The 102,571-nt window shown below is 68.1% G+C and carries 94 protein-coding genes and 2 pseudogenes (1 of these 96 cut by a window edge); 42 read left to right on the top strand and 54 right to left on the bottom strand.

Translation table 11 applies throughout. The features are described from left to right. Positions 1–159: 159 nt before the first annotated feature. A complete protein-coding gene (gene glnA / locus ACFXIV_RS25170; protein WP_379400120.1) occupies positions 160–1,596 on the bottom strand; it encodes a type I glutamate--ammonia ligase in 1,437 nt (478 codons plus the stop codon). A gap of 345 nt (positions 1,597–1,941) precedes the next feature. On the opposite strand from glnA, the gene ACFXIV_RS25165 reads away from it, so the two are divergent. From ACFXIV_RS25165 to ACFXIV_RS25155, 3 genes are all read left to right on the top strand, one after another. Further along, positions 1,942–3,699, top strand: a complete 1,758-nt coding sequence (locus ACFXIV_RS25165) for an AMP-dependent synthetase/ligase (protein ID WP_379400238.1) — start codon at positions 1,942–1,944, stop codon at positions 3,697–3,699. Between the two features lie 10 nt (positions 3,700–3,709). Then, positions 3,710–4,921 carry a PucR family transcriptional regulator gene (locus ACFXIV_RS25160; protein ID WP_379400121.1) on the top strand — a complete coding sequence of 404 codons (1,212 nt, stop codon included), beginning with the start codon at positions 3,710–3,712 and terminating at the stop codon, positions 4,919–4,921. 228 nt (positions 4,922–5,149) lie between these two features. After that, positions 5,150–7,210: a CocE/NonD family hydrolase gene (locus ACFXIV_RS25155; protein ID WP_379400122.1), complete on the top strand. Its 2,061-nt coding sequence runs from the start codon at positions 5,150–5,152 to the stop codon at positions 7,208–7,210. Positions 7,211–7,276: 66 nt separating this feature from the next. On the opposite strand, the gene ACFXIV_RS25150 is transcribed toward ACFXIV_RS25155, so the two are convergent. Further along, positions 7,277–8,821: a glycosyltransferase family 39 protein gene (locus tag ACFXIV_RS25150; protein ID WP_379400239.1), complete on the bottom strand. Its 1,545-nt coding sequence runs from the start codon at positions 8,819–8,821 to the stop codon at positions 7,277–7,279. A gap of 153 nt (positions 8,822–8,974) precedes the next feature. Here ACFXIV_RS25150 and ACFXIV_RS25145 point away from each other — a divergent pair, with 153 nt between their 5' ends. Continuing rightward, on the top strand, positions 8,975–9,478 hold the full coding sequence (locus ACFXIV_RS25145) for a nitroreductase family deazaflavin-dependent oxidoreductase (RefSeq protein WP_379400123.1): 504 nt from the start codon (positions 8,975–8,977) through the stop codon (positions 9,476–9,478). A 38-nt stretch (positions 9,479–9,516) separates the two neighbouring features. Here ACFXIV_RS25145 and ACFXIV_RS25140 read toward each other — a convergent pair whose 3' ends face one another. Next, positions 9,517–9,897 carry a nitroreductase family deazaflavin-dependent oxidoreductase gene (locus ACFXIV_RS25140; RefSeq protein ID WP_379385942.1) on the bottom strand — a complete coding sequence of 127 codons (381 nt, stop codon included), beginning with the start codon at positions 9,895–9,897 and terminating at the stop codon, positions 9,517–9,519. Positions 9,898–10,028: 131 nt separating this feature from the next. Here ACFXIV_RS25140 and ACFXIV_RS25135 point away from each other — a divergent pair, with 131 nt between their 5' ends. Next, complete coding sequence (locus tag ACFXIV_RS25135; RefSeq protein WP_379400124.1) at positions 10,029–10,547, top strand: NUDIX domain-containing protein; 519 nt, start codon at positions 10,029–10,031, stop codon at positions 10,545–10,547. Positions 10,548–10,897: 350 nt separating this feature from the next. Here the strand turns inward: ACFXIV_RS25135 and ACFXIV_RS25130 are convergent, their stop codons facing one another. The 7 genes from ACFXIV_RS25130 to ACFXIV_RS25100 are packed head-to-tail and all read right to left on the bottom strand — an operon-like array spanning position 10,898 to position 17,977. Further along, the gene (locus tag ACFXIV_RS25130) at positions 10,898–12,043 is read right to left on the bottom strand and encodes an ABC transporter substrate-binding protein (protein WP_379400125.1); all 1,146 of its coding nucleotides are present in this window, start codon (positions 12,041–12,043) and stop codon (positions 10,898–10,900) included. Next, positions 12,040–12,813, bottom strand: a complete 774-nt coding sequence (locus ACFXIV_RS25125; RefSeq protein WP_379385946.1) for an ABC transporter permease — start codon at positions 12,811–12,813, stop codon at positions 12,040–12,042. The genes ACFXIV_RS25130 and ACFXIV_RS25125 overlap by 4 nt, the downstream gene beginning before the upstream one ends. Continuing rightward, positions 12,810–13,667, bottom strand: a complete 858-nt coding sequence (locus ACFXIV_RS25120; RefSeq protein ID WP_379400126.1) for an ABC transporter ATP-binding protein — start codon at positions 13,665–13,667, stop codon at positions 12,810–12,812. The genes ACFXIV_RS25125 and ACFXIV_RS25120 overlap by 4 nt, the downstream gene beginning before the upstream one ends. A gap of 37 nt (positions 13,668–13,704) precedes the next feature. Next, positions 13,705–14,658, bottom strand: coding sequence for an ABC transporter permease (locus ACFXIV_RS25115; protein ID WP_379400127.1), 954 nt, complete (start codon positions 14,656–14,658; stop codon positions 13,705–13,707). Next, positions 14,655–15,692, bottom strand: coding sequence for a TIGR03842 family LLM class F420-dependent oxidoreductase (locus ACFXIV_RS25110; RefSeq protein WP_379400128.1), 1,038 nt, complete (start codon positions 15,690–15,692; stop codon positions 14,655–14,657). Before ACFXIV_RS25110 ends, ACFXIV_RS25115 begins: the two co-directional genes overlap by 4 nt. A gap of 30 nt (positions 15,693–15,722) precedes the next feature. Next, positions 15,723–17,144: a dihydropyrimidinase gene (gene hydA, locus ACFXIV_RS25105; protein ID WP_379400129.1), complete on the bottom strand. Its 1,422-nt coding sequence runs from the start codon at positions 17,142–17,144 to the stop codon at positions 15,723–15,725. Continuing rightward, positions 17,141–17,977, bottom strand: coding sequence for a nitrilase-related carbon-nitrogen hydrolase (locus ACFXIV_RS25100; RefSeq protein ID WP_379400130.1), 837 nt, complete (start codon positions 17,975–17,977; stop codon positions 17,141–17,143). The genes hydA and ACFXIV_RS25100 overlap by 4 nt, the downstream gene beginning before the upstream one ends. A 124-nt stretch (positions 17,978–18,101) precedes the next feature. Here ACFXIV_RS25100 and ACFXIV_RS25095 point away from each other — a divergent pair, with 124 nt between their 5' ends. The 3 genes from ACFXIV_RS25095 to ACFXIV_RS25085 all read left to right on the top strand — a co-directional run bounded on the left by ACFXIV_RS25095 (position 18,102) and on the right by ACFXIV_RS25085 (position 20,571). Beyond that, positions 18,102–19,514, top strand: coding sequence for a PLP-dependent aminotransferase family protein (locus ACFXIV_RS25095; protein WP_379400131.1), 1,413 nt, complete (start codon positions 18,102–18,104; stop codon positions 19,512–19,514). An 87-nt stretch (positions 19,515–19,601) separates the two neighbouring features. Further along, positions 19,602–20,042 (top strand): nuclear transport factor 2 family protein, encoded by a 441-nt coding sequence (locus tag ACFXIV_RS25090; RefSeq protein WP_379400132.1) that lies wholly within the window; start codon positions 19,602–19,604, stop codon positions 20,040–20,042. A gap of 118 nt (positions 20,043–20,160) precedes the next feature. Next, on the top strand, positions 20,161–20,571 hold the full coding sequence (locus ACFXIV_RS25085; RefSeq protein ID WP_379400133.1) for a hypothetical protein: 411 nt from the start codon (positions 20,161–20,163) through the stop codon (positions 20,569–20,571). A 69-nt stretch (positions 20,572–20,640) separates the two neighbouring features. Here the strand turns inward: ACFXIV_RS25085 and arc are convergent, their stop codons facing one another. Beyond that, a complete protein-coding gene (gene arc, locus ACFXIV_RS25080) occupies positions 20,641–22,401 on the bottom strand; it encodes a proteasome ATPase (RefSeq protein WP_379385963.1) in 1,761 nt (586 codons plus the stop codon). 243 nt (positions 22,402–22,644) lie between these two features. Here arc and ACFXIV_RS25075 point away from each other — a divergent pair, with 243 nt between their 5' ends. Beyond that, positions 22,645–23,091 carry a hypothetical protein gene (locus tag ACFXIV_RS25075; RefSeq protein WP_354832102.1) on the top strand — a complete coding sequence of 149 codons (447 nt, stop codon included), beginning with the start codon at positions 22,645–22,647 and terminating at the stop codon, positions 23,089–23,091. A 37-nt stretch (positions 23,092–23,128) separates the two neighbouring features. After that, positions 23,129–23,554 carry a hypothetical protein gene (locus ACFXIV_RS25070; RefSeq protein WP_379400134.1) on the top strand — a complete coding sequence of 142 codons (426 nt, stop codon included), beginning with the start codon at positions 23,129–23,131 and terminating at the stop codon, positions 23,552–23,554. Between the two features lie 117 nt (positions 23,555–23,671). Here ACFXIV_RS25070 and ACFXIV_RS25065 read toward each other — a convergent pair whose 3' ends face one another. Then, positions 23,672–24,505, bottom strand: coding sequence for a tRNA (adenine-N1)-methyltransferase (locus ACFXIV_RS25065; protein WP_379385967.1), 834 nt, complete (start codon positions 24,503–24,505; stop codon positions 23,672–23,674). Positions 24,506–24,608: 103 nt separating this feature from the next. On the opposite strand from ACFXIV_RS25065, the gene ACFXIV_RS25060 reads away from it, so the two are divergent. Then, positions 24,609–25,466: a RecB family exonuclease gene (locus tag ACFXIV_RS25060; protein ID WP_379385968.1), complete on the top strand. Its 858-nt coding sequence runs from the start codon at positions 24,609–24,611 to the stop codon at positions 25,464–25,466. A gap of 11 nt (positions 25,467–25,477) precedes the next feature. On the opposite strand, the gene hisG is transcribed toward ACFXIV_RS25060, so the two are convergent. From hisG to ACFXIV_RS25030, 6 genes are all read right to left on the bottom strand, one after another. Continuing rightward, entirely contained in the window at positions 25,478–26,329 is an 852-nt protein-coding gene (hisG, locus tag ACFXIV_RS25055; RefSeq protein WP_379400135.1) for an ATP phosphoribosyltransferase, read from the bottom strand. A 108-nt stretch (positions 26,330–26,437) separates the two neighbouring features. Further along, a complete protein-coding gene (locus tag ACFXIV_RS25050; protein WP_033085388.1) occupies positions 26,438–26,701 on the bottom strand; it encodes a phosphoribosyl-ATP diphosphatase in 264 nt (87 codons plus the stop codon). Between the two features lie 43 nt (positions 26,702–26,744). Then, positions 26,745–28,547 carry a choline/carnitine O-acyltransferase gene (locus tag ACFXIV_RS25045; RefSeq protein ID WP_379400136.1) on the bottom strand — a complete coding sequence of 601 codons (1,803 nt, stop codon included), beginning with the start codon at positions 28,545–28,547 and terminating at the stop codon, positions 26,745–26,747. Positions 28,548–28,737: 190 nt separating this feature from the next. Then, entirely contained in the window at positions 28,738–30,099 is a 1,362-nt protein-coding gene (locus ACFXIV_RS25040) for an NAD(P)/FAD-dependent oxidoreductase (RefSeq protein ID WP_379400137.1), read from the bottom strand. A gap of 68 nt (positions 30,100–30,167) precedes the next feature. Continuing rightward, complete coding sequence (locus ACFXIV_RS25035) at positions 30,168–30,998, bottom strand: class I SAM-dependent methyltransferase (protein ID WP_379400138.1); 831 nt, start codon at positions 30,996–30,998, stop codon at positions 30,168–30,170. Positions 30,999–31,011: 13 nt separating this feature from the next. Continuing rightward, complete coding sequence (locus ACFXIV_RS25030) at positions 31,012–31,911, bottom strand: arpA protein (protein WP_379400139.1); 900 nt, start codon at positions 31,909–31,911, stop codon at positions 31,012–31,014. 301 nt (positions 31,912–32,212) lie between these two features. On the opposite strand from ACFXIV_RS25030, the gene ACFXIV_RS25025 reads away from it, so the two are divergent. Continuing rightward, entirely contained in the window at positions 32,213–33,127 is a 915-nt protein-coding gene (locus ACFXIV_RS25025; RefSeq protein ID WP_379400140.1) for a toprim domain-containing protein, read from the top strand. Here ACFXIV_RS25025 and ACFXIV_RS25020 read toward each other — a convergent pair. Next, complete coding sequence (locus tag ACFXIV_RS25020; RefSeq protein ID WP_379400141.1) at positions 33,112–34,107, bottom strand: helix-turn-helix transcriptional regulator; 996 nt, start codon at positions 34,105–34,107, stop codon at positions 33,112–33,114. The two genes, ACFXIV_RS25025 and ACFXIV_RS25020, sit on opposite strands and share 16 nt — an antisense overlap. A 117-nt stretch (positions 34,108–34,224) precedes the next feature. Between ACFXIV_RS25020 and ACFXIV_RS25015 the strand changes: the two genes are divergently transcribed. Then, on the top strand, positions 34,225–35,349 hold the full coding sequence (locus ACFXIV_RS25015) for an epoxide hydrolase family protein (RefSeq protein WP_379400142.1): 1,125 nt from the start codon (positions 34,225–34,227) through the stop codon (positions 35,347–35,349). 47 nt (positions 35,350–35,396) lie between these two features. On the opposite strand, the gene ACFXIV_RS25010 is transcribed toward ACFXIV_RS25015, so the two are convergent. The 4 genes from ACFXIV_RS25010 to metH form a co-directional block, all read right to left on the bottom strand. Next, positions 35,397–35,768 carry an MmcQ/YjbR family DNA-binding protein gene (locus ACFXIV_RS25010; protein ID WP_379400143.1) on the bottom strand — a complete coding sequence of 124 codons (372 nt, stop codon included), beginning with the start codon at positions 35,766–35,768 and terminating at the stop codon, positions 35,397–35,399. Positions 35,769–35,842: 74 nt separating this feature from the next. Next, the gene (locus ACFXIV_RS25005) at positions 35,843–36,514 is read right to left on the bottom strand and encodes an HAD family hydrolase (RefSeq protein WP_379400144.1); all 672 of its coding nucleotides are present in this window, start codon (positions 36,512–36,514) and stop codon (positions 35,843–35,845) included. 82 nt (positions 36,515–36,596) lie between these two features. Then, positions 36,597–38,303, bottom strand: coding sequence for a serine/threonine-protein kinase (locus tag ACFXIV_RS25000; protein ID WP_379400145.1), 1,707 nt, complete (start codon positions 38,301–38,303; stop codon positions 36,597–36,599). Between the two features lie 79 nt (positions 38,304–38,382). Then, positions 38,383–41,961 (bottom strand): methionine synthase, encoded by a 3,579-nt coding sequence (gene metH / locus ACFXIV_RS24995; RefSeq protein ID WP_379400146.1) that lies wholly within the window; start codon positions 41,959–41,961, stop codon positions 38,383–38,385. Positions 41,962–42,077: 116 nt separating this feature from the next. On the opposite strand from metH, the gene ACFXIV_RS24990 reads away from it, so the two are divergent. Beyond that, positions 42,078–42,971 carry a PAC2 family protein gene (locus tag ACFXIV_RS24990; RefSeq protein WP_379400147.1) on the top strand — a complete coding sequence of 298 codons (894 nt, stop codon included), beginning with the start codon at positions 42,078–42,080 and terminating at the stop codon, positions 42,969–42,971. 71 nt (positions 42,972–43,042) lie between these two features. On the opposite strand, the gene ACFXIV_RS24985 is transcribed toward ACFXIV_RS24990, so the two are convergent. Further along, on the bottom strand, positions 43,043–43,348 hold the full coding sequence (locus tag ACFXIV_RS24985) for a hypothetical protein (RefSeq protein ID WP_379385993.1): 306 nt from the start codon (positions 43,346–43,348) through the stop codon (positions 43,043–43,045). Positions 43,349–43,593: 245 nt separating this feature from the next. Here ACFXIV_RS24985 and ACFXIV_RS24980 point away from each other — a divergent pair, with 245 nt between their 5' ends. Continuing rightward, positions 43,594–44,733, top strand: coding sequence for an XRE family transcriptional regulator (locus ACFXIV_RS24980; protein ID WP_379400148.1), 1,140 nt, complete (start codon positions 43,594–43,596; stop codon positions 44,731–44,733). An 83-nt stretch (positions 44,734–44,816) separates the two neighbouring features. Next, a complete protein-coding gene (locus tag ACFXIV_RS24975; protein ID WP_379400149.1) occupies positions 44,817–45,617 on the top strand; it encodes a DUF2127 domain-containing protein in 801 nt (266 codons plus the stop codon). Positions 45,618–45,744: 127 nt separating this feature from the next. On the opposite strand, the gene ACFXIV_RS24970 is transcribed toward ACFXIV_RS24975, so the two are convergent. Continuing rightward, a complete protein-coding gene (locus ACFXIV_RS24970) occupies positions 45,745–47,820 on the bottom strand; it encodes an alkyl/aryl-sulfatase (protein ID WP_379400150.1) in 2,076 nt (691 codons plus the stop codon). Between the two features lie 203 nt (positions 47,821–48,023). Here ACFXIV_RS24970 and ACFXIV_RS24965 point away from each other — a divergent pair, with 203 nt between their 5' ends. Further along, positions 48,024–48,617: a TetR/AcrR family transcriptional regulator gene (locus ACFXIV_RS24965; protein ID WP_379400151.1), complete on the top strand. Its 594-nt coding sequence runs from the start codon at positions 48,024–48,026 to the stop codon at positions 48,615–48,617. 234 nt (positions 48,618–48,851) lie between these two features. On the opposite strand, the gene ACFXIV_RS24960 is transcribed toward ACFXIV_RS24965, so the two are convergent. From ACFXIV_RS24960 to ACFXIV_RS24945, 4 genes and pseudogenes are all read right to left on the bottom strand, one after another. Further along, on the bottom strand, positions 48,852–50,753 hold the full coding sequence (locus tag ACFXIV_RS24960) for an alkyl/aryl-sulfatase (protein ID WP_379400152.1): 1,902 nt from the start codon (positions 50,751–50,753) through the stop codon (positions 48,852–48,854). After that, positions 50,750–51,121 carry a DUF202 domain-containing protein gene (locus ACFXIV_RS24955; protein ID WP_379400153.1) on the bottom strand — a complete coding sequence of 124 codons (372 nt, stop codon included), beginning with the start codon at positions 51,119–51,121 and terminating at the stop codon, positions 50,750–50,752. The genes ACFXIV_RS24960 and ACFXIV_RS24955 overlap by 4 nt, the downstream gene beginning before the upstream one ends. Next, positions 51,118–51,486, bottom strand: coding sequence for a YidH family protein (locus tag ACFXIV_RS24950; RefSeq protein ID WP_379400154.1), 369 nt, complete (start codon positions 51,484–51,486; stop codon positions 51,118–51,120). Before ACFXIV_RS24950 ends, ACFXIV_RS24955 begins: the two co-directional genes overlap by 4 nt. 134 nt (positions 51,487–51,620) lie before the next feature. Continuing rightward, positions 51,621–51,725: pseudogene (locus ACFXIV_RS24945) on the bottom strand (acyl-CoA dehydrogenase family protein); the annotation flags it as partial. Positions 51,726–51,736: 11 nt separating this feature from the next. Between ACFXIV_RS24945 and ACFXIV_RS24940 the strand changes: the two are divergent. After that, positions 51,737–51,862, top strand: a pseudogene (locus ACFXIV_RS24940) (hypothetical protein); the annotation flags it as partial. A 1-nt stretch (position 51,863) separates the two neighbouring features. Here ACFXIV_RS24940 and ACFXIV_RS24935 read toward each other — a convergent pair. Then, positions 51,864–52,505 carry a response regulator gene (locus tag ACFXIV_RS24935; protein WP_379400155.1) on the bottom strand — a complete coding sequence of 214 codons (642 nt, stop codon included), beginning with the start codon at positions 52,503–52,505 and terminating at the stop codon, positions 51,864–51,866. Continuing rightward, positions 52,502–53,677, bottom strand: coding sequence for a sensor histidine kinase (locus ACFXIV_RS24930; RefSeq protein ID WP_379400156.1), 1,176 nt, complete (start codon positions 53,675–53,677; stop codon positions 52,502–52,504). Before ACFXIV_RS24930 ends, ACFXIV_RS24935 begins: the two co-directional genes overlap by 4 nt. A gap of 233 nt (positions 53,678–53,910) precedes the next feature. Between ACFXIV_RS24930 and ACFXIV_RS24925 the strand changes: the two genes are divergently transcribed. The 5 genes from ACFXIV_RS24925 to ACFXIV_RS24905 all read left to right on the top strand — a co-directional run bounded on the left by ACFXIV_RS24925 (position 53,911) and on the right by ACFXIV_RS24905 (position 63,557). Then, the gene (locus tag ACFXIV_RS24925; RefSeq protein ID WP_379400157.1) at positions 53,911–54,483 is read left to right on the top strand and encodes a heme-binding protein; all 573 of its coding nucleotides are present in this window, start codon (positions 53,911–53,913) and stop codon (positions 54,481–54,483) included. A gap of 198 nt (positions 54,484–54,681) precedes the next feature. Continuing rightward, positions 54,682–56,232 (top strand): TIGR02677 family protein, encoded by a 1,551-nt coding sequence (locus ACFXIV_RS24920; protein ID WP_379400240.1) that lies wholly within the window; start codon positions 54,682–54,684, stop codon positions 56,230–56,232. Further along, positions 56,232–57,671 carry a TIGR02678 family protein gene (locus tag ACFXIV_RS24915; RefSeq protein ID WP_379400158.1) on the top strand — a complete coding sequence of 480 codons (1,440 nt, stop codon included), beginning with the start codon at positions 56,232–56,234 and terminating at the stop codon, positions 57,669–57,671. The genes ACFXIV_RS24920 and ACFXIV_RS24915 overlap by 1 nt, the downstream gene beginning before the upstream one ends. Beyond that, positions 57,671–62,023 carry a TIGR02680 family protein gene (locus ACFXIV_RS24910; RefSeq protein WP_379400160.1) on the top strand — a complete coding sequence of 1,451 codons (4,353 nt, stop codon included), beginning with the start codon at positions 57,671–57,673 and terminating at the stop codon, positions 62,021–62,023. The genes ACFXIV_RS24915 and ACFXIV_RS24910 overlap by 1 nt, the downstream gene beginning before the upstream one ends. Before the next feature lie 340 nt (positions 62,024–62,363). Further along, a complete protein-coding gene (locus ACFXIV_RS24905; RefSeq protein ID WP_379400161.1) occupies positions 62,364–63,557 on the top strand; it encodes a hypothetical protein in 1,194 nt (397 codons plus the stop codon). A 183-nt stretch (positions 63,558–63,740) separates the two neighbouring features. Here the strand turns inward: ACFXIV_RS24905 and ACFXIV_RS24900 are convergent, their stop codons facing one another. The 6 genes from ACFXIV_RS24900 to ACFXIV_RS24875 all read right to left on the bottom strand — a co-directional run bounded on the left by ACFXIV_RS24900 (position 63,741) and on the right by ACFXIV_RS24875 (position 69,824). Continuing rightward, positions 63,741–64,013 carry a hypothetical protein gene (locus ACFXIV_RS24900; RefSeq protein WP_379400162.1) on the bottom strand — a complete coding sequence of 91 codons (273 nt, stop codon included), beginning with the start codon at positions 64,011–64,013 and terminating at the stop codon, positions 63,741–63,743. Positions 64,014–64,224: 211 nt separating this feature from the next. Then, positions 64,225–65,622, bottom strand: coding sequence for a metallophosphoesterase family protein (locus tag ACFXIV_RS24895; RefSeq protein ID WP_379400163.1), 1,398 nt, complete (start codon positions 65,620–65,622; stop codon positions 64,225–64,227). A gap of 126 nt (positions 65,623–65,748) precedes the next feature. After that, positions 65,749–66,219: a cyanase gene (gene cynS, locus ACFXIV_RS24890; RefSeq protein ID WP_364618095.1), complete on the bottom strand. Its 471-nt coding sequence runs from the start codon at positions 66,217–66,219 to the stop codon at positions 65,749–65,751. Positions 66,220–66,291: 72 nt separating this feature from the next. Next, entirely contained in the window at positions 66,292–66,900 is a 609-nt protein-coding gene (locus ACFXIV_RS24885) for a carbonic anhydrase (RefSeq protein WP_379400164.1), read from the bottom strand. Between the two features lie 660 nt (positions 66,901–67,560). Beyond that, positions 67,561–68,022, bottom strand: a complete 462-nt coding sequence (locus ACFXIV_RS24880; RefSeq protein ID WP_379400241.1) for a M15 family metallopeptidase — start codon at positions 68,020–68,022, stop codon at positions 67,561–67,563. Positions 68,023–68,147: 125 nt separating this feature from the next. Beyond that, a complete protein-coding gene (locus ACFXIV_RS24875; protein WP_379400165.1) occupies positions 68,148–69,824 on the bottom strand; it encodes a fumarate hydratase in 1,677 nt (558 codons plus the stop codon). Between the two features lie 280 nt (positions 69,825–70,104). Here ACFXIV_RS24875 and ACFXIV_RS24870 point away from each other — a divergent pair, with 280 nt between their 5' ends. The 7 genes from ACFXIV_RS24870 to ACFXIV_RS24840 all read left to right on the top strand — a co-directional run bounded on the left by ACFXIV_RS24870 (position 70,105) and on the right by ACFXIV_RS24840 (position 76,042). Further along, complete coding sequence (locus tag ACFXIV_RS24870; protein WP_379400166.1) at positions 70,105–70,611, top strand: MarR family winged helix-turn-helix transcriptional regulator; 507 nt, start codon at positions 70,105–70,107, stop codon at positions 70,609–70,611. A 166-nt stretch (positions 70,612–70,777) separates the two neighbouring features. After that, complete coding sequence (locus ACFXIV_RS24865; protein WP_354832015.1) at positions 70,778–71,671, top strand: STAS domain-containing protein; 894 nt, start codon at positions 70,778–70,780, stop codon at positions 71,669–71,671. A gap of 14 nt (positions 71,672–71,685) precedes the next feature. Further along, entirely contained in the window at positions 71,686–72,075 is a 390-nt protein-coding gene (locus ACFXIV_RS24860) for an STAS domain-containing protein (RefSeq protein ID WP_379400167.1), read from the top strand. Then, the gene (locus ACFXIV_RS24855) at positions 72,065–72,478 is read left to right on the top strand and encodes an ATP-binding protein (RefSeq protein ID WP_354833098.1); all 414 of its coding nucleotides are present in this window, start codon (positions 72,065–72,067) and stop codon (positions 72,476–72,478) included. The genes ACFXIV_RS24860 and ACFXIV_RS24855 overlap by 11 nt, the downstream gene beginning before the upstream one ends. Then, the gene (locus tag ACFXIV_RS24850) at positions 72,471–73,124 is read left to right on the top strand and encodes a SpoIIE family protein phosphatase (protein ID WP_354832009.1); all 654 of its coding nucleotides are present in this window, start codon (positions 72,471–72,473) and stop codon (positions 73,122–73,124) included. Before ACFXIV_RS24855 ends, ACFXIV_RS24850 begins: the two co-directional genes overlap by 8 nt. A gap of 87 nt (positions 73,125–73,211) precedes the next feature. Further along, positions 73,212–75,515, top strand: coding sequence for a SpoIIE family protein phosphatase (locus ACFXIV_RS24845; protein WP_379400168.1), 2,304 nt, complete (start codon positions 73,212–73,214; stop codon positions 75,513–75,515). 197 nt (positions 75,516–75,712) lie between these two features. Further along, a complete protein-coding gene (locus ACFXIV_RS24840; protein WP_379400242.1) occupies positions 75,713–76,042 on the top strand; it encodes an STAS domain-containing protein in 330 nt (109 codons plus the stop codon). A gap of 93 nt (positions 76,043–76,135) precedes the next feature. On the opposite strand, the gene ACFXIV_RS24835 is transcribed toward ACFXIV_RS24840, so the two are convergent. Then, positions 76,136–77,173 (bottom strand): LLM class F420-dependent oxidoreductase, encoded by a 1,038-nt coding sequence (locus ACFXIV_RS24835; RefSeq protein WP_354832004.1) that lies wholly within the window; start codon positions 77,171–77,173, stop codon positions 76,136–76,138. 126 nt (positions 77,174–77,299) lie between these two features. Between ACFXIV_RS24835 and ACFXIV_RS24830 the strand changes: the two genes are divergently transcribed. Together ACFXIV_RS24830 and ACFXIV_RS24825 are read left to right on the top strand one after the other, a co-directional pair. After that, positions 77,300–77,938 carry a cyclodeaminase/cyclohydrolase family protein gene (locus ACFXIV_RS24830; protein WP_379400169.1) on the top strand — a complete coding sequence of 213 codons (639 nt, stop codon included), beginning with the start codon at positions 77,300–77,302 and terminating at the stop codon, positions 77,936–77,938. Positions 77,939–78,141: 203 nt separating this feature from the next. Next, entirely contained in the window at positions 78,142–78,888 is a 747-nt protein-coding gene (locus ACFXIV_RS24825; protein ID WP_379400170.1) for a L,D-transpeptidase family protein, read from the top strand. Between the two features lie 87 nt (positions 78,889–78,975). On the opposite strand, the gene ACFXIV_RS24820 is transcribed toward ACFXIV_RS24825, so the two are convergent. Then, positions 78,976–79,824 (bottom strand): bifunctional 5,10-methylenetetrahydrofolate dehydrogenase/5,10-methenyltetrahydrofolate cyclohydrolase, encoded by an 849-nt coding sequence (locus ACFXIV_RS24820; protein ID WP_379400171.1) that lies wholly within the window; start codon positions 79,822–79,824, stop codon positions 78,976–78,978. Between the two features lie 274 nt (positions 79,825–80,098). On the opposite strand from ACFXIV_RS24820, the gene ACFXIV_RS24815 reads away from it, so the two are divergent. Genes ACFXIV_RS24815 through ACFXIV_RS24805 form a run of 3 tightly spaced genes read left to right on the top strand, consistent with a single transcriptional unit; the run spans position 80,099 to position 82,663 of the window. Then, positions 80,099–80,959: a YdcF family protein gene (locus ACFXIV_RS24815; protein ID WP_379421333.1), complete on the top strand. Its 861-nt coding sequence runs from the start codon at positions 80,099–80,101 to the stop codon at positions 80,957–80,959. A 43-nt stretch (positions 80,960–81,002) separates the two neighbouring features. Next, positions 81,003–81,971 carry a methyltransferase gene (locus ACFXIV_RS24810; RefSeq protein ID WP_379421332.1) on the top strand — a complete coding sequence of 323 codons (969 nt, stop codon included), beginning with the start codon at positions 81,003–81,005 and terminating at the stop codon, positions 81,969–81,971. Continuing rightward, positions 81,968–82,663 carry an HAD family hydrolase gene (locus tag ACFXIV_RS24805; RefSeq protein WP_379400174.1) on the top strand — a complete coding sequence of 232 codons (696 nt, stop codon included), beginning with the start codon at positions 81,968–81,970 and terminating at the stop codon, positions 82,661–82,663. The genes ACFXIV_RS24810 and ACFXIV_RS24805 overlap by 4 nt, the downstream gene beginning before the upstream one ends. 5 nt (positions 82,664–82,668) lie before the next feature. Here the strand turns inward: ACFXIV_RS24805 and ACFXIV_RS24800 are convergent, their stop codons facing one another. From ACFXIV_RS24800 to ACFXIV_RS24780, 5 genes are all read right to left on the bottom strand, one after another. Continuing rightward, positions 82,669–83,169 carry a hypothetical protein gene (locus ACFXIV_RS24800; RefSeq protein ID WP_379400175.1) on the bottom strand — a complete coding sequence of 167 codons (501 nt, stop codon included), beginning with the start codon at positions 83,167–83,169 and terminating at the stop codon, positions 82,669–82,671. A gap of 24 nt (positions 83,170–83,193) precedes the next feature. Further along, positions 83,194–84,219, bottom strand: a complete 1,026-nt coding sequence (locus tag ACFXIV_RS24795; protein WP_379400176.1) for a hypothetical protein — start codon at positions 84,217–84,219, stop codon at positions 83,194–83,196. 1,025 nt (positions 84,220–85,244) lie between these two features. Next, positions 85,245–86,441 (bottom strand): SPFH domain-containing protein, encoded by a 1,197-nt coding sequence (locus ACFXIV_RS24790; RefSeq protein WP_379386054.1) that lies wholly within the window; start codon positions 86,439–86,441, stop codon positions 85,245–85,247. Between the two features lie 267 nt (positions 86,442–86,708). Continuing rightward, complete coding sequence (locus tag ACFXIV_RS24785) at positions 86,709–86,921, bottom strand: DUF397 domain-containing protein (protein WP_379400177.1); 213 nt, start codon at positions 86,919–86,921, stop codon at positions 86,709–86,711. Positions 86,922–86,923: 2 nt separating this feature from the next. Continuing rightward, positions 86,924–87,808 carry a helix-turn-helix domain-containing protein gene (locus tag ACFXIV_RS24780; protein ID WP_379400178.1) on the bottom strand — a complete coding sequence of 295 codons (885 nt, stop codon included), beginning with the start codon at positions 87,806–87,808 and terminating at the stop codon, positions 86,924–86,926. Between the two features lie 161 nt (positions 87,809–87,969). On the opposite strand from ACFXIV_RS24780, the gene ACFXIV_RS24775 reads away from it, so the two are divergent. The 4 genes from ACFXIV_RS24775 to ACFXIV_RS24760 all read left to right on the top strand — a co-directional run bounded on the left by ACFXIV_RS24775 (position 87,970) and on the right by ACFXIV_RS24760 (position 90,039). After that, complete coding sequence (locus tag ACFXIV_RS24775; protein WP_379400179.1) at positions 87,970–88,359, top strand: hypothetical protein; 390 nt, start codon at positions 87,970–87,972, stop codon at positions 88,357–88,359. Continuing rightward, positions 88,337–88,651 (top strand): hypothetical protein, encoded by a 315-nt coding sequence (locus tag ACFXIV_RS24770; RefSeq protein WP_379400180.1) that lies wholly within the window; start codon positions 88,337–88,339, stop codon positions 88,649–88,651. The genes ACFXIV_RS24775 and ACFXIV_RS24770 overlap by 23 nt, the downstream gene beginning before the upstream one ends. 162 nt (positions 88,652–88,813) lie before the next feature. After that, complete coding sequence (locus tag ACFXIV_RS24765) at positions 88,814–89,074, top strand: hypothetical protein (protein WP_379400181.1); 261 nt, start codon at positions 88,814–88,816, stop codon at positions 89,072–89,074. Continuing rightward, complete coding sequence (locus tag ACFXIV_RS24760) at positions 89,071–90,039, top strand: LLM class flavin-dependent oxidoreductase (protein WP_379400182.1); 969 nt, start codon at positions 89,071–89,073, stop codon at positions 90,037–90,039. The genes ACFXIV_RS24765 and ACFXIV_RS24760 overlap by 4 nt, the downstream gene beginning before the upstream one ends. A gap of 211 nt (positions 90,040–90,250) precedes the next feature. On the opposite strand, the gene ACFXIV_RS24755 is transcribed toward ACFXIV_RS24760, so the two are convergent. Continuing rightward, the gene (locus ACFXIV_RS24755) at positions 90,251–90,658 is read right to left on the bottom strand and encodes a hypothetical protein (RefSeq protein WP_379400183.1); all 408 of its coding nucleotides are present in this window, start codon (positions 90,656–90,658) and stop codon (positions 90,251–90,253) included. A gap of 121 nt (positions 90,659–90,779) precedes the next feature. Further along, entirely contained in the window at positions 90,780–92,060 is a 1,281-nt protein-coding gene (locus tag ACFXIV_RS24750; protein ID WP_379400184.1) for a hypothetical protein, read from the bottom strand. An 81-nt stretch (positions 92,061–92,141) separates the two neighbouring features. Between ACFXIV_RS24750 and ACFXIV_RS24745 the strand changes: the two genes are divergently transcribed. After that, a complete protein-coding gene (locus ACFXIV_RS24745) occupies positions 92,142–92,396 on the top strand; it encodes an acyl carrier protein (protein ID WP_379386071.1) in 255 nt (84 codons plus the stop codon). Here the strand turns inward: ACFXIV_RS24745 and ACFXIV_RS24740 are convergent. From ACFXIV_RS24740 to ACFXIV_RS24725, 4 genes are all read right to left on the bottom strand, one after another. Further along, a complete protein-coding gene (locus tag ACFXIV_RS24740) occupies positions 92,393–93,853 on the bottom strand; it encodes a class I adenylate-forming enzyme family protein (protein WP_379400185.1) in 1,461 nt (486 codons plus the stop codon). The two genes, ACFXIV_RS24745 and ACFXIV_RS24740, sit on opposite strands and share 4 nt — an antisense overlap. A 466-nt stretch (positions 93,854–94,319) precedes the next feature. After that, positions 94,320–95,324 (bottom strand): metallophosphoesterase family protein, encoded by a 1,005-nt coding sequence (locus ACFXIV_RS24735; protein ID WP_379400186.1) that lies wholly within the window; start codon positions 95,322–95,324, stop codon positions 94,320–94,322. A gap of 154 nt (positions 95,325–95,478) precedes the next feature. After that, positions 95,479–96,102, bottom strand: coding sequence for a response regulator (locus ACFXIV_RS24730; protein ID WP_379400187.1), 624 nt, complete (start codon positions 96,100–96,102; stop codon positions 95,479–95,481). Beyond that, positions 96,099–97,271 carry a sensor histidine kinase gene (locus ACFXIV_RS24725; protein WP_379400188.1) on the bottom strand — a complete coding sequence of 391 codons (1,173 nt, stop codon included), beginning with the start codon at positions 97,269–97,271 and terminating at the stop codon, positions 96,099–96,101. The genes ACFXIV_RS24730 and ACFXIV_RS24725 overlap by 4 nt, the downstream gene beginning before the upstream one ends. Before the next feature lie 113 nt (positions 97,272–97,384). Here ACFXIV_RS24725 and ACFXIV_RS24720 point away from each other — a divergent pair, with 113 nt between their 5' ends. Beyond that, positions 97,385–98,896 carry a cytochrome P450 gene (locus tag ACFXIV_RS24720; protein WP_379400189.1) on the top strand — a complete coding sequence of 504 codons (1,512 nt, stop codon included), beginning with the start codon at positions 97,385–97,387 and terminating at the stop codon, positions 98,894–98,896. A 245-nt stretch (positions 98,897–99,141) separates the two neighbouring features. Here ACFXIV_RS24720 and ACFXIV_RS24715 read toward each other — a convergent pair whose 3' ends face one another. The 3 genes from ACFXIV_RS24715 to ACFXIV_RS24705 form a co-directional block, all read right to left on the bottom strand. Beyond that, complete coding sequence (locus tag ACFXIV_RS24715; RefSeq protein WP_379400190.1) at positions 99,142–99,270, bottom strand: hypothetical protein; 129 nt, start codon at positions 99,268–99,270, stop codon at positions 99,142–99,144. A 218-nt stretch (positions 99,271–99,488) separates the two neighbouring features. Next, positions 99,489–99,719, bottom strand: coding sequence for a DUF6400 family protein (locus ACFXIV_RS24710; protein ID WP_379400191.1), 231 nt, complete (start codon positions 99,717–99,719; stop codon positions 99,489–99,491). 926 nt (positions 99,720–100,645) lie between these two features. Further along, a complete protein-coding gene (locus tag ACFXIV_RS24705; protein WP_379400192.1) occupies positions 100,646–101,638 on the bottom strand; it encodes a helix-turn-helix transcriptional regulator in 993 nt (330 codons plus the stop codon). A 104-nt stretch (positions 101,639–101,742) separates the two neighbouring features. Between ACFXIV_RS24705 and ACFXIV_RS24700 the strand changes: the two genes are divergently transcribed. Next, positions 101,743–102,141: a VOC family protein gene (locus ACFXIV_RS24700; protein ID WP_379400193.1), complete on the top strand. Its 399-nt coding sequence runs from the start codon at positions 101,743–101,745 to the stop codon at positions 102,139–102,141. A 279-nt stretch (positions 102,142–102,420) separates the two neighbouring features. On the opposite strand, the gene ACFXIV_RS24695 is transcribed toward ACFXIV_RS24700, so the two are convergent. After that, positions 102,421–102,571, bottom strand: the end of a protein-coding gene (locus ACFXIV_RS24695; protein WP_379400194.1) for a MerR family transcriptional regulator. The gene runs 587 nt beyond the window's last position; 151 of the gene's 738 nt are visible here — the last part of the coding sequence; its start codon lies off the right edge, out of view; the stop codon is at positions 102,421–102,423.

The raw sequence follows: 102,571 nt of genomic DNA, 5'->3' as shown, positions 1-102,571 counted from the left end.
GCAATGCCAACACGCGGTTTCCCCAAACGTTTTTTTTCCCCAACAAAAACCGGGGGGTGGCAATAAATTCCTTTTGGCCCCCCGCCGCTTCGTTTTCCGACCTCTGCGTACCGACTGCGGACCGAACCCGGGAATCAGTTGTGTTCGTGCAGTTCAGGTTTACACGTCGAAGTAGAGCGCGAACTCGTACGGGTGGGGGCGGACGTTGATCTCGGCGATCTCGGAGTCGCGCTTGAGGCGGATCCAGGTGTCGATCAGGTCGTCGGTGAAAACCCCGCCCTGTGTGAGGTAGTCGTGGTCGGCCTCGAGCCGGTCGATGACCTGTTCGAGGCTGCCGGGGGTCTGGGTGACCTCGGCGCTCTCCTCCGGGGTGAGCTCGTAGAGGTCCTTGTCGACCGGCAGGGCGGGCTCGATCTTGTTGGTGATGCCGTCGAGCCCGGCCATCATCATGGCGGCGAAGGACAGGTACGGGTTGCCGGAGGAGTCGGGGCAGCGGAATTCGAGGCGCTTGGCGCTGGCACTGGTGCCGGTCACCGGAATGCGCACGGCGGCGGAGCGATTGCGCTGGCTGTAGACCAGATTCACCGGCGCCTCGAATCCGGGCACCAGGCGCTTGTAGGAGTTCACCGTCGGGTTGGTGAAGGCCAGCAGGGACGGCGCGTGGTGCAGCAGGCCGCCGATGTAGTGGCGGGCCAGATCGGACAGGCCCGCGTAGCCGGCCTCGTCGTAGAACAGCGGTGAGCCGTCCTTCCACAGGGATTGGTGCACGTGCATGCCGGATCCGTTGTCGCCGAACAGCGGTTTGGGCATGAAGGTGACGGTCTTGCCGGACTCCCAGGCGGTGTTCTTGACGATGTACTTGTAGAGCATCAGGTCGTCGGCGGCGGCGAGCAGGGTGTTGAACCGGTAGTTGATCTCCGCCTGCCCGGCGGTGCCGACCTCGTGATGCCCCTTCTCCAATTCGAATCCGGCGCGCTGCAGATGGGTGCACATGCGGTCGCGCAGGTCCACGTCCGCGTCATACGGAGCGACCGGGAAATAGCCGCCCTTGGGCCGGACCTTGTAGCCACGGTTGGGGGTGCCGTCGGGATTCGTGCGCCGGCCGGTGTTCCAGTCGGCCGACGACGAATCCACCTCGTAGAAGGCCCCGTTCATGGCGGTGTCGTAGCGCACCGAATCGAAGATGTAGAACTCGGCCTCGGGCCCGAAGTAGGCGGTGTCGGCAATACCGGTGGAGCGCAGGTATTCCTCGGCCTTGCGGGCCACATTGCGGGGATCGCGGCTGTAGGCGGCACGGGTGTGCGGGTCGTGGACGAAGCAGCTGATATTGAGGGTCTTGGCGGCGCGGAACGAATCCAGTTGCGCGGTGCGCAGATCCGGTAGGAGCAGCATGTCGGACTCGTGGATGGCCTGGAAGCCGCGCACCGACGAACCGTCGAAGGCGATGCCGTTCTCGACCAGATCCGCGCCGAACATGCTCGCCGGGATCGAGAAATGCTGCTGAATGCCGGGGACGTCGCAGAATCGGATGTCGACGTATTCGACTTCCTCGACGTCGATGTAGCTCTGTACTCCGTTGATGGTAGGGGTGATCACCGCTCGCTCCTCGTGGCCGCGCACGCCTACCCGATCGGACGGCCCGGTCGGGGTCCGGCGGTCCTGCTCGTGCTAACACGATACGTCGCAGACATCCGGGGATGGACGCGAATGAAACTGTGTTACAAGAGCACTACCGCCTCCCCGTATTGTTGCGTCCCGATCTACAAGCATCTTTGTCACTGTGCACAAATCCGCCCCCGCAGATCTTCGCCATTGCCACTGGTCCGCCTGGACCGCTGTGCGGTCTGCTGGAACAGCCCGGGGCCGTGGCCGCCCCGACGATGGTCGATCCAGAGGTAGGTCGTGAGTTCAGTACCGCGTGCGGGGACGGCCCCGCGCACCATGGTCGAGGCGTTCCAGGCCAATGTGGCCCGGCACCCGGAGGAGATCGCGCTGCGCACGCTCGGCGGCACGGTCGTCCTCACCTGGCGCGAATACGGTGATCGGGTCCGCGCCATCGCCGCCGGGCTGGCGGCGCGCGGTATCGGCCGCGGCGACACGGTGGCACTGATGCTGACCAACCGGCCCGAATTCCACCTGTGCGACACCGCGATCCTGCACACCGGCGCGACACCGTTCTCGGTCTACAACACCAATCCGGTGGATCTGCTGGTCTACCAGTTCGGGAACGCGAGCAACCGCGCGGTCGTCTGTGAGGCGCAGTTCGCGCCGCAGGTCCTCGAGGCGGTGGCGAAGGCGGCCGCGCAGGGCATCGCGGTCGAGCACGTGATCTGTGTCGACGACGCGCGCGAGGGGTGCGTGTCGCTGGCGGAGATCGAGGCCGCCGGGGACGGCGGGTTCGACTTCGAATCCGCCTGGCGGGCGGTGGATCCGGAGGATCTGCTGACCATCGTCTACACCTCCGGCACCACCGGCCCGCCCAAGGGGGTGGAGCTCACCCACACCAATTTCCTCGAGAACGCCCGCGTGGTGGACGAATTCGGCGGCGGCTCGCCCGCCGACAAGGTGGTCTCCTATCTGCCCGACGCGCACGCTGCCAATCGCTGGTTCGCGCACTACCTGTGCATGCTGACCGGCGGCGAGATCACCACCTGCCCGGACCTGCGGCAGGTGGCGGGCGCACTCACCGAGGTGCGCCCGACGGTGTTCCTGGGCGTGCCCCGGATCTGGGTGAAAGTCAAAGCGGCACTGGAGGAACGGGTCGTCGCCGAGACCGGCTCGATGCAGCGGCTGCTCATCGGCTGGGCGATCCGCACCGGGCGGGCGCGGGCGGCGTCGGACGGCCGCGCGCGGAGCGTGCTCGACACCGTGCGGTTCCGGCTCGCGGATCGCCTGGTGCTGTCCAGGATTCGCGTAGAGCTGGGCATGGACCGTATCCGGATCGCCGTCACCGGTTCCGCGCCCATCCCGCGCGACACCCACGAGTTCTTCCGGGGTCTGGGCCTGCCGTTGTGCGAGGGGTACGGCATGACCGAGTGCACCGCGGGCGCGACGGTGGACCGCCCCGAACGCATCAAGATCGGCACGGTGGGCCGGCCGCTGCCGGGCGCGGAGGTCCGGATCGCCGCGGACGGGGAGGTCCTGGTGCGCGGCCGGATGGTCATGCGCGGCTACCGCAATGCCGCGGACAAGACCGCCGAGACCATCGACGCCGACGGGTGGCTGCACACCGGCGACATCGGCGAGCTCGACGCCGAGGGCTTCCTCCGGATCGTCGACCGTAAGAAGGAACTCATCATCAACGCGGCCGGCAAGAACATGTCGCCGACCAATATCGAGAACACGGTCACCGAGAACACCCCGCTGGCGGGCACGGTGGTGGCCATCGGCGAGGGCCGTGCCTACAACACCGCGCTCATCTGCCTGGACCCCGAGCTGGCCGCCGCCTTCGCCGAACGCCATCAGCTGACCGATCGGAGCCTGCCGGCCCTGGCCGCGCACCCGCGGGTGCTGAAATCCCTGCAAGAGGGCGTCGACGCGGCGAACAGCAAGCTCTCGCGAGTCGAGCAGATCAAGAAGTTCGCGGTGCTGCCCGAGGTGTGGGCCCCTGGCAGTGATCACCTCACGGCCACCGGGAAACTCAGACGCAAACCGATAGCTACCACGTACGCCGCTACTATCGACTCGCTGTACGGGTAGTAGGAGGGTGATGCAGGCGCGATTGCGGGACCGAACGCTCGACGAGCTGTACCGGCGCGCGGTCGTGGCGCGCGCGGAGGTACCGGCCTCGATGCCGCGCTACCGCACCCTGCCCGAACCCCTGGTGGCCGGCGGTTTCGAACGCGGCATCACCCTGAATGTGGACCTGTTCTTCGAGTTCGTGCGCTCCGGCCGCGTGCCCTCGCCAAAAGACACCCAGGAGGTCGTGCAGATCGCGCTGAGCCGGGTTCGCGACGGCGAATCCCTCGAAGACGTGCTGGGCCGCTACAGCATGGGCGCGGAATACCTGTGGTCTCGCCTGAAGGACACCGCCACCGAGCCGGAGCGGGAACTGCTCGAGGACGCCGCGGTGTCGCTGCTGCGGTACATCACGCTGCTGACCACCCGCATCGCCACCGCGTGCGTGCAGCGCGCGCACGATCCGCGCTGGGAGTTGCTGGAACGCCGCCGCGCCATCGCCGACGCGCTGCTCGCCGGCCGCGACCCGATCGAGTGGGCGGACGAACCGGCCATCACGGTGCCGGACGCGTTCCTGGTCGCGGCGTTCCGGCTGGGCACGACCCGCAGCGCCGACACCGGCGAGCTGCGGCATCGCATCGAGTCCATTCCGGGTGTGTTCCTGCGGCTGGACAGCGGCGGCTGGACCGCGCTGCTGCCGCTGCAACCCGGCGACGACGGCACCGCCACACTGACCGCACTGACCAGCCGCCTGCCCGGTCCCGCGCGACCCGCGCCCCAGCCCGAGGCACCGCTGTCGCGGATGGGCCCGCCCGCACCGTTCTGGGTGGGCGTCGCCACCGCCGCGTCGCACGCGGAGGTCCCCGCGGTCTTCGCCGAGGCCCGCCTGCTGGCCGAGCTCGGCCGCTGCCTGGACCGCCCGCAGCCGGTCTGCCGCCGCCCGGACCTCATGTTCGAATACACCGTCGCCGCAGGTGGTTCCGCCCGCGCGGGGCTGGCGGCCGTGCTCGCGCCGCTGGATTCCCAGCCGCTGCTGGCAGAGACCCTGGAGGTCTTCGTGGACACCGGCTTCAATCAGCTGGCCACCGCCCGGCTGCTCACCATCCACCGCAATACCGTCACCTACCGGCTGGCCCGGGTGCACGAACTGACGGGCCTGGATCCGCACCGCCCGACCGACGCCATGACGCTGTCGGCCGCCCGCATCGCCCGGCGGCTCGAAATCGCCTGCTTCGCACCGTAATCCGTCCCCGAACCGGCCCGTGACGCATCCTCGTTGCGGGCCTTCATGATTCACCGGCCCCCGCCGCTTGGACATATGCACAATGGCCTGGGCCACAGTCTTGGCGATTGCCGGTAGCGGCGCGCGGGCGCTGTGCGGTCTGCTGAACTCCGACGATGAGGTCGTGCGGGGTGCCGGTGATCCGGCGGACCCGACCGCGGCCTCCCGACCATCCGCAGAGGTAGATCGTTGAGTAGCTCCTTCCGGCCGCGCCGCTGCCGTCTGGCCCCGTGGGCCGTGGCCGGTTTCTCCGTGCTGGCCATGACCGTCACGTCCACCACCCCCGCCGGGGCCGCGCCGGTGTTCGGTCCGGTGCCCGACGCGCCCGTGAACTTCGGGCTCCCGTCCGGCTATCAGCCGACGCCGGAGCGGTACGGGGTGGGTTATCAACTGGGACAGGTCGTTCCGCTCTCCGACGGCACCCAGCTGCAGGCCGAGGTGCGCTACCCGACCGATCCGGCGACCGGACAGCGGGCCGCGGGCGAGTTCCCGGTCATCGTCAACTTCACCACCTACGGGGCGGTGACCAGCGCGCTCACCGCCGCCATCACCGGCGTCATCGACGACCTGCACATCCAGCTCCCCGATCAGCTGAAGGACGCCCGCCGCATCATCGATCAGGCCACCTCCATGCAGGACATGCTGGTGCGGCACGGCTATATCGAGGTGACCGCGGACGTGCGCGGCACCGGCGGTTCGACGGGCGCGTGGAGTCCGGCTTCCGAGCAGGACGGCAAGGACGGCGCGGAACTGGTGGACTGGGCCGCGCGGCTGCCCGGCTCCAATGGCAAGGTCGGCATGTACGGCTATTCGTTCCCGGGCCTGTCGGCCATGCGGACCGCCGAAACCGTCGGCCCCGGTTCGCCATTGAAGGCGATCGTGCCGTTCGCGGTGCCCAACAACATCTTCGACGAGGTGCTCAACCACGACGGCATGATGAGCCCGCTGCTGCTCACGGTCATCTCGCTGATGGTCCCCTACCTCAGCCTGATCGGACCGTTCCTGACCGCCGCGGTCTCACCCCAGCTGTTCCTGAAGTCCCTCGGCGATCACCTGCTGGCGCTGCTCGGCCCGGACACCAGCACCGTGAAGCTGCTATTCGACGCCTACACCGGCGGCTCCACCGCCTACGACAACTCCTGGTGGCAGGACCGGCGTTTCGAGACCGGCCTGCACAACCTGGTCGACAATGGCATCGCCATGTACCAGGTGGACGGCTGGTGGGATCTGTATCAGGAAGGCGCGGTGCGCAATTACGCGCAACTGCAGAACCTGGCGGCCGGCCGCGACCAGTTCGCGCCCATGGCTCCCGGCCAGCAGGCCGACGGGCGCTACCAATTGCTCATCGGCCCTTGGTATCACGTCGGCCTGGGGCTCGGGCCGGGCTCGCGCATGGACACCGATCGGATCACCCTGGCCTGGTTCGACCGGTGGCTCGCGGACATTCACAATGGCGTCGACGAGACCGGCACCCCGCTGCACGTCATCGACGCCGGCGACAATGCCGCCGACACCGCGCGCTATCCGTTCGAGCAGGCGGCCATCCAGCAGCGCTATTTCGACGGTGACCGTCTCGTCGCGGACCAGCCGACGGCTGCCGACGCCTCCGATCGCCTGGATTACACCGGCATCGACAACATCTGCAATCGCGAGTCGCTGGGCCAGTACACGGCGGGCCTGCTCGATTTCGTGTTCCGGATCTTCACCGTCTCCAACCCGTGCACCGAATGGGTGCAGGATCCGACGGCGGGCCTGCGCTACACCATGGACCCGGTGACCGAGCCGACCGTGCTGGCCGGGCCGTCGAGCGTCACCCTGTACGCCTCCTCCACCGGCACCGATGCCGCGTTCCAGGTGCGGCTCGACGATGTCGCGCCGGACGGCACGGCCGTGAACATTACGGGCGGTTCGCAATTGGCCAGCCAGCGCAGCCTCGACGACGGCAAGACCTGGACGACCGCCGACGGCACCGTCTATGCGCCCGAGCACACCGTACTGAAGGAGAACGAGCAGCTGCTCACGCCGGGCGACGTGGTGAAAATGGAGGTCAAGATCCGGCCCGCCTTCCACCGCCTCGAGCCCGGCCACGCGCTGCGGCTACGCATCAGCAGCGGTACGTTCCCCTCGACGATCCCCAATCCGGCGGATCTGGGCCGGCTGCTGGGCACCTCGCAGCAGATCCAGAAGAACGCGGTGTATCCGTCGGCGCTGGTGGTTCCACTCGGACCGGCGGACTCGTTCACGCACTGAACCGGACGGTGGAGCGCTTCCAGCTCGGCGAGGGGCCCGCGCCCACGGTCGTCGCGCTGCGCGCCGCTACAGGTGCATCCAGTTCGGCCACACCCGTGACCACGGCTGCTTCGGGCCCGAGCACTTCCAGATGGTGACGTCCTGGGTATTGCCCTTGAAGCCCAGCCGGGTGTCCACCTTGCCGACGGGTTCGACGTGGTCGAACTGGCTGCGCAGCACCGCCTCGGAGCCGCCGACGGCCAGCACCGCGGTGGCATCGTCGGGCGGGGCGCCGAAGTAGCCGAAGCCGCGACCGGGGCTGTACAGCGGCGGTAGCCGGTCGCGGCCGAGCTCGTCGAGCGCGCTCGCCTGCCAGTAGGTGTCGGTGATGATGACCGCGTGCGCGCGCTCGACCGGGGTGAGCGCCCGGTAGGCCCGGGTCACCTCGTCGGTGAGCTCGTGCCACCCGAAGGAGCCGTACACGCCGATACTGATGGCGGCCTCGGCGTCGTCACGGGGCGGCTGCACCTGATCGGCGGGCCGCCACGGGGTCGAGTAGAGCGTGAAAACCGTTGCGCCCAGCGCCAATACGGCCACACAGCCGGTGAGCGCCCGGCGCCACATCGAGCCGATCCGCTCGGCCGTGCCGACCACGCCGACCGCACCCGCCGCGATCAGCACCGCGTACATGCCCGCCGCGTAGTAGATCCGCCCGCCGGTGACCAGGAACGCCGCGTACAACAGCAGCGGGGTGACACCCAGAAACCGGAAGGGCCGCAGCACATCCCAGCGCAGCAGCACCCACAGTCCCCACAACAGCAGCAAGGCGCCCAGATATCCCGCCAGGCTCACCGACATCGGCACGAACAGCAGCCGCCCGCCCAGGATCCCCTGCTCGGATCCGATCACCCCGCCCATTTTCAGCTGCGGCCAGGAGTGCCGGGCCTGCCAGATCAGTTCGGGCACCGTGGCCGCCACCACGATCGCCCCGCCCACCCACAGCAGCGGCCGCCGCACCAGCTCGCGCGGCCCGCACAGCAGGCTGCTCGCCGCGACCGCGATCCAGAAGAACGGGATCAGCCACTTCACCTGCATATCCAGCGCGGTGACCAGGGCGGCGGCCAGCAGCAGCCGGTCGTCGCGGGTCCGCACCCAGCGCACCACCAGCGAGGTGATGATCACCCACAGCGCGGTGTCGACGGCATTGGTGGTGAGCATGGTCCCCTGCAACAGCAGGAACGGCGAGCCGGCGTACCCCACCGCGGCGAGCAGCTGCGCCCACCGGCCGCCGTCGAATTCCCGCGCGAGCATGGCACAGAGCACGATCGCGGTCACCGTCAATGCGACCGACGGCAGCCGCAGCACGAAGAACGATCCGGGCGTGAGGCTGTCCATCAGCCACGCCAGCAGCGGCAGCACCGGCCCCTGATCGGCGTACCCGAACCCCGGCCGTCGGCCCGCGGCCAGGAAGTACAGCTCGTCCCCGAAATACCCGTACCGGCTCGCCGACAACAGCAGCACCACTGCCGCCGGCACCGCGACCGCCGCGACGGTCCACCACGCCATGGGCGGGCGTTCCTCGGCCTTGGCGTGCCGTCCGGCACCGAGCGGCCGAGCTGGGCGATTCATCACATCGGTCAACGCGCACTCCTCGCCGGCGGGTCATGCTGCGAACACTCCGGAATCTACAGCTTATTTCCAGCAAATTCCGGACACGGCGACACGAGATCTATACTCGATGCCGGTGTGACTGCCGCACAACGCGTTTCAGCGAAGGAGGACGGCATGACCGACCAAACCCCCGAGACCAATCCCTACGGGACCCCGACCACCACCGGGCCGGAGTCGATCCGGTCCTATCAGAACCTGCTCAATGCCTTCATTCGCGGCCTGCTGCGGGTGCCGGTGCTGTCCGACCGGGTCGGTAAGCGACTGTGCGTGCTGCACGTGGTGGGCCGCAAATCGGGCAGGCACTACGACGTGCCCGTCGCCTACACCCGCCACGACGGCGACATCCTGGTCGGCACCGCCAAGCATCCGTGGGTCAGCAATATCCGCAAGGGCGTGCCCATCGAGGTGTCCTTCGGCGGGCCCAGGCACACCGCCGACGCCGAGGTGATCACCGATGCCGAATCGGTGGTGCGTCTGTCGGAGGCCATCGCCCGCGACAACGAGCAGTGGGCCAAGTTCAACGGCATGGGCGTCGACGCGGCGGGCAATCCCAACCTGGCCGATGCCTACCAGAGCTGGCAGCAGGGCTGTGTGATCATCCGGCTCACCGTGCGCTGATCCTCCGACTCACTGTGCACTGAGCCGCCCACCGGGCGTCAGTCGGCGCGCCGGGCCTGGACGTAGTCCTCGGCGTTCAGGCCCACCAGCACCTGACGCACCAGCGGCGGGGCCCACGAGGCGGAGGCGTCGTGGCCGACCACCGGATCGGTGAGGGTCACCGTGTGCCCGCGGGTCTCGAACTCGAAGGTCCCCGCCGCCCGAATGTTCTTCAGCCAGTCCACGTCCCGCCCATAGGTCAGGGCGATGCGATAGCCGCCGTCGCGCTCGAAGACCATGACCGGGGACCGGTAGACACGCCCGGACCGACGACCGCGGTGGATCACGATCCCGAAGAACGGCGCCACCCGGGCCCCGACCCCCAGTACCGGGTTGCTGACCCGCCGATTGATCCTCGCGAGTACCTGCGGCAGCGGCATGATCTCGTCCTCCCTGACGAAAACGGTTGCGCCCCTGAGGCTACGCCGGGAGTCGGGAGCCCGCGCGGCATCGCTACTGTGCACAGCAGGGCGCCGGGTCACGCGGCGCGGCAGGAAGGAGAGCCCGGTCCATGCCGGAGATGATCGCGGTGTACGACGCCGCCGGTCGTGAGATCGGCGCGCAGGAGCGCGCGGTGGTGTACGCCCGGGGCCTGTGGCACGCCAGTGCGGGCGTGCTGGTCCGCTCGGGCGACGGGTCGAAGGTATACGTGCACAAACGGACCGATACCAAGGCCGTTTTCGCCGGCATGCACGACTGCCTGGCGGGCGGGGTGCTGGATCCGGGCGAGGAACCGGCCGCGGCGGCGGTGCGGGAGCTGGGCGAGGAACTGGGCATAGAACTGGGCCCGCACGACGATCGGCCGCTGCCACTGGCGAGCGCGTCCTGGGACGGCGAGTGGGCGGGGCGGCCGATGCGCTGCCACCTGTTCGCCTACGAGCTGCGCTACGACGGGCCGATCCGGCATCAGCCGGAGGAGATCGCGGACGGCTGGTGGTGGTCCGACGAGGAGCTGCGGTCGCATCTGGAGAACCCGGCGTGGCCGTTCGTGCCCGACACCCGGGTGCTCATCCCGGACCTGCTGCGCTGAGCCCACGAACGCCGACGGCCCACCGAATCCCGCGCGATTCGATGGGCCGACGTGCTACTGCGGTTTCAGGCGGTCGGCGTGGTGCCGCCACTGCCGCTGAACAGACCCTGGATGGTCTTGATCAGAACCGAAGCCAGGAAATCCGAAGCGGATCCGGACACGGGGTACTCCTCATCTTTCAAATGACATGTCGGGCATGTGAATCATGCACGGTTCACATTCGAGGGGAAGCCATTTCCCGGGGAAACATTTTCCGAACCCGACGAGAGGTACACGGTAGAACGCGTTCCACCAGGGTTTATATCGGTTTGATAAAATTGTGACTTACGTCACATAATGGCCGGAACGCGCTACTTCCCGCCCTCGGCGAGGGTGACCGGCTGTGCGACGTAGGAACTCCCGGTGACATCGACGCCCTGGGACTTCAACTGGTCCAGGGCCTTGGTGACGTACTCGACGCTGTACGCGGCGGCGTCGGGATCCTTGGTGAGGACGGTCTTGCCCTCCTGGTTGCGGGTGGTCTTCGCGATCGAGACGGTGCGGTCCCACGCCGCCTGGTCGATCATCCCGATTCCGCTCGGAGACGGCCAGATCAGCTTGTTCACCTCGGTGATCTGCCACTGCTGATGACTCGCGCCCAGGGTCGACCCGGCGGCCACGGTCAGATCGCGGCACCTGTCCACATTGTCGCGGCAGAAGGCCCAGCCCTTCAGCGAGGCGGCGATGAACTTCACCGTCTGATCGGCGTACTTGGCGTCCTTCAGCTTGTCGGTGTTGGCCCAGATGGCGTCCTGGAGCATGGCCACACCCTGATCGTTCCAGTCGATGGTGGCGAAATCAGCTGCCGTGTACAGCTTTCCGGTAGCGGGGTTCTTCACCTCGAGCAGTTGCGCGTACTCGTTGTAGGACATGGCCTGGGCGGCGTCGATGTCGTGGGCGAGGAAGGCGTTCATGTCGAACTGCTGCTGGACCAGGGTGACGTCCTTGGCGGGGTCCAGACCCGCCTTGGTCATGCCGGCGAAGAGTTCGAATTCGTTGCCGTAGCCCCAGTTTCCGACCTTCTTGCCCTTCAGGTCGGCGGGGCCGTTGATGCCCGCGCTCTTGAACGACACCTGCTTGGTGCCGGAGCGCTGGAAGATCTGGGCGACATCGGTGATGCCCGCACCGGCCTCCCGGGAGGCCAGGGCCTTGGGCACCCAGGCGATCGCGTAGTCGGCCTGTCCCTGGGCCAGGACCGTCTGGGGCACGATATCGGTGCCGCCGTCGAGGATCTGGACGTCGAGGCCCTGCTCCTTGTAGTAGCCCTGGGCCTGCGCGGCCAGGTAGCCCGCGAACTGGCCCTGCTTGAACCATTGCAGTTGCAGCTTGACCTTGGTGAGCCCGTCGGCGGTGGTCGAGGAATTGTCGGTGGTGCTGCATCCGGACAGTGCCGCCACCGCCAGGGTGGCGGCGGCCAGCACGGCCCGGATGCGGAATCTGCGGGTGGCACTTCTCATTTCGATCTCCCAGGGATGGTGCGGGGTCTGCGGGTGAGCTGTTCGAGCAGCAGCACGGCGGCCAGGAACACCAGGCCGAGGATCATGGCGGCGACCACGTAGGCCCAGGCGCGCGGATAGGCGGTATTGGCCGCCGCGGAGGTGATGCGGCTGCCCAGACCGTGCTGGAGACCGCCGAAGTATTCGGCGATGATCGCCGCGATCACCGCACCGGGCGCCGCGATGCGCAGACCGGTGAACAGGTACGGCAGCGCGGCGGGCAGGCGCACGGTGCGGGTGATCTGCCAGCCGGTGGCGGCGTAGGCGGTCATGAGGTCTTCGTGCACCCGCGGGACCTGACGCAATCCCCGGGTGGTGCTGACGAAGACGGGGAAGAACACGACGATGGTGGCCACCAGCCGGCGCGGCAGGTCGGTGGTGGTGGAGTACATGGAGTTCAACAGCGGAGCCAGCGCCACGATGGGCACCGCCGCCGCGCCGGCCGCCAGCGCGCCGAGCACCCCGTCGACCACCCGGAAGCGCACGGCCACCGTGGCGGCGGCCATGCCGAGCACCGCACCGGCGAGCAGGCCGGCCAGTGCGTTCTTCCCGGTGGCCAGGGCGGCCTCCAGGATGGCGTGGTGATTGTCGGCGAAGGCCTGTCCGATGGCGCTGGGCGCGGGCAGCAGGAACGACGGGACGCCCGCCGCGACGGTCAGCACCTGCCACAGCACCAGCAGGGCGACGCCGAAAAGCACTGGCGGCAACCAGGATCGGAGCACGCGGGTCATCGCATGTCCCGTCCGGCGGCGCTTTTCGGCGTGCCTGCGCCGCCGTGCCCCTCATGCAGGGCGGCGCGGACCGCGGCCACAGCGGTGAAGAATTCCTCGCTGGACCGGACCTCGTCGTCGCTGTGGCGGTCCCGGCCGCCGGTGGCCAGCACCTCGGTGATGCGCCCGGGACGCGGGGTCATGACCACCACGCGGTCGGAGAGGAAGACCGCCTCCGGGATCGAGTGCGTGACGAAAACCACTGCGGCGCCGGTCTCTTCGGCGATGCGCAGCAGTTCGCCCTGCATGCGCTCGCGGGTCATCTCGTCGAGCGCGCCGAACGGCTCGTCCATGAGCAGCAGCGGTGGTTTGCGGGCCAGCGCGCGGGCGATGGCGACGCGCTGCTGCATGCCGCCGGACAGTTCGGCCGGGAAGCGCCGCGCGAATTCGGTCAGGCCGGTGATCTCGAGCAGTTCGGCACTGCGGGCGCGCCTTTCGGCCTTGCGCACCCCGTGCAGCTGCAACGGCAGTTCGATGTTCTCCTGCACGGTCCGCCAATCCAGCAGTCCGGCCTGCTGGAAGGCGATGCCGTACTCCTGATCGAGCCGGGCCTGCCTGGCGGTCTTCCCGTGCACCACAACGGTTCCCGAGCTCGGCTGCTCCAAATCGGCCACGATGCGCAGCAGCGTCGACTTGCCGCACCCGGACGGGCCGATCAGGGAGACGAATTCACCCGCCGCGACGCGCAGGCTCACGTCCTCGAGCGCGGTCACCGCGCCGGCGGCGAATATCTTGCCGACGCCACGCAACTCGACGGCGGATATGGCCGCGGCCATCGCCGGTTCCGGTGCGGCCGCGGATGTCTCGACGGTCACGGGGTACCTCCGAACGAACGAACGGGCAGAGCGATGGTCACCGGGCCGCTCCCGCGGTGTGGCCGGGCCGGGCATAGCGGCGCAGCAGCACCTCGGCGAGCGAGACCAATCCGGTGAGCACCACACCGAGCAGGGCCGCCGCGATCACCGCGGCGTACAACCGCGCCGCATTGCCGGTCGACTGCTGGGAGAAGACGATGATCTGGCGGCCGATCCCGCCCGCGGTGCCGGTCGAGATCTCGGCCACCACACAGCCGATCACCGCGGCGGCGGCGCCCAGCCGCAGGGCGGGCAGGAGGTGCGGCACCGCCGCGGGCAACCGCAGATGTATCAGGGTGGCCCACCATCCCGCCGCGCAGCTGTGCAGCAGCTCCACCGAAGCCCGTGCCGGAGACTGCAATCCGCGCAGCGTGCCGATGGCGACCGGGAAGAACACCAGGTAGGACGCGATCACCACGATGCTCATCCACGGCTGCCACGGCCGGCCCGCGATGACGATCTTGCCGCCCCACCCCGCCACCAGCGGGGCCAGCGCGATCAGCGGCACGGTCTGCGAGACGATCACATACGGCAGCAGGCCGCGCTCGACCCACGAGAACCGCTGCATGAGCACCGCCAGTGCGACACCGACCATCGTGCCCAGTACCAGCGCCAGCAGCGCGAGTTCGAGCGTGAAGCCCGCCGTGCGCAGCAGGGTCGCGCCGACGGTGGTCTTCCCGTCCCGTTCGCCCAGCACGGTCAGCACCGCCCAGGAATGCGGCAGCGCGCCGTCGGAGGTGCGGGGCAGGACGCGCTGGTTCCCGATGCTCACGCCATTGGCCGGAACCAGCGCCTTCACCAGCTCCCAGATCGCGATGAGCAGGGCGAAGGCCACGATCGGATACAGCAGCCGCCATCCGCGCCCGCGCCCTGCGAGGGCGGTGCGGGTGAACGAGAATTCCTGCGGCTCGGTACTGGTCGGGGACGGTGGGTCGGTGGTCGTCACGCTCACGATCCGGTCACCGTCGCCTCGATCGGATGTGCCAGGCGTGGCAGCACGGATTCGCCGTAGGCCTCGAGGGTGGAGGTCTTGGCGTCGTGTTGCAGGTAGACCGCGAACTGGTCGACGCCCAGGGCCTCGAGCTCGCGCAGCCGGGTCAGGTGCTCGTCCGGGGTGCCGAGAATGCAGAAGCGGTCCACGATCTCGTCGGGAACGAACTCGGCGTGCACGTTTCCCGCCCGGCCGTGCACGTTGTAGTCGTACCCGCGCCGCCCGGCGATGTAGTCGGTCAGCGCCTTGGGCACCTCGGAGTCGGAGCCGTACCGGGCGACGATGTCCGCGACGTGGTTGCCGACCATGCCGCCGAACCAACGGCATTGCTCGCGTGCGTGTTTCAGCGATCCGACGGTGCCGTCGGTGATGTAGGCGGGTGCTGCCACGCAGATGGTCACCTCCCCCGGGTCGCGGCCCGCGCGTTCGGCGGCGGCCCGGACGCGGGCGATGGTCCAGGCGGTGATGTCCGGGTCGGCGAGCTGGAGAATGAACCCGTCGGCCACCTCGCCGGTGAGATCCAGGGCGCGCGGACCGTATCCGGCGACCCACACCGGCAGCCGGGAGTCCTGCGCCCACGGGAAGCGGACGGTGGTGTCGCCGATGTGCGCGCTGCGGCCGTTGCCCAATTCCCTGATGACGTCGATGGATTCGCGCAGGGTCGCCAGGGTGGCGGGCCGCCCGCCCAGGGCGCGGACGGCCGAATCGCCGCGGCCGATACCGCAGATGGTGCGGTTGCCGAACATGTCGTTGAGGGTGGCGAAGATGGAGGCGGTGACGGTCCAGTCACGGGTGGACGGGTTGGTCACCATCGGGCCCACCACGACCTTGCGAGTCGCGGCGAGTATCTGGCTGTAGATGACGTAGGGCTCCTGCCACAGCAGGTGCGAATCGAAGGTCCACACGTGCGAGAACCCGTGTGTCTCCGCGATTCTCGCCAGTTCCACCACCCGTGACGCGGGCGGCGTGCACTGCAGCACCACACCGATGTCCATGCGGCACTCTCCCCTCGTAGCTCGGGTTAGTCAGATGAGGTTCTGGGACAGGCCGCGTTTGACGTACCGGCCGTGGCCGGCGCTGCCCAGGTACTGCCCCGCGTCGACGATCACCCGGCCGCGCGAGAGCACGGTGTCCACGTGCCCGTCGATCTCGAAGCCCTCGTAGGCCGAATGGTCCATGTTCATGTGGTGGGTCTTGCCCAGGCCGATGCTGGTGTGCCCGTGGGGGTCGTAGATCACCACGTCCGCGTCCGCGCCGGGGCTGATGACGCCCTTGCGCGGGTAGAGCCCGAACATGCGGGCCGGGGCGGTGCAGCACACCTCCACCCATTTCTCGAGGGAGATGCGGCCGTCCTCGACGCCCTGGAACATCAGGTCCATGCGGTGCTCGATGCCGCCGATCCCGTTGGGAATCTTGCTGAAATCGCCGAGGCCGAGCTCCTTCTGGTCCTTCATGCAGAAGGGGCAGTGGTCGGTGGCCACGGTGCTGACATCGCCGGTGCGGATGTAGCGCCACAGCTCGTCCTGATGACCTTCGGCGCGGGCGCGCAGCGGCGTCGAGCACACCCATTTCGCGCCCTCGAAACCCGGTGCGCCCAGGTTCTCCTCGAGCGAGAGATACAGGTACTGCGGGCACGTCTCGCCGAAGACGTTCTGGCCCCTGCCCCGTGCCTCCGCGATCTGTTCCAGGGCCTGCTTGGCGGAGACATGGACGACGTAGAGCGGGGCGCCCGTCAACTGCGCCAGCATGATCGCGCGGTGGGTGGCCTCCTCCTCCATCTGCCACGGCCGCGTGACGCCGTGGTAGTACGGCGCGGTCTCGCCCCGCGAAAGCGCCTGTTCCACCAGCACATCGATGGCGATCCCGTTCTCGGCGTGCATCATGAGCAGGGCGCCGAGATCGCCCGCGGTCTGCATGGCGCGCAGGATCTGGCCGTCGTCGGAGTAGAAGACGCCCGGGTAGGCCATGAACAGCTTGAAACTGGTGACGCCCTCGGACACCAATTCGCTCATGCCCTTGAGGGATTCGGCGTCCACCGAGCCGACGATCTGGTGGAACCCGTAGTCGACGGCGCAGTTTCCGGCCGCCTTCTCGTGCCACAGCGCCAGGCTGTCCTGGACCCGCTCGCCCGGCTTCTGCACCGCGAAGTCGACGATGGTGGTGGTGCCGCCCCACGCGGCGGCACGGGTGCCGGTCTCGAAGGTGTCCGACGCCTCGGTGCCGCCGAAGGGCAGCTGCATGTGGGTGTGGCCGTCGACGCCTCCGGGGATCACGTACTTGCCGGTGGCGTCGATGACGGTGTCGGCGGTGGCGGCCAGGTCGGCGCCGAGCACGGTGGATCCCGGCTGCACCACCGCGGCGATGGTCTCGCCGTCGATGAGGACGTCGAGGGGCTGGGATCCGGTGGCGGACACCACGATTCCGCCGTGGATGAAGGTCGTGCTCACGGCTCCACCAGCTTTCCGTAGGCATCCGGACGCCGGTCCCGATAGAAGGCCCAGCGGTCGCGCACCACAGTGATCAGGTCCATGTCCAGGTCGCGGACCACCAGCTCGGGGGCGGTGTCGGAGGCGACCTCACCCACGAACTGCCCCTCGGGGTCGACGAAGTAGCTGGTGCCGTAGAAGTCGTCGTCGCCGTACTCCTCGACGCCCACCCGGTTGATGGCCCCGATGAAGTACTCGTTGGCCACCGCCGAGGCGGGCTGCTCCAGCTTCCACAGGTAGCTCGACAGTCCGCGCGAGGTAGCCGAGGGATTGAACACGATCTCCGCTCCGGCCAGGCCCAGCGCCCGCCAGCCCTCGGGGAAGTGCCGGTCGTAGCAGATGTAGACCCCGATTCTGCCGACGGCGGTGTCGAAGACCGGCCAACCCAGATTGCCGGGGCGGAAGTAGAACTTCTCCCAGAACCCGTTGACCTGCGGAATGTGGTGTTTGCGGTACTTACCGAGGTAGGTCCCGTCGGCGTCCACGACCGCCGCCGTGTTGTACAGCAGTCCCGGCTGCTCCTGCTCGTAGACGGGCAGCACCATCACCAGGCCGAGCTCGCGGGCCAGCGCCGCGAACCGCTCCACGGTGGGGCCCGGCACCGATTCGGCGTAGTCGTAGAACTTGGTGTCCTGGACCTGGCAGAAGTACGGCCCGTAGAACAGCTCCTGGAAGCAGATCACCTTCGCCCCCGCCGCAGCAGCCTGCCGCGCGTAGTCCTCGTGCGCTTTGATCATTGACTCTTTGTCGCCGGTCCAGCTCGTCTGCACCAGCGCCGCTCGAACAATCGCCATAGTTTGTGATACTGCACCTGAAACGAATTCGCTTGTGTTACAAGATGAAGGAAACGATTTCGTGACCGTAAAACCTCCGGCGCACCCGTCGGAGCCACCCCCGTCCCCCTCGCACACTGAGTCTGTGACCGCCGAATCCGCCGCCGACCTGGCCGCCGCCGCACACGACCGCACCGCGGCCGGGATCGCGGCCGGAATCGGCCAGCGGATCCGGTCCGGCGCGCTGGCACCCGGCACCCGGCTGCCCACCGTGCGCGAGGTGGCCCGGGAGCTGAAGGTCTCCCCCGTGACGGTCAATCAGGCGTGGCGGGCGCTGGCGGCCGCCGGAGCGATCGTGGCGCGCGGCCGGGCTGGCACCTTCGTCCAGGACGCGCCACACGCCCCGCGCGCGCCCGCCGCCGGACGCTATCAACGCCTCCACCCCCACTCCGACAGCGTCTTCCGCATCGACCTCTCACGCGGCACCCCCGATCCGGCGCTGCTGCCCGACCTCACCGCCGCATTGCGCGGTCTCGGCGACGACGGCCGCATCGACGACCTGTCGGCCACCTACCTCGGCGAGGCTGTGCTCCCCGAACTCGAGGCCGCCATTCGCGCGGACTGGCCGGCCCGCGCCGAACGGTTCACCATCCTCGACGGCGCGCTCGACGCGGTCGACCGCCTGCTCGCCGCCCACGTCCGGCTGGGTGACACGGTGGCGGTCGAGAACCCGTGCTTCCCGCCGTTTCTGGACCTGCTGGCCCGGCTCGGGGCACGTCCGGTTCCCATCGACCTCGACGAATCCGGCATGCGGCCGGATCGGCTGGCCGCCGCCCTGGCGGCCCGCTCCCCGCTCCTCGTGCTGCTCCAGCCGCGTGCTCAGAACCCCACCGGCGCCTCGCTGTCGGCCCGGCGGGTGCGCGAACTGGCCGACGTGCTGGCCGATGCCGCGGTCGTCGCGGGCGGCACGCCGGTCATCGTCGAGGACGACCACAGTTCGGGCATCACCCACGCACCCCTGCGCTCCCTCGCGGCCCGCCTGCCGACCCGCACCGTGCACATTCGCTCCTACTCCAAATCCCACGGCGCGGACCTGCGCCTGGCCGCCGTCGGCGGCCCCGCCGACCTGCTCGACCCGCTCCTCGAACGGCGCATGCTGGGACCCGGCTGGACCAGCCGGCTGCTCCAGCGGGTGCTGCTGCACATGCTCACCGACGACGCCGCCCGCACCACCGTCACCACGGCCCGCGCCATCTATCGCGCACGCGCCGACGCCCTGCGAAAGTCCCTGTCGCACCATGACATCCGCCTCCCCCGCGGCGACGGGATCAACCTCTGGTTCCCCGTCACGGACGAGAACGCCGCCATGATCTCCCTCGCCGCCGCCGGCATCAAAGCGGCCCCGGGCGGCCCGTTCGAGGTGACCGACCACCCCCACACCGACCACCTGCGCCTCACCGTCGCCGCCCTCGCCGACTCCGAAATCCCCGAGGTGGCACGGCATCTCGCCACCGCCGCGGTGGCCGTGCCGACCTACCGCCGGGTCCGGCGGGCCTGACGCCGTATCCACCCCAGCGGGCAATCACGGGTCATGCCTGCCCCGGCGCAGTAGGAACGACCGACCCCGTCCTATCGAGGAGACCCCATGGACCAGCCGGAAACCCGACTCGCCCTGCGCGAACTGACCGAGCGCTACGCCTCCCGCGCCGACCGCCGCCGCGATGCGGCGATCGCCGAACTCTTCACCGCGGACGGCACATTGGTCATCGAGTGGGGTGGCGAGCAGCCCACGACGACGGTGCGCGGCCGCGCCCGGATCGAGGCGGCCATGCGGCCCCTCGACCGCTACCGCATCACCCGGCACGTGATCGCCAACCAGCTGCTGGACTTCTCCGGTGACGAGGTGCGGGGCGAAACCTATTGCACCGCTTCGCATGTCTACGACGATGCCGACGGCTCCCGGGTCTTCGTCATGCACATCCGCTACGACGACACCTTCGCCCGCGACGGCGGCGCGTGGCGGTTCCGGCAGCGCCGGCTCATCGTCGACTGGACCGAGGATCGGCGGCTGCGCCGCACTCGGTGATCACCGTCTGCGGCGTGTGATTGCCCCCACCAAGACCATGCCGTCCGTTACAGTCGCCCGGCACGAACCGATGCTCTCATCGATGCGCACTGTCAATCGACGTTCCATGGAGGGGTACATGAACACGATCACCCGCAGCGTCACCGGCCTGGCCACCGCGGCCGCCCTCACCGGTGCCGCCCTCGTCCTCGGGACCGGCCCCGCGGCCGCCGACGACTGGCCGGTCCAGCAGGACCGCAGCCCCATCTACGTTTTCGAGACCCACGACTTCCTCACCCCCGGCGACCCCGACTTCTGGAACCCGCTGGTCAACCATGCCCGCCTCACCTCGCCGTACGGCACCTCGACCCGCATCGTCTGCTCCGGCTTCCACGGCGTCACCACCAACTGTGTCCAGGCCGACGCCGACGGCAACCCGCACGCACTGAAGCGGCTGCCGTTCAACTTCCCGAACGTGAGCGGCTCCGGCGCCCCGGGTGGCGGTGTCTCGCACTGGGTCTACCCCGGCTTCATCCCCGGGATCAGCTGACCCGCACCGCCTCCACGCGTGCGAAGGGGCTCGCATCCGAAAGGATGCGAGCCCCTTGGCTTTTCCGGCTTACAGGTACTGGCCGGTGTTCGACTCGGTGTCGATGGCGCGGCTGGCGCTGGCGTTCTTCCCCGTCACCAAGGTGCGGATGTAGACGATGCGCTCGCCCTTCTTACCCGAGATGCGGGCCCAGTCATCGGGATTCGTGGTGTTGGGCAGGTCCTCGTTCTCGGAGAACTCGTCCACGATCGAATCGTAGAGATGCTGGATACGCAGACCCGGATTGCCGGTTTCCAGGACGGACTTGATGGCGTACTTCTTGGCCCGGTCAACGATGTTCTGGATCATGGCGCCGGAGTTGAAGTCCTTGAAGTACAGGACCTCCTTGTCACCGTTGGCGTAGGTGACCTCCAGGAAGCGGTTGTCCTCGGACTCGGCGTACATGCGGTCCACCACGCGTTCGATGGTGGCCTGCACGCACTTGCCGCGATCGCCGTCGAACTCCTGCAGATCCTCGCTGTGCAGCGGCAGCGTCTCCGTCAGGTACTTGGAGAAGATGTCCTGCGCGGCTTCGGCATCCGGGCGCTCGATCTTGATCTTCACGTCCAGGCGGCCGGGCCGCAGGATCGCGGGATCGATCATGTCCTCACGGTTGGAGGCGCCGATCACGATCACGTTCTCCAGGCCCTCGACGCCGTCGATCTCCGAGAGCAGCTGCGGCACAACGGTGGTCTCCACATCGGAGGAGACACCCGAACCGCGGGTGCGGAAGATCGAATCCATCTCGTCGAAGAACACGATCACCGGGGTGCCCTCGGACGCCTTCTCGCGGGCCCGCTGGAAGATGATCCGGATGTGGCGCTCGGTCTCACCCACGAACTTGTTGAGCAGCTCGGGGCCCTTGATGTTCAGGAAGAACGACTTGGCTTCCTTGGCATCCTCACCGCGCGCCTCGGCGATCTTCTTGGCGAGCGAGTTGGCAACGGCCTTGGCGATCAACGTCTTACCGCAACCGGGCGGACCGTAGAGCAGCACGCCCTTGGGCGGGCGCAGCGCGTACTCGCGGAACAGATCCTTGTGCAGGAACGGCAATTCGACCGCGTCGCGGATCTGCTCGATCTGGCGCGAGAGACCGCCGATGTCCTCGTAGCCGACATCCGGCACCTCTTCGAGCACCAGGTCCTCGACCTCGGCCTTGGGGATCCGCTCGAAGGCGAATCCGGCCTTGGTGTCGACCAGCAGCGAATCACCCGGCCGCAGTTTGCGAATCGGACGATCCGGATCCTCGAGGTCGTCCACGTCGACCAGGGCGGACAGCGGCCCGGACAACCAGACCACCCGCTCCTCGTCGGCATGCCCGACGACCAGCGCGCGGCGCCCGTCGTCGAGAACCTCACGCAGCGTGCCGATCTCACCGATGGAGTCGAAACCGCCCGCCTCGACCACGGTCAGCGCCTCGTTGAGACGCACGGTCTGCCCGTAGTGGAGGGTGGTGGTGTCGATATTCGGCGAACACGTCAGCCGCATCTTGCGCCCGGAAGTGAACACATCGACCGTCTGATCGTCGTACACGCCGATGAGGACGCCGTAGCCCGAGGGTGGCTGGCCGAGGCGGTCCACTTCCTCACGGAGAGCGACCAGTTGCTGGCGCGCTTCCTTCAAGGTGTCCATCAGTTTGGTATTGCGAATCGTCAGCGAATCGACGCGCGCTTCCAATTCCCGTGTGCGATCCGGCGTGTCGGCGAGTTGCCTCCGGAGTGCAGCGGCCTCGGCACGTACTGCCTCGAGTTCCCTCCAGGCGGCCGAATCCGAATGTTCGATGGGGCTCATGATGCTGCTCCTCCCAGTCCCGGTCTATCAACGCTACCGGGCTCTAACCGTTCCCGCTTTCCGACATGGTTTCGTCGTGATCACATCTAGGCTGCGGCCTGCAGGCCGGACGAGCATGTTAGCCTGCCCTAACCTGTTTCCGGCGAGTTAATCGCCGGCCCGAGCCGAAAGGCGCCGTTGATGCTCCTTCCCACCAGTCGTACTCCTGGTATGCGCAACGTCACGCGGACGCTTCGTGTTTCCGTGGCTACCGTCGCGGCCTTCGCGGCCGTTACGGCAACTGTGACCGGCTGCGGCTCCGACGACAAGGGTTCTTCGTCCTCGACCACCACCGTGTCGGCCACCGCCGCCGCGCCCGCGCCGACCGCGGACGCCCTGCAGGGCGTGCTCACGGCCTTCGCCGACCCGGCGAAGCCGGCTGCCGACAAGGCCAAACTAGTCGTCGACGGCGACAAACGTCTCGGAAATATCGACACAATGAACCAGGGACTGGCGCATTACCAGGTCGGGTTCACCGTCGGTGAGATCAAGCAGGACGGGACCAAGGCCGACGCGAAGGTGTCGGTGACCTCGCCGCACGGCACCATGCCGGACGTCCCGATGACCTTCCAGTACAGCGACGGCGCGTGGAAGCTCTCCGATGCCGGCGCCTGCACCATCCTCGGCATGGCCCGCGCGGCCTGCCAGTAACCACCACCCCCTCGAGTCCCGAAAGGCCCGTTCGTTCATGCTCGCTCGTTCCGTTCGCCTGTCCCTGGCCGTCGCCGCGGCCGCTGTCGCCCTCACCTCGGGTGCGGGCCTCGCCGGCGCCGACACCCCCGCGCCCTCCGCCGACGAGTTGCAGTCGACGCTGACCCGCTTCACCGACCCGGCCGTGCCCGCCGCCGACAAGGCGAACCTGATGGTCAACGGCGGTGCGCGCACCTCGAACATCGAGACCATGAACCGGGGCCTGGCCAACTACGGCAGCATCGGCTGGACGGTCTCGGGCGTGCAGGCCAACAGCGACACCGCCAATGCCTCGGTCGCCATCGTCTCCCCGCACGGCACCATGCCCGGCGTGCCCATGAGCTGGCAGCACACCGACGCGGGCTGGCAGCTGTCGGAGAACACCGGCTGCACCATCCTGGCCATGGGCAAGGCGCCCTGCTGACGCGGAGAAACCGCTTCGCGATCGGCTGAATACGACGAACGCGCCCCCGCCGTTCCGTGGCAGGGGCGCGTTCGTTTCGGGGCCGGTTCCGGCGTCGAGACATATCCTCCCGGCGCGCTAGCCCTTGGACGGGCGGCGCTGGGGCTTGGGGGCGGTGACGCCGTCGGCGAGGCGGCGGGCCTTGACCAGGAAGGCGGTGTGGCCCTGCATGCGGTGTTCGGGGCGCACCGCGAGGCCGACCACGTGCCAGGGGCGGACCATGGATTCCCAGGCGGTGGGCTCGGTCCAGCAGCCCTGGCGGCGCAGCGCCTCGACCACCTCGGAGAGCTGGGTCGTGGTGGCCACGTAGGCGAGGAAGACGCCACCGGGGATGAGGGCCTTGGAGACGGCCTCGAGCGCGTCCCACGGCTTGAGCATGTCGAGGACGACACGGTCGACCTGTTCGCCGGCGTAGTCCGCCACGTCACCGAGGGTGAGTTCCCAGTTGGCGGGGCGTTCGCCGAAGAAGCGCTCGACATTCTTGACCGCGTGCTCGGCGTGGTCGTCGCGGATCTCCCAGGAGATGACCTTGCCCTCGGGGCCGACCGCGCGCAGCAGCGAGCAGGTCAGCGCGCCCGAGCCGGCGCCGGCCTCCAGGACCTTCGCGCCGGGGAACATGTCGCCCTCGTGGACGATCTGGGCGGAGTCCTTGGGGTAGATGACCGCCGCGCCGCGCGGCATGGACAGCACGTAGTCGGTCAGCAGCGGGCGCAGGGCCAGGTAGGGGGTGCCCTTGGCGGAGTTCACCACGCAGCCCTCGTCGGCGCCGATGAGGTCGTCGTGGTTGATGTGGCCGGCGTGGGTGTGGAATTCCTTGCCCACCTCCAGGATCACCGTGAACTTGCGCCCCTTGGCGTCGGTCAGCTGTACCCGGTCACCGATCTGGAATGGGCCGGTCCGTCTGGCCGTCATGAATCTCCGTTCTGCGTGGTTGTGGTGAAGTCGTGCGTCGCCGCGAATGTGCTGCGCCGGATTCGTCCGCACCTTGTCGGTGCCTGCGTTTAGCCTGCCAGGTATGTCGGTTGACGTGATCAGTACCCCGGAGACAGAGCGGTTCGCTCCGCGTGGCCCCGCCCTTTCCCCCTCGCGCGCAATCGATTTCAAGCAGTGCCCGTTGAAATACCGGCTGCGGGTCATCGACCAGATTCCCGAACCGCCCTCGCGGGCGGCGGTGCGCGGCACGGTGGTGCACGCCGTGCTGGAGGCACTGTTCGGGCTGCCCGCCACCGAGCGGGATGCCGAGGCCGCGGCCGCTCTCGTCGAACCCGCGTGGACGGGGGTGCGCGAGTCTCGACCCGAGGTGGAGTCGCTGATTCCGGCCGACGAGCTGCCCGGGTTCCTGGCCGAGGTGCGCAAGCTGGTGGGCGTGTACTTCCGGCTGGAGGATCCGTCCGGCTTCGATCCGGAGTCGTGCGAGACCTTCATCGAGGCCGACCTCCCCGACGGCACGCCGTTGCGCGGCATCGTGGACCGCATCGACCGCTCGGCCGACGGGGAACTGCACGTCATCGACTACAAGACCGGCCGCGCCCCGGGCCTCACCTACGAGACCCGGGCCCTGTTCCAGCTGAAGTTCTATGCCCTGGTCCTGCTGCGCACCCAGGGCCGGGCCCCGGCGGAACTGCGGCTGATGTACCTCGCCGACGGTGTCACCCTCACCTACGCGCCGGACCCGGAGGAACTGCTGCGCTTCGAGCGGATCCTGTCGGCGCTGTGGGCCGCCATCGTGACCGCCGCCGAGACCGGGGAGTTCCCGCCCAGCCCGAGCTGGCTGTGCGAGTACTGCGATTTCAAGCGACTATGCCCCGAATTCGGCGGCACCCCACCGCCTTTCCCGTCCGGCGAGGACGAGCCGGAATCCGGCCCGTCCTGACCCGACCGGAATCAGAAGGCGCGGCAGGACCGGATGTCGGTGGCCAGGATCGCCTTGGCGCCCAGGTCCGCGAGCTGGTCCATGAGCTCGTTGCCGTTCTTGCGCGGCACCAGCGCGCGCACCGCGACCCAGTCGGGATCGGTGAGCGGCGACACGGTCGGCGACTCCAGCCCGGGAGTGATCTTGACCGCCTCCTCGAGCAGCGCCTTGGGGCAGTCGTAGTCCAGCATCAGGTACTGCTGGGCGAAGACCACGCCCTGGATGCGGGCGACGAGCTGATTGCGGGCCTTGTCCTGCTGGTCGGCGCCCTTGGCCTCGATGAGCACGCCCTCCGAGGAGCACAGCGACTCGCCGAAGGCGACCAGGTTGTGCTGGCGCAGGGTGCGGCCGGAGCCGACCACGTCGGCGATGGCGTCGGCGACGCCGAGCTGGATGGAGATCTCGACCGCGCCGTCGAGGCGGATGACCTCGGCCTCGATGCCGTGCCTGGCCAGGTCCGTCAGCACCAGGTTCGGGTAGGAGGTGGCGATGCGCTTGTCGTAGAGGTCCTCGACCTTCCATTCGCGCCCGGCCGGGGCGGCGTAGCGGAAGGTGGAGCGGCCGAAGCCGAGGGCGAGCCGTTCCTGCACGGGCGCACCGGAATCCAGGGCCAGGTCGCGGCCGGTGATGCCGAGGTCGAGTTCGCCGGAACCGACGTAGATGGCAATGTCCTTGGGCCGCAGGAAGTAGAACTCGACCTGGTTGACCGGGTCCAGCACGCTCAGCTCACGGGAGTCGGTGCGCTTGCGGTAGCCCGCCTCGGACAGGATGGCGAGGGCGGATTCGGAGAGTGCGCCCTTGTTGGGGACTGCGACGCGAAGCATGGGAGGTCCTTTCGGAACGGGGAGGGAAGACGTGTCGACAGGGGGCTGAGCGGAACGGTGCGCCGCACCCAGCCCTTGAATGGGCACAGCGTGCGGCGCACCGGCGCATCACAGATGTCGGTACACGTCCTCGAGCCGCAGCCCGCGGCCCACCATCAGCACCTGCACCCAGTAGAGCAGCTGCGAGATCTCCTCGGAGAGTTCCTCATCGCTCTGGTACTCGGCCGCGATCCAGACCTCGCCGGCTTCCTCGAGCACCTTCTTGCCCTGCGCATGCACGCCGGCGTCCAGGGCGGCGACGGTGCCCGACCCCTCGGGGCGGTTGGCGGCACGATCCTGCAGCTCGGCGAACAGGGCTTCGAAAGATTTCACGGGGAGTGATTCTTTCAGATGGGCGCACACTCCCCGCAATCGGTTATACGGTGAGCAGTTCGGCGAGTTCGGTGACCGCCCCGCGCAGCTGCTCGGCGAAGTCGTGCATCTGCTGGGCGACGTGCTTGGGCGTGGCCAGGTAGAGGTTCCAGCGGTCGGGCAGCAGCACGTAGGCGATGCCGATGCACTTGGGGCTGGTGGAGCCGAACCCGAAGTACTGGATGTTCACCGACGGCGCGGAGCTGGTGCTCAGGTAGTCGTCGCGGGTGATGGTCCAGCCGGGGCTGTCGTAGAAGGCCATCGGGGCCGTCGCGCCGAGCTGTTCGCCGCGGCGGCGCTGGATCCACTGCAGTTCCCACAGGTGCTGTTCGGGAGCCTCGCCGCGCTGGCATTCCTGGGCGCGGCGCACGTGTGCCTCGGCGGCGGTGCGCAGGGCCACCAGTTTGCGGTCCCGGTCCACGGCCGGATCCTCCATGGCGGCAACGAAATCCAGCATCTCCTGGGTGATCACGCGCATGGCCTCGGTGCGACCGTTGCGGAACTGGCGGGTGGCGATGGATTCGTAGGTGGCGCCGTTGAGCCCCTTGCTGCGGCGGTGCGCGAGCTGATAGCTCAGCTGCGCGAAGGCGTCCGGGGAGATGCCCAGCCGCTTGGCGCGGTTGGTGCCGAAGTCGAACGACACCGTGGTGGTGGCGTTCTCGGCGGCGTACTGCGCGAAAGACGCTGCGGCGGAGGCGATCTCGGTCTTGGATTCCGGGCCGAGGACGAACTCGACGGGTTCGATGGCGGGCAGGCCCTGTGCCTGCGCGCCCGACTGTTCGGCGTGGTCGCTCACCGGCGCCTCGAGCAGGGTGTCGACGAAGGACAGGATGGTGGTGCCGTCCAGGCCGCAGTGCTCGACGTTGATGCCGGCCTCGCCGTCGGCGAAGACGATGAACGACACCGACTTGTCGAACCAGCGGTTGCCGCTGTCGCCGTGCAGCAGCTGGTCGCAGGCGTGCAGGGTGTCGCGGGGCGCGAAGTCCTCGAGGCAGACGCAGAACAGCGCGGTCTCGATGGTGTCGAAGGCGGCGGCATTGGCGGGCCGCAGGGCCGCGTAGACCGGCGCCCAGTCTGCGCGGGCGAGGGTGGTGAGGTGCCCGGGCGAGGTGTTGGTGGCGGCGCGGCGCGCACCGGCCTTCATGACGGCGCGCAGGCCGTCGGCGAGGTCCTCGGGGGTGTAGGGGACGCCGCCGGGGCCGATGACGTCCATGCGGAACATGGTGCCGCGGTAGAAGACCACGATGTGGCGGGCGTCCGAGGGTCCGGGCCAGGCATCGCTGTAGGGCACCCGCACGGTGTCCTGGGGCGCGTCCGGTATGCGCGTCTCGGAGAACAGGAACTTGTTCTGCGCCATGTTGAGTCGCGTGCCGCGCTGGGTGGCGGGCGGGATCTCCTCCTTGTCCAGGCGCAGCTTGTAGCCGACGGTCGCGGCGACGAGGGCGGCGGCGCGCTCGCTCTGGTCGGCGCTGGTCGAGGAGGCGAGGGCGGTGTCGTCCCGGAACAGGAAGAAGAAGTTCGCATTCAACGCGATCCGGTCGCGGCGGCCCAGGTAGCGGGAGGGCCAGAACTCGTCGAGCCAGCTGCGCACGCCCGGGGTCTGGTCGAACCGCTGCAGATCGGCGTGCAGGGTGCGGGCGGTGCTGTCGGGGCGCAGCAGATCCTCGACGGCGGCCGCGGTGGCGGCGTACTCGTCGGAGGTCAGCAGGGGCGCGCACCAGTGCAGGAAGCGGGTGCAGCTCTCCTCCAGGGTGGGCAGCGGGACGCGGGGCAGCTGCTCGTCGAAGGCGAAGGTGCTGTCGCTCAAGGGGTGTCCTCGTGGGGTCGTCGGATAGGGGCAACCTGGCATTTGCACACGCGTGACCATCCCCCTGGCGGTCACAGCACCCATTCTTGTCATCGAAACCGTCCGAGCGCCAGGCTTTCGCCCGAAACCACACGGTCCGGACCGGATGTGGATTTACTGCGCCACAATAGTTTTCATGCGGGTTCCGGAGTCACCCAGGATCGCCGATCCCCTTCAGCGCCTGCGGCACCTCGTCGGCCTGCAGATAGCAGCCCGACTGCTCGAATCCGCCGATGGTGTGAGTCGTGTAGTCGCCGTAGCCGATGCGCAGGAAGTCGTCGCCGCTGAGGCCGTGCACGGTCCAGTCGAAGGCCACGCGGGCGCGGGCGACGACCGTGCGCAGCGCCATCAGGTGGTAGCTGCGTGCCACGAATTGGGCTGGGACACCACGCAATCCGATGCCGAGCGGGCGTGCCAGCGCGTCGCGGCCGCCGAGGTCGACCACCATGCCGAGATCCGGATGCCGGTAGGGTTCGGATCGTCCGCCACGCAGGGTCGCCAGCAGGTTCTTGCCCAGGTGCCGGCCCTGGCGCATGGCGTGCTGGGCGGTGGGCGCGCACACCTTGTCGACGCCGTCGGTCAAATCAGGCACCGCGGCGGCGTCACCCATGGCCCACACGCCATCCAGCCCGGGAACAGAGAGGTCGGCGTGCGCGATGATGCGTCCCTTGTCGGTTTCCGCGCCGAGGTGCCCGGCCAGCGGGCTCGGGGTGACGCCGGCGGTCCACAGCACGGTGCGGGAGGGGATGAATCGCCCATTGGTGAGTTTCACCCCGTTGGCCGTCACCTCCGCCGCCGACGCTCCGGAGATGAGTTCGATACCGCGTTCGGCCAGAATCCTTTTCGCCTCCGCGCCGAGCCGCGCGCCCAGCTCCGGCATGATGCGGTCGCCGTGGGTGACCAGGTGCCACCGCACCATGCCGCGTTCGGTCTCGGGGAAGAAGCGCTCGGCGGCGGCGTGGCAGACCTTGTTGAGGACCGCGGCGGTTTCGGTCCCGGCGTAGCCCGCGCCGATGGTGACGAAATTGAGCCGCTCCTGGTCCCCGTCCAGCCCACCGCGCAGGGCGGCCACGTCCAGCTGCCGCAGCACATGGTCGCGCAGGTACATGGCCTCCGAGAGCGTCTTCATGCCGAAGCCGTGTTCCTCGAGCCCGGGCACATCGAGGACACGGGTGATGGAGCCCGGGGCCAGGACGAGATGGTCGTACTCGAGGGCGGTTTCGCGGCCGGTGGATCGGCGCACCACGACCCGCCGGGTGTCGTGGTCCACCCCGACCGCCATGCCCGGCACCACCTCGGTGCGGCGCAGGATCCGGCGCAGGGACACCGAGATCGACCGAGGGTTGAGGGTGCCGGAGGCGACCTGTGGCAGCAGCGGGAGATACAGCAGTCCGGCGTCGGGCGAGACGAGCTGGACGAACGCCTCGTCGGGCCGTACTCGGCGTTCCAGATATCGGGCGCACTCGACGCCCGCGAAACCACCGCCGATAATTACGATCTTCGCTGGTGCCACCGATTCACCGTAACAATCGTGGGGAGTTTTCAGGTGAATCCGGGATGTGAATTCGATGTGGGACGCGATCAGTGTTCGGTCGCGACGCTGATTTTCGGCCGGGACAGATACAGCTGGGCGTAGAGCCACCCGTCGGATTCGGCGCCGGCGGGATCGATTCCGCTGTCCGCCAGGGTGTTCAGTACCCGCGCCTGCTCGTCCGCGGAGGCGAAGCGCCGCTGGCGGAACACGCCGGGTGCGCGTTCGGTGCGATAGCCGAGGGTCTCCAGATGGGCGGCGATGGGGTCGAAGGAGAACATGCGCAGCACGAAATGCGCCATCCAGGGCAGTTTTCCGCCGTGGGCGCGGGCCACCCGCAGCAGGGTGCGTTCGGAGACGTAGCCGACGCAGCCGGTGGAGATGACCAGGTCCGCGACGGCGAGGGTGCGACGCTGGGCCTCGGTGGGCTCGCCCGACTCCAGGTCGGCGTGCACGGCGTCCTGGAGGAAGCCGGCGGCGCCGGCGTAGTCGAGGGCGGGGCGGGAGGCGTCCATACCGATGAAGCGGACGCCGGGGAGCTGATCATGGGTGTGCAGCAGCTGCCGGTCGCGGTCGATGAGCGCGGCGGTGTCGTCCGCGTCGCGGCCGCGGTACCGTCCGGCCAGGTCGGTCATGGTGGTGTCCAGGCGCAGCAGGGCCGCGTTCACGCCGTAGGAGCAGCCGATATCGAGGACGGCGGGGGTGGCGATGCCGGTGGCCGACCGATACTCCGCGAGTAATCGCTGGAAATGCGGTTTGGCCAATTCCGGTATCTGGTAATCCAATTCGGCCATGCGCGCGTAATACTCGCGTGGATCGGGGCGGTCGTAGATGTGGTCGAACGAGGCTTTTCCGGTGGAGCTGTGTAACGAAACCGGCACGCGCTGTTCCCTCTCAGTCGAGCAGTCGATCGCCGCGGACCTCACCGACGGCCAGATGATCCGGCAGTACCCGCCCGAACAGCTGCCGGGTCCGCTCGGCGGTGCCGACCAGTCCCGGGGTGTCGCTGTAGGCGAAGATCGCCGAATGCCGTTGCACCGTCCCGCCTACGGGCGAGACCCGGTGCAACGAGAATCTCCCCTGGAACAGCTGCAGATCCCCCGGCCGCAACTCCAGCCGCCGGATGAACCGCTCCCCCTGCCCCGTCAGCACGGCCCGCACATCCGCGAGGTGCTCCGCCTCCCGCGACCGGATGTTCGGGCAGTACTCGAACACCCCACCGCAGTCCGGCTCCTGCGTGAGCATGCTGACGGTGAACTCGTTGGTATCGAAATGCCACGGATGCGACATTCCCGGCGCGACCACATTGAGGCACAACCCCGCCAGCGGATCGGTGTACTCGTGCAGCTCGGTCAGCCCGAAGCAGTCGGCCACGAACCGCTGGAACCGGCGATCGGTGTACAGCCGCTGGATCAGCGCGTCGGCGGGAATGAGATCCCTTGCCACGAACGCGTTCCCGCGGTGCAGCACGATCCGCCCCGGATGGTCCGGCGGGAGATCGGTATCGAGGGGAATGTTGTACGCGTTGACGTCCTCCACGGTGTAATACGCGTGCGGAGCCAATGCCACCCCCTCGCCGCGCAAGGTATCCAGCAGCTCGGGTCTGATGAACCCGCGCAGTACGCAGCATCCATCCGCGGCCAGCTCGGCCCGCGCGTCGCCCACCGCCGCCAGCCACGCCGCAGTCCCCGGCGAGTCCAGCGGATACTTCCCGACATCTACTCCCGGCACCGGCTCCCCGCCCGCCGCCGCATCGGCTTCCCACGAGTCTGCCCGACCCCCGACCGCAACCATGCGGCCTATTCTTGCTGCTGAACGCCCGACACGCCCGAGTTCCACTCCGATTGTGAATACTCACCATTCCTGCGCCCCAGCAGGTTTCATACGGTACAGGTCGTCCGCTTCATGGCAGCCGCCATCGGCCGTCGCGACTCTACGCCACCCGGATCAGCCGATATCCACCGCCCGGGCGAGTCCATCCCGCGCCAGGGCGAGGCGGACATCGGGCGGTTGATTCCGGTTGCGCTACAAGCGGATTCATGACGGTTGACAACGCTCCTGAACGGGGTACACCGGTAGTGAGAGGACCGGCGTGATGGGCAGTCAGGGATCGTGGGAGACCATCAACCGGGCGCTGAATCGGGTGTCCGGGCCGGGGCGGCGCGGCACCGAGTGGACTACCTACCTGTGTCCGGTGCACGAGGCGGATGGGCGGCGGCATCGGCCGTCGCTGGGGGTCGTGTACAACCTGCAGCGGCAGCGGACGGTTGTCCGGTGTTTCGCCGGGTGTTCGGATGAGGAGGTGCTGGAGCGGCTCGGGCTGCGGGTGCGGGACCTGTTCGACGCGCCGGTGGAGCGGCGGGGGTCGCCGACGCGGGAGACGGTGGAGACGGGGCTGGCCGATCGGGCCATTTTGGCTGCGGGACTGTCGCTTTCGGTGCACAAGCGTGACTTCGGTCCGCCGATCGGACGGTCACGGCGGGTGGCGGCATATATCTACCGGTGGCCGGATGGCAGTCCGGCGGGGTGTGTGTTCCGGGTTCGGACCCTGCATCGGCAGGGGTATGTGAAGAGCTTCTATCAGCAGCGCCGGACCGAAACCGGTTGGGAGTACGGCGGATTCGAGCGTCTTCCGTTCCGTTTGCCGGAGGTGATCGACGCCGTGGAGGACGGCCGCGACATCGTCGTCTGCGAGGGTGAGGCCGATGTTCTCACTGCCACGCGTGCCGGGTTGACCGCCACCTGCAATGCGGGCGGGGCGAACGGGTGGCATCGGGAGCATGCCGAATGGCTGCGCGGTGCGCATAGGGTGTGGGTGGTCGCCGATCGGGATGCGCCGGGGTATCGGCATGCGGCGAAAGTTGCCGAGTCACTGGTCGATTGCGTGGATGAGCTGCGGGTGATGCAGGCTCGGGACGGGAAGGATCTCACCGATCACTGCAATGCGGGGCATCAGGTGTCGGAACTGGATCCGGTGCCCGTGCTGGACGAGCACTATCGCGGGCGGTGAGCACGGTCGCGGGCGGTCGCTCGGCCGGCGGTGGCGACGGCACGCTGGTAGCGGTCGATCAGGGTGCGCAGGGCGGCGACCAGATCGGGGGAATCGACGATGTCGAAGTCGGCGTCCAGCAGACCCAGGTAGAGGGCGAGCATTTCCGGGTGGTCGGAGCCGGGTTCGAAGGCGCAGCGGTTGTCACCGAGTTCCTCGATGTCGATGGGGATCGGGATGCGGGCGCGGACATGAGCGGCGGGGGCGTGCACGATCACGCGGGCGCGGAAATGCCACGTCGCCGAGCCGATTCCGCGTTCGACGTAGGACGCGATCTCGGGGTCGGGTGGCAGGGGGCGCGGGGTGAACCGCGGTCCGGCCGGTGGGCGCGGGTCCATGCGGTCGACGCGGAAGGTGCGCCAGTCAACGCGGTCGAGATCCCAGGCCAGCAGGTACCAGCGCTGGCGGTGGTTGACGACACGGTACGGCTCGACCACACGCCGGGAGGATGCGCCCGAGTGGGTCCGATAGTCGAACCGCAGGCGTTCGTGGTCGCGGCACGCGGCGGCGATGGCGGTCAGCGCGTCGGCGCTGACCCGGGGCCCGCGCATCGGAACCGGCAATGCGTTGTGGAAGGCACTGACCCGATGCCGCAGCCGTGACGGCAGGATCTGCTGCAGCTTGGTGAGCGCGCGCAGCGATGTCTCCTCGATGCCGAGAACCGAACCGCTTGCGGCGGTGCGTAATCCGACGGCCACCGCGACGGCCTCGTCATCGTCGAGCAGCAGCGGCGGCAGCGCGCCACCGGTCCCGAGCCGGTATCCCCCGTCCACGCCGGGCCGCGCTTCCACCGGATAGCCGAGTTCGCGCAGCCGATCCATGTCCTTGCGGATCGTGCGCGGGGTGACCTCGAGCCGTGTGGCGAGTTCGGCCCCGGTCCAGTCGCGCCGGGATTGCAGCAGCGACAGCAGCCGCAGCAGGCGGGCGGAGGTTTCCAACATTTCTCGATGGTATCCGCGAATTGCGGAACGAACTGTTCCTCAATAGTCCATACCGTGGTGTCGAGCCGAAGATGAAGAGCCTCCGGCGAGGTTCTCCCTAGTGAACGGAACAGCCTGATGAGCACCGAGATTCGCCCCTTCACCCTCGACGTTCCCCAGTCCGACCTGGACTATCTGCACGACCGCCTGGACCGCGCCCGCTGGGCCGCCCAGCTGCCCGGCACCGGCTGGGAGCGCGGCATCCCCGAAACCGCCCTGCACGAGCTGGCCGACTATTGGCGCACCGAATTCGATTGGCGCGCACAGGAAGCCAAGCTCAATGCCTTCCCCCAGTTCACCACCGAGATCGACGGCCAGCACATCCACTTCCTGCATGTCCGCTCCGAGCGCCCCGATGCCCGGCCGCTGCTGATCACCCACGGATTCCCCAGCTCGATCGCCGAGTTCATGGGCCTGATCGGCCTGCTCACCGACCCGGCCGAGGGCCCGGCCTTCCATGTGATCGCCCCGTCCCTGCCCGGCTACACCCTGTCCACGCCGCTGAGCGCCGTCGGCTGGACCATGGCCCGCGCCGCCCGCGCGTGGATCGAGCTCATGGCCCGCCTGGGTTACGACCGCTACGGCGTGCACGGCGGCGATGTCGGCAGCGGCGTCTCGGGCCTGGTCGCGGCCCTGGACCCCGAGCACGTCACCGGCGTCCATGTGGTCACCGACCCGCTCACCGCCGCCAATGTCGCCACCTTCCTGCCCGGTTTGGCCGACGGCCTCGACCCCAACGACCCGATCGACAAGGTCATTCTGGATCGGATGGACGCCTTCCGCCGCGAGGGTTCCGGCTACCTGGCCATCCAGAATTCCCGCCCCCAGACCATCGGCTACGGCCTGGTCGACTCCCCCCTGCTCCAATTGGCCTGGATCGCCGAGAAATTCGATGCGTGGACCGACCTCCCCATCGACCGCGACCAACTGCTCACCACCGTCAGCCTCTACTGGTTCACCGGCTCCGGCGCGTCGGCCGCCCACACCCTCTACGAGCAGTCCCACTCCACCGAATGGGGCACTCCCCCGTCGGTCCCCCAGGGCTTCGCCATCTTCGGCGCGGACGAGACCGTCCGCCGCGTCGTCCCCGCCCCCGCCGACGCCCACTGGACCGAATTCGAACGCGGCCTGCACTTCCCGGCCATGGAGGCCCCCGCCAACCTGGCCCGCGACCTCCAGACCTTCTTCGGCCCCCTGCGCTGACCCCGGAAAACGTGAACCGGCCCGGCGATACCGCCGGGCCGGTCTCCTCACTCGGACGCCATCCGCCGATCCAGCTCCGCCACAAGCCGTTTCGCCGCCACCACCCGATAGGCGTCCTCGACGATCTCCCCGATCTCGTCCCACTCCACGGCTGTATCCAGATACACGCCGAGCCACCCGCGATGCCCCACATACGGCGGCCGGAAGAACCGCTCCGGCTCGGCGGCCACCAACTCCTCCTGCACCCCCGCCGGTGCCGCACACCAGAATCCGACCCGCTCGTCATGATGATGGTCCGCGAACATCACGAACATCTTCTTCCCGCCCGCGAACCAGCACGGCTCCCCGTGACTGACCCGCTCGGCCACCTCGGGCAGCCCGGTGCACACACCCCGCAGCAACTCCAGGACGCTCTCCATACCCGCAGGCTAGGCGACGAATAGCCCGCAGCCTTGGACGAATGGGAACCCCGGCGGGGTCATGGTGTTCGGAGTCAGCCGATTCCGGCGGGGACGAGATCGCCGAGGTCGGTCATGGTCAACCCGACCAGGCTCTCCCGGAAGGTTCGGCCCGGGGCGTCCGGGACCGCGACCTCGCACGGCACCACCAGGAGCGCGCAGCCGGCGGCCTGGGCGGCGATCGAGCCGGTGGGCGAATCCTCGATGGCGACCGCGTTTTCCGGCGCGACGCCGAGAAGTTCGGCGGCTCGGAGGTAGACGTCCGGGGCGGGCTTGCCGTGGGGCACCTCGTCGGCGCAGACGGTGGCGCCGAAGAACTCGCGGCCGATGGTGTTCAGGCCGTACTCCGTCAGCGACCGCTTGGTGTTGGTGACCAGGGCCATCGGAATGCCTGCGGCCTGCACCATTTCCAGCGCTTCACGCGCGCCGGGACGCCAGGGCACCGGGCCGTGGAACAGTTCGGTGACCCGTCGCTCCATCCAGTCCGAGGCCGTGGCGACCGCCTCGGGGGTGTGCTCGATACCCAAGCCCTCGAACAGAATCCGGAAGGCGTTCGGGCCGGACGCACCGATCAGCGCGTGCCGGACCGTGTCGGTCAGCGCCCGCCCGTACTCGCCTGCCAGTTCGCGCAATGCCATGTCCCAGAGCTTTTCCGAGTCCAGCAGCGTTCCGTCCATGTCCCACAACACCGCGTCCAACCGCGCCACCGACTCGCACTCCTTCCACACCACCTGAACCAAAAACCGGCTCCGCCGCGGGGCGGAGCCGGTTCAGCCTATCGGGGACCGATCACAGACCCGAGGCCGCGATCATCAGGTGCCCGGTCGAGGAGTCGACCTGGATCCACCGGTTCTCGGTGGACACCTGCCCGTTCTTGAGCACGTAGGTCAGCGCCACCACCGCCCGGTTGTCGCCGTTGGGCGTGATCGCGCCCACGCTCACCGACGAGATGCCGCCCCAGAACTGCGCGTACGCGTTGTAGCCGCCCGTGGAGGACTGGTAGCCGGGCGACAGCATCGACCACGCACCGCCCACATTGCCGGGGAGCATGCCGTAGTAGCCCTGGATGAACGAGGTCACCGAGGTCGCCGGCGGCGGGCCGAACGGTGTCGTCGAGGACGGCGGCACGGTGGTCGTGCTCGGCCGGGCCGAGGAGGTGGGCGCCACCGACGAAGTCGGCGCGGGCGTGGTGGTCGGGGCGTGGGTGGCCGCACCCGCCTCGCCGGTGTGCGTGGGCTGCGTGCCGCCGTCGGCCTGGCCCATATTGTCCGGGGAGGTCGCCGGAATCGGCGAGGCCCCCGCGCCGACCGAGCCGCCGTTGCTCGCCAGCGGCTGGTTGCCGCCACCGCTGTTGTGACTGAACGACACGGCGATCACGACGGCCACCACGAGCGCGGCCACCACGCCGGCCGCCGCCAGCACCAGCCGCCGCGGATTCCGGTCCGCGCCACCGGTTTTCGCTCCCCCGGTCGCGCCCGGCGGCGGCGGGCCCGGCACCGTCCCGCGCGGCGGCGACGCATGCGCGGCCATATCAACATGCACGGTGGCGTCGGTGGCATTGCTGGGCGCGCCGCTGCGCGAGGTCGACATCACCGTCGTAGCGGCCGAACCGTCCACGGCGGCAGCGGCACTCATCGCGGGCAGCACCTTGGTCTGCTGGATCGGCACGGCCGGGGCCCGCCCCTCCGCCACCGCCTGCAGCCGTTCCGCGGCCTGCACCATGGTCGGCCGGTCCGCGCCCTCGGCCGCGAGCAGGTCCATCAGCACCGGCGCGAGCGCCGCGGCATGGGTCGGCGGCGGCACCTGGGCGCGCGCCACCGAATGCAGCACCGCCAGGGGGTTGTCGCCCTCACCGAAGGGCGGCTTCCCCTCGACCGCCGCGTAAAGCGTTGAGCCCAGGGCGAACACGTCGGAGGTGGGCTCCGGGTTCTCGCCCCGCGCCACCTCCGGCGACAGGTAGGCGGGCGTGCCCGCCAGGAACCCCGTGGAGGTGACAGTCACGTCCCCGGTGGCCCGCGAGATGCCGAAGTCGGTGATCTTCACCGTCCCGTCGTCGGCCACCAGGATATTGGCGGGCTTGACATCCCGGTGCACGATCCCGGCCTTGTGGGCCGCGGCCAGCGCCTCGGCCACCTTGGCCCCGATCCGCGCCACCTCGACCGGCTCGAGCTTGCCCTTCTCCCGCATGAGCGCCGCCAGGCTGACGGCATCCACGTATTCCATGACGAGCCAGGGCTGGCCGTCCTCCTCCGCCACGTCGAACACGGTGACGGCGTTGGGATGATGCAGTCGCGCCGCGATGCGCCCCTCACGCATCGCCCGCATCCTGGCCTCGACGGCCTGCGACCGGGTCAGCCCCGGTGTCAGCAGCAATTGCTTGACCGCGACCGTGCGCCGCAGCCGAACATCGGTCGCGCGCCACACGACCCCCATAGCACCGGTGCCGATCGGATCCGTTAGCCGGTACCGCCCCGCAATCAGCCGGTCTGCGCTCATGTGGTTGTGCCCCTCCTGCTGGCTTTCGCGCCGAGCACCCCTGCAACTCTGCGCGAAGCCCGGAAATCTGGTGAAAATCTTAAGCGTTGAAGTACTTGGCTTCCGGATGCAGCAGCACGAACGCATCCGTGGACTGCTCCGGATGCAGTTGCAACTCCTCCGACAGCATCACTCCGATCCGGCCGGCGTCCAGCAGCTCCACGAGTTTGGCCCGATCCTCGAGATCCGGGCAGGCACCATAGCCGAACGAGTACCGCGCGCCACGGTATCCGAGTTTGAAGTAATCCAACACATCGGCGGGATCCTCGTCGGCGACCGAATGTCCTTCCAGTGTGAGCTCTTCCCGAATCCGGCGGTGCCAAAACTCGGCTAGTGCCTCGGTCAGTTGCACGCCGATGCCGTGCACCTCGAGATAGTCGCGGTAATTGTCGCCCGCGAACAGCACATTGGCGAAGTCGGCAATCGGCTTACCCATGGTGACCAGCTGGAACGGCAGCACATCCACCTGACCGGTCTGCTTCGCGTACTCGCGTGAGCGAATGAAATCGGCGATGCAGAGGAACCGGTCGCGTTGCTGACGCGGGAATGTGAACCGGAAGCGTTCCGGCGCATCGGGATTCGGCTCGGTGAGAACAATCACATCGTCGCCCTCGGACACGGCCGGGAAATAGCCGTACACCACCGCGGCGTGCTGCAGCACGCCCTCGGCGGTCAGCCGATCCAGCCAGTACCGCAGACGCGGACGGCCTTCGGTCTCCACCAGCTCCTCGTACGAAGGTCCCTCGCCGCCGCGCTGGCCGCGCAGGCCCCACTGGCCCAGGAACAGCGCCCGCTCGTCGAGCAGGCTCGAGTACTCGTTGACCGACAGGCCCTTCACGATGCGCGAACCCCAGAACGGCGGCGTCGGCACCGGCAGCTCCGCGGCCACATCCGAGCGCTCGGGCACCTCGACCGGCACCTCGGCGGCCTTGCGCTGCTCGGCGATCCGCTTGGACCGCTCGTGGCGGGCCTTGCGCTCGGCGACCTTCTCGCGGGCGGCGAGCGCCTCCGGAGAATCCGGGTCGGCCGCGCCGCCGCGCTTGAAGGTCATGATCTCGTCCATGAGCCGCAGACCCTCGAAGGCGTCACGCGCGTAGTGCACCTCGCCGTCGTAGACCGCGGTGAGGTCGTTCTCCACGTACGCGCGGGTCAGCGCCGCGCCGCCCAGGAGCACCGGGAACTGTTCCGCGACACCGCGGCTGTTGAGCTCCTCGAGGTTCTCCTTCATGACCACGGTGGATTTCACCAGCAGCCCGGACATGCCGATGACATCGGCCTTCTTGTCCACGGCGGCATCCAGGATCGTCGAAATCGGTTGCTTGATACCGAGATTCACGACCTCGTAGCCATTGTTGGACAGAATGATGTCCACCAGGTTCTTGCCGATGTCGTGCACGTCGCCCTTGACGGTGGCCAGCACGATGCGGCCCTTGCCGGAATCGTCGGTGGCCTCCATGTGCGGTTCCAGGTAGGCGACCGCGGTCTTCATGGTCTCGGCGGACTGCAGCACGAACGGCAGCTGCATCTGCCCCGAACCGAACAGCTCGCCAACGGTTTTCATGCCCGCCAGCAGCGTCTCGTTGATGATCTGCAGTGGCGGCACCTCGGCCATCGCGGCATCCAGATCGGCGTCCATACCGGCCTTCTCGCCGTCCACGATGCGCCGCTCGAGCCGCTCGAACAGCGGCAGCGCCGCCAGTTCCTCGGCCCGCGACGCCTTCGACGAGGCCGCCGACACGCCCTCGAACAGCGCCATCAGCTTCTGCAGCGGGTCGTAGTCCTCGGTGCGCCGGTCGTAGACCAGATCCAGCGCCGTTTGCCGCTGCTCCTCCGGAATCCGTGCCATGGGCAGGATCTTCGAGGCGTGCACGATGGCCGAGTCCAGGCCCGCCTCGACGCATTCGTTCATGAACACCGAGTTGAGCACCTGCCGCGCGGCCGCGTTCAGGCCGAAGGAGATGTTCGAAAGACCCAGCGTGGTCTGCACATCCGGGTGCCGCTTCTTGAGTTCGCGGATGGCCTCGATGGTTTCGAGGCCGTCGCGTCGCGACTCCTCCTGGCCGGTGCCCAGGGTGAAGGTCAGCGTGTCGATGATGATGTCGGACTCGTCGAGCCCCCAGTTGCCGGTGATGTCGGCGATGAGGCGCTCGGCGATCTCCACCTTCTTCTCGGCGGTGCGCGCCTGGCCCTCCTCGTCGATGGTCAGCGCCACCACGGCCGCACCATGTTCGGCGACCAGCGCCATGGTCTGCTGGAACCGCGAATCCGGCCCCGCACCGTCCTCGTAGTTCACCGAGTTGATGGCGCAGCGCCCGCCCAGGTGCTCCAAACCGGCCTTCAGCACCGGGGTTTCGGTGGAGTCCAGCATGATCGGCAGGGTGGACGCGGTCGCCAGCCGGGAGGCCAGCTCGGTCATATCGGCGGCGCCGTCGCGGCCCACGTAGTCCACGCACAGGTCCAGCATGTGGGCGCCGTCGCGGGTCTGGTCCTTGGCGATGTCCAGGCACTTCTGCCAGTCGCCGGCCAGCATGGCGTCCCGGAAAGCCTTGGAGCCGTTGGCATTCGTGCGCTCACCGATCATCAGGACCGAGGCGTCCTGCTCGAACGGCACCGAGCTGTAGATCGACGACACGCTCGGCTCGTGCACCGGATCCCGCTTGGCCTGCTGGACCTCGCGCACCGCCTCGGCCACCTGCCGGATGTGCTCGGGCGTGGTGCCACAGCAGCCGCCGACCAGCGACAACCCGAACTCGGACACGAACTGGCTCAGTGCGACCGCCAGCTCCTCCGGCGTCAGCGGGTACTCCGCGCCGTTCGCACCCAGGATCGGCAGACCGGCGTTCGGCATGACCGACACCGGCAGCTGCGCGTGCTTGGACAGATGCCGCAGATGCTCGCTCATCTCGTCCGGACCGGTGGCGCAGTTCAGCCCGATCATGTCGATGCCGAGCTTCTCGAGTGCGGTCAGCGCCGCGCCGATCTCGGAGCCGACCAGCATGGTCCCGGTGGTCTCCATGGTCACGTGCGTGATGATCGGGATCCGGCGCCCGGCCTGGTCCATGGCCCGGTGACTGCCGGTGACCGCGGCCTTGACCTGCAGCAGGTCCTGGCAGGTCTCGATGAGGATGGCGTCGGCGCCGCCGTCGAGCATGCCGAGCGCGGCCTCGCTGTAGGCGTCGCGCAGGGCGGCGTAGGGCGCGTGGCCCAGGGTGGGCAGCTTGGTGCCCGGGCCCATGGAACCCAGCACGTACCGGGGAGTCCCGTCGGCGGACGGTCCCATCTCGTCGGCCACCTCGCGGGCGAGGCGGGTGCCGCGCTCGGACAGGTCGCGAATGCGGTCGGCGATGTCGTAATCGGCCAGGTTGGGCAGGTTGCACCCGAAGGTATTGGTCTCGACGGCATCGGCGCCGGCCTCGAAATAGGCCCGGTGGATGTGGCGCAGCACGTCGGGGCGGGTGTCGTTGAGGATTTCGTTGCATCCCTCGAGGCCGCGGAAATCGTCGAGAGTGAGATCCGCGGCCTGCAGCATCGTGCCCATCGCACCGTCCCCGATCACGACACGCCGTCTGAGCGTGTCCAAGAGGGTGGTGTCGAATTCGGCGCGGCTGCGTACAGACATGTACTCAAGAGTAGTGGGAGACGCCGACAATCCCTGCGCCGGTGTGCGGTGCTACCCCAACTCCTACATTGCGCGTCGCATGCACACTGCGTCTACGCACACCGTAGGCTGACCGGGTGAACGCCAGTGAATCCCCGGTGCCACCCGAATCGGACCTGCCTACGCTGCGGGATCCGGTGCTCGTGGCCGCCTTCGAAGGCTGGAACGATGCGGCCGATGCCGCCAGTGGCGCGGTCGAGCATCTGGAACTGATCTGGGACGCGCAGCCGCTGGCCGAGCTCGACTCCGAGGACTATTACGACTATCAGGTGAACCGGCCGACGGTCCGGCAGGTGGACGGGGTGACCCGCGAGATCCAGTGGCCCGCGGCCATGCTGTCGGTCTGCTCGCCCCCGGGCAGCGATCGGGACGTCGTGCTCCTGCGGGGCGTCGAGCCGAATATGCGCTGGCGCAGCTTCTGCAACGACATCCTCGAATTCGTCGAGCAGCTCGGGGTGTCCACGGTGGTGATCCTGGGCGCGCTGCTGGCCGACACCCCGCACACCCGGCCGGTTCCGGTCACCGGGACCGCTTACAACAAGGAAGCCGCGGAGCGCTTCAACCTGGAGCAGACCCGCTACGAGGGACCGACCGGTATTACCGGAGTGCTGCAGGACGCGTGCGTGCGCGCGGGCGTCCCGGCCATCTCCTTCTGGGCGGCGGTGCCGCACTACGTCTCCCAGCCGCCCAACCCCAAGGCCATCATCGCCCTGCTACACCGGGTCGAGGACGTCCTCGATGTCGAGGTGCCGCTCGGCGGTCTGCCCGAGCAGGCCGAGGAGTGGGAGGGCGCGGTCAACGAGATGACCGCCGGCGACGAGGAGATCGCCGAGTACGTGCGCTCGCTCGAGGAGCGCGGCGATGCCGAGGTCGACATCAACGACGCCATGGCCAAGATCGACGGTGACGCCATCGCGGCCGAGTTCGAGAAGTACCTGCGCCGCCGCGGACGGGGCGGCTTCGGTCTCTGACACGAGGCTTCCGACACCGAACCCATTGCCGCACCTGCGTTCACGCGCAGGTGCGGCGTTCGTTTCGACGGCTAGTGCTCTACGGCCCAGATCTTGACGGAGGCCTCGTGGGCCAGCTTCGCGATCAGAAGATCGCGCGGAATGGTCTGCCCCGCAAGGTGATCGAGCGACGGCACCACCACGTGGTGGGCATCGGCACGCTTGAGTTCGGCCGTCAGCTCCGCGAACGCGGTGCCGTCGCCGGGGGTCGATTCATGGAACGTGGCGGCGAAGCAGAGGCCGGCGGACTGAGCGAGCCCGCACATGGCGTTCTCCAGCTCTTCGCTGCGGCCGTCGGCCAGATCGTCACGCACGTACCCATAGATCAACGCTTCCACCCGAACCTCCGTTGGATTGGGGATCGCTGTCATGAATGTGCCCTGCTGAACAGTTTGGCGTAATCACGAATGCAATTGCAGATGTCAACCCACTGACATCGAGATGCCCTATCCGGGTCCATCCTTCGTTAACTGGTGAGATACTACAGAGCGTGTCCGCCGGTGACGATCGACCTGTCTGGGCCGTCCGAATGCGTGCCGAACGTGATACTCGGGGATGGTCTCAAGCCGATGCGATCCGTGCCATGCGGGGCAAATCGAGCCACAATCTGCCAACGGACAGCACACTTCTGCGCAACTGGCGGCGCTGGGAGTCCGGGGAATCGCGGCCGGACGATTTCTACGCTCCGATCATCGCGGCGGCTTTCGATACGGTGACGGCCGCCTTCTTTCCCAAAGCGCGGCCCAATCGGGACGACGAGATGCTCTCGGCCACGGGGATGGACACGCTGGAATTCATTGGGCGGCTACGTATGTCCGATGTGTCCGCCTCTACGCTCGACGCCATTCGCATCACCGCTGATCGGCTGTGTTCGGAGTATCCGTGCGCCGATCCGCACGAGTTGCATGCCGAGGGTACGGCGTGGCTGCGGCGCATCACTTCACTACTGGACGGTCGTTTGACTCTCGCGCAGCATCGGGAGGTCCTGGTGCTGGCCGGATGGGTTGCCCTGCTGGTCGGTTGCGCCGATTACGATCTCGGCTGGCGCACCGCCGCCGAGGCGACCCGCCGGGCCGCGCTCTCCCTCGGCCAGGAGGCCGAGCACGCCGAAATCATCGGCTGGGGAGCCGAAATGGCCGCCTGGTTCGCACTCACGCAGGCCAACTACCGGGGCGCCATCGAGACCGCCGAGGCCGCGCACACCACCACCGACCACCTGGGCGTCGGCGTCCAGCTGGCCGCACAGCGCGCCAAGGCGTGGGCACGGCTCGGTGACCGCCGCGAGGTGGAAAGGGCGCTCGCCCAGGGCCGTTCGATCCTGGACACCATCGAGCATCCGTCCAATCTGGACAATCACTTCGTGGTCGATCCGCAGAAGTTCGACTTCTACGCGATGGACTGCTGCCGGGTAGCCGGGGACGACCGGCTCGCGGAAAACTATGCCCGGCAGGTGATCTTGACCGCCACCCGCCCTGACGGCAGCATCCGCAAACCCATGCGGGTCGCCGAGGCGCACCTGACGCTGGCGGTGGTCGCCATCCGCGATCGCAATCTGGAGCTCGCCCTCGACGAGGGCGTGCGGGCCTTCGCCGGCAAGCGCCGCTCGCTGCCCTCGCTCATGTGGATCGCGGGTGAGACGGCGCGGGAGATGATCGAGCGCTTCCCCGGCGATCCGCGCACCCGGACCTATCTGGATCAGCTGCGCGCACTGGCCGCGGGCTGACACCTCCCTCGCAGCACGCCGAGACATCCCTCGCAGCACGCTGAGACACCCTCGGCGCGCGCCCACCGGTTACGCTCACGCGCATGGACTTCAGTCTGTGGACCTGCGCTGCCCGAGGGCATGAGACCTACGCTCCCACCGAGCCCGAGCTCGCGGCACGCCTCCACGTCGCCACCCCGGCGGGTGAATCCTGGCGCTGCCTGCGTTGCGGGGATTTCGTGCCGGGCGAGCCGCGCCGCACCGGTCCCGCCGACGACGCGCCCGAGGTGCCGCGCGGCCGGCTGCTGCGCGACCGCCTGATCATGCGGCTGCTGGCCGCCGAGCGCGTCATCCGCGGCATCGTGTTCATTCTGCTGGGCGCGGGTGTGCTGAAGCTGCGCGGCTCCCGCGAGCACTGGAAGTCCAACTGGAACAAGGATCTTCCGCTGATCCGGCAGCTGGCCGACCAGATCGGTTTCAACCCGGACCATTCCAAGATCATCCGGGGCATCGACAAGGCCTTCACGCTCTCGCCGAACGTGCTGATCTGGATCGCGGTCGGCCTGTTCGCCTATGCCGCCATCGAACTCATCGAGGCGGTGGGCCTGTGGCTGGTCAAGCGGTGGGGTGAATACTTCGCGGTCATCGCCACCTCCATCTTCCTGCCGCTGGAGATCTATGAGCTCACCGAGAAGGTCACCGTGCTGCGGGCCGGGGCGCTGCTGGTGAATGTCGCCGCGGTGATCTGGCTGCTGTGGAGCAAGCGGCTGTTCGGCCTCAACGGCGGGGCCGCCAAGTATCACGCGGAGCATCACTCCGAGAGCCTGATGACCGTCGAACGCGCCGCCGTCGCAGCGCAAGCCGAGCAGCGTACCGAGCGCATCGTCACCCAGCGCGCACCGTGACCGCGCGCGGCCCGGTCACTCGGGCACGCCGAGACCGACGCTGTAACCCCCACATCTATTCATGTGTGTCGCGGCGTGACGCCCCCGGTAACTCCCGTCACGCTGCGGCATTCCACCGCGCGGAGTACTACGGGGTGACGATGTTGAAGTTCGGGTCGGGCTTGTCCATGACGTCCTTCAACTGCTTCAGCTTGGCCGGGTCGCCGCTGACCTTGATCGTGCCGGCCTGGATCTCCTTCACGATGTCCTTGGTTCCGGTCATGGTGGCGATCAGCTCCAGCCGGGACAGGGTGAAGGTGGCGTCCGGGGCCGGACCCTTGAAGTCGGCGGGGATCACGTAGTGGATGAGCACGCCGTTGCGTAGCTCGGTGCGGTAGGTCCGGTTCTGGTCGGTAATGATCCAGTCGTTGACCAGGTGCAGGTCCCACGCCTTGGGGCCGTTGATCAGGAACGCCGCGGAGTCGAAGACCTGGTCCACGCTCAGGGCGCTGATCATGCCGGCGGAGTTGGCCTTGGTCGGGGTGCCGAAGGTGCCGTTGCGCAGCTCGTAGGCGCCGGAGAGGAAGAAATTGCGCCAGGTGGCGTTCTCCGAGCCGTAGCCGAGCTGCTCGAACGCGCTGGCCTGCAGCATCTTCGCCTTCTCATTGTCCGGGTCGGCGAAGATCAGGTAGTTGAGAACCTGGACGCACCAGCGGTAGTCGCCGTCGGAGTAGGCCTTGCGTGCCACCTTCAACGCCCCGCTCGCACCGCCCATGGCGTCCACGTGCCGCTTGCCGGAATCGACCGGCGGGTGCTCCCACAGGTGCGCCGGGTTGCCGTCGAACCAGCCCATGTAGCGCTGGTAGATGGCCTTCACATCGTGGCTGACCGATCCGTAGTAGCCGTGGTTGTACCACTTGCTCTCGATGGCCGGCGGCATCTGGATCATCTCGGCGATCTCGATGCCGGTGTAGCCCTGGTTCAGCATGCGCAGGGTCTGGTCGTGCAGGTAGGCGTAGGTATCCCGTTGCAGCGACAGCCATTCGGTGACCTTGTCCGCTTCCCACATGGGCCAGTGGTGCGAGGCGAAGGCGACGTCGTACTTGTCGGAGAACATGGTGATGGTCTCGGTCAGGTACTGCGACCACACGTGCGCGTCGCGAACCAGCGCGCCGCGCAGGGTGACCAGGTTGTGCAGGGTGTGGGTGGCGTTCTCCGCCATGCACATCGCACGGAAGTCGGGGAAGTAGAAGTTCATCTCCGACGGCGCCTCGGTGCCCGGGGTGATCTGGAAGACGACCTTGATCCCGTCGATGGTCTCTTCCTGGCCGGTGTGGGTGACGTCCCTGTTCGGCGGGATCAGGCTCACGGTGCCGACCGAGGTGGTCATGCCCAGGCCCGCGCCGACCTGGCCCTTCGCACCACGCGGCAGCGCCGCGCCGTACATGTAGGCCGAGCGGCGGGCCATGGCGGTGCCGGCGAAGACGTTCTCCTCGACCGCGTGCTCCACGAAGCCCTGCGGCGCGATCACCGGAATCCGGCCCGAGGCAGCGTCTTCCAGGCTGATGACACCCAGCGCGCCGCCGAAGTGGTCGACGTGGGAGTGGGTGTAGATCATGCCGGTCACCGGCTTCTGACCGCGGTGTGCGAAGTACAGGTCCATGCCGGCCTTGGCGGTCTCGGTCGAGATCAGCGGGTCGATGACGATGATGCCGGTTCTGCCCTCGATGATCGTCATGTTCGACAGGTCGAGACCGCGGATCTGGTAGATGCCGGGAACCACTTCGTAGAGGCCCTGTTTCACCACCAGCTGCGACTGCCGCCACAGCGAGGGGTGCACAGAGTTGGGGCAGGTGCCCTGGATGAATCCGTAGGAATCGTTGTCCCACACCACCTTTCCAGTGGCGTCCTGCACCACGTCCGGCTCGAGCTTGGCGATGAAGCCCTTGTCGGTGTCGGTGAAGTCCTGCTTGTCGGCGAAGGGCAATGCGGATTGCGCCCGATGCTGCTGGTCGACGATGTGGCCGCTCGGATCGACCGGATCCTTGCTGGTCCGCTCGGCGGCGGAACCGTTGTCGCCGTTGCTGTCACACCCCGCGACCGCGGCTCCGACACCGGCGGCCACCAGTGCGGCCGCGCCCACCCCGAACACCCCCCGCCGCGACACCGTGAAGCCGCCCGGCTTGCGGTCGTCGCCGTTGTTCGTGAGGTCCGCGTCGGTCATCAGCGCTCCTGTCTCCATGCGGTCGGTGTGCCGGACAGCAGGAGTAGCCGATCATTCGCTGTCGTTCTGCTGTCGCCGCCACAGTACATCACTATTGCAGTGTTGCTGCAATATGATGGCCGTGTGACACCACCCATGACCCCGCGAGCCCTCCGCCGGACCTGCGTGCACGCGCTGCGGCCAGATGTGATCGGATTCTCGTCATGAGCGAGGGCAAAGGCGACGGCCCACGGCGGCGGCGCAACCCGGAACAGACCCGCAGGGCGATCATCGAGGGCCTGCTGTCGGCGGTCCACGACGGTGAGTTCGACCCCACCACCCGCAGCATCGCCGAGCGCGCCGGGGTGTCGGAACGCAGTATCTTCGTGCACTTCCCGACCCGGACAGCGCTGATCACCGCGGCGGTGGATCAGCAGTCCGAGCAGGTCGAGGCGCTGCTGGCCGAGATCGACCCGGAACTGCCACTGGCCCAGCGCATCGAGGCGGTGGTGCGCCAGAGCGAGGCCATCTTCACGCTGCAGCGCGAGCCCCGGGTGCTCGGGCTCATCGAATCCCTACGCACCCCGGCGGTGGACACCCGGATGCGGTTGACCGACAAGCGGATTCGGGACGCGCTGACCCGCGCCTTCGCGCCGGAACTGGACTACGCCGAGGGCGAGCAGCTGCTCGATCTCGTCGACGCCACCGTGGGCTGGCCGTACCGCCACCATCTGATGGACCGGCGCGGTCTGTCCAAACGCGCCGCCTCCGAGGCGGTCGGCCGCGCGCTCACCGCCATGCTCACCCTCGAACGCTGAACCGGCCGAGCACCGTTGGCGACCGCCGTGCCGGCCACGGACCCCCGCCGCACCCGTCGCGGGTGACTCGGGGGTCCGGAATTCAGCAAACCTTCATGCGTTGCCGCTACGTTGCCGATGACGGCTGATGGCGGGCCGTCCGCTTCGGCGCAGGAGGACCGATGCGTACCGCGGGACAGCCCACAAAGCAGTGGGTCCGGCCGGTTTCGCGGCCGGACCCACTCGTGTCCGCTGCTACGGGGTCACGATGTCGAAGTCCGGGTCGGGCTGGTCGAAGAGGCCCACCAGTTTGGCGAAGGCCTGGACATCACCGTCGATCCTGAGCCGTCCGGCCTGCACGGCCGCCTGCAGGTCCTCGCCCGCGAGCAGCACGCCGATCAGGGTGGGCCGGGTCAGGGTGAAGGCGACGTCGGGGGCCGGCAGCTTGTCACCGTCGCGGCGATCCCAGTGCAACAGCACGCCGTTGCGCAGCTGCAGCCGGACGGTGCGGTTCGCGTCGGTGAAAACCCAGTCGCTGGTGGCCTTTTCGTGCCAGGCCTTGGGGCCGTCGAGCCGCAGCGCCATGCCGTCGAAAACCTGGTCCACGGTGAGCGCCGCCATCATGGACGGCGAGCTGGCCTTGGTCGGCGTACCGAACTTGCCGTTGCGGAGCTCGTAGGCGCCCGAGAGGAAGAAATTGCGCCACGGGCCGTTCTCCGCACCGAAGGCGAGCTGTTCGAAGGCGTCGGCCTGCAGCGCCTTGGCGGCCTGGTTGGACGGGTCGGCGAAGATCACGTAGTTGACCGCCTGCACGACCCACCGGTAGTCGCCCTCGTCGAAGGACTTGCGCGCCTTGCGCAGCACCTCGTCCGCGCCGCCCATGAACTCCACGTGCCGCTTGGCCCCCTCGACCGGCGGGTGCTCCCACAGGTGGGCCGGATTGCCGTCGAACCAGCCCATGTACCGCTGATAGATGGCCTTCACATTGTGGCTGACCGACCCGTAGTAGCCGTGTGCGGCCCACGAATCGAGCAGCGTCGGAGGCATTTCCATCATCTCGGCGATCTCGCTGCCCACGTAGCCCTGGTTGAGCCGGCGCAGGGTCTGGTCGTGCAGGTAGGCGTACAGGTCGCGCTGCAACTCCAGGTACTCGACCAGCCGCTCGGTGCCCCAGGTGGGCCAGTGGTGCGAGGCGAAGACGACGTCGCTCTCGCGGCCGAACAGGTTGATCGACTCGGTGAGGTAGGTGGACCACACGTGCGGGTCACGCACCAGCGCACCGCGCAGCGTCAGCAGGTTGTGCAGCGTGTGGGTCGCGTTCTCCGCCATGCAGAGTGCGCGGAAGCCCGGGAAGTGGAAGTTCATCTCCGACGGCGCCTCGGTGCCGGGGGTGATCTGGAAGACGATGCGCACGCCGTCGATCGTCTGCTCCTGCCCGGTGTGGGTGATGTCGAGGGTCGGAGCGATCAACGTGACGCCGCCTGTCGAGGTGGTCTGCCCCAGCCCCGCACCGACCTGGCCCTTCGGACCGCGCGGCAGCGCCGCGCCGTACATGTAGGCCGCGCGCCGGGCCATGGCGGTGCCCGCGTAGACGTTCTCGGCGACAGCGTGTTCGAGGAATCCGGCCGGCGCCACCACCGGCACCCGCCCGGACTCGGCGTCCTCCACGGTCATCACACCCATCGCACCGCCGAAATGATCGACGTGCGAATGGGTGTAGATCATGCCCGTCACCGGCTTCCGGCCGCGATGCGCGAAATACAGCTCCATGCCCGCCTTCGCTGTCTCGGCCGAGATCAACGGGTCGATGACGATGACACCGGTGTCGCCCTCGATGATCGTCATATTCGACAGATCCAGGCCGCGGATCTGGTAGATGCCCGGAACCACCTCGTACAGGCCCTGTTTCACCACCAGGCCCGACTGCCGCCACAGCGACGGGTGCACCGAGTTGGGGCAGGAGCCCTGCAGGAAGCTGTAGGAGTCGTCGTCCCAGACCACAGTCCCCTTGTCGTCCCTGACGATTCCGGGTTCCAGCTTGGCGATGAACCCGCGGTCGGCGTCCTGCTGGTCGGCGGTGTTGTCGAACGGAAGCTCTTTCAGGGCACGCTGGTTCTGCTCGATGATGAACTTGCTCGGTTCGGTGACCGCACTCACTGTCCGCCTCCTGTAACTGCCGGGATCTCCGACGTCGATGGGATCGAAAAGGCTTGCCGCTTACCGGGATCGGTGAGACCGATGACGAGCGCCACCCCGCACACCACCAGCACCGCGACCGTCGCGACGACGATGACCCGCTGCCCGTGCGCCCAGTGCCCGTGGTGCAGCGAGTTGTTACGCAGGAAGCTGAGCCCCACGACGAACATGAGTCCGACCGCCGCGAGGGCGGGCGCGATGGCCGCCGGATGCCAGCCGCTGGTCGCCGCATGATTGACGAACAGCACCCCGGTCCCCATCGCGGCGATCGCGGTGCGCCGCCAGGCCAGCGCGGTGCGCTCGGCGGGATAGGTGGGCGGCGCGGTCACGGCCACACCGTCGCGATCGCCGCGAAGACGGAGACGATCGCGATGCCGCCCGCGAGAATCGGGACGAGCATCGTGTTCCCCAGCGGCTCACCGCGCACCATCCGGTCCTGCACATCGCGCCAGTGCGTGTACGCGCCGGCGGCCAGCACGACCGCGAGCACGATGCAGCTGAGCGAGAGCAGCCGCCGCACCCCGGCGTGATGGAACGGCTGCACCAGCGTGTGCACCGCGACACCGGCGGCCAGCAGGCCGAGCGCGGTGCGGATCCACGCGAGAAAGGTTCGTTCGTTCGCCAGGGTGAACCGGTAGTCGAGCTCCGGGTGTTCCGTGTCGCCGCTGTCCTGGGGTTGGTTCTCCACTGTCACCACCTGTCCGGTGTCGCGATCGCGGTCCGACTACAGCAAATGATCAGTAAGGGCGATCATTCCACGAATCGGCGACGGGGTTCGATACCCGACACACCACGGGCACGACAACTGACGCATGCCCCGCAGTCTGACCTGCGCTGCTTGGCGTAGGCGATCGACCGGTCGATGCAGTATTGCGCCGCACCGAGGCTGGACGCGGCCTGCCGGAGCCGATTCTCGTTGAAGAAATGCTCGATTGGACCAGTCGTTCGAGCACATCTACCGGCATCACCGGCGTTATCGAATCACCGAGGGCAGCGAGGAGATTCAGATGCGGCGCGTGGCCGGCTACCTCTTCGGTTTCATGCAGCAGGCTGCGCCCAGGGGGCTGTGATTCACTTCAGGAGCCGTTGCTCGTTCGCGACTGCGACTGCCGCGGCGCGATTGTCGACGCCCAGCTTGTCGTAGATTCGCCCCAGGTGCGTCTTCACGGTCGCCTCACTGACATGCAGCGCCCGGGCGATTTCCCGATTCCCCAGCCCCCGCGACAGCTGGCCGAGAATATCCAGTTCCCGGGCCGTCAACGCGGGCTGCGGGTTTCGCATGCGGTTGAGCACCCGGTCCGCGATGGGCGGGGACAGTGCCGTACGCCCTTGCGCGGCCGCGTGGATCGCCGCGAACAGCTCCTCGGGGCGTTCGGCCTTGAGCAGGTAGCCCGTCGCGCCGGCGGCGATGGCGCGGGTGATGTCGGCGTCGGTGTCGTAGGTGGTGAGCACCAGCACGTGCGGGGTCGCACCACCGCCCGCGGTGATGCGGCGGGTGGCCTCGATGCCGTCCATGTCGCCGCCGAGCTGGAGATCCATGAGCACGACGTCCGGCTGGAGACGCTCGGCGAGCGCGACCACCTCCGGGCCGCTGCCCGCTTCGCCGACGACGTCGATGTCGGGTGTGCTGCCCAACAGGGCGCGCAGGCCGGCGCGGACGACCACGTGGTCGTCGCAGATCACCAGGCGGACAGGGGTTTCGGCTTCGGTCACGACCGCTCCAGGGGGACTTCGGCGGAGACGACGGTGCCGTCTCCGGGCGCCGATTCAACAGTGAGGGTGCCGCCCAGCTGGCGCAGGCGGGCACGCATGGCGGGCAGGCCGTGGCCGCGGTCGGCGGTGGTGGCGGTCTCGGCGGGGTCGAAACCCCGTCCGTCGTCGGCGATATCGAGGACGAGCCGGTCACCGAGGTCGGTCAGGGTGATGGTGACCGCGGTCGCGGCCGCATGCTCGCGCGCATTCGCCAACGCCCCCTGCGCGATTCGCAGGACCGCCGCCTCCACGCCCGCGGGCAGTCCCACCGGCGCGCCCTCCACGTGGATGCGCACGCTGAGCGAGTCGCCGCTCTCCCGTTCGGCCATCGCCTCCAACGCCGCGACCAGCGACCCGCCCGCGGCCAGATCCGTGGGCGCGAGGTCGTGCACGAAGCGCCGCGCCTCGGCGAGGTTGTATTCCGCGACGGCTGCCGCGCTGCGCACGTGCTCGCGGGCCTGGTCCGGTTCGCTGTCCCAGATCCGATCGGCCGCCTGCAGCAGCATGCGCTGGCTCGAAAGTCCTTGGGCCAGCGTGTCGTGGATCTCCATGGCCAGACGCTGCCGTTCGGCGAGGGTGCCTTCGCGGCGTTCGGTGGCGGCGAGTTCCCGTCGGGTGGCGCGCAGGTCGTCGATGAGTGCGGCCTGCCGTTCGGTCTGGCGGATCAGGCCGACGAACAGCGCGGTGCTGAGGGCGGCGACGGCGGGCGGGGCCAGCAGCAGGTTGGGGTCGGCCCAGCCGGCGAGTTTCAGCTGAGCGAAGACGACCAGCGCGGTCAGCCCGGCGACCAGCGCGAGAGCGACACGCAGCGGGAGGATCCGCAGGCCGGTGTAGAGCAGCGGCACCGCGCACCAGGCGAAACTCGGTGCGAGGACGACCAATACCGCCCACGCGGTCACCAGCAGCGCGAACAGCAGCACACGACGGGAGGCGCGCAGTTCGCTCAGCACATAGAGCACGGCCAGTCCGAGCGAGAGTCCGATCACCCACGGCATGCGCGCACTGTCGGGGTGGCGCAGCACGAACCGCAGCATCGACGCGGCCAGCAGGACGTAGAAAGCGCTGTGCACGATGGTGCCCAGCAGCCGGGTGTCGTCACGGGGCTGCGCGCTCACCTGGTCCGGAGACGGCATGCGGGCACCTCCTCGGCGGCAGCGACGTGGGCAAACACCCAGTGGCATGGACAAACACCCTCATTCTGCCGTGCCCCACCCGCCTCCGGGGTCATCCGATCGGTTGATACGGGGATCAGCCGGACCGCGCGCGAATTCCTGGCCGCTGCGTCGATGTGCCCGGCCGGCCTGGACAGCAAGCTGGAATGCGAACAGAGCGAACAGCTTTCACCCGAGAATCCGTGGAGGACATCATGACCACCCCGCAGCAGTCCAGCTCCAACCGCAAGCGCCTCGTCATCGGCGGCGCGGCCGCGGCGATCGTGGCCGCCGGGGTGATCGGCGTGGTGTCGGTGAACGCGCAGGATCCGGACCCGGGCAGCAAGGCCCCGGTGGCGGCCGATGTCGCCAATGGCAACCTGCAGCAGAGCACCCATCTGACCATCGCCGCCGCCACCAGGGCCGCGCAGGCCGCGCTGGATGCCGCGGTGAAGGAGAACCAGCACGTGACAGTCGCCGTGGTGGATCGCGACGGCAATACCGTCGTCACGTTGCGCGGCGACGGCGCCGGGCCGCAGTCCTACTCGTCCGCGCAGCAGAAGGCATTCACCGCGGTCTCCTGGAACGCGCCGACCTCGCAGCTGGCCAAGCGCCTCGACAGTGCGCCGCATCTGGCCGACATCCAGGGCACCCTGTTCCTCGCGGGCGGCGCCCCGGTGGCCGCCAAGGGTGGCGCGCCGATCGCGGGCATCGGGGTCGCGGGTGCGCCGAGCGGTGATCAGGACGAGAAGTTCGCGCAGGCGGGCGTGGCCGCGCTCGGTAACTGACCGCCGATCGCGGACCTGGAATCGGCCACCGGGGGGGCCGGACCGGGCGCGCCGACACTCGGCACGATTCCGAACCGGTCGGGAGGGAGTACTAACCTTCTCCCGGTGACCGAGTCCGCTGACGGATTGCTGCCCGACCCGAGGGGGGTCGGGTCCGAGGAGATTCCAAGCGCGGAGAGGCGGAGCGACGCCGACCGGCTGCGTCTGTTCTCTTTCGCCACCGCCGAGAAACGGGCCGATTACCTGTGGGTGTTGCGGGCCTTCGACACCGCCCGCGCCGCCTACGTGGTGCTGTTGCACGCCTCCGACGTCGCCGACTCGCTCGATCGTTGCCCGGGTGCGCCCGCGCTGACCGCCACCGAGGTGGGTCCGCTGCTGGAGCAGCTGCACCAGTGGGGTGTGCTGGAACGCAGTTACGACGGGACCCGGGCGGCGACGCTGGCCGAGTATCGGAACCGGCATTTCGTCTATCAGTTCTCACGGGCGGGTTATCAGGCATATCGGGCGGTTTCGGATGTGCTGGAGGCGCGGCTCGACGAAGCCGCGCTCTCGCGGCTGGTGCTGCCGGAGCTGCTGGCGGATCTGCACACCCTCGCCGAGGCCAACAAGAGCGCGGACGCGCCGCGCGTCTACCGGGTGCTGAACCGGCTGGACCGGGCGCTGTCGGATCTGGCCGAGCGAGCGGCGCACTTCTATCTCACGCTCGGCGATCTGGTGCGGACCACCGAGGCCACCCCCGAAGCCTTCCTCGCGCACAAGGACGCGCTGCTGGCGCACATGCGCGAATTCTCCATGGACCTGGCGCGTTTCGCACCGCGGCTGGCCGCTGCCATTCGCGAGGTGGAGCACACCGGGGTCGAGGATCTCGTCGAACGCGCGGCCCGCTGCGACGAGCGGGTGCTGCTGAATACCGCTGAGCGCCAAGCGGATTGGCGGGCACGCTGGCAGGGGCTGCGGGGCTGGTTCATCAGTGACGACGAGGGCGGGCTCACCGAATGCGAGCGGCTGCGCGAAGCGACCATGAGCGCCATCGCGGCCGTGCTCTCGCTGCTGCGACGAGTCACCGAGACCCGTAAGGGCGGAGTCAGCCGGGAATCGGCGCTGCGACACCTCGCCGGATGGTTCACCGCCGCCCCGACCGCCGAGGCCGCGCACGCGCTGTACGACGCCGTCTTCGGATTGGGCCGTCCCCGCCATCTGGCCATGCAGCACCCGGACGCCGATGTGATTCCGGCCATCCGATCCTGGTGGGACGCACCACCTTTGGAGATCGCCCGCACCCTCGCCGAGACCGGGCGGCCGCCGACACCGGGTGCGCCCGCCCGGCTGCAACGCAATGACGCGGGGATTCGCCGCCTGCGCCAGGTACAGCTCGATGCCCAGCGCGCCCGCGCCGAGGCCGCACGCTCACTGGCCGCCGCCGACCTCTACGACCGGGAGCTGGACGAGGGCGAGACCGAGGTGCTGCTCAAGCTGCTCGACGCCGCGTCCACCGCGTGGGTGCCGGTGAGCGGGCGGGTACCGGGCACCTCCGGTTCCGACAACGGCGTGACACTCACCGTGTCCGAGCACGAGGGGTCCACGCTCGTCCGTACGTCCAAGGGCGTGCTGCACCTCAACAACCGGCGACTCGAGGTTCGCGAGACCGCTGCCCTGCGTGGTCGCAAATCCCCTGCCGCGCAGTCGAATCGGCCGGATCCGTCGGTCACGCCCGCAGGCGGGGCCGTCGGCGGCGGGGAGGCGGGCTGATGCACGCGCGAAGTATCGATTCGCTCGCGCTGGACAGTTATCAACGTGCGGCGCGGGTGATTCTGGCCAATCACCTGGTCACCCGCACTTATCCGGATCGCATTGCGCTGCCGCTGCTGCGGCGGTGGGCGACGGAGCTCCGCGAGGATCTGGCCGAGCTGTTCGGGTATCGGCTGGAGGTCACCGAGACCACGGCACGGCTGTTCCCGGTGCTCGATCGCCTCGACGCCGGGCGGCCCGCGCGGACCACCGGTGACCGGCTGTTCGATCGCCGCCGCTACGCCTATCTCGCCTTGGCCCTGGCCGCGCTGGGCCGGGCCGGGGATCAGATCACGTTGTCGGAGTTGGCCGATCAGGTGGCCGCCTACACCGAGCGGGTGGAGGGCCTCGAGCTCGCGCCGGATCGGGCCGCGGATCGCGATGCGTTCGTGGATGCGGTCGGCTGGCTGGCGGCGCGCGGCGCGGTCACCCTCGCCGACGGCGACGCCGGGGGCTGGGCGAGCGACCCGGAGGCCGGTGAGGCGCTCTACGACATCGACCGATCGGTGGTCTTCGCGCTGTTCCGGCCGCCGCGGGCGCTACAGCATCTCCAGAGCGTCACCGGACTGCTCGGCGAGGAGGCGGGCGGAGCCGATACCCGTTCCCCCGCACTGGCGTTGGCGGCACGCGAGGTCCGGCGGGCCCTGGTCGAGCAGCCCGTGGTCTACGCCGCCGAGCTCGACGAGCCGCAGCGCTCGCTGCTGGGGCAGGAGAAGCTGGTCGCCGAGGTCGAGTACCTCACCGGGCTGCGGGCCGAGCGGCGCGCGGAAGGCGTTGCGCTGATCGACAGTTCGGGGCGGCTGTCGGATGTGCGGTTCCCGGGCACGGGCACGCTCGCGCAGGTGGCGCTGCTGCTGGCGGGTGAGATCGCGGATCTGGTGCTGGACATCGACAATCCGGTCGAACGCCGGCCGCGGCCGGACCGTCCGCTGCTGGATCTGGTGGAGCAGCTCGACACCGCCATTCCGTCGAATACCGTGTTCGCTCCGCTCGCGGATCCGATGGATGTCTTCGGGCCGCACGAGGATTCGGACGTGGAAGCGGCCGAGCCCGAGATCCCCGACTTCCCGTTCCTCGAGTCGTCCTGGATCCGCGACACCGTGCAGATGCTGACCGACCGGTACGGCAACACCTTCGCCGCCCAGTGGCAGGCCGATGTGCCGGGCCTGACCGCCGAGACGGTCTCGCTGCTGGAGCGGCTGCGGCTGGTGGAGTTGGTCGACGGCGGCCTGCTCATCCTGCCCGCGCTGGCCCGGTACCGCGGCGCGATCGTCACCGTCCGCACCCGCGCCGAGACCGAATTGTTCATCTCCCCCACACAACTCGGCGCGAACGCCGTGCCTGCGGACAGCTCGACAGCGCCCGCGGACAGCTCGACAGAGAAGGGATCCGGGAACTGATGGCCGACCACATTCACGGTGGAGTGCGCTTCGTCCCCACCCGGGCGGGCATCATCAACCTGTGGGACTACCGCGACCAGGAGTTCTGCTTCGCCGACGGGCGGCTGGTGCTGCGCGGGCCCAACGGCTCGGGCAAGACCAAGGCCCTCGAGGTGCTGTTCCCGTTCGTGCTGGACGGGCGGATCGAGCCGCGGCGGCTCAATCCGTTCGCGGGTGAAGAGCGCACCATGAAGTCGAACCTGCTGTACCGCAAGCAGGAATCGGCCTACTCGTACGTGTGGATGGAGTTCGCGCGCGGCGGCTGGACCGAGCCGGAGACGGTGACCATCGGCATCGGCATGCGCGCCACCCGCTCCAACGACAAGGTGACCCGCTGGTATTTCGTCGCCGACGGCCGGGTGGGCGTGGACTTCTCGCTGCTGGGCCCCGACGACCGGCCGCTGACCCGCAAGCAGCTGGCCGAGCAGATCGGCTCCGACGCCATCGTGGACCGCCCGGTCGAGTACCGGGCGGCCATCGACGCCCGCATGTTCGGGCTCGGGCAGCAGCGCTACGACCAGCTCATCAATCTGATCCTGACGCTGCGCCGCCCGCAGCTGGCCAAGAACCTGGACCCGCGCGGCCTCTCGCAGGCGCTCACCGATGGTCTGCGCCCGCTGGACGAGCAGCTGATCCTGGACGCCGCCCGCTCCTTCAGCGATATGGAAGAGGTCGGGCGCACCCTCGAGGGCCTGATCCAGGCCGACACCGCGACCCGTGATTTCGTCAACGTCTACCGCAAATACCTTGCCGTGCAGGCGAAGACGGACATCGACCAGGTGCGGGTGCGCCTGGACGCGGTCACCCACTCCAGCACCGCCCTGCACGCGGCCGCCGCACTGCGCAAGCGCCGCGACACCGAGCGCGCGGCCGCCGAGACCCGCGCCGAGGACGCCGACCGCGCCTACGAGCAGGCCCTCGCCGACCGTGAAACCCTCCAGCGTTCCAGCGCCTACGAGGGCAAGCAGCAGCTCGACGATCTCGCCGGCGCCGTCCGCCGGCTGGAAACCTCCGCCGCCGTGCACAGCGACAAAGCCCTCAAGTCCCGTCAGACCGTGGACCAGCGGCTCGAGGAATCCGAACGCGCGCAGGCCGCCGTCACCAACGCCGCCTCCGCACTGTCCCGCGGCGAGGACGAACTCCGCGCTGCCGCAGAGGAAGCCGGCATCGGCTGGTCGGCCCTGCCCGAATCGGCCCGCGCCGAGCACCTCACCACCACCGTCCGCTCCCACGCCGAGGAGCGCGACGCCGACGTCCGCGCCGTCCGCCGCGCCCTCACCCTGGTCGACCAGGCCGTCACCGAACGCACCCGGGCCGAACGCGCAGCACAGCGCGCGGTGGAGCTGCGCGAATCCGCCGCCGCCGAACTGGCCGAGGCCGAAGCCGGAGTGGCCCTGGCCCGGTCGAACACCGCTGTGTCCCTGCGCGACTGGTGGGACACCCACCGCGACGTCTACGCGCCGATTCGCACCGGACTGTTCGAGGCGCTGGACGACGCGCTCGGGCAGGTCGGCACCGAGCACGCCCCGCGCCCGGAAAGCAGGGGCAGGAAAGGCGCCGAGTCCGGCGGCGACTCGGCCGACGCCTCCGACGACAGCTCCGCTCCGGCCACCCCGGCCGAAGTGCTCGCCGAACGCACCGAGCCGCTGACCGAGGAGATCCGGGCGCGGCGGCAGGAGGCGCGGGCGCGGGCGGCCCAGGCGACCGCACGGGCGGGCGAACTGCGCGCCGAGCGGGAGCGGGTCGCGGCCGAACGCGACGACGCGCCACCGGCTTTCGCCGCACGCACCGATGCGCGACCCGATCGGGGCGGTGCGCCGCTGTGGCGATTGGTGCGTTTCGCCGACGGCGTCGGTGCGCACGAGGCAGCCGGCATCGAGGCTGCGCTACAGGCCGCCAACCTGCTCGACGCCTGGGTGTGCGCGGATGCCGAACTGCCGGACCATGCTTCGGACCAGTTCCTGACGCCGCTGCCGCAGCAGTTGCGCCCCACCGGCCGCACGCTCGCCGATGTGCTTGTCGCCGAGGATGATTCGGACACGCTGACCGTGCCGCGCCAGATCGTCTCCGGCATTCTGGCGTCCATCGCGCTGCACGAGGTCGCCGGGTCGGTCACGGCCGGCGGCGCGGATGGCAAGGGGCGCACTGTCACCGGGGCCGAGACACAGCCCGTCGACGCGGAGGGGCAGCTCACCATCGCCACCGACGGCCGGTTCCGGCAAGGGGTGCAGGTTGGCCGGCACGTCAAATCCGACGCCGAGTTCATCGGCACCACCGCCCGCGCCCGCCGGCGCGAGTTGCGGCTCGCTGAGCTGGCCGCTGCCATCGAAACGGCTGTGGGCGAGGCCGATACCGCCGAAGCCGACGAACAGGCCGCCACCGCGGAGCTGGGGCGGATTTCGGCGGCGGCCAAGGCGCTGCCGCGGACCACGGCGGTCACCGCCGCGCTGCGGAGCGTCGCCGAGGCAGCGGGCATGCTGCGCTCGCGCTCGGAGGCGGCGGGCCAGGCCGAGCGGGATCTGGATCAGGCCGTGGCGGAATACACCAACGCGGACAAGAAGGTTCGGGCCATCGCGGCCGATCATCGCGCGCCGCGCGATCCTGCCGAGTTGGATGCGCTGGCAGCAGCTGTCCGCCATTTCGAGAACGCCGGGACGGCGCTGCTGCGCTTGCGCGGTGATCATCAACGTGAGCACGAGCGGGCCCGGGAGGCCGGGGACCGGCTCGAGGAATCCAAGGACCTGGCCGAGGCATTCGTGGAGGAGGCCGAGGCCGCGCGCGCCGGGTACGAGGAGCAGCTGCGCAAACTGGAGACGCTGCGTGAGGCGCTCGGCGCGGGCGCCGCGGATATCGATCGCGAGCTGGACGCGGCCCGGGAGAAGATCGAGGCGGCGCGCGCGGAGCAGAAGGCCGCCCGCAAGGCCGCGGCCGAGGCCATCGAGGCGGTGGGCACCGCCGAGGGCGCGCATCGCGCCGCCCACGACACATTGGGCACCGCCCTCACCGAATTGCTCGCCGACGTCCGTCATCTGGCTCCGTACGCGCGCCCGGATCTGCTGAGCCTGCTGGGCGCCCCCGCCGACAGCCGCTGGCCCAGCAGCGATGCCGCATGGTCGACGCCGGAGCAGCTGCTGTACCGGATCGAGAACGGCGATCCGGAGCAGGAGCCCACGGTGCTGCCCGCCGAGGTGTCCGCCCTGTTCGAGAATCTCGCCGCCGCAACCGCTTCGGTGCGCGCCGGCGAGGCGGCCCGCAAGTCGACCCGCAGCGCGGTCACCACCGCCCTGCAGGAGTTCGACGCCGCGCTCACCGCCGCCCGCCAGGACTACCGCCTGCACTGGGATGCCGCCGACGGCCTCACCGTGGTGCAGGTGCACGACGACCACGGCCTGTCCGCGCTGGCCGATTTCGCCGAGCGCATCGGCGCGGCCCGCCGCGATCAGGAGCTGCTGCTCACCGACGCCGAGCGCCGCATCCTGGAGGACGCGCTACTGACCGGGCTGGCCCAGCAGATCCACGAACGCACCTGCGACGCCCGCGATCTCATCTCCCGCATGGGCGCGGAGATGAAGCAACGCCGCATGTCCTCCGGCAACACCATCGGCGTGCACTGGGTGCTGGCCGACAATCTCGCCGAGCCGGCTCGCGCGGTCTGCAAGCTCCTGGACCGCGACTCCGCCGAGCTCACCCCCGAGGACCTGTCCACCATCCGCGCCTATTTCGCCGCGGAGATCCGCACCGCGCGCGCCGCCTACCCGGAGCGCTCGTTCCCCGAGATCCTCGCGGCCACCCTCGATTACCGCACCTGGCGCGTCTTCTCCTTCACCATCGTCACCGCCGACGGCACCGAGGACCGCCTCACCGTCGCCCGGCACAGCGCCCTCTCCGGCGGCGAACAGTCGGTGTCCCTGCACCTTCCGCTCTTCGCCGCCGCCCACGTCATGCTCGATTCGGCCGACCCCCAGGCGCCCCGCCTGCTGGCCCTGGACGAGGCCTTCGCCGGTGTCGACGACAACGGCCGCAGCGAACTGCTCGGCCTGTCCGTCCAATTCGATCTCGACCTCTTCATGACCGGCTACGACCTCTGGATCACCTACCCCCACGTCCCCGCCTGTGCCCACTACGATCTGGCCCACTCCGCCGCCGAGAACACCGTCAGCGCAACCCTGCTGGTCTGGGACTCCGACGATCTCCTGGCCGAACACGACGGCACCGACCTCACCACCGCCCTCGGCTCCCCCAACCGCCGCCGCCTCCCCCACGGCCTGGAGGGCGCGATTCCGATGGACGAGGAACTCGAGACGATCAGCTGATCCCCGAGCCCCGCGCCGAATCTCCCACCGTCCGCCCGTCTTTCGATCCTTCGCCCACGCAGCTTCGCCCACGCGGGTTGCGGTTCCTGCGCGATGCCACCGGGTCCTATATGGTGGTGCCCGAACTTCGGTCGGCAACCCCTCTGGACAGCCGATCGGACGACGTCTTCGTACTGCCCTGACTCCCACTCAATTCCGCGTGTCGCAGCGCGGCGCGCCGTAAGGATTGGACCATCGGCAAATCAACAGTTTCGCGGTTGGGCGTGTATCGACTAGAAATGTTCTCCGTGCCTACCGGAATCACCTGTCAGCCATCGGGACTCCCTGGATGGGGGACCAATTGACGATCGAACATCCGCGCGAGGACGAGGTCACCCAGCTGGCGCAACGGGTCGAGAAGGCCCGGGGACGGCTGGCATACCAATACGATCCCGCTCTCACCGACGTGCTGTCGGAGACCGAGCTCGTCGCCGAGCGTGAGCTAGCCGAGCGCATCCGCGAGCAGGAGCGGTCGCAGCGCTGGAAACAGGCCGAGGCCGCGGCATCAGCGGCCGATCGGGCCCGACAGACCACCGTAGAGATTGAGAAGGCCGACATTCGCGACTTGCTGCTGGCGCGCAAGGCGATCGCCGCTCAGCGGCGGGAATCGAGCCCGCACGCCAAACTGGCGTCCCTGTACAAGCATCGGGCATGGAGTCAGCGCGCGCTGGCCGGCGTGGTCGCGGCCGGCATGCTCTGGTCCGCGGTCAACGTGCAGCACAACATCGCCCCGGGCGGGGCGAGCGATCCGCTGTACTGGTTCAGCTACCTGCTCGAAGGCATGATCAGCGTCTGCCTCGTGATCATCATGATCGGCACCAACAAGGTCGCCGAGTGGGGTGTGATCGACAGCCGCCGGCAGGTCGTGGTGGCCGAGATGGCGCTGCTGGGCCTGACCGTCATGCTCAACACCTACCCGTACCTGAAGAACGGCAGCTGGTATGAGGTGGCCGTGCACGCCATCGCACCGGTGATGATCGGTGTGGCGCTGCTGATCCACAATGCCGCGGCCGGTCGGTACGGTCTGGCCATCGTGCGTGCCACGGACCAGATCCGGGATCTGCCGGACCCGGGCGAACAAATCCGCCGCTCCATGCCCACCGTCGTCTCCTGGCCCGGCCGCCCTTCTCCCTCGGCGGTGCCGACTCCCACCCCGGCCCTTCCCGCGGCTCCCGCTGAGCCCGAGAAGACCGTCGATGCCGAAGCCCAGGTGGTCGAGCCGCGACCTGCCCGGGCCGAAAGCCAGTCGGACACCGCGAAACCCGCCGACAAGGAGCGCCGCTCCGCCACCGGCAAGAGCCGCAAGACCGAAGAAGAGGACGACCGTTCCCCGCTCGCCGATCTGGCCGATCCGGTCCCGCCGCTGAATGTCTATGACACCGGCCAGTTCCGGATCGCCGAGACCCTCGAGCAGGAACTCGCCGAACTGCAGGCCGCCCGCCGCCGCGCCCGCGCCGCGTCGCGCTCCCGCAACGGCAGCTCCCTCGACGACTGACACCCTTCGCGCCGAATCGGCCGCCGCTGCACCAGCTTCGGCCGATCCGCCCGCCAGCACCCCGGTGACCCGCAGCCAGCGGCACCGGGGTGGCGTCATTTTCCGGGTGGCGCAATCGGTCTCGCGGTGATCGTCGCGGCCGGGAGCGACCGGTCGGATCGCCGGGTCTGGTACCGAACCGAGTCAGTGAGCGCCCGGGCGGGCGGTATCGGCGGGCACCACTACGGCAGAGCGTGGCTGGGCCGGGGTGCCTGCGTGCTGGAGGTAGCCGAGCCAGCCGGTGCCGACGAAGACGGCCAGCAGTACCGCGGTGGGCAGTTCGAAAATCAGCCAGCCGGTAGCGAATACGACTTCTCGGGCAGGGTGGGCGGGGCGCTGGGTGACGCGAACGGGTGGGCGCTGGTGCTGGAGTGTGCCGTGATTCGTACGGTACTGCCTGCCCTGCCTGCCCACCATGCCTCCGTTGCTAGAGAAGTGCCGAACCCAGGATGCCGAACCCGCGGTACGCGCACAGCGGTGAACGAAGGGACATCGCGATATCCGATCGGGCCTGGGTAGGTCATCCAGGTGGGGCGGCGCGCACTCGCATCAGGCAGTATGCCGAACAGCACAGGAATTGTGGGCGTATTGACCGGACCTGCCGGTGCGTCAACCGGTGTGTCGCTGGTCAACTCGCCGAGGGTTCCGCGCACAGGCCGGAGAAATCACGCCGGACGACATGATTGCGATCGACAAAACTGCCCAGCGCGTGATCGGGGTGCATGCCCAGGTACTGGCTGCGGGTGCGCGTGCTCCAGCGCCGCGCCGCCTCGGACCGGGTCTTGCAGAAGTTCACCATGTAGCCGCCCTCGTAGACCCGCACCAGGGTGTACCCGCCCGGATACTCCTTGACCGCGCCCACCTCGAGGAATTCCACGCCGATCCCGGAATCGGGGCGGCTCAGCCGATTCCGGTGCGTGTGGCCGCTGTGGTGCAGGAACACCCCGGGCGCGGTGGCGTAGAGGGCATGCAGCGCGGCCGCGTTGAACCTATCCAGCACGAAGCCGGGCCCGCCCGGATTGCTCACCGCCGCATGCCTGGTCACCGGGTGGTGACCGAAGATCAGTGTCGGCCGGTCGGGTTCGCCGCGCAGCAGTTCGCGCAGGTGGGCCAGCTGCGCCGGGTCGAGGGTGCCGCCGGCGCCGCGCGCCCGGGTGGTGTCGAGGCCGATGAGCCGCAGGCCGCCCACGAAGTATTCGACGAGCTGGTCCCGGGCATGGAACACCTGACCCCAGTGGTCGGTCTCCTCCGGTGGCCGGACATCGTGATTTCCCCTGCACACGAAGTAATCCCGGCCCAGATGGCCCCACTCGTCCAGACTGTCGCGGACTCCGCGCGACTGCTCGGCCGTTCCCGAATCGGTCAGATCGCCCGCGACCACCAGATGGTCCGCCCCGCGATCCGGGAGGCGCAGATCCTCCAGCATGGCCTGCAGCATGAACTCCGGATACTCGTCGGTACTGTGCCGAAGACCTTCGAAGAATCCCGCGAACAGTCCACTGGCCGGTTCGCCGTAGTGCAGGTCGTTGGCCAGGGCGACGGTCCGCAGCAGCCGCCCCGGCGGTGGCGTCAAGGTGGTGAAAATGCCGGTGGATTCCGGTGTTCCGGACCGTCGCGTCACCAGCGTCCGGGCGGGCACCGCGCGCTGCCCGTCGGAGTACGCCTCGAATCGATAGGCGCGCCCCGGTTCCAGATCCCGGACCTCGGCGTAGTGGTACGCCGTTCGCATGCCCTCGAAGACCAGGACACGGGGCACACCGCGCCCGTCGGCGGGAGCGATGCGCAGCTCGGTGTCGGCGGGCGCGGGCCGCAGCCGCCCCGCCCGGTTCCGCGTCCGCGTCGTCCAGGTGATGACGACCGAATGATCCGTCACCGTCACGACTTCCAGATCCGAGGCCACCACGGCCTCGCGCTGCGCCCGCCGCGCCTGGGCGGCGAACACCGGGCGCGGCGTGCGCACGGCGACGGCCGCCGCCCCGCTCGCCGCATTGGCCAGCCACATGGTCCGAAGTCGCGGTTCCAGCATCACATCTCCGTCCGCCGTGGTCCCTCAGCCGCGACGGTACGGTCACCAGTTGAACCGCCAGGTGCCCGGACATGACCGATCAGCTTCCGGTTCCGGACATTCAGGTCATCTCCGGGCGGCCGGGCCTCAGAACGGCTTGGTCGGCAGGTACTTTCCGTCCAGCGTGATGACCGCGCGCTCGCCCCCCTCCGGATCGGCGACCTTCTTGACGTCGAGCTTGAAGTTGATGGCGGAGATGATGCCGTCCCCGAACTGCTCGTGCACCAGGGCCTTCAGCGTGGTGCCGTAGACCTGCAGCATCTCGTAGAAGCGGTAGATGGTCGGATCGGTCGGCACGCCACCGGGAATCGAGCCGCGCAGCGGGATGGTCTGCAGCAGCCGGGCGGCGTCGTCGTCGAGCTCGAGCAGTTCGGCCACCGCGAGCGCGGACTTCTCCGGCAGCGGGTGCTGGCCCAGCACCGCGGCGGTGACGAAGGCGACCGACAGGCCGGCCGCGTCGGCGATCTGCTGCCAGGTCAGGTCCTTGGCGATCTTGGCGGCGACGGCGGCATCGGCCAGCGCCTCACGGGCGGTCGGATCGAACTGTGCGTGCACCATGGCGGTGCCTCCTTTCGGGAGACCGTTTCGCGGACGCGAAATCGGGGGTCGGAATTCGGTGAGAACGGGGAATCAGGCGGCGAGAGTGCTGAACTCGCCCCCGGCACCGAGCGCCTCGACGCGGCCGGTGCCGATGTCGTACACCCAGCCGTGCAGGGTGAGGGTCCGCCGGGACAGCGCCCGGGCCACCGCGGGATGGGTGGCGAGGTTGGCCAGCTGTGCTACCACATTGTGGCGAACCAGCGCGGATACCGCTGCGGCACCGGTGATGTCGGGGTCGACCAGCGCCCGGGCGGCGTCGGCGTGCGCCAGCCAGCCCGCGACCGCGGGCAGCGTCGACAGGTCCTGCCCCTCGGACAGCGCGGTCATGGCGCCGCAGGCGGAGTGCCCGCACACCACGATGTCGGTGACGCCGAGGACACCCACCGCGTACTCGATGCTCGCCACCACACCGTCCGCCGCGCCCGGGGTGTGCGGCGGCACCAGATTGCCGGCGGTGCGGATGACGAAGAGTTCCCCGGCCTCGGCAGAGGTGATCAGTTCCGGCACCACGCGGGCATCGGAGCACCCGATGAACAGCGCGCCCGGCCGGTGGTCACCGGCGAGGCGGGCGAACAGCCCGGCCTTGGCGGGGAAGACATCGCGCTGAAACCGCCCGAGACCGGCTGCGAGGTTCGGCATGGGAACTCCTCTCCGAGGGTCGACGACCCATGTGGGCCGACCTGCTCCACCTTGCCTGAGCTGTAGCTATAGTGTCCAAGACTTGATATCGATCCTGCCGATTACTGCAATCTATAGCTGGCCGCGACATCCGAACTGCGTCGTCGCTGCCGTCCCCGCGAATTCCGGAGCGGACACCCGAGCCCAACCCTGAGCAGCCGATTCGCCTGCGACCCCATGGTCTGGGCCGCCGGGACGGGCCGATGGTGTCAGCAGCCTTTCACGGGTCCCTACCCATCCTCGGCCGATCGCCAGGGGAGCCGCCATGAATTCGCCGCCGCATGCGTCCCTCCTCGACCTGCCCTCCGGCCCAGGAACGGGACCGGCACAGGGCCCGCCTTCACCCGGCGGGCCACCCTCACGCTGCACGGAGTGCTGTCAGGTGGCGCATGGACGATGCTCTGCCCGCTGTCCCGCACCCGAGGCGGCCCGGGGCATCAGGGCGCCAGCACGACAGCATGGCACTCACCCACTTGATCGCCGATCATTAGCGCGTGTCGGGATCGTGCGCAATGATTCACCGGCACAACGCAATTGGTTGTCGCACAGTCGAAAACTGGTGGGAGGGCATCGGCCCCACCCCTCGGTGCCGACGCGCCTATGCCCCGTCGGACGAGGGGGTCAGCGGTCGCTGGCGTCGGGGAGGCGGGCCGGGCAGGGGCCGTCGGGGGTGGTGACGAGTTCGAAGTGCCACCATTCGTTGTCGTACATGCGGCACAGGCCCCAGCGGTTGCCGTTCACCTCCAGCCAGGCCGCGCCCTCACGCGGCCCGACGTCGATGGCATGGCCTGTGACATGGGTGGATTCGCTGGGCGGCAGCACCCAGCGGCGCGCGGCGTCGGGGCTGCCGTAGGTGCGAATTCCGTCCTCCCACAGGGCTTCCTGCTCGGCGGGGGTGCGGTAGCCGGAGACGATCCACAGCGGTACGCCCTGACCCTGCGCTTCGGCGAGCGCGAATTTGTAGGCCAGCGCCAGCCACGGGTCCAGGCCATCGGTTTCGCTCGCGACCGGGGTGGCGATCGGACCGCCGCGCACGGCGGGCGCCGGTGCGGCGTGCGCGAGAGGCAGTGCGCCGCAGAGCATTCCGGCCCCGGCGGCCAGCGCGAGGACCGCGTAGCGGCCGCCGCGACGCCGGGCGGAAGGCACCGGATCGGGGTGGTGCCGAGTTTCGATCCGGTGGGCCCTCCGCATTCGCATGCCTCCTCGCGTCAGACGCGTTCCTTGGACCGCTCGCGCACACGCAGGGCGATCGGCTTCGAGGTCTCGGCGAAGAAGTCGTTGCCCTTGTCGTCGACGACGATGAAGGCGGGGAAGTCCTCGACCTCGATCTTCCACACGGCTTCCATGCCGAGCTCAGGGTATTCGAGGACCTCCACGGACTTGATGCAGTCCAGCGCGAGTCGCGCGGCGGGACCGCCGATCGACCCGAGGTAGAAGCCGCCGTGCTCCTTGCACGCCTTGGTGACCTGCGCGGAGCGGTTGCCCTTGGCCAGCATGACGTGCGAGCCGCCCGCCGCCTGGAACTGGTCGACGTAGGAGTCCATGCGACCGGCGGTGGTGGGTCCGAAGGAACCCGAGGCGTAGCCGTCGGGCGTCTTGGCGGGACCGGCGTAGTAGACGGCCATGTCGCGCATGTACTGCGGCATCGGCTCGCCCGCGTCGAGGCGCTCCTTGATCTTGGCGTGCGCGATGTCGCGCGCCACCACCAGCGGGCCGGTCAGCGAGAGCCGGGTCTTCACCGGGTACTTCGACAGCTCGTTACGGATCTCCGACATCGGCCGGTTCAGGTCGATCTCGACGACGTCGCCGCCGAGGATGGCGTCGGTCTGCTCCGGAAGGTACTGCGCCGGTTCACGTTCGAGCTGCTCGAGGAACACGCCCTCGGGGGTGATCTTGGCCAGCGCCTGGCGGTCGGCCGAGCAGGACACCGCGATGGCGACCGGGCAGGAGGCGCCGTGGCGCGGCAGGCGGATGACGCGCACGTCGTGGCAGAAGTACTTGCCGCCGAACTGCGCACCGATTCCGAAGGACTGGGTCAGCTTGAAGACCTGCTCCTCCAGCTCGAGGTCGCGGAAGCCGTGCGCGGCCATCGAACCCTCGGTCGGCATGTTGTCCAGATAGTGCGCCGAGGCGTACTTGGCCGTCTTCAGGGCGAATTCGGCGGAGGTGCCGCCGATGACGACCGCCAGGTGGTACGGCGGGCAGGCCGCGGTGCCGAGCGAGCGGATCTTCTCGTCCAGGAACTCCAGCATGCGATCCGGGTTCAGGATCGCCTTGGTCTCCTGGTAGAGGAACGACTTGTTGGCCGAGCCACCGCCCTTGGCCATGTACAGGAACTTGTAGGACGGGTGCGCGGGATCGCCTGCGTTGGAGTACAACTCGACCTGCGCGGGCAGGTTGTTGCCGGTGTTCTTCTCGTCCCACATGGTGATCGGAGCGAGCTGCGAGTAGCGCAGGTTCAGCTTGGTGTACGCGTCGAACACACCGCGCGAAATCCATTCCGCGTCATCGGCTCCGGTGAGCACGCCCTCGGACTTCTTGCCCATCACGATGGCGGTGCCGGTGTCCTGGCACATGGGCAGGATGCCGCCCGCGGAGATATTGACGTTCTTGAGCAGATCCAGCGCCACGAACCGGTCGTTGCCGCTGGACTCCGGGTCGTCGATGATCTTGCGCAGCTGCGCCAGATGCGCCGGCCGCAGGTAGTGGCTGATGTCGTGCATCGCCTCCGCGGTGAGCATGCGCAGCACCTCGGGCTCCACCTGCAGGAAGGTCCGCCCACCCGCCTCGAACGTGCTCACGCCCTCGGTGGTGAGCAGCCGGTACGGCGTCTCGTCTTTACCGATGGGCAGCAGATCCGAGTACAGGAAATCAGGCGCGGTCACGAATCGGACTCCTCGAGCAGGGCTGGGGGCTGGTCAGCCGACGGTTCAAGCAGAGTGACTGTACCGACCCACGCGTACCCGCCGATGACCAGGCCCGGCCATGTTCGCTCGTTTGCAAGTGCGTTCGATGCTGTGCACGACGCGCCGACGGGCACCATGGGTCGTGGTCGAGGACACCGCAATCCGCGACAGGATGCCGCGAACAGGTACATGTTGCACCTTCAACCGGGCAGGTGTTACCTGTGCATGATGCGCTTGTCGGCGGCGGGGAGGATTTAGCATGACAACGGAACCCGGGAGTGGAACTGTGACCGAACCCCGCTGGCTCGATGATGTCGAGATGCGCGCCTGGCTGGGATTCGTGTTCACCCGCGACCTCATCGCCGCCGCGGTCGGGCGGGACTCCCTGCGCGAATCCAATCTGACCTACGTGGAATACACCGTGCTGGCCCGGCTCGCCGACGCCCCGGACCATCGGCGCAGTTTCGCCGAACTCGCGGCCGTGCTGGAGTGGTCGCAGAGTCGGCTCTCGCATCAGATCACCCGGATGGAGAAGCGCGGCCTGGTCGCCCGCGAATCCATTCCCGACGACGCCCGCCGCACCGCCGCGGTCCTCACCGAAAAAGGCGCGCAGGTGCTCGATTCCGCCGCACCGTCGCATGTCGAGAGTGTGCGACGTCACATGGTGGATGTGCTCGATCGTGGCCAGCTCACGGCGCTGGCAGATATCTACGACACACTGCTGGCCCATCACCGCAGACCGGAAACCCGCGACGAGCACACCTGACCCCGATTTCCCAGCCCACCAGCGTTTGGTTTGGCACCCATCGGGTACTGGGTAAGACTAGGCTCGGCACCGGCTTCCGACGGCGGTCGGCACCGAGCACACGGCCGGTTATCGGTCGTAGAAGTGAGCACCCGACCTGGCCTTAGCGAAAGGGGCAGGAGTTTTCATGTCCGACGTGTCCATCGGTCTCTCGGCGGATTCGCTGCCCGCGGGTTCCGTCGACAACCTGCTTCCGCAGCTCGTCGAGCACCTGCGGCAGAACCGCACCGAACTGCGCGAGGAGTGGGCCCGTCGCATCACCGATGCCCAGCTGCTCACCGCCATGACGCCCGAGGAAATCTTCTCCGAGGCCACCTCCGTCTACGACAACTACGTCGAGGTGCTCGAGACCGGTAGCGTCGAGGCGCTGCAGGCCTACGCGCGCGACCTGTCCGAACGCATCATCCCCAGAGGAGTCGAGACCGACGAGGTCGTCGGCATCGTGCTCCTGCTGCGAGACGTGCTGGCGCGCAGTCTCTTCGAGAAGTACCAGTCCGACTTCGAGCTGCTGAAGCTGGTGCTCGACGCCTACGAACCGGCCGCCAACCGCATCGCCAACACCGTGGCCGTGTCCTTCGTGCAGGAGCGCGAGCGCGTCATCCGCCAGCAGCAGGAGGCGATTCGCGAGCTGTCCACGCCCGTTCTCCAGGTGCGTGAGCAGCTGCTGATCCTCCCCATCATCGGTGTGCTGGACTCGCAGCGTGCGCGTCAGCTCACCGAGCAGCTGCTGCGCGCCATTCGCGCCAACCGCGCCAAGGTCGTCGTCATCGATATCACCGGTGTGCCCGCGATCGACTCCACGGTCGCCAACCACCTGGTGCAGACCGTCGACGCGTCGGGCCTCATGGGCGCCAATGTCATCATTACCGGCCTGTCCTCGGAGATCGCGCTTACCCTGGTGACCATCGGCCTGGATCTGTCGAAGATGAATGCCGTCGGTGACCTCCAGGGTGGCATCGAGGAGGCAGAGCGGTTGCTCGGCTACGAGGTGTCGCGCGTCACCGATCGCGACGGACGGTAGTCAGGGCGGGTCAGATGCCGGTACCCATTCTGAAGCAAGGCACCTATCTCATTGCGTCGGTGCAGTCAGCGCTCACCGACGCGGATACCGAACGCCTGCAAGACGATCTGATGACCTACGTCAGCAGATACCGAGCCCAGGGCATCATCGTCGATGTCACCGCAATCGACGTAATGGACTCCTTTGCCGCCAGATCGCTGCGTACCATCGCCCACATGACCAAGCTGCGGGGGGCGGAGACGGTCATCGTGGGCCTACAGCCCGAAGTCGCTTTCGCCATGGTGCAATTGGGGCTCACGTTCGAGGACATGCACACCGCGCTGGACCTCGAGGAGGGCCTGTCCTGGCTCAACAAGAAGATCAAGAGCCGAGGCCAACGAGACGGTCGTGATCGTGGCCGCTGACGACGTGGTGATCGCGGTGAACGTGTCGAACGACATCGTGACCGCTCGGCAAGCGGGGCTGGAGTTGGCTGCCAAACTCGGCTTCTCGCTCTCCGATCGCACCATGATCGCGACCGCCATTTCCGAAGTGGCGCGCAATATCACGAGCTACGCGGGCACCGGGGAGATCCGGCTGGCCGTGCAGGATCGGGACGGCCGGCGCTCGATGGTGGTGCAGGCCAAGGACAGTGGGCCCGGCATTCCCGACATTCCGCGCGCGATGGAGGACGGCTTCTCGACCGGACGCGGTCTGGGGCTGGGTCTTCCGGGCGCCAAGCGACTGATGGACGGCATGGTCATCAATTCCAGGCCGGGACACGGCACCCTCGTCGAAATGTGGAAGTGGGTGCCCACCGGTGCGTGAGGACGGTTTCATCGGCGCGGTCGAATGGGCCGTCGCCGGTCGCGCACTGCCCGGGCAACGGGTTTCGGGCGACCGATCGGTCGTGCTCGACGCGGGCGGGGGCTCGGTGCTCTTCGCCGTACTGGATGGTCTCGGCCACGGTGCGGCGGCGGCCGACGCGTCCGATCGGGCGGCGCAGGTGCTGGCCGAGAACCGCGCCGAGCCACTGGATGTGCTGTTGCTGCTGTGCCATCGCGCCATGTCCGACACCCGCGGCGCGGCGGTCTCGCTGGCGCTGTTCGACTCTCGCGACCGCGTGCACTGGCTGGGCGTCGGCAATGTCGAATCCCGCATCGTCGCAGCGGCTCCCGGCAAACCGGCCATCCGCGCCACGGCCCTGCTCTCGGGCGGCATCGTCGGCTACCTGCTGCCGCCGAACCTGCAGCCGCAGACCGTGGCCGTGCGCCCCGGCGACCTGCTGCTCATGTCCACCGACGGCATCACCAGCCACTTCTCCGACACCGTCGACCTGTCCAAGCCGACCGCGGAGATCACCGCCGAGATCCTGGCCCGCCACGCCAAGGACACCGACGACGCACTCGTGCTCGCGGCCCGCCATCGCGGGCAATCCCATCCCTCCCAACCCATTCCGAGTGTGAAGCCATGAGCGAGAGCCCGGCATGAGCGGTCGAGGCCCGGAGGCGGAAGCTTGCGTGACCACGCAGGGCCTGCGCTCATGTCCATGGAGCAGAGCGTGAGTACGGTACTGGCCGCGTTTCGCGAGGCGTACGCCGCCGCGCTCCGGCTGCACCTGCGCGCCCCCAATCAGAACACCCTGGCCGAGGGCTACGAGCTCGGGCGGCGGGCGCTGGTGGAGGGCGTGAGCATCCTCGACCTCACCGAGCACCACTTCCGGCTGCTCGAGCTCGAGGGCCTCGGGCCCACGCCCGACGGCACCGACCGCACCGAGGCGGCGCTGGAGTTCCTGCTGCAGACCATGGCGGCGCTGGACGTCGCCACCCGCGGCTTCCTGGACGGGACCAGGCGCTACGAGCAACAGCGTTCGCGCGCCGACGATCTCGCGGGCCGCGACGCCTTCCGCACGGCGCTGGTGGAGTCGCTGCAGGACGGGTTCTTCGTCGTCGACGCCCAGGGCACGCTGGTCGAGGTCAACTCGGCGTTCGGCGCGCTCACCGGCTATGGGCCCGACGGGATTCCGTATCCGCTCCCCCACCCCTGGACCGTGCCCGAGGCGCCGCGCTACCCGGATCTGGGCACCGACGCGGCCCGCTTCGTGATGCCCATCCGCCACCGCGACGGGCGGCAGCTGTGGCTCGCGGTATCGACGTCCTCGCTGGTGAAACCCGAGAACGGGGAACGGATCTTCGTCGGCACACTGCGCGACGTCACCGCCGAGCACGACGCCCAAGCCCGTGACCAGGCGGTCTCCCGGCTGGCCACGGCGGTCGGCGCGGCCACCAGCGTGGTCGAGGTGCTCACCGTCGGCCTGGAGGAACTGCGGCGCGCTATCGGCGCGGAGGCCGCGGTGGTCTCGGTCTGGCCCAACCATCACACCGGCCCGGAACTGTATGTCTCCGAGGACAATCCGTATACCGGCGCGGGCCTGGCCCCGCACGACACCCAGCCCATCCGCCGACGTGGGGAGGCCGAGCCGGCCGAGGGCGGCGAATCCCGGCGCGTCCTGGACGCCCGGGCCCGCGCGCTGCTCGACCGCGCCCGATTGCAGCCCGGCCGCACCATGTTCGCCATCCCCGAGGGGGCGGCGAGTTCGGAGGGCATCGTGGCGCCGCTGGGCGAGAGCGGCGACTCGGCGCTGTGGCTGCGCTTCGCCGCGCCGCGGGTGATCACACCCGGTGACTGGGCCCTGTTCTCGCTGCTGGTCGGACATCTGAGCCTGGCCGTGCAGCGGGCGCGCAACTTCGACCAGGCCCGTTCCACCTCGCTCACCCTGCAGCGCGCGATGCTCGGCCCGATCGAACTGCCGCCGCGCTTCTCGGTGCACTACGAGCCCGCCCTGCCCCCGCTGGAGATCGGCGGCGACTGGTACGACGTGGTGCGGCTCGAGGACGGCACCATCGGCGTCGTGGTCGGCGACTGCGTCGGCCGTGGTCTCTCGGCGGCGGTGGTGATGGGCCAATTGCGCACGGCCGCACGGGCTCTGCTGCTGCGCGGCGCGGGCCCGGCTCAGCTGCTGGCCGAACTGGACACGGTGGCCTCCCGCATTCCGGGGGCCATGTGCACCACCGTGTGCGCCGCCATCCTGGACCCGGTGCGCGGGCTGGTCCGCTACTCCAATGCCGGGCACATGCCCCCGGTGCTGGCCGAGCCCGCCAAGCGCGGCCGGCTGCTGGAGGGCGGTCGCGCAGTCCCGTTGGCCACCTTCGATATTCCGCGCCGCCCGGAGGCCACGACGGCCATGGCTCCGGGCTCCACCCTGGTCCTGTTCACCGACGGCCTGGTCGAGCAGCGCGGGGTCGACATCGATGACCGCTTCGTCGAACTCGCCGACGAATTGTCGGGCGTGGCCGGGCAATTGCCGCGCGAGGTGGCCGATTCGGTGCTGTCGCGGCTGCGGCCGGCCGCCGGCTACGACGACGATGTGGCCATGGTCGTCTACCGGCAGCCGCCCGGTCCGCTGCGCCTGGACGTGCCCGCCGAAGCCCGTGAGCTGTCCGGCATCCGGCGCGCGCTGCGTTCCTGGCTCACCGCCGCCGCGGTGCCGCACGACACGGCGGTCGATCTGGTCGCGGCCGCGAACGAGGCCTGCAGCAACAGCATCGAGCACGCGTACCTGGGCGGCGAGCCCGGCCGGGTGCGGCTCAGCGCGGACTGCGGCGTGGACACCCTCACCATCGAGGTGTCCGATACCGGTGTGTGGCGGCCGCTGCCCGCGGATCCCGGTCACCGGGGCCGCGGTATCGCCATGATGCGTGCGCTCACCGATGAACTCGACATCGACAATTCCGGTCCGGGCACCCGGGTGCGGATGTCGGTGCGACTAATGGCCGTTTCATTTTCGGCGGCCGGGCGCATGTGAATCTGGGCCCGCCGGCACGAATTCGGCGGGCGGTTTCGGAGAACTCCGAAAGAGTGCGGTAGCTGCGGTTTTCGCTATAACGCCCGCTACCGAACCAGTACCGATGTGGTAGACGATGCAGCACGAACGGACGGATCATGGCAGATTTAACAAACGTGACCAATACTTCCGGAGACGGCTATCCCTTCGCCGAAACGATGACCACCTCGGTCACCCCGCACGCTGAGGCCACCGTGCTCACCGTGACCGGCGAAGTCGATCTGGCGACCGCCCCCGCTCTCGAGAGCGCGATCGACGCGGCCCTCGCGGGCCGGCCCGCCGCACTGGTGATCGACCTGTCCGCGGTCGGCTTCCTGGCCTCCGCGGGCATGGCGGTGCTGGTGGGCGTCCACAAGCGCGCCGGGGGCACCCGCCTCGTGGTGGTGGCCGACGGGCCCGCCACCAGCCGCCAGTTGAAGATGACCAGCCTGGACCAGGTGTTCTCGCTGCATTCCACCCTGGACGAAGCGCTCAGCGCGCTGCACTGAGGGTGTTGCCCGCACACCGCCGCGGGCCGCCCGTGAACGACGAAGCCGAGTCCGGTTCATTCCGGACTCGGCTTCGCGGCGTTCACGGCTGGGTCAGAGGAGCTCGCGCAGCTGCTCGATCAGCTTCACGCGCTCGGCCGCGGTGCCGGCCATCGGGACCACGTTCAGCACGGTCACACCGGCCTCGCGGAAGGCCGCGATCCGCTCCTTCACGAATCCGGCCGAACCGATCAGGTTGATGTCGCGGACCAGATCGTCCGGAACCACCTTGGCGGCCTCTTCCTTGCGGCCCGCCAGGTACAGCTCCTGGATCCGGTCGGCCTCGGCGCCGTAGCCGTACTTGGTGGCCAGCGCGTGGTAGAAGTTCTTGCCCTTGGCGCCCATGCCGCCGATGTAGAGGGCCAGGTGCGGCTTGACCCCGTCGCGCCAGCTGTCGACATTGTCGCCGATGGCCAGCGCGGGGCCGGCGAACACCTCGAGGTCGCCCAGCGCCGGATCACGTTTGGCCAGACCGGCTTTCAGCGAGTCGCCCCACACCAGGTCGGCCTTCTCGGGCAGGAAGAAGATGGGCTGCCAGCCCTCGGCGATCTCGGCGGCCAGCTCCACGTTCTTCGGGCCCAGCGCGGCCAGCAGCACCGGAATGTTCTCGCGCACAGGGTGATTGATGAGCTTGAGCGGCTTGCCCAGGCCGGTGCCCTGCCCCTCGGGCAGCGGGATGTTGTAGTACTTGCCGCTGTGCTCGAGGCGTTCGCGCTTCCAGACCTTGCGGCAGATCTCGAGCACCTCGCGGGTGCGGCCGATCGGCGCGTCGTAGTTCACGCCGTGGAAGCCCTCGATGACCTGCGGGCCCGAGGCGCCCAGGCCCAGGATGAAGCGGCCGTCGGAGACGTAGTCCAGGCCCGCCGCGGTCATGGCGGTCAGCGTGGGCGTGCGGGTGTAGAGCTGCAGGATGCCCGAGGCCAGCTGCACCCGGTCGGTCTTCGCGGCCAGGTATCCGAGCGCGCTCACCGCGTCGAACGAATACGCCTCGGGCACGAACACGATGTCGAGGCCCGCCCGTTCGAGGTCGGCGACCTCTGCGGCGGTCTCCTTGAAGCCGTCGGTGTAATTGATCGACAGTCCGATACGCATGTCCGGGACCTTACTCACCGGTCGGCACACCGACAGCGGGCGGGTTGCCGCACACGGCCCCGCGACCGGTACGGTAGGCGGCGAAATCACCTGAATTCGCCGTACTGCCAAGGGAGGCCACCCCTCATGACTCAGGACACCACCACCTTCGGTGATTCGACACTGCGGGGGTACCTGGGTGAACTGGCCGCCAAGATGCCCGCCCCCGGCGGCGGCGCGGTCGCGGCGCTGCACGCGGCCCAGGGCGCGGCCCTGGTCGCCATGGTCGCGCGGTACACCACCCGGGCCAAGGATGCCGAGAATCGCCCGGTCATCGACCGCATCATCGCCGCCGCGGACGTGGCCCGCGAGCGCTCCCTGGCCCTGGCGGACGCCGACGCCGCCGCCTTCACCGCAGTCGGCGCCGCCTACAAGCTGCCCAAGGAGTCCGAGGCCGAGCAGGCCGCCCGCGGCGAGGCCATCACCGCCGCGCTGCTGCAGGCTGCCCGGGTGCCCGCCGCCGTGGTCGCCGAGGCCGACGAAATCGTCTCCCTGGCAACGGAACTGCTGCCCATCGGCAACCCCAACGTGGTGACCGACATCGGCGCGGCGGCCGACTGCGCCCGGTCCGCGGCGGCCAGCTCGCAGCTGAACATCGCCATCAATGTGACATCGCTGGACGGCACGGCCGCCGCCGAGTTCGCGCCGGTGCTGAAGCAAATCGAGGAGGTCATCGCCCGCGCCGATGCCCTGCACAACGATGTGGTCGCGGCCATCACCCGCTGACCGCGCAAATTAGCCTGCACTGTGCCCCGTTCCGTTATGGAACGGGGCACAGTCATTTTCCGACTCTCTACCTGGTGATACGAACTTCGCATAACCCCCACGCCGGGACAATGGTTACGAACCGGGTACATTTCCAGATGGGACTGATGACCAAGTCATAGTCTGAGAAACCCTGCCCCACACCCTCTCGAAGGGATGGAAGAATGCGGAAACCGATTCGCTCCCTGTTCGTCGCAAGCTTCGTCGCCGCGGCGGCCGCGTTCGGAACCGGAGCCGCGGGTGCGGCCCTCGAAACGCCCAATCTCCCAGCCGTCCAAGCCATTACGCCGGCCTCAGGTCAGGTGGTGGGCATCGCCGCCCCCGTGACCGTCCAGTTCGCCGACGCGGTCACCGATCGCGCCGCCGCCGAACGCTCCGTCGACGTCCGCGCGCAGGACTCCCTCGCCGGCCACTTCACCTGGATCGACGACCGGCAACTGATGTGGCAACCCGAGAACTTCCTGCCATCCCGCTCGCCGATCACGGTCCTCGCTGGACGCGAGCAGACCAAGTTCCAGACCAATGGCGGCACCACCGCCGATGCGGACATGTCGGCGCACACGTTCACGGTCTGGGTGGACGGCGTCGCCCACACCATGCCCGCGTCGATGGGTAAGCCGGGGCGCGAAACGCCGGTCGGAACCTTCCCGGTGCTGTCCCGTGAGCGCTCGGTCACCTTCGACTCCCGGACCATCGGCATCCCGCTCAACGATCCGGAGGGCTACCTGCTCACCGGCGAGTTCGCCGAGCGCCTGACCTGGGGTGGCGTCTACGTCCACTCCGCACCCTGGTCCGTGGATTCCCAGGGCAACTCGAACGTCAGCCACGGCTGCATCAACCTCGCCCCCGCCGACGCGGAGTGGTACTTCGACAACGTCTCCGTCGGCGACCCCGTCACCACGCACTGGTGACCGGTACCGGTCAGGACAAGATCAGGGAGCTCCCGGCACGGGGAATCGGACGATTCCCCACGCTGAGAGCTCCCTGATTCGCTGTTGTCAGCGACCGCTCTCGGCGGCCTGGACCACGTGGCGCATGAGGAGTGCGGTGGTGACGGGGCCGACGCCGCCGGGGACGGGGCTCAGGGCGGCGGCCTTGCCGGTGACCGAGGCGCCGTTCACGTCGCCGGTGATGTTGCCGTTCTCGTCCTCGTTCGTGCCGACATCGATGACGACCGCGCCCTCGCGAACGTGGTCGGCGGTGATGAGGCCCGCGCGGCCGACCGCGGCGACGACCACGTCGGCGGCCGAGGTCACCGCGGGCAGGTCGGTGGTGCGGGAGTGGGCGATGGTGACGGTCGCGTTCTCGGCGAGCAGCAGCTGAAGCAGGGGCTTGCCGACCACATTGGAGCGGCCGACGACCGCGACATGCCGACCGGCGAGCGGGATCTGGTGGAACTTGGCCAGTTCCACGACCGCCTCGGAGGTGGCGGGCGGGAAGCCGGGCAGACCCGCGGCGAGCAGGCCCAGTGAAAGCGGGCTGACGCCGTCCACATCCTTCTCGGAGGCGATGGCGGAGCTGACGTCGTCGAGACCGACACCCTTGGGCAGCGGGGTCTGCAGCATGATGGCGTCCACCGACGGGTCCTGCGACAGCTCGGTGAGCTTGGCGCGGATCTGCTCGGCGGTGGCGTCGACACCGAGATCGACGTTCTCGCAAGCGATTCCATTGCGCTCGGCGGCACGGTTGAGGGACTTCACGTACCAGGCGCTGGCCGGGTCGTCGTTCGGGATCACGAGGGCCAGGCGGGGGGCGGCGCCCTGCTCGGTGAGGGCGGCGGCGCGCTGCTTGGTGTCGGCGTTGATGGCGGCGGCGAGTTCCTTGCCGATGAGCGAAGTCGTATCCACGGGTGCACAGCTTATCCCGAGTCCCGGCCGCGCCCTCCCCGCGCACGCCGGTGGCCGGGCGTGCGACGCGTTCCGGGGACGACACGTGACGCGGCACGCTTCGCGCGCGTTCCCACTGTGGATTCCGGCAAAACGGCGAAATCAGTTCGGCAAATACCCGACAACCAGGGTGGACAGTCGTATCGTGTCTCCATTCGACAAGAGCCAATAGCCAGCTAATTCCATGGATAGCCAGCAAACAGCAATGCGTGACACCTCCGAAAGGTCGACAGCAGTGCAGATCGCCAGGCGTTTTCCCATCCTGCTCGCGGCGGCGGCCGCCGTCCTCACCATCCTCGGCAGCGGCGCCGCGCACGCGAACCCCGCAGCGCTGTACAACTCCGCGCAGGACAATTTCACCGCCGGCAATGAGGCGGCCGGGCTGGCCGACCTGCGCCAATTGCTCAGTGAATCACCCGATGACGCGGAGGCGCTGGCGCTGCAGGCGATCTGGTCGGACTACACCGGGGACATCATCACCCGCGAGGTGGCGCTGAACCGCCTCAACGGCATCGACGGACAGCTCGCGGACGGCACCCGGACGCTGTTCCGGGCCATCGGCGCCGCGGTGGGCACGCTGCCCAATCCGATTCCGGCGATCGCGGGACCGCAGACCGGCATCGCGGTGCTCGGCTACGGCCTGCTCCCCGACGGGTCCATGCGGCCCGAGCTGGTGAACCGGATGCAGGCGGCCTGGCTGCAGGCGATCGCCTCGCCCCTGTCGCCGATTCTGGTGACCGGCGGCAATCCGCAGAACGGGATCACCGAGGCGGCGGCCATGCAGGGCTGGCTGATCGGGCACGGCATTCCCGCCGGCCGCATCGTGGCCGACCACCGCGCCGGGTCGACCGTGCAGAATGCGCTGTTCGGCGCGCAGCTGCTGAGGGACGCGGGCGCGACCAGCGCCATTGTGGTGACCTCCCCCAACCACATTCGCCGCGCGGTGGCCGACTTCATCGTCGCCGGGATGCCGGTCATCGGCGCGACCACCTCCCTCGAGCAGCTCGTCTCGCAGCTGCCACCGCCCGCGCGCAGCAGCCAGCGCGGCATCTACCTCGACACCGCACGCACCTTGCGGCTCCCCGCCGAACGCTGATCCCCACGCCCGGACCCCGCTCGAACGGGGCGGCCGTCCGGGCGTGCACAATGACGTGGTGACTCCTTCCGCCACCGAAACGCTGGTCGCGCGGCTCCGCGCGGCCGGGTGCGTGTTCGCTGAGGACGAGGCCGCGCTGCTGCTCGATGCGGCCACCGACGCCGACCACCTGGAATCGCTTGTCACGCAGCGCATCGCCGGGTTCCCGCTGGAACATCTGCTGGGGTGGGCGGAGTTCCGCGGCCTCAGGGTTGCCGTCGGGCCGCGCGTTTTCGTCCCACGACAACGCACGAGCTTTCTGGTCGAACAGGCTATCGTCCTGGGCCGCAGCATGATCCGACTACCCGTGTGCGCTGGTATCGCACACGACAGCACGGCCACTGACGCTGCTGCCGGCACCACCATCACTGCTGCCCGAACCGCTGCCGGTGAGCATCAGCCCATCCGGCCACGAACCCTCATGGACCCGGCCGAGACCACCGTCGCTCACGCGGATTCGACACTGATCGCGCTCGATATGTGTTGCGGCTGCGGGGCTCTGGGATTGGCATTCGCGAAAGAAATGGCGGAGGAAGGTATTCGGGTCGAGCTGACTGCGGCCGACATCGAGCCTGCGGCGGTGGCTTGTGCGCGGGAGAATCTCGGCGTAGTGGGGGCGCGGGTCGTGGAGGGCGATCTGTTCGACGCTGTGCCCGATCTGCGCGGGCGCGTGCATATTCTGCTCGCGAATACGCCCTATGTGCCGTCGGAGGACATTGCGTGGATGCCGCCCGAGGCGCGCGATCACGAGCCTCGCCGTGCGCTCGACGGCGGCGCTGACGGGTTGGACGTGCTGCGGCGGATCGCCGCCGTGGCGGGCGAATGGCTCTGTGCCGGTGGGCATCTGCTCGTGGAGGAGAGCGAGGAGCAGGCTCCGGTCGCCGCCGGGATCATGCGGGAGTACGGGCTGTCGGCTCGGATCATTGAGTGTGAGGACATGGGGGCGACCGTGGTGATCGGTACGCGCGCATGAGTATTCGCGGTGTGCTGTTCGATGTCGATGACACACTCATCGACTATTCCGCGACGGTGCGGATCGGATTCCTGCGGCATCTCGCGGCGGAACAGCTCCTGGACCGCTTCGAGTCACCGGAGGCGGCGTTGGCGCTGTGGCGGGCGATCGAGGAGGAAGAGTATCTGCGGTTCCTGGCCGGTGAACACACCTTCAAGGGGCAGCAGCGGGTGCGGACCGAGCGATTTCTCGCGCACGTGGGTATGACGGCCGACGATCCGGTCGCATGGTTCGCCCGCTATGCGGTACACCGGGATTCCGCGTGGTCGGCGTTCCCGGATGCCGCGCCGGTACTGGAGCGGTTCGCCGGGCGGAGGGCGCTCGGCGTGGTGTCGAACGCCTCCCAGCCGTACCAGACCGGGAAGCTGCGCACGGTCGGGCTGCTGCACCACTTCGGGGACGCCATCCTGTGCTCGGACGAATTCGGCGCGGCCAAGCCCGATCCGGCGATCTTCCGCGCGGGATGCGAGATGCTCGGGCTGCCGCCGGACCAGGTGGCGTACGTCGGCGATAGGTACGACTGGGACGCACTGGGCGCCAGAAATGCCGGGCTGCGGGCCTATTGGCTGGTCCGCAGCGGGCCGGGGGTCGCCCCGGACGACGGGATCACGGTCATTCGCTCACTGGCGGAACTGGATTCGCCGACCGGGTGAATCTCTCAGCCCGCCTCGAGCGATTTCCGGATCTCGGCCTGGATCTCGAGCTGCGCCCGGGCCGCGGTCAGGCCCGCGTTCACGTCGGCGGCGGTGCGCTGGGTGGCGGCCGAAACATACTGTGCCACCGCCGCCTCGATGGATTCCACCGCCGTGGTCGCGGTCGCCAGCTGTTCGCCGCGGGTGGCGGCGGGCAGGGCGGCCATGGCGACCAGGCGGTCGTCCCAGGCCAGGGCGGCCTGCTCGAGTTCGGCGCGCAGCACGATGGTGGTGGCGTCGTCGAGGGCATCGGCGGTGTGCAGGGCCGTCATGGCGTCGCGCAGGCGGCGGTGCAGGCGCGGCTCCGGGTCGTGCGAGCCCGCCCAGGAGGCGGGGGCGCGGGTGGGGGCGCCGGGGACGACCTGGTTGGCGGCCGCGATCGCGGTCTTCTGGCGGGAGGACACCAGCATCACGCCACCCACGGCGGCCCCGATCGCAATCAGCACGATCAGCACGACAATCAACATGGTCGGCTCACTTTCGTCGGTCGGTCAGCGATGAGTGGTGGGGTGCGGTGGCGCGATGGTCGAGTGGCTCGGTCCGGTCGGATGCGCCGGGGTGTGATGGCCGTGCACCTTGCTGTACACCAGGATCACCGTGAGGATGATCGCGAGCACCGCCAGAATCGCGGCGATGATCTTCACCTTGCTCCACGGGCGGTCGCCGGACACCTGGCCGGTGAGGCCGTTGATGTACACCTGGTAGGTCTTGTCCATGTAGACGACCGTCAGCAGCCAGATCGGCAGCAGCAGATGCTTGTACGCCAGCCAGTTCCAGTTCGTGTTGAGCTGGTGGATGCGCTGATGGTCACCGCCGATATCGCCACGCACGGTGGATTCGATCGCCGACTCCATCCGCTGCTGCGCTTCCGGGAACGACTGCTCCGCATCATTGTCGTAGGTGCGGCACAGGTGCCCGGCCACGAATTCCGGTGAATAGGCGCGCGCCTGCTCCACCGGCCACGGTTCCAGCGCCCGAATCCGGTTGCGGTTCATATTGTCATTGGCCAGCACCGGCAGATCCGCGAATTCATTGGCGACCTCACCGGCCACCGGATACCACCGGGTCCGGGTCTCGTAGATCGGATCCCCGTCCGAATCCGTCCCGACCCGCACCTGATAGTCGTCGCCGCGCTCGCCCTGATACCAGCTCTGGGTATCGGCGTCGTAGGTGAAATACGCGGTATACAGGCTGGAGAACGCCCCGATCCGCCGATATTTCCGGAAGTTCGACGGCGCGAACCACCGCCCCGACACCCACTTCTCGACCAGCTCCCGAGCCTGCTTCTCCCCCACCAGGAACGGCACCACACCATCCACCGGCAGCCGGGCCGGCGCATTGTGCACATCGTCGCGCTGAATGGGCGTCGCGCAGTACGGGCACCGAGTAGCGGTGAGACTCCCATTGAACCCGGTTGTCCCACCACAGTTCTGGCACTTCACCTCCCACTCCCCCGTCACCTGCGGCCCCGCCGCATGCGCCTGCAATTCCCGCAACGCCGCGATCGCAGGCCCCAACTCCCGAGCCTGAACCGCCACATCCGGCGCCGTCACCGGAGACCGATTCCCGCAACTGGGACACAGCAGATCCTGCCCCACCGGATCGAACACCAACTGGGCCCCACACGAAGAACACGGATACGTCCGAGTCAACTCCGTCTGATGCAACATCGCCCGATCCGGCACCCCCGCCTGCGGCTGCGCTACAGGACTTTCCGCCCCGACCGCCCTGCCGTCCCCGACCCCCGGAACAATCACCGGCGCCACGATCACAGGCTGCGGCATCGCACCCATCGGCGCCTGCCCGGGATTCCCCCGTCCGAACCCACCCGGCAACGGCGGCGGCCCCGCCGTCACCCCGGCACCCGGAAGCGGCGGCGGCGCAACGGTTCCCGGCCCGGCAGCAGCGACCGGCGGCGGGCCGAAGTTCTGCGGCGGGGAGGCCTGCGGCATGGGCGGGACTCCGCCGGGCCCACCTGGAGCGGCCGGCGTCCCCCATTGTTGCTGTCCGGCTCCGGCACCTGGCAACGGAGGCGGGACCGCCCCGCGTTGCGGTATGGGCGGGACACCGCGTTCACCGGGCCCGGAGGTCGGCAGCGGAGGCGGACCGGCCGGAGCCTGCCCGAAATTCTGCGGCGGCACAGGCGATCCCGCGCCGGGTGCGAACTGCGGCGCACCACCGGGAGCATTCGGCCCTGGTGGGGGCGGCGTCATCCCGTGCACCGGCGGGAGACCACTCTGGCTCGAATCATGACCCGGGAGCGGGGGCGTCCAGGGTTGAGGGTCGGCCGTGTGCGGGGTGGCCGGGTCGCTGCCCGGGAGCGGCGGCGGGCCGGAAGGGTGCGGGGGCTGGTTGTCGTTCATCTGGGCTCACTCGGTGCGGCGGACTCGAGGGTCGCGCATTGCGGTGGAAGGGCTTTCGGGACGCACCGAATTGTCGGGCGTTGGTTCCGACGGCGCGGGTACGGCGGCGGACCCGTCGGCGGTCCAAGGTGCCGACGGGTGCGGCCGGGCCGGGTCGGCCGGGCTGGGCGGGGAGGCTGCTACTGCGGGGGCAGGGGCGGCGGGGTGCCCGGGAGCGGGGGCGGGGTGGCGAAGAGGGGCTGGAGGGCGGGGACGGAACTGGCGGGTTGCCAGCCGGGCATGCCCTCGGTCCAGACGTTGGTGTCGCGGGTCAGCTGGCCGGACGAGACGTACTGGCGTAGTTGGTCGATGGGGAAGGGGCCCGCGGCCTGGCCGGCGTTGTCGAAGTGGAACTGCTGCTGGCCGGGGAGCGGCGGCGGGGCCGCCTGCTGGGGCGCGGCGGGCTGCGCGTAGCCGCCCTGCTGGGGCTGGGCGTAACCGGGTTGCTGGGGCTGGGCGATGCTGCCCTGCATGGCGCCGGCCATCTGGCCGCCGAGGACCACGCCCATACCGGCCTGCATGGCGGCTCCCATTCCGCCGCCGGGGTTCTGGGCGGCGGCGAGCATGGCGTCGGCGGCCTGCATCTGCTGGTAGCGGTTGAGGTCGACATTGTTCATGAAGCCGCCGGCTTCGACGCCGCGCGCCACACCGCGGGTCATGGCCTGCTGGATCTCCTCCGGCAGGGAGATGGTCATGGTGACGCCCTCGACCCCGATACCGAAGCCGGACAGGCGCTGACCGACGAATTCGCGCAGCTTGTCGGACAATTCGACCTGGCGGCCCTGCAGATCGATCGCGCCCAGGCCGCTGGCCAGCACCATGTCGGAGAAGGCCAGGGCGACATTGGCCCGCAGCTGCTCGCTGAGCACGTCGGCGTCCACCTCGGCATTGGTGCCGATCATCTGGCGCAGGAACACCTCGATATCGGTGACGCGCACGTTCGCGGTGCCGTTGGCGCGGATCTGCACCATGCGGAAGTCGGGGTCGCGCACGGTGACCGGTTGCGGTGTGCCCCAGCGCATATCGGTGACGGCGCGGGTGTTCACGTAGTACACCTCGGACCGGAACGGCGAGTTGAAGCCGTGCCGCCAGGCCTGCAGGGTGGACATGATCGGCATGTTCTCGGTGGTCAGCTGGTAGTGGCCGGGACCGAACTTGTCGGCCAGCTGCCCGCGGTAGACGAAGACCGCCTGCTGCCCCTCCCGGACGATCAGCTCCGCGCCGTTCTTGATCTCGTTCTCGTAGCGGGGAAACCGCCACGCCAGCGTGGTGCGAGTGTCATCCAACCATTCGATGACGTCGACGAATTCGCCGCGGATCATGTCGAACAGGCCCATTGAGTTCTCTTTCCTCCCTCGGGCGCTGCGCCCGACCCCGGCCGAGTATGGCACAGGGTCGCCGGCGCGCGCGGTCACCGTCGTGTGGCTATCGAGCCAACCACAGGCAGTGTTAATCATTCATGAACGACCATCGCCCGCGCGAGCTTTCCCGCGCGGGCCATATCAATCCGCTACCAAATCTCTGTCGCGCCCAGAGCTCATCGTCGCCATCCCGCCACCGAACCAAACGATCCCGCCTGAGGACTGGATCAGGCCCGGCCTGGATCAGGCGGGAGAGTCGAGTTCCCCGGCCACCACACCGGCGGTGAAGGCGTCCCACTCACGGGGGGCGAACACCAGCGCTGGGCCGGTCGGGTTCTTGGAGTCACGAATCCCGACCAGTCCCCCATCGAGGAATGCAACCTCAACGCATTCGGAGTTCCCAGAGCTATACGTGCTCTTGAACCACTGCTCCCGGGTACGGAGGCGATCATTCACTGTCAGGAGTCCCTTCTTGCGACCTGCCGCAGCAGGTTCCGGCTGGTTGCGGCGTCCAACGCGGCGTGCTGGATCGTCGCGAACGCCCGGCGGTACTTGCCGACGTCGGCTTCTTCCTCAAGGTACATATCCCCGGTGTAACTCTCGACATAGATGACCGTCGGTTCGGCGACACCTTTCGGGTCCGGTTTGAAGTCGAGCGTGACGAACGGCCCGACCGGGGTCCCGAGTGGGAATCCGGCTCGGAAGGGCAGGACACGAATGGTGATGTTCGGGCGGGTACCGAGGTCGGCGAGATGCCGCAGTTGCGCCGCCATCGTCACGTCATTGCCGACTGTCGTGTGCAGGGCTGACTCGTGGAGCACGAGATCGATGGTGATGGGAGCCCTCTTGCGAGTGATGATCGTCTGGCGTTTGAGCTTCAGTTCGATCCGTCGATCCTGTTCTTCCTCACCGTCTTTCGGAAAGTAGATCCTGTTCAGCGATCGGGCGTAGTCGGAAGTTTGGAACAGTCCAGGGACGAGATCGGGACGGTAGATCTCCATCGCGCCCGCTTCGGTTTCCATCCGCATGTAGACATCAAAGTTCGCCCGAATGAGGTCATTGAAGCTGTTGTACCAGGTCTTTTCGGCAACCTGCCGCGCGAGCTCGATCATGGCGTCGGTCTTCTCGTCCGCAATCTCGAGGATCTTGCCGAGCTCACGAAGATCTCGATCGAGAATCCTGCCGGGCTCACCCCGCTCCAACCGGGAGTATTTGCTGTGGCTCCATTGCATCGCAGCCGCAACCTCGGCCTGTGTGAGTACCGTGTTCTCCTCGCGCTGACGGCGTATGTATCGCCCGAGCTGCCGACGTGGCAGCGAAGCGCGCGGATTCTCCTCGGGCATCGCTAACTCCTCGACTCTGTCAGGGTGGCACTGCTCCGATCCCAGAGTGACACCGCTGCTGGGACTTTGCCCTCGTTTCCCGAAAATCCCGGAATGACAATGTCATAGGTGGTCGATGGTGGTGTGCTGGGACGACAACGACGGCACACAGGTAGGTGACAATGTCCAGCAACAACCCGTGGTCTGTGCAGGCGATCATCGACCGCATCGAACGAGAGAAGCGACAAGCCGCCGACCCCGAACCTGCATCGAACGAGAGCGCGACGGTCGGGTATTCGGTGCGCGGGCTGTGGTCGTGCTACTCCGATCCCGGCGAACTGACTGCCGCACAAGCACATATCGCGATGCGACTGCATCTCCAATGCGGAGTCGACACCTGCGCGGTGCGTTGGCGGGCACGCACCGCCCTGGTCGCATCCGGGCGCATGGTCCTCGACCCCCGCGCGGCGCGAACACCGCCGACCGCGCACAGATCCCTGTTCACCCTGTTACGGGCCGCCGTATTCGGCTACAGCACACTGCTTTTCGGTGGTCGCCATGCCCTGCGATGATCCGGACCTGATCGAGATCCAGGTCATCCAGGACGTCCTCGACACCATCGAAACCCGTCTGCGCGACCGCGAACGCCACGGTTGGCGCTTGACCGTCCCCCGCTCCCGCGTCTACGCAACCCTGCTGCACGCGGTCATCGTCAGCGCCCGCGAATCCCATCGCCTCCCAGCCACACTCGACCGCGCCGCCATTCTCGACACCATCCTCGACGGCACCGAATCCGCGGGCCACGATGCCGCCGTCCGACCGATCGACGACGTCATCGCCCGCCACACCGTGCCCGTGAACTGAAGCTCCGGACACACCGACGAGCGACTTCGGCAATCTCAATGACGGGCAGACCGCGGCGAGGCACTAATCAAGATGGCGCAATCGGACTTACCGCCGGGCGAGTTGATGCATGCATTCGCCAGTTCCAACAAACCAGCAGCCCGACAGAGGGTCCGGCGGCGAATGACCGTCCAGGAGTTCGATGAATGCGTCGGCAACCTCGAGAGACCGCGCCGACCGCACCCGCCATCGGCATCTGCCGTCGCGTTCTACCGGGTTGTGCTCGAGTTCTTCAAGGTCATGTTCCGGATGGCGGAAGATATGCGTTCCATCCGCAATAGCGATGGCGGTCTGCGACAAGGGATCTCGTCACTCGATCTCGCATGCCTTTACCTGCAAGGTAATTGCCGCCTGATCGGTCACCGCCGAGGATCGTCGGTATGATTCGAATCGGCGTATTACTGCCCAGCCGCGAGACTGCCATGACGAGCGCTCACGATGCCGCGGGCCTGGTGAAGCTGGCGGTGGCTGCCGAGGACGCAGGATTCGACTCCGTATGGATCGGAGACTCGCCATTGGCGCGGACCCGCGTCGACCCGCTGCCGCTGCTTGCCGCCGTCGCCGCGACCACGTCCCGTGTGCAGTTCGGTACGGCCGCGTGGACCGCGACCCTGCGCCACCCCCTGCTCGGTGCGCACACTGCCGCGACCGTGGATCAGCTCAGCGAGGACAGGCTCGTACTCGGTGTCGGCGCTGGATTCCCGCTGCCCGAGAGCCGAGACGAATTCTCGGCCCTCGGGATCTCGTTCGACGAGCGGGTAGGGAGATTGGATGAGACGGTGGCGATTTGGCGCGCAAGCTGGTCCGGTGTCAGCCGTTTCGACGGCCGTTACTGGAAGTTCGACGACTTGTCGGGTGCGTTGCCTGCGGCAAGCGCTGCGGGGCCGCCGGTGTGGTTGGCCGGAAGCGACACCCCTCGCGTGTTGCGGCGAGTGGCCCGGACCTACGACGGCTGGCTGCCGTTCTTGCCCAGTGCGGACGCGTACGCCCGAGCGTGGGCTGCCATCCGTGATCTGACGGACCGTCCGATCACGCCCGGTATGTACGCGACGATCAACCTCGATCCGGACTCAGCGAAGGCGCGCGCTGAGCTCGACGGGTATGTGCGCCGTTACTATCGGCGCTCACTCGACGAAATGGCAACGGTCCAAGCCTATTTCGGTGGTTCACCCGAGGAATGCGTCGACTGGCTGGGCCGCTACCTCGAGGCGGGCGCCGAGCATCTGGTCCTGCGCATCGGCTCGCTCGATACCCGGCGTCAACTCGAGGCGCTGGCAGAGGCGCTGCCCGCACTGCGGGCGATCTCGGTTACACGTTCGTCGGGTTGGCGGACCCGAAGCCCTCGTTGAATCCGGTTTCGATGCGGTGGTAGCCGTATTCTCCGAGGACATGGTCGCGGATGTCCTCGGGCAAGTGAGTACCTCGGGGTTCTTCGGCATCCACAGTGCGGCAACAGCAACCAGGGCTTCAGCGCTCACAGACTTGTGTTCCATCCGGTTATCTCTGCCTGTCGCCACGGAGCCGTTGCCTGAACCAAGTCGAAGCAGCTGTGCGGGCACCTCACTGCGAGGGAGGACGGTCCCAGCTGTAGGAGTCCGGCATGTTGTGCCTGCCGCCGGAATTCTGGTTCTGGATCACCGCATTGGCGGTATACGACGAGCCATCGGTGAACACTACGACGCATTTCAGATGCGCGGTCTCTTCTCGCATCGTGTCGTGGACATGCGGTTCGCACGACACCGACTGCACCGGCCGGTGGTCTTTGGCTGTGATGTTCTCCTTCATGGCGTTCTGCAGGGCGACGTAGGCATCGTTGTCCGGCCCACACCCGGCCACGAGCGCCAGCGAGGCGAGGATCACGACCAGCCCGGCCCGCCGAGGGAAACTCATAGCACCCATCTCACCACCGCCGTCCGCGGACAGCACGGTTTCGATCGCATCGACGGGTCGGCCCGCGAACGACCTCATCAGCGCGGGCACCCTCGAAGGACTCGAATCCGCCCGCGCCAGAGGACGACTCGGCGGCCGGCCAGGTCGGTCTCCGGGACCTCGTCCACGACGCGGGGCGTGCTGCGATCGGCGTGGCGCTTTATCCAGCTAGCTCGAGCCGGGCCACCGCGTTGTCGGTGAGCCGGCATACCTCATCGTCGCTCATCGCAAGTGCCGAGTACCCGACGCTGAGGTCGAGGCCACCGAGCCGCTCGTTGGCGATCACGAACAGTGACGGGCCGAACATGTCGAGCGAAACGGCCCTGGTGACGTCCTCGAGCGTGTAGGCGCCGTAGCCGGCCTGCAGGCCGGAATCGCCGATCGTGGTCACAGCAAGTCCGTCGAGACGCCGGTTGTTCCGGAGCCCTGGGCCGGCTTCGTGCCGATACACTTCCCATCCCGGAAACTTCATCATCGAGGCGGACTCGTGGTCCTTGGCCAGCGCGGCGATCAGCTTGAACGAGGCGTCACGGGCGGTTGCCCAGAAGTCGTCGGTTATCGGGTGCTCGGTACGCAGAATGTCGACGTAGCAACCGAAGGTCTCGTGCGCCCGCGCAAGTTTACTGAGGCGACGAAGGTCGACCGTGGTCAACACGGTCATGGCATCGAGCCTGTACCGCTCGCGCATAGCGAGCAGGAAGGCTGCCGTTACCGCACCGTGAGGCGTCGTTCTGTTGGCTTTGATGGCATCCATGAGCGTTGCCGTTACGACGGGCTCGAGGTGACGTGCCAGTACTCGCGTTTCTTTCTTCCGGTCGGGTACCGCCTGCTTGGGTAGCCGAATGGCCGGCGTATAGGTGGTCTTCTTGCCGCTGCCGGACTTGGTGGGCAGGCTGTCCTCGATCGACGGGGGCAGCGTGGTGTCGAGCGGGGGTTTCAGCTGCGCCGCGGCTGGATCGGCGAGGAATTCGAGAAGCTGGCGAGCGAGCATGTTGGCGGACTGGGCGTCGAGCGTCGCGTGATCGGCGCAAATGACGATGTGGTTGAGGTCGGCGTCGGGCGACTGCCGCACCAGCGCTACCCGCAGGCGCGGATGGTTGCCCTTCGGGATCGGTGTGCGGATCTCAGAGGCAAAAACCGTGCGCCAAGCGTCCGGGTCGGCGTCGTCGAGCACCTTCAACGGGATCTCCGTTGTGCCCTCGGTGTCGAACCAGGGCTGGCGATAGGCGAAGAACGGCATGTGTCGCCAGACGAGCTTGCCGTAGCGGATATGAGCGCGAAGGATAGGGTGCTGGGTCTGTAGCCAGGCGAGCGCGCGCGTCACCAGAGCCGGATCGAGGCGGCCGCGCACATGCAGCACCTGCATGGTGATCAGCCCGCCATGGACATGCAAATGGCTGAGCAGTTGTTCCTTTTCGCCCAGCGGGCGCATTTCGCCCAAGCTTTCCTCCCAGGTTTTCGAATACCATTCCAGGTCGCGATGAAATTGGCTAGTATGCCGACTACATAAGGGACTCAAGTGATGAACGATATCGAACGACCGATAGTCGAGTATATCTCCGCCATGGTGGCCGAAACCGGCGGTGCGCCGGTCGATCGCGAGACCCCTTTGCTCGAGGCAGGCCTGCTGGACTCGATCAGTTTGGTAAAACTTGTGTATTTCCTCGAGGAGCGATTCAAGATCAGCATCCCGGACACGGAGATACGGCCGGAGCTGTTCGAATCGCCTGCGAACATAGCGGCCTATGTTTCGCAGCGAGCGGCTCAGCCCGCCTAGAGCTCGCGCAGCCGCGCACGGAGCACCTTGCCGGCCGCGCTCCGCGGCAGTGCGTCGATGAACGCGATCTCGTCCGGGACCTTCTGAACCGACAGCCTTTCGCGGGCGTAGCGGATCAACTCAGCGGCCGACACCTCCGCCCCTTTGACGACGAACGCGATCAGCCGATTGCCGTTGCGCGAGTCCGGGAGACCCGCCACTGCGGCTTCGGCGACAGCAGGCAAGGCCATGAGCGTCTCCTCCACTTCGATGGGGTCGATCTTGTAGCCGGATACCTCGATCAGCAGCTTGCTGCGGCCACGGATGAAGATGCGACCTTCTTCATCGAGCGAGGCAAGATCGCCGGTCCTGAACCAGCCCTCATCGAACGCCTCAGCATTGGCCACGGCATCGCCGAGATAGCCCCGCATGAGCGAGGATGATCTGATTTCCATTTCGCCGACGGATGGGCCGAATTCGGTGTCGAACGGGACGATGCGGACCCTGGCGTCGCCCGCGGGCTTGCCCACCGATGCCCAGCTCGCGTCGAGGTCGGCGGAGTTGTTGTGCGAGAACATGCTCGCTTCGGTCGAGCCGTAATCCTGACGAAGTGGGGTACCCAGGCGCTCGCGCACCGCTTCGAAGATCGGCCGTTTCAGTGCGACGCCGCCCGAGAAGGCCAGGCGCATCCTGAGGTCGAAACTGCCGGTCTGACCGGTGACGATTTCGTACATTGCCGGAACGGCACCCATGACGGTGACGCGCTCGCGAACCATGGTGTCGAGCAGCTTCTTGCGCGAAAGCGCCAGCGGCAGGGGATCGCTCCAATAGAGCGTCGTTGCACCGCCGGCGACGGCTTGCGTAGCGCCCAGTAAGAAGCCCAATGAGAAGTTGCCCGGCAGAATGTCCAAAACGATATCGTCGGGCTGAATTTCCCAGGCTGTGCTGGCTCGTTCACCATCAGCGACGAGCTCGGCATGGGTGTGCGGCACCACCTTGGGCAACCCGGTCGAGCCGGACGAGAAGAGGTAGAGCGCCGTTGTATCGCCTCCCAGTTTCGGCAGCTGGGCGGTTGCGCTTCCTTCGGGAAGGGCGCTCGTCAAGAGCAAGGGAATGCCGGGGGCTGCATCTGCGATCAGCGTCTCGGCAACAGCGGCAAGACCGGGAGTTGAGATGACTGCGCTGGGTCCGGTCTTTTGTGCGAGTGCGGCAAGTTCGGATCGCGTGGCCGTCTCGCCGAGAGGCATCGCGATGGCGCCGATGGCGAAGAGCGCGTGGGCGGTCACGAAAAGATCGGGCGAGTTCGGAATCAGCAGGGCAACGGGATCGCCGCGCCCGATGCCACGGTCGATGAAGCCGGCGGCGCGCCGGCCGATCCGCTCGACCAATGCGGCGTAGGGCGTAAATGCCTCGCCCTGCCGCAATCCGCTGGTGCTCGGTGCCCGCGCTGTCAGCGCTAGCAGATTGTCGTAGATCATCTCTACTCCGCGGGGTCCGCCCCCCTGCCCGTAAGGATAGAAGTGGGATGCGCCATCTACAAGCCGTCAGCGATCACGCCAGCAAGTCCGGTGGAAAACGCCGGTATCGAACATCAAAGCTCCTGTCAGTTCCAGACCGAGCCTTTATCGTGGTCGCCATTGAAAAGGCCGGATGGCCCCCGCCAAAAGGGCCAGCGAGACAAGGAGGCTCAGTTCAAGTCCAGGCGATGGCAGCTCAATTCTGGCCTGCCACAATCGATTTCCGTGTCCACGACGAGTTCCTCTCCGATGACGACACCGCACTATCGGTCGTCGAAGGCCAAGGGTCCGAATGTTCTCGAGCTCGGCGCCGGGAAGCAAACAGGCACTCAATTCGGCATTGCAGACCCCGCGGCCGGGCGACCAGCGGCATGGAAATGCGCTGCGGCTGTGCAGTAGTCGGGCTGAAATGACCCGGGCGTTTCGGCTATCGGGGTAGTTCGGGCACGTCGAAATCCAGTGCGGTTGCGAGGTTTATCGTTCTGCGGGGAGTGATACATTGCCGGGTCAGGCTTTGCAGATCAAGCCTGTCGTGGCGGGCTTGGAACAGGAACAGTGCGGCGGGATGCTGTCGTAGCTGATCGGTGTCGAGTCCGTCGGCGGTGTGGTGGGCGGCGGCGACAAGAGCAGGGAACGCCGACTGGAGCTCGGCTGCCCATTCCTCGACCGCTGTCAGCCAGGCGTGGCTGGCGGCATCGGGTTTCGAGGAGAATCGTGCGATTGCCTCGCTCAGTTCCGGCCAGGTGTAGTCGGCCCACGGTTTGGTTTTCAGGACTGGCAGCTGCCATTGGCGCCTGACTTGCAACCAGTGATCGGTATGCGCCGGCACCGAGTGAATCGCGAAGTCCGGCAGGCTGAGTGCGGTCAGGGTTCCGCCGTGGCAGGCCCCGGTGTCCAGGCCCAAGATCCGGTCGTCGCGAATCAGTGGCTCGTTGCCGGTTACGTGGTGTCCGAACACGATCGGCTTGGCATCGGTGTAGTGGTCGTGCCAGACGCTGTCCGGGAACAGAGCGCTGAGTTCGCGCTCACCGCGAGTGGAACCGCAAAGGACCTCCGCACGCTGGTCGGCGAGCGGGATACCGGGCACCATGCCGGCATGGACAACGCGGACATGTTCGTTTTCGAAGTAGTACGGAAGCGTCCGCATCCAGTCGACCATATCGGCGTAACCATCGCCGGTCTGCAGTCGGGTGATTTCCTGGGCGTAGGAGAAGATCCCGCGGACGTGTTTGCGTTCGTGGTTGCCCATGACCACCACCGAGTTCGGGCGTTCACGGAAAAGACTGACCACCTCGTGTGGTTTCGGGCCGCGGTCGACCAGATCACCGACACTGACGAGGAGGTCGTCTTCGGTGAGTTCAACCTTCTCGAGTAGCTCGAGTAGCTCATCGAAGCAGCCGTGGATGTCGCCGATGATGACGGTGCGCCCCATCCGGACGAAGGTAGCCGCAGATCGGTTCGGCGAGCAATGGAATATCGCGGTTGTGAACCGCACAGCATCCGGCACTAACGGATATCTCTGGGCCGCAGTCGGTCTCGCCGCCAGCCACCCCGAGTCGGCCGGCTTGCGATGAAGCGTTGGCACTTTACGGCGTGACGAGGAGCCCGCGCGCCAGGGCTGTTGTGACCGCAGCGGTGCGGTCCGACACGTCGAGCTTGGCGAATGCTCGCTGGAGGTGGGTTTTGACGGTTGTTTCGCTGATGTGCAGGGCTTGACCGATCTCGGCATTGGTCGATCCGTGTGCGACGTGTCGTAGGACTTCGAGTTCACGCGCTGACAGCTCGGTCTGCGACTGGCGGTTTCGGCGATGCAGCCGGGCGCTCACCGAGGGTGTCAGGACTGTCTCGCCGCGTGCGGCTGCGCGTACGGCGGTGGCGATTTCCGCCCGTGAGCTGTCTTTCAGTAGGTATCCGCACGCGCCTGCCTCCACAGCGCGCAGGATGTCGGTGTCGGTGTCGTAGGTGGTGAGGACCACTACCCGGGTCTCGGGGCAGGCAGCCAGTATCGCCTGGGTTGCCGCGGCGCCGTCGATCTCGGGCATCCGCAGATCCATCAGCACCACGTCGGGTCGAAGTGCGGTGGCCACCGTGATGGCCTCGGCCCCTCCGGCGGCCTCGCCGACGATGGCGAGATCGGTTTCGCGGGACAGCATTCCGCACATGCCCTCGCGCACCACCGGGTGGTCGTCGACGAGCAGGACGGTGATCATGCAGGCACCACGAGATCGACCTGAGTACCCGCGCCCGGGCCGGTGTGCACGGTGACCGCCGCGCCGATCTCCCGTGCCCGGCTACGCAGGCCGGGCAGCCCGAATCCATCGACGTCGTCCTCGTCGAAGCCGATTCCGTTGTCCGCCACCGACAGTCGCACACCATGCTCGGTTCGTACGAGATCGACCCTGACACTGTCAGCGCGTGCATGCTTGCCGATATTGGTCAACGCCTCCTGCGCGGCGCGCAGCAACACCACCTCGGTGCTGGTATCGAGCTGGGGCACAGCCGGATCCACGTTCACGGTCACCGCGATTCCGGTCTCGTCGGTGAGTTTGCGACCGCGGCGGCGCAGGGACTCGGCAAGGGAGCCACGCCCCAGGTCCGGTGGTGTCAATGTTTCCACCATGGTGCGTGCTTCGATCAGGTTCTCTCTCGCGGCGGCCTCGATCAAGGCCAGATGCCGGCGAGCGGCTCCCGGGTCGGTATCCATCTCCGATTCCACGGCCTGGGCCAGTGTCGCGATCCCGGTGAACCCCTGTGTCAGAGTGTCATGAATTTCTCTGGCCAGGCGGGCACGTTCGGTCATCGAACCTGCTTCCCGGGACAGTCGTGCGACATCGGCGCGGCTGCGTTCCAACTGGTCCACGAGCACAGCCAATTGCTCACCTCGGTCGATGGCCAGGGTGATCGTCGCACCGATCGCCGGGTTGAACACGACCGCGATCAGCGATATCGCCAGTCCCAACGGCACCTGGGACTGAGCGAGAAGCGCGAAGACCAGGGGTGTGAAACTGACCGCGGCCGCGACCGCAATCGCGGCTCGTACCGGCAACGCCATGTAGATCAGCGCATATACCACCATCACCGCGGCGAGCGCGGGTGGCGACCACCAGGCGGCGGCGTGAAACAACACCAGCACACCGACCACGAACAGCGCCGAATTCCGGTCCACCCTACGTCGATAGAACGCATCGGGATTCCTGCGACGCGGAGCCAGCAACGCGGACCACGCCAGCAGACAGGCCAATGCCGTCAAGCCCGCCCATGTTTCGCCGGCATATGTGCGCCGCAACACGATGACGAGAACTCCGGTGGCGATGAGGCCACCGACCACGTAAGCGCTCCAGATCCGGTACCAGAAATCCCACCGCTCGGGCGCAGTCATGATCCGACGATAACCTGGATCGTGTTCCGCGGTGTCCTCCGAACGGCGGACGTGTACCCCCTGACACGCGGCATACGCTGCGACAAACGTCCACGCGTACAGGGGGATTGGCCATGACCACTACACAGGTGACACCCGACAAGACGCTCTACCCGCCCCGGTGGCAGCCCGCGCCGCTGCGCTGGCACCGCACCCCGGTGTCATGGCGGCAGTCCTGGAGACTCGCCGTACGAGGGATGCCATTGCGGCGCGACCGCACCCTGGCCGAGTTCTACGGAGCCCAGCTGCCCGGACAAGACGACATACTCGTGGCACGAATGCCGTTGCAGCGCTTCGTCGTCATACGCAACCCCGAGCACGCACGGCACATCCTGGTGACCAACCAGGCCAACTACACCAAGAGCGCAGAGTACGACATGCTCGCCGTCGCGTTCGGACGCGGCCTGGTCACCGAGCTCGACGAACAACGCTGGCAACGCAACCGCCGGCTCGTCGCACCCGTCTTCGGAAAACGCAACATCGCCACCCTCTCGGGCCCCATCACCGACGCCGCCCACGACTGCGCCCAGCGCATTCTTCAACTCGGCGCCCGCGGAGCCTCGGTGGACATGAACGCCGAAATGAGCCGGCTCACCCTCGATATCGTCGCCCGCACCATGTTCGGCCTCGACCTGACCGGACCGATGTCGGAGATCACCTTGTCCCGGATGCTGCGGCTGTTCGGGGTCGGGTTCGTCGCCGGCACCTCCCGAGGGCTACACGCACTCGCCGAGCTGACCAATCGCCACGACCTGCCCATACGCGTCATGCGGTCCGCGTGCTGGATTCTCGCACCGCGCACGGTCGCCGACCTCCGTCACGTCGAGAAGGTGATCGACCAGTTGATCACCGATCACCGCCGTGGTGCGATCACCCGCCGCGACAATCTGCTCGCACTGCTAATGGATGCCCAGGACCCGGAAACCGGACACCGCTACACCGACGCTGAGATCCACGACGAACTGATGACTTTCATCGGCGCCGGCACCGAAACCACCGCGACCGCACTCGCATGGACATGGAAACTGCTCGGCGAACACCCCGACGCCCGCACCCGCCTCTACGCCGAACTCGACGACGTCCTGGGCGGACGCACCCCCACCACCGCCGACGTCGACCTCCTGCCATGGACGAAAGCCGTTGTCGCCGAGACCATGCGACTATATCCACCGATCGTCGGACTCGGCCGCGTCGCGAAGACCGACGACATGCTCGGCGACTTTCCGGTTCGCGCCGGAACCACCGTCATCGTCAGCCTCCACGCCCTGCACCATCACAGCGGAGTATGGGCGGACGCGGGCGCTTTCGATCCTGCCCGCTACCTGACCGAAAACCTGACAACCACGCACCGTCACGCCGCCCTGCCCTTCGGGGCCGGCAAACGCATGTGTGTCGCCCACGTCTTCGCCAACACCGAAGCGGTCCTCGCACTGGCCACCATCGCCCAGCACGTCGAGATGAACCCGGCGACCACCACGCCGATCCGCCCCCAATTCTCCTTCACCGGTGGACCCAACGGGCCAGTCCCCATGCACATCAGCACCCGAAACAACAACACCGCGGCCTCCGACGCTTCGAGGCCCTAACACCCAACTCCACAGTCGGCCTCGCCCCGCGCCAAATTTGCGGCGGGGCGAGGCCGATCACCGTGCGGGCGCAACCCAACTCCGCTCCCGCTCAATACTCGGGTGGCTCGCCTGGCTGCAGCCCCTCTGAAGCCACCCACTGCTGCGTCGGGCTGCTCCTCTCCGAAACCATGCCTGCGCACGATCACGCCAAGATCTCCGCTTCCAGATCCGGCCGACCTCGCTCCTCCGCGAGCGCCAGTGCACTAGGTCCACGAAGTATCCATACCGTCCGTACTGAAATGCTGACCGCCGCACAGCAATTCACCGAATACGTGCGGGCGGTCGAGGGATGCGACGGCCTCGGCCGCCACCTCGCGCTTCGCCTGGTCCACGATGGTGAATCCGTCTTGGATGTGCCCGCGAGACTCTCGGCGCAGGTGCGGGTCGTCGCTACCGGCAACGGCCGTAAAACCGACCCGGTCGACCGCAGTGAGCTGTCGAGCTCGCGCATCCACTGCTCACGAACTCAGCCGAGAGCCGGAGCGGCCAGGTCACCACTCGCTGGAGGCGACCAGCCGAACACGGTCATGGTTCGTGCTCGGCGGTGAGATCAGTCGGCAATAGGGCGAATCGCCCGATCCGGCAGGATCCCGGCCCGGACGAGTTCGTCGTAGATCCGCTGCTGCTCATCGTCGAGATTCGAGTACAGCATGTCGTACGCCAGTTCTTCCTCGGCGAGTACCGCGACCGGATCCCAGTCGTCACCGAGCGCGGCGAGGACAGCGCTGCGCCGTCGTACCTCGTCCAGGGTGAGGTCGTAAGCAAAATTGTGGTCGGCCATTTAGGCATCTCCAACCAGGTTCTTTCCAAAAACGAATTGACGACGATGCCCAACCGCGCCGTCTCGGGCAATGACCTGCATCACGTTTCGCGGTTGGACTTCGTCACATTTGATGCCCGTGCGCGGACTGGACCGCGCAGTAAATGCGTCCACATGATCGCCTCGACACGTCCACCGCTGAAAATCGGGCGCGGCGACGCCGCACCGCCAACAGAACGGAACTCGCCAATGGCCGTCGCTGGCGCCCGGGTCCTGTTGCCAGCCGCCCTGATGCTATTTACCCGACGCGAAAACCACCGCACCGATCGAACCCGAACTGGGCCATACGACATCAGAGGCCGGTGATGAGCGCTCGATGGCGGGCCCAGTCGGGTGAGATGATCTCAGCCCGTTGATCTTCGGAGCGCTCGCGCTGGCCGGTTCCGCCAGCGCGGTATGCGGCACGAGCGGATGATTGCGATCGATGGGCCTCGGCAGTCGCCGCGATTCAGTGGTGGAACAGTCGAACTCCGGTGCGGGCGAGGGTGATGCGGTGTTCGCGGCAAGCATCGGCGATAACCCATGACAGACCGAACATCCAGACGGACCAAGGCGCACTGGATTTCGGCATGTGGGTGCGCTCGCACGGCAGGCCCCGCAGCCGGTTCCAACCACACGACCAGCGGTAGAAGAGCACGCTGCCATGTGCGCATGAACGGCCAACCCAACCGTTCTAAACGTGCACTACAGCTGAGGAATTGGCGCGAAATTGCTGTTCTACAGCGGCTTGTGCGGGATTGCACCGGTCGTCCGAAACTCGGCAAAGTAGTGCACTGCCGGCTGCCGTACGGCGCTCGGGCCGTTGGGCTTCCGACGCCGCGCGCCGGCCGGTCGAACAGCGCGGGTGGCGGTATTCCCGTACGTTCGCGCTGTATGGCGGCACGGGTCTACCGGTGGGCTTCGGTTCGACCGTCGGCGGCTGCCGTGAGCCGGCGGGCCAGGGCGCGCACGGCGTCGTTCAGTGCGTCGGGGTGTTCGATGACGAACGGGCGGTTCAGGCCGGCCAGGACGGGGGGAATCCAGTCGAGTTGTTCGGCTCGGATTCGGACCCGGACCCACGGGTGGGTGTCAGGAAGTGAGTCGATCTCGTGCACGGTCGCGATCGCCGCGGGGAGCAGTGGGCGGACCTCGGTGAGGGCGCCCTGAACTCGGATCGATACCTCGTACCGATAGGGCGCCGTCGCAAGTGCGGACAGCAGATGCTCGGTCGGCTCGAATCCCGCTGGCGGAGTGAACGTTCCGGGCAGTGTTGTCACCGCCGTGATGCGGTCGAGCCGGAACTGACGTAGTTCGTCGCTGTTGCTGTCCATCCCCGTCAGATACCACCGGCCGGAGTGGGCGACGAGCCCGTATGGGTGTACGGTCCGCTCACTGCGGCGCCCGTTCCGGTCGGTGTAACCGATCGCGACCGTTTGGCGCTCGCGGGTGGCCTCGGCGAGCCCGAGCAGGACCGCGGTCTCGACAGCAGCCTCCGGGCGGGCGTCAGCGGTGAATTCGGCGGTGTCCATCAGTGCGTCCAGCCGGGCCGTCAGACGTGGGGGCAGGACGCGACGGAGTTTGGCCGCAACGCTGTCGGCCGCGTCGGCGGCTGTTTTCGATCGACCGACGCCGCGGCTGGTGAGGAGTCCGAGCAACACGGCCACCGCTTCGTCATCGGTCAGCATCAGCGGCGGCATTCGGTACCCCGGGGCAAGCCGGTATCCCCCGTAGCGGCCCCGCACCGATCGAACGGGGATCTCCAGGTCGGTGAGATGGGTGACGTATCGCCTGACGGTGCGTTCATCGACGCCGAGCCGTCCGGCGAGTTCGCCGACGGTATGGGTGCCGCCGGTCTGCAACAGCTCGAGGAGGGCCAGCACTCGGGCGGTGGGGCGCGTCATCAGGAAATTCTCTCATCTATACCGGGCGGAAACTGTCCGGTATCGGCTCTACCGTGGCCTGCGGGCGGCGCAACCTCCGCCCCAACCAACAACAGGAGTCCGCAATGAACCTCGTCTCGATCCGTTTGATCACCGGCGACATCCAACGGCTGGTCGGCTTCTATCAGCACCTGACCGGTGTCGAAGCCACCTGGGCTACACCGGATTTCGCCGAAATCGTCACACCGGCCGGCACACTCGCGATCGGAAGCACCCGCACCGTCGCGTTGTTCGCGGCCGGCAGCGCGCGCCCAGCCGACAACCACACCGCGATCATCGAGTTCCTGGTCCCCGACGTCGATGCCGACTACCACCGATTGCGGGACACGGTCGACGACTTCGTCAACGAGCCCACGACCATGCCGTGGGGCAATCGGTCATTGCTGCTTCGCGACCCCGACGGCAACCTGATCAACCTCTTCACCCCGGTCACCGCGCAGGCCGTCGCAAAATTTGCCCGCTGACATCCGCTCGTCGGCATGTGCGTGCAGGCACCTGTGAGGCGCTGGGCCCATCGATCTTCCACAGGCCCGCGCTGGCCGGTTCGGGCCGCGCACTATGCGGCATAGCGCGTTCGGTCGTGCGTTCAGTGATGGTGCCGAGCGATGGTCAGGATCCACTCCCTAGCCGTAATCGCTGGTGAGCAAAGGCAATTCGGGATTTGTGAGGCTGAAGTTCGATATGTCGGCGGGTCGGGATGGCCGGCCCAACCGGCATATCGCAGCACGACCAGGGGCCTTCGGTCAGCTGTCGGGCACGGCGATTCGGCGCCGCTCGGCACGGCGGGCGAGCGTATCCACGATTCGATGCCATGCCGGTGACTCCCTTAGGATCAGGGAAAAGACCGGCGTCGGGTTCTCAGGCCGGCTGCTGTTGCCTTCGTGTTCGATCTCC

Source organism: Nocardia sp. NPDC059236, assembly GCF_042754085.1.
Lineage (GTDB): Bacteria > Actinomycetota > Actinomycetes > Mycobacteriales > Mycobacteriaceae > Nocardia.
This window is presented reverse-complemented; position numbering and strand designations above follow the sequence as displayed.

What these genes read in the sequence shown, in the direction of transcription:
- ACFXIV_RS24970 (WP_379400150.1), bottom strand. Translation starts at nt 47,820, where the DNA reads ATGACCGACGCGGACCTCACGAACAACGGCGACGACCGCAAGCCGGGC.
- cynS (WP_364618095.1), bottom strand. Translation starts at nt 66,219, where the DNA reads ATGGTGCACGCACAGTTCGATCCGACCGCCCGTGAGGCGCTGGCCGAT.
- ACFXIV_RS24930 (WP_379400156.1), bottom strand. Translation starts at nt 53,677, where the DNA reads ATGCCGTCTCCGGACCAGGTGAGCGCGCAGCCCCGTGACGACACCCGG.
- ACFXIV_RS24710 (WP_379400191.1), bottom strand. Translation starts at nt 99,719, where the DNA reads ATGGCCGACCACAATTTTGCTTACGACCTCACCCTGGACGAGGTACGA.
- hisG (WP_379400135.1), bottom strand. Translation starts at nt 26,329, where the DNA reads ATGCTTCGCGTCGCAGTCCCCAACAAGGGCGCACTCTCCGAATCCGCC.
- ACFXIV_RS25015 (WP_379400142.1), top strand. Translation starts at nt 34,225, where the DNA reads ATGAGCACCGAGATTCGCCCCTTCACCCTCGACGTTCCCCAGTCCGAC.
- ACFXIV_RS24865 (WP_354832015.1), top strand. Translation starts at nt 70,778, where the DNA reads ATGTCCGACGTGTCCATCGGTCTCTCGGCGGATTCGCTGCCCGCGGGT.
- metH (WP_379400146.1), bottom strand. Translation starts at nt 41,961, where the DNA reads ATGTCTGTACGCAGCCGCGCCGAATTCGACACCACCCTCTTGGACACG.
- ACFXIV_RS24790 (WP_379386054.1), bottom strand. Translation starts at nt 86,441, where the DNA reads ATGGGCCTGTTCGACATGATCCGCGGCGAATTCGTCGACGTCATCGAA.
- ACFXIV_RS25060 (WP_379385968.1), top strand. Translation starts at nt 24,609, where the DNA reads ATGTCGGTTGACGTGATCAGTACCCCGGAGACAGAGCGGTTCGCTCCG.
- ACFXIV_RS24760 (WP_379400182.1), top strand. Translation starts at nt 89,071, where the DNA reads ATGATTCGAATCGGCGTATTACTGCCCAGCCGCGAGACTGCCATGACG.
- ACFXIV_RS25000 (WP_379400145.1), bottom strand. Translation starts at nt 38,303, where the DNA reads ATGAGCGCAGACCGGCTGATTGCGGGGCGGTACCGGCTAACGGATCCG.
- ACFXIV_RS25125 (WP_379385946.1), bottom strand. Translation starts at nt 12,813, where the DNA reads ATGACCCGCGTGCTCCGATCCTGGTTGCCGCCAGTGCTTTTCGGCGTC.
- ACFXIV_RS25160 (WP_379400121.1), top strand. Translation starts at nt 3,710, where the DNA reads ATGCAGGCGCGATTGCGGGACCGAACGCTCGACGAGCTGTACCGGCGC.
- ACFXIV_RS24835 (WP_354832004.1), bottom strand. Translation starts at nt 77,173, where the DNA reads ATGCGTATCGGACTGTCGATCAATTACACCGACGGCTTCAAGGAGACC.
- ACFXIV_RS25165 (WP_379400238.1), top strand. Translation starts at nt 1,942, where the DNA reads ATGGTCGAGGCGTTCCAGGCCAATGTGGCCCGGCACCCGGAGGAGATC.
- ACFXIV_RS24800 (WP_379400175.1), bottom strand. Translation starts at nt 83,169, where the DNA reads ATGTTGATTGTCGTGCTGATCGTGCTGATTGCGATCGGGGCCGCCGTG.
- ACFXIV_RS25145 (WP_379400123.1), top strand. Translation starts at nt 8,975, where the DNA reads ATGACCGACCAAACCCCCGAGACCAATCCCTACGGGACCCCGACCACC.
- ACFXIV_RS25135 (WP_379400124.1), top strand. Translation starts at nt 10,029, where the DNA reads ATGCCGGAGATGATCGCGGTGTACGACGCCGCCGGTCGTGAGATCGGC.
- ACFXIV_RS25100 (WP_379400130.1), bottom strand. Translation starts at nt 17,977, where the DNA reads ATGGCGATTGTTCGAGCGGCGCTGGTGCAGACGAGCTGGACCGGCGAC.
- ACFXIV_RS24765 (WP_379400181.1), top strand. Translation starts at nt 88,814, where the DNA reads ATGACCGTCCAGGAGTTCGATGAATGCGTCGGCAACCTCGAGAGACCG.
- ACFXIV_RS25070 (WP_379400134.1), top strand. Translation starts at nt 23,129, where the DNA reads ATGCTCGCTCGTTCCGTTCGCCTGTCCCTGGCCGTCGCCGCGGCCGCT.
- ACFXIV_RS24740 (WP_379400185.1), bottom strand. Translation starts at nt 93,853, where the DNA reads ATGATCTACGACAATCTGCTAGCGCTGACAGCGCGGGCACCGAGCACC.
- ACFXIV_RS24735 (WP_379400186.1), bottom strand. Translation starts at nt 95,324, where the DNA reads ATGGGGCGCACCGTCATCATCGGCGACATCCACGGCTGCTTCGATGAG.
- ACFXIV_RS25090 (WP_379400132.1), top strand. Translation starts at nt 19,602, where the DNA reads ATGGACCAGCCGGAAACCCGACTCGCCCTGCGCGAACTGACCGAGCGC.
- ACFXIV_RS24705 (WP_379400192.1), bottom strand. Translation starts at nt 101,638, where the DNA reads ATGACGCGCCCCACCGCCCGAGTGCTGGCCCTCCTCGAGCTGTTGCAG.
- ACFXIV_RS24975 (WP_379400149.1), top strand. Translation starts at nt 44,817, where the DNA reads ATGGACTTCAGTCTGTGGACCTGCGCTGCCCGAGGGCATGAGACCTAC.
- ACFXIV_RS24780 (WP_379400178.1), bottom strand. Translation starts at nt 87,808, where the DNA reads ATGCCCGAGGAGAATCCGCGCGCTTCGCTGCCACGTCGGCAGCTCGGG.
- ACFXIV_RS24830 (WP_379400169.1), top strand. Translation starts at nt 77,300, where the DNA reads ATGACTCAGGACACCACCACCTTCGGTGATTCGACACTGCGGGGGTAC.
- ACFXIV_RS24860 (WP_379400167.1), top strand. Translation starts at nt 71,686, where the DNA reads ATGCCGGTACCCATTCTGAAGCAAGGCACCTATCTCATTGCGTCGGTG.
- ACFXIV_RS24925 (WP_379400157.1), top strand. Translation starts at nt 53,911, where the DNA reads ATGACCACCCCGCAGCAGTCCAGCTCCAACCGCAAGCGCCTCGTCATC.
- ACFXIV_RS24755 (WP_379400183.1), bottom strand. Translation starts at nt 90,658, where the DNA reads ATGAGGTCGTTCGCGGGCCGACCCGTCGATGCGATCGAAACCGTGCTG.
- ACFXIV_RS24910 (WP_379400160.1), top strand. Translation starts at nt 57,671, where the DNA reads ATGGCCGACCACATTCACGGTGGAGTGCGCTTCGTCCCCACCCGGGCG.
- ACFXIV_RS24965 (WP_379400151.1), top strand. Translation starts at nt 48,024, where the DNA reads ATGAGCGAGGGCAAAGGCGACGGCCCACGGCGGCGGCGCAACCCGGAA.
- ACFXIV_RS25010 (WP_379400143.1), bottom strand. Translation starts at nt 35,768, where the DNA reads ATGGAGAGCGTCCTGGAGTTGCTGCGGGGTGTGTGCACCGGGCTGCCC.
- ACFXIV_RS24805 (WP_379400174.1), top strand. Translation starts at nt 81,968, where the DNA reads ATGAGTATTCGCGGTGTGCTGTTCGATGTCGATGACACACTCATCGAC.
- ACFXIV_RS25065 (WP_379385967.1), bottom strand. Translation starts at nt 24,505, where the DNA reads ATGACGGCCAGACGGACCGGCCCATTCCAGATCGGTGACCGGGTACAG.
- ACFXIV_RS25025 (WP_379400140.1), top strand. Translation starts at nt 32,213, where the DNA reads ATGGGCAGTCAGGGATCGTGGGAGACCATCAACCGGGCGCTGAATCGG.
- arc (WP_379385963.1), bottom strand. Translation starts at nt 22,401, where the DNA reads ATGAGCCCCATCGAACATTCGGATTCGGCCGCCTGGAGGGAACTCGAG.
- ACFXIV_RS25130 (WP_379400125.1), bottom strand. Translation starts at nt 12,043, where the DNA reads ATGAGAAGTGCCACCCGCAGATTCCGCATCCGGGCCGTGCTGGCCGCC.
- ACFXIV_RS24730 (WP_379400187.1), bottom strand. Translation starts at nt 96,102, where the DNA reads ATGATCACCGTCCTGCTCGTCGACGACCACCCGGTGGTGCGCGAGGGC.
- ACFXIV_RS24840 (WP_379400242.1), top strand. Translation starts at nt 75,713, where the DNA reads ATGACCACCTCGGTCACCCCGCACGCTGAGGCCACCGTGCTCACCGTG.
- ACFXIV_RS25030 (WP_379400139.1), bottom strand. Translation starts at nt 31,911, where the DNA reads ATGGTTGCGGTCGGGGGTCGGGCAGACTCGTGGGAAGCCGATGCGGCG.
- ACFXIV_RS24775 (WP_379400179.1), top strand. Translation starts at nt 87,970, where the DNA reads ATGTCCAGCAACAACCCGTGGTCTGTGCAGGCGATCATCGACCGCATC.
- ACFXIV_RS25110 (WP_379400128.1), bottom strand. Translation starts at nt 15,692, where the DNA reads ATGGACATCGGTGTGGTGCTGCAGTGCACGCCGCCCGCGTCACGGGTG.
- ACFXIV_RS24980 (WP_379400148.1), top strand. Translation starts at nt 43,594, where the DNA reads ATGCGGGGCAAATCGAGCCACAATCTGCCAACGGACAGCACACTTCTG.
- ACFXIV_RS24880 (WP_379400241.1), bottom strand. Translation starts at nt 68,022, where the DNA reads ATGCTCTGCGGCGCACTGCCTCTCGCGCACGCCGCACCGGCGCCCGCC.
- ACFXIV_RS24870 (WP_379400166.1), top strand. Translation starts at nt 70,105, where the DNA reads ATGACAACGGAACCCGGGAGTGGAACTGTGACCGAACCCCGCTGGCTC.
- ACFXIV_RS24825 (WP_379400170.1), top strand. Translation starts at nt 78,142, where the DNA reads ATGCGGAAACCGATTCGCTCCCTGTTCGTCGCAAGCTTCGTCGCCGCG.
- ACFXIV_RS25085 (WP_379400133.1), top strand. Translation starts at nt 20,161, where the DNA reads ATGAACACGATCACCCGCAGCGTCACCGGCCTGGCCACCGCGGCCGCC.
- ACFXIV_RS24720 (WP_379400189.1), top strand. Translation starts at nt 97,385, where the DNA reads ATGACCACTACACAGGTGACACCCGACAAGACGCTCTACCCGCCCCGG.
- ACFXIV_RS24700 (WP_379400193.1), top strand. Translation starts at nt 101,743, where the DNA reads ATGAACCTCGTCTCGATCCGTTTGATCACCGGCGACATCCAACGGCTG.
- ACFXIV_RS24885 (WP_379400164.1), bottom strand. Translation starts at nt 66,900, where the DNA reads ATGCCGAACCTCGCAGCCGGTCTCGGGCGGTTTCAGCGCGATGTCTTC.
- ACFXIV_RS25140 (WP_379385942.1), bottom strand. Translation starts at nt 9,897, where the DNA reads ATGCCGCTGCCGCAGGTACTCGCGAGGATCAATCGGCGGGTCAGCAAC.
- ACFXIV_RS24745 (WP_379386071.1), top strand. Translation starts at nt 92,142, where the DNA reads ATGAACGATATCGAACGACCGATAGTCGAGTATATCTCCGCCATGGTG.
- ACFXIV_RS24895 (WP_379400163.1), bottom strand. Translation starts at nt 65,622, where the DNA reads ATGCTGGAACCGCGACTTCGGACCATGTGGCTGGCCAATGCGGCGAGC.
- ACFXIV_RS25020 (WP_379400141.1), bottom strand. Translation starts at nt 34,107, where the DNA reads ATGTTGGAAACCTCCGCCCGCCTGCTGCGGCTGCTGTCGCTGCTGCAA.
- ACFXIV_RS24725 (WP_379400188.1), bottom strand. Translation starts at nt 97,271, where the DNA reads ATGACTGCGCCCGAGCGGTGGGATTTCTGGTACCGGATCTGGAGCGCT.
- ACFXIV_RS24915 (WP_379400158.1), top strand. Translation starts at nt 56,232, where the DNA reads ATGCACGCGCGAAGTATCGATTCGCTCGCGCTGGACAGTTATCAACGT.
- ACFXIV_RS24900 (WP_379400162.1), bottom strand. Translation starts at nt 64,013, where the DNA reads ATGGTGGGCAGGCAGGGCAGGCAGTACCGTACGAATCACGGCACACTC.